At 65.8% G+C, this 105,672-nt stretch carries 101 protein-coding genes and 2 pseudogenes; 56 read left to right on the forward strand and 47 right to left on the reverse strand.

Annotated features, from left to right (window positions below; all coding sequences use genetic code 11):
- The 3 genes from ON44_RS09440 to ON44_RS09450 form a co-directional block, all read left to right on the forward strand.
- On the forward strand, positions 1-819 hold an 819-nt coding region (locus ON44_RS09440), incomplete at its 5' end, for an APC family permease (RefSeq protein ID WP_040688116.1).
- Positions 820-839: 20 nt separating this feature from the next.
- On the forward strand, positions 840-2,801 hold the full coding sequence (locus ON44_RS09445) for a primary-amine oxidase (protein WP_040688119.1): 1,962 nt from the start codon (positions 840-842) through the stop codon (positions 2,799-2,801).
- Complete coding sequence (locus ON44_RS09450) at positions 2,791-3,228, forward strand: hypothetical protein (protein WP_040688120.1); 438 nt, start codon at positions 2,791-2,793, stop codon at positions 3,226-3,228. The genes ON44_RS09445 and ON44_RS09450 overlap by 11 nt, the downstream gene beginning before the upstream one ends.
- Here ON44_RS09450 and ON44_RS52385 read toward each other — a convergent pair whose 3' ends face one another.
- The 5 genes from ON44_RS52385 to glpK (ON44_RS09470) all read right to left on the reverse strand — a co-directional run bounded on the left by ON44_RS52385 (position 3,229) and on the right by glpK (ON44_RS09470) (position 7,957).
- Positions 3,229-3,348 (reverse strand): hypothetical protein, encoded by a 120-nt coding sequence (locus ON44_RS52385; RefSeq protein ID WP_245567089.1) that lies wholly within the window; start codon positions 3,346-3,348, stop codon positions 3,229-3,231. It lies immediately after the preceding gene.
- Positions 3,294-3,614, reverse strand: coding sequence for an ion channel (locus ON44_RS48085; RefSeq protein ID WP_245567078.1), 321 nt, complete (start codon positions 3,612-3,614; stop codon positions 3,294-3,296). The genes ON44_RS52385 and ON44_RS48085 overlap by 55 nt, the downstream gene beginning before the upstream one ends.
- A 57-nt stretch (positions 3,615-3,671) precedes the next feature.
- Positions 3,672-4,442, reverse strand: a complete 771-nt coding sequence (locus ON44_RS46630; protein WP_051181813.1) for a hypothetical protein — start codon at positions 4,440-4,442, stop codon at positions 3,672-3,674.
- A gap of 261 nt (positions 4,443-4,703) precedes the next feature.
- Positions 4,704-6,383, reverse strand: coding sequence for a glycerol-3-phosphate dehydrogenase (gene glpD / locus ON44_RS09465; protein ID WP_040688121.1), 1,680 nt, complete (start codon positions 6,381-6,383; stop codon positions 4,704-4,706).
- Between the two features lie 47 nt (positions 6,384-6,430).
- On the reverse strand, positions 6,431-7,957 hold the full coding sequence (gene glpK / locus ON44_RS09470; protein WP_040688123.1) for a glycerol kinase GlpK: 1,527 nt from the start codon (positions 7,955-7,957) through the stop codon (positions 6,431-6,433).
- A gap of 156 nt (positions 7,958-8,113) precedes the next feature.
- Here glpK (ON44_RS09470) and ON44_RS09475 point away from each other — a divergent pair, with 156 nt between their 5' ends.
- The 5 genes from ON44_RS09475 to ON44_RS09495 are packed head-to-tail and all read left to right on the forward strand — an operon-like array spanning position 8,114 to position 13,395.
- The gene (locus ON44_RS09475) at positions 8,114-8,878 is read left to right on the forward strand and encodes an IclR family transcriptional regulator (RefSeq protein ID WP_040688126.1); all 765 of its coding nucleotides are present in this window, start codon (positions 8,114-8,116) and stop codon (positions 8,876-8,878) included.
- A 48-nt stretch (positions 8,879-8,926) separates the two neighbouring features.
- The gene (glpK, locus tag ON44_RS09480; RefSeq protein WP_040688127.1) at positions 8,927-10,432 is read left to right on the forward strand and encodes a glycerol kinase GlpK; all 1,506 of its coding nucleotides are present in this window, start codon (positions 8,927-8,929) and stop codon (positions 10,430-10,432) included.
- A gap of 46 nt (positions 10,433-10,478) precedes the next feature.
- On the forward strand, positions 10,479-11,153 hold the full coding sequence (locus ON44_RS09485) for a hypothetical protein (RefSeq protein WP_083897765.1): 675 nt from the start codon (positions 10,479-10,481) through the stop codon (positions 11,151-11,153).
- Between the two features lie 46 nt (positions 11,154-11,199).
- Positions 11,200-12,093 (forward strand): DUF5995 family protein, encoded by an 894-nt coding sequence (locus ON44_RS09490; RefSeq protein WP_174415027.1) that lies wholly within the window; start codon positions 11,200-11,202, stop codon positions 12,091-12,093.
- 45 nt (positions 12,094-12,138) lie between these two features.
- Complete coding sequence (locus ON44_RS09495; RefSeq protein WP_085998505.1) at positions 12,139-13,395, forward strand: vWA domain-containing protein; 1,257 nt, start codon at positions 12,139-12,141, stop codon at positions 13,393-13,395.
- 31 nt (positions 13,396-13,426) lie between these two features.
- On the opposite strand, the gene ON44_RS09500 is transcribed toward ON44_RS09495, so the two are convergent.
- On the reverse strand, positions 13,427-13,702 hold the full coding sequence (locus ON44_RS09500) for a hypothetical protein (RefSeq protein ID WP_040688132.1): 276 nt from the start codon (positions 13,700-13,702) through the stop codon (positions 13,427-13,429).
- A 172-nt stretch (positions 13,703-13,874) separates the two neighbouring features.
- Between ON44_RS09500 and ON44_RS09505 the strand changes: the two genes are divergently transcribed.
- The 4 genes from ON44_RS09505 to ON44_RS09520 all read left to right on the forward strand — a co-directional run bounded on the left by ON44_RS09505 (position 13,875) and on the right by ON44_RS09520 (position 17,804).
- A complete protein-coding gene (locus ON44_RS09505; RefSeq protein WP_373283140.1) occupies positions 13,875-14,156 on the forward strand; it encodes a hypothetical protein in 282 nt (93 codons plus the stop codon).
- A 119-nt stretch (positions 14,157-14,275) separates the two neighbouring features.
- A complete protein-coding gene (locus ON44_RS09510; protein WP_245567079.1) occupies positions 14,276-15,670 on the forward strand; it encodes a DUF1254 domain-containing protein in 1,395 nt (464 codons plus the stop codon).
- Between the two features lie 9 nt (positions 15,671-15,679).
- Positions 15,680-17,071, forward strand: coding sequence for a DUF1254 domain-containing protein (locus tag ON44_RS09515; protein ID WP_040688139.1), 1,392 nt, complete (start codon positions 15,680-15,682; stop codon positions 17,069-17,071).
- 13 nt (positions 17,072-17,084) lie between these two features.
- Positions 17,085-17,804, forward strand: a complete 720-nt coding sequence (locus ON44_RS09520; protein ID WP_051181814.1) for a serine hydrolase — start codon at positions 17,085-17,087, stop codon at positions 17,802-17,804.
- A gap of 7 nt (positions 17,805-17,811) precedes the next feature.
- Here ON44_RS09520 and ON44_RS09525 read toward each other — a convergent pair whose 3' ends face one another.
- Positions 17,812-18,255, reverse strand: coding sequence for a group II truncated hemoglobin (locus ON44_RS09525; protein WP_040688140.1), 444 nt, complete (start codon positions 18,253-18,255; stop codon positions 17,812-17,814).
- A 314-nt stretch (positions 18,256-18,569) separates the two neighbouring features.
- Here ON44_RS09525 and ON44_RS09530 point away from each other — a divergent pair, with 314 nt between their 5' ends.
- Positions 18,570-19,799, forward strand: coding sequence for a cytochrome P450 (locus ON44_RS09530; RefSeq protein ID WP_040688241.1), 1,230 nt, complete (start codon positions 18,570-18,572; stop codon positions 19,797-19,799).
- Positions 19,800-19,807: 8 nt separating this feature from the next.
- Entirely contained in the window at positions 19,808-20,533 is a 726-nt protein-coding gene (locus tag ON44_RS09535) for a TetR/AcrR family transcriptional regulator (RefSeq protein ID WP_040688141.1), read from the forward strand.
- Here ON44_RS09535 and ON44_RS09540 read toward each other — a convergent pair.
- Together ON44_RS09540 and ON44_RS09545 are read right to left on the reverse strand one after the other, a co-directional pair.
- A complete protein-coding gene (locus tag ON44_RS09540; RefSeq protein WP_040688143.1) occupies positions 20,523-21,287 on the reverse strand; it encodes an SDR family oxidoreductase in 765 nt (254 codons plus the stop codon). The genes ON44_RS09535 and ON44_RS09540 overlap by 11 nt on opposite strands.
- A gap of 139 nt (positions 21,288-21,426) precedes the next feature.
- Entirely contained in the window at positions 21,427-23,388 is a 1,962-nt protein-coding gene (locus ON44_RS09545) for a TerD family protein (protein WP_051181815.1), read from the reverse strand.
- Between the two features lie 148 nt (positions 23,389-23,536).
- Between ON44_RS09545 and ON44_RS09550 the strand changes: the two genes are divergently transcribed.
- On the forward strand, positions 23,537-24,025 hold the full coding sequence (locus ON44_RS09550) for a hypothetical protein (RefSeq protein WP_051181816.1): 489 nt from the start codon (positions 23,537-23,539) through the stop codon (positions 24,023-24,025).
- A gap of 5 nt (positions 24,026-24,030) precedes the next feature.
- Here the strand turns inward: ON44_RS09550 and pabB are convergent, their stop codons facing one another.
- Positions 24,031-26,115, reverse strand: a complete 2,085-nt coding sequence (pabB, locus tag ON44_RS09555) for an aminodeoxychorismate synthase component I (RefSeq protein WP_040688146.1) — start codon at positions 26,113-26,115, stop codon at positions 24,031-24,033.
- Positions 26,116-26,195: 80 nt separating this feature from the next.
- On the opposite strand from pabB, the gene ON44_RS09560 reads away from it, so the two are divergent.
- The 3 genes from ON44_RS09560 to ON44_RS09570 all read left to right on the forward strand — a co-directional run bounded on the left by ON44_RS09560 (position 26,196) and on the right by ON44_RS09570 (position 29,202).
- On the forward strand, positions 26,196-27,245 hold the full coding sequence (locus ON44_RS09560; RefSeq protein WP_040688147.1) for a phosphotransferase family protein: 1,050 nt from the start codon (positions 26,196-26,198) through the stop codon (positions 27,243-27,245).
- Between the two features lie 76 nt (positions 27,246-27,321).
- Positions 27,322-27,897: a DinB family protein gene (locus tag ON44_RS09565; protein ID WP_040688148.1), complete on the forward strand. Its 576-nt coding sequence runs from the start codon at positions 27,322-27,324 to the stop codon at positions 27,895-27,897.
- Positions 27,898-28,071: 174 nt separating this feature from the next.
- Positions 28,072-29,202 (forward strand): NDMA-dependent alcohol dehydrogenase, encoded by a 1,131-nt coding sequence (locus ON44_RS09570; protein ID WP_040688149.1) that lies wholly within the window; start codon positions 28,072-28,074, stop codon positions 29,200-29,202.
- 64 nt (positions 29,203-29,266) lie between these two features.
- On the opposite strand, the gene ON44_RS09575 is transcribed toward ON44_RS09570, so the two are convergent.
- Positions 29,267-30,454, reverse strand: a complete 1,188-nt coding sequence (locus tag ON44_RS09575) for a serine hydrolase domain-containing protein (protein ID WP_040688150.1) — start codon at positions 30,452-30,454, stop codon at positions 29,267-29,269.
- A gap of 84 nt (positions 30,455-30,538) precedes the next feature.
- On the opposite strand from ON44_RS09575, the gene ON44_RS09580 reads away from it, so the two are divergent.
- Positions 30,539-31,369 carry a serine hydrolase domain-containing protein gene (locus ON44_RS09580; RefSeq protein ID WP_040688247.1) on the forward strand — a complete coding sequence of 277 codons (831 nt, stop codon included), beginning with the start codon at positions 30,539-30,541 and terminating at the stop codon, positions 31,367-31,369.
- A 120-nt stretch (positions 31,370-31,489) separates the two neighbouring features.
- The gene (locus ON44_RS09585; RefSeq protein ID WP_040688249.1) at positions 31,490-32,023 is read left to right on the forward strand and encodes a DUF3145 domain-containing protein; all 534 of its coding nucleotides are present in this window, start codon (positions 31,490-31,492) and stop codon (positions 32,021-32,023) included.
- A 20-nt stretch (positions 32,024-32,043) separates the two neighbouring features.
- Here ON44_RS09585 and xylA read toward each other — a convergent pair whose 3' ends face one another.
- The 3 genes from xylA to ON44_RS09600 are packed head-to-tail and all read right to left on the reverse strand — an operon-like array spanning position 32,044 to position 35,673.
- Complete coding sequence (gene xylA / locus ON44_RS09590; protein WP_040688152.1) at positions 32,044-33,222, reverse strand: xylose isomerase; 1,179 nt, start codon at positions 33,220-33,222, stop codon at positions 32,044-32,046.
- Between the two features lie 19 nt (positions 33,223-33,241).
- Positions 33,242-34,417, reverse strand: coding sequence for a 4-hydroxybenzoate 3-monooxygenase (locus ON44_RS09595; protein ID WP_040688153.1), 1,176 nt, complete (start codon positions 34,415-34,417; stop codon positions 33,242-33,244).
- Positions 34,414-35,673 (reverse strand): MFS transporter, encoded by a 1,260-nt coding sequence (locus ON44_RS09600; RefSeq protein ID WP_051181817.1) that lies wholly within the window; start codon positions 35,671-35,673, stop codon positions 34,414-34,416. The genes ON44_RS09595 and ON44_RS09600 overlap by 4 nt, the downstream gene beginning before the upstream one ends.
- A gap of 91 nt (positions 35,674-35,764) precedes the next feature.
- On the opposite strand from ON44_RS09600, the gene ON44_RS09605 reads away from it, so the two are divergent.
- The gene (locus ON44_RS09605; protein WP_040688155.1) at positions 35,765-36,685 is read left to right on the forward strand and encodes a LysR family transcriptional regulator; all 921 of its coding nucleotides are present in this window, start codon (positions 35,765-35,767) and stop codon (positions 36,683-36,685) included.
- Here ON44_RS09605 and ON44_RS09610 read toward each other — a convergent pair.
- From ON44_RS09610 to ON44_RS09655, 10 genes are all read right to left on the reverse strand, one after another.
- A complete protein-coding gene (locus ON44_RS09610) occupies positions 36,669-37,478 on the reverse strand; it encodes an IclR family transcriptional regulator domain-containing protein (protein ID WP_040688156.1) in 810 nt (269 codons plus the stop codon). The two genes, ON44_RS09605 and ON44_RS09610, sit on opposite strands and share 17 nt — an antisense overlap.
- A 22-nt stretch (positions 37,479-37,500) precedes the next feature.
- Entirely contained in the window at positions 37,501-37,887 is a 387-nt protein-coding gene (gene pcaC, locus ON44_RS09615; RefSeq protein ID WP_062992341.1) for a 4-carboxymuconolactone decarboxylase, read from the reverse strand.
- On the reverse strand, positions 37,884-38,660 hold the full coding sequence (pcaD, locus tag ON44_RS09620) for a 3-oxoadipate enol-lactonase (protein ID WP_040688158.1): 777 nt from the start codon (positions 38,658-38,660) through the stop codon (positions 37,884-37,886). Before pcaD ends, pcaC begins: the two co-directional genes overlap by 4 nt.
- Before the next feature lie 132 nt (positions 38,661-38,792).
- Positions 38,793-40,145 (reverse strand): 3-carboxy-cis,cis-muconate cycloisomerase, encoded by a 1,353-nt coding sequence (gene pcaB / locus ON44_RS09625; RefSeq protein WP_040688160.1) that lies wholly within the window; start codon positions 40,143-40,145, stop codon positions 38,793-38,795.
- Positions 40,138-40,680, reverse strand: a complete 543-nt coding sequence (pcaG, locus tag ON44_RS09630; RefSeq protein ID WP_040688161.1) for a protocatechuate 3,4-dioxygenase subunit alpha — start codon at positions 40,678-40,680, stop codon at positions 40,138-40,140. The genes pcaB and pcaG overlap by 8 nt, the downstream gene beginning before the upstream one ends.
- Entirely contained in the window at positions 40,673-41,395 is a 723-nt protein-coding gene (gene pcaH / locus ON44_RS09635; protein WP_040688163.1) for a protocatechuate 3,4-dioxygenase subunit beta, read from the reverse strand. Before pcaH ends, pcaG begins: the two co-directional genes overlap by 8 nt.
- Entirely contained in the window at positions 41,392-42,573 is a 1,182-nt protein-coding gene (locus ON44_RS09640; protein ID WP_040688165.1) for a thiolase family protein, read from the reverse strand. The genes pcaH and ON44_RS09640 overlap by 4 nt, the downstream gene beginning before the upstream one ends.
- Positions 42,570-43,352 carry a CoA-transferase subunit beta gene (locus ON44_RS09645; protein ID WP_040688167.1) on the reverse strand — a complete coding sequence of 261 codons (783 nt, stop codon included), beginning with the start codon at positions 43,350-43,352 and terminating at the stop codon, positions 42,570-42,572. The genes ON44_RS09640 and ON44_RS09645 overlap by 4 nt, the downstream gene beginning before the upstream one ends.
- The gene (locus tag ON44_RS09650) at positions 43,349-44,170 is read right to left on the reverse strand and encodes a CoA transferase subunit A (protein WP_040688170.1); all 822 of its coding nucleotides are present in this window, start codon (positions 44,168-44,170) and stop codon (positions 43,349-43,351) included. The genes ON44_RS09645 and ON44_RS09650 overlap by 4 nt, the downstream gene beginning before the upstream one ends.
- Position 44,171: 1 nt before the next feature.
- Entirely contained in the window at positions 44,172-45,170 is a 999-nt protein-coding gene (locus tag ON44_RS09655) for a zinc-dependent alcohol dehydrogenase (protein WP_040688172.1), read from the reverse strand.
- Positions 45,171-45,400: 230 nt separating this feature from the next.
- Between ON44_RS09655 and ON44_RS09660 the strand changes: the two genes are divergently transcribed.
- From ON44_RS09660 to ON44_RS09665, 3 genes are read left to right on the forward strand one after another with little or no spacing between them, the layout of a single operon-like run.
- Complete coding sequence (locus tag ON44_RS09660) at positions 45,401-47,116, forward strand: sugar phosphate isomerase/epimerase and 4-hydroxyphenylpyruvate domain-containing protein (RefSeq protein WP_245567080.1); 1,716 nt, start codon at positions 45,401-45,403, stop codon at positions 47,114-47,116.
- Positions 47,091-47,261: a hypothetical protein gene (locus tag ON44_RS52390; RefSeq protein WP_245567081.1), complete on the forward strand. Its 171-nt coding sequence runs from the start codon at positions 47,091-47,093 to the stop codon at positions 47,259-47,261. Before ON44_RS09660 ends, ON44_RS52390 begins: the two co-directional genes overlap by 26 nt.
- A 59-nt stretch (positions 47,262-47,320) precedes the next feature.
- On the forward strand, positions 47,321-48,274 hold the full coding sequence (locus ON44_RS09665) for an MFS transporter (protein ID WP_245567082.1): 954 nt from the start codon (positions 47,321-47,323) through the stop codon (positions 48,272-48,274).
- Between the two features lie 20 nt (positions 48,275-48,294).
- Here ON44_RS09665 and ON44_RS09670 read toward each other — a convergent pair whose 3' ends face one another.
- From ON44_RS09670 to ON44_RS09680, 3 genes are all read right to left on the reverse strand, one after another.
- Positions 48,295-48,759 (reverse strand): YbhB/YbcL family Raf kinase inhibitor-like protein, encoded by a 465-nt coding sequence (locus ON44_RS09670; RefSeq protein ID WP_040688255.1) that lies wholly within the window; start codon positions 48,757-48,759, stop codon positions 48,295-48,297.
- A 152-nt stretch (positions 48,760-48,911) separates the two neighbouring features.
- A complete protein-coding gene (locus ON44_RS09675; RefSeq protein ID WP_051181819.1) occupies positions 48,912-49,490 on the reverse strand; it encodes a DUF2267 domain-containing protein in 579 nt (192 codons plus the stop codon).
- Positions 49,491-49,574: 84 nt separating this feature from the next.
- Positions 49,575-50,972: a wax ester/triacylglycerol synthase family O-acyltransferase gene (locus tag ON44_RS09680; protein ID WP_051181820.1), complete on the reverse strand. Its 1,398-nt coding sequence runs from the start codon at positions 50,970-50,972 to the stop codon at positions 49,575-49,577.
- Between the two features lie 264 nt (positions 50,973-51,236).
- On the opposite strand from ON44_RS09680, the gene ON44_RS09685 reads away from it, so the two are divergent.
- Genes ON44_RS09685 through ON44_RS09715 form a run of 7 tightly spaced genes read left to right on the forward strand, consistent with a single transcriptional unit; the run spans position 51,237 to position 58,844 of the window.
- Entirely contained in the window at positions 51,237-52,091 is an 855-nt protein-coding gene (locus tag ON44_RS09685) for an alpha/beta fold hydrolase (RefSeq protein WP_040688263.1), read from the forward strand.
- 2 nt (positions 52,092-52,093) lie between these two features.
- The gene (locus ON44_RS09690; RefSeq protein ID WP_040688174.1) at positions 52,094-53,122 is read left to right on the forward strand and encodes a VOC family protein; all 1,029 of its coding nucleotides are present in this window, start codon (positions 52,094-52,096) and stop codon (positions 53,120-53,122) included.
- Entirely contained in the window at positions 53,119-54,852 is a 1,734-nt protein-coding gene (mhpA, locus tag ON44_RS09695) for a bifunctional 3-(3-hydroxy-phenyl)propionate/3-hydroxycinnamic acid hydroxylase MhpA (RefSeq protein WP_040688175.1), read from the forward strand. The genes ON44_RS09690 and mhpA overlap by 4 nt, the downstream gene beginning before the upstream one ends.
- Before the next feature lie 26 nt (positions 54,853-54,878).
- Positions 54,879-55,715, forward strand: a complete 837-nt coding sequence (locus tag ON44_RS09700) for a 2-keto-4-pentenoate hydratase (protein ID WP_051181832.1) — start codon at positions 54,879-54,881, stop codon at positions 55,713-55,715.
- The gene (locus ON44_RS09705; protein ID WP_040688178.1) at positions 55,712-56,659 is read left to right on the forward strand and encodes an acetaldehyde dehydrogenase (acetylating); all 948 of its coding nucleotides are present in this window, start codon (positions 55,712-55,714) and stop codon (positions 56,657-56,659) included. Before ON44_RS09700 ends, ON44_RS09705 begins: the two co-directional genes overlap by 4 nt.
- The gene (gene dmpG, locus ON44_RS09710) at positions 56,659-57,669 is read left to right on the forward strand and encodes a 4-hydroxy-2-oxovalerate aldolase (protein ID WP_040688180.1); all 1,011 of its coding nucleotides are present in this window, start codon (positions 56,659-56,661) and stop codon (positions 57,667-57,669) included. Before ON44_RS09705 ends, dmpG begins: the two co-directional genes overlap by 1 nt.
- Before the next feature lie 38 nt (positions 57,670-57,707).
- Positions 57,708-58,844: an amidohydrolase family protein gene (locus ON44_RS09715; RefSeq protein WP_051181821.1), complete on the forward strand. Its 1,137-nt coding sequence runs from the start codon at positions 57,708-57,710 to the stop codon at positions 58,842-58,844.
- On the opposite strand, the gene ON44_RS09720 is transcribed toward ON44_RS09715, so the two are convergent.
- The gene (locus tag ON44_RS09720; protein ID WP_040688181.1) at positions 58,845-59,477 is read right to left on the reverse strand and encodes a TetR/AcrR family transcriptional regulator; all 633 of its coding nucleotides are present in this window, start codon (positions 59,475-59,477) and stop codon (positions 58,845-58,847) included. It abuts the gene before it with no gap.
- A 158-nt stretch (positions 59,478-59,635) separates the two neighbouring features.
- Between ON44_RS09720 and ON44_RS09725 the strand changes: the two genes are divergently transcribed.
- The 4 genes from ON44_RS09725 to ON44_RS09740 all read left to right on the forward strand — a co-directional run bounded on the left by ON44_RS09725 (position 59,636) and on the right by ON44_RS09740 (position 63,508).
- On the forward strand, positions 59,636-60,946 hold the full coding sequence (locus ON44_RS09725; protein ID WP_051181822.1) for a bifunctional o-acetylhomoserine/o-acetylserine sulfhydrylase: 1,311 nt from the start codon (positions 59,636-59,638) through the stop codon (positions 60,944-60,946).
- 5 nt (positions 60,947-60,951) lie between these two features.
- Positions 60,952-61,743: an ABC transporter ATP-binding protein gene (locus tag ON44_RS09730; protein ID WP_040688182.1), complete on the forward strand. Its 792-nt coding sequence runs from the start codon at positions 60,952-60,954 to the stop codon at positions 61,741-61,743.
- The gene (locus tag ON44_RS09735) at positions 61,743-62,720 is read left to right on the forward strand and encodes an aliphatic sulfonate ABC transporter substrate-binding protein (RefSeq protein WP_040688183.1); all 978 of its coding nucleotides are present in this window, start codon (positions 61,743-61,745) and stop codon (positions 62,718-62,720) included. The genes ON44_RS09730 and ON44_RS09735 overlap by 1 nt, the downstream gene beginning before the upstream one ends.
- Positions 62,721-62,809: 89 nt before the next feature.
- Positions 62,810-63,508, forward strand: a complete 699-nt coding sequence (locus ON44_RS09740) for an ABC transporter permease (RefSeq protein WP_040688268.1) — start codon at positions 62,810-62,812, stop codon at positions 63,506-63,508.
- Positions 63,509-63,511: 3 nt separating this feature from the next.
- Here ON44_RS09740 and ON44_RS53955 read toward each other — a convergent pair whose 3' ends face one another.
- Together ON44_RS53955 and ON44_RS09745 are read right to left on the reverse strand one after the other, a co-directional pair.
- Entirely contained in the window at positions 63,512-63,790 is a 279-nt protein-coding gene (locus ON44_RS53955) for an aromatic-ring hydroxylase C-terminal domain-containing protein (protein ID WP_373283141.1), read from the reverse strand.
- Positions 63,684-65,228 (reverse strand): annotated as a pseudogene (locus ON44_RS09745) (FAD-dependent monooxygenase); the annotation flags it as partial. The pseudogene ON44_RS09745 and the gene ON44_RS53955, both read right to left, overlap by 107 nt.
- A 160-nt stretch (positions 65,229-65,388) precedes the next feature.
- Between ON44_RS09745 and ON44_RS09750 the strand changes: the two are divergent.
- Together ON44_RS09750 and ON44_RS09755 are read left to right on the forward strand one after the other, a co-directional pair.
- Positions 65,389-65,997, forward strand: a complete 609-nt coding sequence (locus ON44_RS09750; protein WP_040688184.1) for a TetR/AcrR family transcriptional regulator — start codon at positions 65,389-65,391, stop codon at positions 65,995-65,997.
- A gap of 64 nt (positions 65,998-66,061) precedes the next feature.
- Positions 66,062-67,357: an NtaA/DmoA family FMN-dependent monooxygenase gene (locus ON44_RS09755; protein WP_040688186.1), complete on the forward strand. Its 1,296-nt coding sequence runs from the start codon at positions 66,062-66,064 to the stop codon at positions 67,355-67,357.
- 22 nt (positions 67,358-67,379) lie between these two features.
- Here the strand turns inward: ON44_RS09755 and ON44_RS09760 are convergent, their stop codons facing one another.
- The gene (locus tag ON44_RS09760; RefSeq protein ID WP_040688187.1) at positions 67,380-68,117 is read right to left on the reverse strand and encodes a GNAT family N-acetyltransferase; all 738 of its coding nucleotides are present in this window, start codon (positions 68,115-68,117) and stop codon (positions 67,380-67,382) included.
- 295 nt (positions 68,118-68,412) lie between these two features.
- On the opposite strand from ON44_RS09760, the gene ON44_RS09765 reads away from it, so the two are divergent.
- The 12 genes and pseudogenes from ON44_RS09765 to ON44_RS09815 all read left to right on the forward strand — a co-directional run bounded on the left by ON44_RS09765 (position 68,413) and on the right by ON44_RS09815 (position 83,673).
- Positions 68,413-69,660 carry an LLM class flavin-dependent oxidoreductase gene (locus ON44_RS09765; RefSeq protein ID WP_245567085.1) on the forward strand — a complete coding sequence of 416 codons (1,248 nt, stop codon included), beginning with the start codon at positions 68,413-68,415 and terminating at the stop codon, positions 69,658-69,660.
- 11 nt (positions 69,661-69,671) lie between these two features.
- Positions 69,672-71,027, forward strand: coding sequence for an NtaA/DmoA family FMN-dependent monooxygenase (locus tag ON44_RS09770; RefSeq protein ID WP_040688189.1), 1,356 nt, complete (start codon positions 69,672-69,674; stop codon positions 71,025-71,027).
- Between the two features lie 298 nt (positions 71,028-71,325).
- Positions 71,326-72,495, forward strand: a complete 1,170-nt coding sequence (locus tag ON44_RS09775; RefSeq protein WP_051181823.1) for an ROK family transcriptional regulator — start codon at positions 71,326-71,328, stop codon at positions 72,493-72,495.
- Positions 72,496-72,660: 165 nt separating this feature from the next.
- Positions 72,661-73,701: an ABC transporter substrate-binding protein gene (locus ON44_RS09780; RefSeq protein WP_040688191.1), complete on the forward strand. Its 1,041-nt coding sequence runs from the start codon at positions 72,661-72,663 to the stop codon at positions 73,699-73,701.
- Positions 73,698-74,318, forward strand: a pseudogene (locus tag ON44_RS48090) (ABC transporter permease); the annotation flags it as partial. The gene ON44_RS09780 and the pseudogene ON44_RS48090, both read left to right, overlap by 4 nt.
- Positions 74,319-74,522: 204 nt before the next feature.
- The gene (locus tag ON44_RS09785; protein WP_040688274.1) at positions 74,523-75,245 is read left to right on the forward strand and encodes an ABC transporter ATP-binding protein; all 723 of its coding nucleotides are present in this window, start codon (positions 74,523-74,525) and stop codon (positions 75,243-75,245) included.
- Between the two features lie 10 nt (positions 75,246-75,255).
- A complete protein-coding gene (locus tag ON44_RS09790; RefSeq protein WP_040688194.1) occupies positions 75,256-76,599 on the forward strand; it encodes an LLM class flavin-dependent oxidoreductase in 1,344 nt (447 codons plus the stop codon).
- A complete protein-coding gene (locus tag ON44_RS09795; protein WP_040688196.1) occupies positions 76,596-80,360 on the forward strand; it encodes an ABC transporter ATP-binding protein in 3,765 nt (1,254 codons plus the stop codon). The genes ON44_RS09790 and ON44_RS09795 overlap by 4 nt, the downstream gene beginning before the upstream one ends.
- A gap of 181 nt (positions 80,361-80,541) precedes the next feature.
- Entirely contained in the window at positions 80,542-80,985 is a 444-nt protein-coding gene (locus ON44_RS09800) for a nitroreductase/quinone reductase family protein (RefSeq protein WP_051181824.1), read from the forward strand.
- A gap of 91 nt (positions 80,986-81,076) precedes the next feature.
- Positions 81,077-81,568, forward strand: coding sequence for a MarR family transcriptional regulator (locus ON44_RS09805; RefSeq protein ID WP_051181825.1), 492 nt, complete (start codon positions 81,077-81,079; stop codon positions 81,566-81,568).
- Between the two features lie 47 nt (positions 81,569-81,615).
- Entirely contained in the window at positions 81,616-82,563 is a 948-nt protein-coding gene (locus ON44_RS09810; protein WP_169338052.1) for a dienelactone hydrolase family protein, read from the forward strand.
- A gap of 177 nt (positions 82,564-82,740) precedes the next feature.
- Positions 82,741-83,673: an alpha/beta fold hydrolase gene (locus ON44_RS09815; protein WP_051181826.1), complete on the forward strand. Its 933-nt coding sequence runs from the start codon at positions 82,741-82,743 to the stop codon at positions 83,671-83,673.
- 5 nt (positions 83,674-83,678) lie between these two features.
- Here the strand turns inward: ON44_RS09815 and ON44_RS09820 are convergent, their stop codons facing one another.
- The 3 genes from ON44_RS09820 to ON44_RS09830 are packed head-to-tail and all read right to left on the reverse strand — an operon-like array spanning position 83,679 to position 87,104.
- Positions 83,679-84,572 (reverse strand): SCO6745 family protein, encoded by an 894-nt coding sequence (locus ON44_RS09820; protein WP_040688204.1) that lies wholly within the window; start codon positions 84,570-84,572, stop codon positions 83,679-83,681.
- A gap of 34 nt (positions 84,573-84,606) precedes the next feature.
- Positions 84,607-85,566, reverse strand: coding sequence for a phosphotriesterase family protein (locus ON44_RS09825; RefSeq protein ID WP_040688207.1), 960 nt, complete (start codon positions 85,564-85,566; stop codon positions 84,607-84,609).
- Positions 85,563-87,104, reverse strand: coding sequence for a long-chain-fatty-acid--CoA ligase (locus ON44_RS09830; RefSeq protein ID WP_051181833.1), 1,542 nt, complete (start codon positions 87,102-87,104; stop codon positions 85,563-85,565). Before ON44_RS09830 ends, ON44_RS09825 begins: the two co-directional genes overlap by 4 nt.
- A gap of 263 nt (positions 87,105-87,367) precedes the next feature.
- Here ON44_RS09830 and ON44_RS09835 point away from each other — a divergent pair, with 263 nt between their 5' ends.
- From ON44_RS09835 to ON44_RS09855, 5 genes are all read left to right on the forward strand, one after another.
- A complete protein-coding gene (locus ON44_RS09835; RefSeq protein ID WP_051181827.1) occupies positions 87,368-87,946 on the forward strand; it encodes a TetR/AcrR family transcriptional regulator in 579 nt (192 codons plus the stop codon).
- A gap of 149 nt (positions 87,947-88,095) precedes the next feature.
- Positions 88,096-88,851, forward strand: coding sequence for an SDR family oxidoreductase (locus ON44_RS09840; RefSeq protein ID WP_040688208.1), 756 nt, complete (start codon positions 88,096-88,098; stop codon positions 88,849-88,851).
- Positions 88,848-89,831 (forward strand): NADPH:quinone oxidoreductase family protein, encoded by a 984-nt coding sequence (locus ON44_RS09845; protein ID WP_040688210.1) that lies wholly within the window; start codon positions 88,848-88,850, stop codon positions 89,829-89,831. The genes ON44_RS09840 and ON44_RS09845 overlap by 4 nt, the downstream gene beginning before the upstream one ends.
- A gap of 34 nt (positions 89,832-89,865) precedes the next feature.
- Positions 89,866-90,627 (forward strand): 3-oxoacyl-ACP reductase FabG, encoded by a 762-nt coding sequence (gene fabG, locus ON44_RS09850; RefSeq protein ID WP_040688211.1) that lies wholly within the window; start codon positions 89,866-89,868, stop codon positions 90,625-90,627.
- A 10-nt stretch (positions 90,628-90,637) separates the two neighbouring features.
- Entirely contained in the window at positions 90,638-91,090 is a 453-nt protein-coding gene (locus ON44_RS09855; protein ID WP_040688212.1) for a MaoC family dehydratase, read from the forward strand.
- A gap of 106 nt (positions 91,091-91,196) precedes the next feature.
- Here the strand turns inward: ON44_RS09855 and ON44_RS09860 are convergent, their stop codons facing one another.
- The 7 genes from ON44_RS09860 to ON44_RS52395 form a co-directional block, all read right to left on the reverse strand.
- The gene (locus ON44_RS09860; RefSeq protein WP_051181828.1) at positions 91,197-92,252 is read right to left on the reverse strand and encodes a phosphotransferase family protein; all 1,056 of its coding nucleotides are present in this window, start codon (positions 92,250-92,252) and stop codon (positions 91,197-91,199) included.
- A gap of 15 nt (positions 92,253-92,267) precedes the next feature.
- Positions 92,268-93,485, reverse strand: a complete 1,218-nt coding sequence (locus tag ON44_RS09865; RefSeq protein ID WP_040688213.1) for an acyl-CoA dehydrogenase family protein — start codon at positions 93,483-93,485, stop codon at positions 92,268-92,270.
- A 58-nt stretch (positions 93,486-93,543) separates the two neighbouring features.
- Entirely contained in the window at positions 93,544-94,164 is a 621-nt protein-coding gene (locus ON44_RS09870) for an HAD family hydrolase (protein WP_040688214.1), read from the reverse strand.
- Positions 94,161-94,970: an SDR family oxidoreductase gene (locus ON44_RS09875; RefSeq protein ID WP_040688216.1), complete on the reverse strand. Its 810-nt coding sequence runs from the start codon at positions 94,968-94,970 to the stop codon at positions 94,161-94,163. The genes ON44_RS09870 and ON44_RS09875 overlap by 4 nt, the downstream gene beginning before the upstream one ends.
- On the reverse strand, positions 94,970-95,983 hold the full coding sequence (locus ON44_RS09880; protein ID WP_218007541.1) for an NADP-dependent oxidoreductase: 1,014 nt from the start codon (positions 95,981-95,983) through the stop codon (positions 94,970-94,972). Before ON44_RS09880 ends, ON44_RS09875 begins: the two co-directional genes overlap by 1 nt.
- A gap of 205 nt (positions 95,984-96,188) precedes the next feature.
- A complete protein-coding gene (locus tag ON44_RS09885; RefSeq protein WP_245567086.1) occupies positions 96,189-97,250 on the reverse strand; it encodes an MFS transporter in 1,062 nt (353 codons plus the stop codon).
- Positions 97,247-97,795, reverse strand: coding sequence for a PIG-L deacetylase family protein (locus tag ON44_RS52395; protein WP_083897762.1), 549 nt, complete (start codon positions 97,793-97,795; stop codon positions 97,247-97,249). The genes ON44_RS09885 and ON44_RS52395 overlap by 4 nt, the downstream gene beginning before the upstream one ends.
- A 194-nt stretch (positions 97,796-97,989) precedes the next feature.
- On the opposite strand from ON44_RS52395, the gene ON44_RS09895 reads away from it, so the two are divergent.
- A complete protein-coding gene (locus tag ON44_RS09895) occupies positions 97,990-98,385 on the forward strand; it encodes a nuclear transport factor 2 family protein (RefSeq protein ID WP_040688292.1) in 396 nt (131 codons plus the stop codon).
- 48 nt (positions 98,386-98,433) lie between these two features.
- On the opposite strand, the gene ON44_RS09900 is transcribed toward ON44_RS09895, so the two are convergent.
- The 5 genes from ON44_RS09900 to ON44_RS09920 form a co-directional block, all read right to left on the reverse strand.
- Complete coding sequence (locus tag ON44_RS09900) at positions 98,434-99,099, reverse strand: GntR family transcriptional regulator (protein WP_051181829.1); 666 nt, start codon at positions 99,097-99,099, stop codon at positions 98,434-98,436.
- Positions 99,100-99,175: 76 nt separating this feature from the next.
- The gene (yjfF, locus tag ON44_RS09905; RefSeq protein ID WP_083897763.1) at positions 99,176-100,189 is read right to left on the reverse strand and encodes a galactofuranose ABC transporter, permease protein YjfF; all 1,014 of its coding nucleotides are present in this window, start codon (positions 100,187-100,189) and stop codon (positions 99,176-99,178) included.
- Positions 100,186-101,217 carry an ABC transporter permease gene (locus ON44_RS09910; protein ID WP_040688223.1) on the reverse strand — a complete coding sequence of 344 codons (1,032 nt, stop codon included), beginning with the start codon at positions 101,215-101,217 and terminating at the stop codon, positions 100,186-100,188. The genes yjfF and ON44_RS09910 overlap by 4 nt, the downstream gene beginning before the upstream one ends.
- Positions 101,214-102,746: a sugar ABC transporter ATP-binding protein gene (locus ON44_RS09915; protein ID WP_040688224.1), complete on the reverse strand. Its 1,533-nt coding sequence runs from the start codon at positions 102,744-102,746 to the stop codon at positions 101,214-101,216. The genes ON44_RS09910 and ON44_RS09915 overlap by 4 nt, the downstream gene beginning before the upstream one ends.
- Positions 102,747-102,759: 13 nt before the next feature.
- The gene (locus ON44_RS09920) at positions 102,760-103,719 is read right to left on the reverse strand and encodes an ABC transporter substrate-binding protein (protein ID WP_040688225.1); all 960 of its coding nucleotides are present in this window, start codon (positions 103,717-103,719) and stop codon (positions 102,760-102,762) included.
- 240 nt (positions 103,720-103,959) lie between these two features.
- Here ON44_RS09920 and ON44_RS09925 point away from each other — a divergent pair, with 240 nt between their 5' ends.
- Positions 103,960-105,030, forward strand: a complete 1,071-nt coding sequence (locus ON44_RS09925; RefSeq protein ID WP_245567087.1) for a LacI family DNA-binding transcriptional regulator — start codon at positions 103,960-103,962, stop codon at positions 105,028-105,030.
- Between the two features lie 4 nt (positions 105,031-105,034).
- Here the strand turns inward: ON44_RS09925 and ON44_RS09930 are convergent.
- Positions 105,035-105,672 (reverse strand): ABC transporter permease subunit (locus ON44_RS09930; protein WP_040688230.1); only part of this gene is annotated, 638 nt, incomplete at its 5' end.

Below are 105,672 nucleotides of genomic sequence, written 5' to 3' on the forward strand. Positions count from 1 at the left end.
TTGATGATGGCGTTGGCCGGATTCATCGGGTTCGAGGCGACCGCCATCTTCCGAGACGAGGCGCGCGATCCGCACCGGACGATTCCGCGGGCCACCTATGCGGCGGTGATCGCGATCGGGGTGTTTTACACCTTCGGGACCTGGGCGCTGGTCATGGCGTGGGGGCCGGCACAGGTGGTCGCGGTCGCTGCCGAGGATCCGGCGGGCATGATCGTGCGGACCGCATCGGACTATCTCGGCTCGGTGGGCGCCGTCGCGATCAATGTGCTGTTGCTGACGAGCCTGTTCGCGTGTGTTCTTTCGTTCCACAATGTCGTTGCGCGGTACCAGCATTCGATGGCGTCGACGGGTGTGCTGCCGGGTTCGCTGGCGGGCGTGCACAGCAAGCATCTGTCGCCGCACAACTCGTCGCTGGTGCAGACTGTCACCGCGACAACGCTGGTGGCCGTGTTCGCACTGTGCCGGCTGGATCCCGAACTCGAGGTCTTCACCTGGTTCTCGGGAGTCGCGACGCTGGGCGTCGCGGTGCTCATGGCGACGACCTGCCTCGCCGTCATCATCTACTTCGCGCGCACCCGCGCGGATACCCGGGTGTGGCAGACACGTATCGCCCCGACGCTCGGCCTGATCGGGCTGCTGGTGGCCGCGGGCATCATCATCGCGAACTTTCCGACCTTGATCGGTGGTTCGACCACGCTCGCCGTGATCCTGCTGCTCGTCACGGCGGTGTTTCCGCTGGCCGGGATCGCGCAAGCGTATGCCATGCGCCGTACGAACCGCACTGCCTACGACGGCATCGCAGACGCGATCGCCGCCTGACCCTCGGAGGAGACCTGCCCATGTCCATCATCGAATTCGATACGCGCGCAACCGATGTGCGAGTGCTCGAAAGCCTCTCCGCCGACGAGATCACCATGGTGCGTGACATCGTCGCCGATACGGGGTCGCTCACGGCGACCGGCCGATTCGTCTACGTCGGACTGGACGAACCAGATAAGGCGCAGGTGCTGGCCTACCAGGCCGGAACCGGGCCCGCGCCGGAACGGTTGGTGCGAGTGCTGCTGTTGGACCTCGCATCCGGCGCGGCTCGCGATGTCTCGGTGTCGTTGACCGCGGGCGTGATCCGCTCGGATAGGCCGATCGACGGTACGCGGGGCCAAGTACCGATCCTCGAGGAGGAGTTCGCGGCGGTCGGGACGGTGCTCGCCGATAACGAGCGCTGGTGCGCCGCTTTGCGGCAGCGGGGCGTCGATCCGGAGTCCGTCGTCTGTGTGCCGCTGTCCGCCGGACACTACGATATTCCGAATGAGCAGGGGCGGCGCATAATTCGCGTATTCGCCTTCCGGCAGGATCATCCGCAGGATCACCCGTGGGCGCATCCGGTCGACGGCCTGTGCGCCTATGTCGACATCATCGCGCGCGAGTTGGTCGATCTGATCGATTTCCGGACCTTCGATGTGCCCGCGGAACCGGGCAACTTCCAGGACCCGGCGCAAGCCGGTCCGCCGCTGGAAGGGTTGCGTCCCATCGAAATCAGCCAGCCGCAGGGACCCAGCTTCACTGTCGATGGTGATCGGATCGAATGGGCCAACTGGCGACTGAGTATCGGATTCGATGCGCGCGAGGGATTGATCCTGCGGCAGTTGGCATTCCGGGATGCCGAGCAATATCGGCCCGTGCTCTACCGGGCTTCCATCGCGGAAATGGTGGTGCCCTATGCCGATCCGTCCCCGAATCGCTACTGGCAGAACTACTTCGACACCGGTGAATATCTATTCGGCCGATTCGCCAACTCGTTGCGCCTCGGCTGCGACTGTCTCGGCGAAATCCATTACTTCGACGCCACTCTCAGCGACGAGCTCGGCATGCCACGCACCATCGAGAACGCAATATGCATGCACGAGGAGGATTATGGCACGCTCTGGAAGCACACCGATCTGTTCACCGGAGTCAGTGAGGTTCGGCGGCAGCGTCGCCTGGTCATCAGCTTCTTCACCACGGTCGGAAACTACGACTACGGGTTCTACTGGTACCTCTACCTGGACGGCACCATCGAATGCGAGGCCAAGCTGACCGGCGTCGCGTTCACTGCGGCCTACCCGCCCGAAGGTTCGCCCTACCAAAGCGAAGTCGCGCCCGGTCTCGGGCTGCCGTATCACCAGCACCTGTTCAGCGCGCGTTTGGACATGATGGTCGATGGTCTGGCCAATGCGGTGGACGAGGTGCAGGTGCAACGGGTGCCGGTCGGCGAGACGAACCCGTTCGGCAATGCGTTCACCGCGAAATCCACCCGTATCACCAGCGAATCCGAGGGGGCGCGCGACGCCGATGCCTCCGTCGGTCGGGTATGGCACATCGTCAATACCGAAAAGACCAACCGCATGGGTGCACCGACCGCCTACGTCCTGTACCCGGAGCAAACACCCACGCTGCTCGCCGACGCGTCCTCCTCGATCGCGGCCCGCGCGGCCTATACAACCAAACAGCTCTGGGTGACCCGCTACGCCCCCGAGGAGCGTTACCCCGCTGGTGATCTCGTCAATCAGAATCCGGGCGGTGACGGCTTACCCGCTTACATGGCCGCGAACCGATCCCTCGACGGCACCGACATCGTGGTCTGGCACACCTTCGGACTCACGCACTTTCCCCGCACCGAGGATTGGCCTGTCATGCCCACCGACTATTGTGGATTCACCCTGAAGCCCTACGGGTTCTTCGCCGCCAACCCGGTCATGAATGTCCCGGCGACAACCAGTGACCACTGTGGTCCCGCGCACGAATCCCATTGCCATGGCGACTGATTCACCCCGCAGGTGGTCCGGGACCAGCATCCTGGGCCGCCTGCTGGCCGTCTGCGGCATCGCCACCTCGGGTTTGCACGTCGCCGGTGTCGCCGGGAACGGGTTGCTGCACGGCATGGTCGCGCTCATCATGGCGCTGGCCTGTCTGCGCTGTGTTCCGGCCCTCTGGATTCGCCCGTGCACCAAGGTTTTCGGTCTGACGGCACTGCTGAACCTGGTGCTGGTCGCGGTGCATTTCTCCATGTCGACGTCGGTCGGGCACAGACATCACGGCGGTATCGCACCCTCGAACGGCCCACTCGACCCGTTGCAAGCCGTTACGCTCGGCGCTGCCGTATTCGAAGCCCTCCTCGCCACCTCCATCGTCTTCGCCATGACGCATGGGTCGGTCATTCGCGAGGGTCACCGAATCGGAGCCACCGACTAATCATCGCCGAGGCCGTGTATCGAATCGAGTGACATCGCCGACCACATTCGGATATTCGAGGTCCTTCAGCCGCGCCGGATCGCGATCGATGACGACGATCTGCTTGCCGAGTCCGACCAGGTACTGCACGCACGAGCGGCCGACGCGGCCCCAGCCACACACAATGACATGACCGGACATCCGATCGATCCGGCGGTCCATCCGTCGCCTTGACCCGCACCGGTGAGCGAGTGGACCTCGCGAAAGCCGACGGTGGATATGGTCGTCACCGTCTGGTAGAGCACATCGAGCAACCCGAATCCGAGAATCAGGTAGCCGACGGTGCCGGCCAGCACTACCAGTAGGAATGCCAGCATCGCTCCGCTGATATGGCGAAACGGGCTCACGCGAGGATTGTCCACCCGCGGCACCGGTCACATCCGGCAATTGCCGCGCAACGTGCGTTATGCGGTTGCCAGTTGCTCCTGGGGCGGTATCGGGGACACGGCACCGTCGATCGCGCCGACCGCCGCGCCGACGGCCGCGCCGGCTGCCGCGGCTGGTGCGGCGATCACCCCGTAGCCGATGGCCGCGCCGATGATGGGGACGACAATCAGTCCTGCGGGGAGGAAGGGGATTCCGGCGATCAGACCCGCTCCCGCGCCGACGATCGCACTGGTGGCGGCGAGTGGGGACGCTACAGTGCTGCCCACGCTCGCACCGATGATCGCGTCACCGATTATCACATCGGCCATGTGGTCGGAGCGAGCGCGGTCGACGCCCATCGACTGAATGCCTTGGGACAGTGCGGCTCCGGTCCCCGCAGACGCGTCATTGATCTGGGCGGCCTGTTCGGGCGCCAGCCAGTCCGGGCGATCGACCTGGAGATTGCCGATGCGAATGCGATTGACCGGGGCGACGGACGGCTGTGCGCTCTGGTCGGGTTGTGGCGCGTCCACACTGTCGGTGGGGGCGGGCGCGGCGGAGTCGGGATCGGCCACCAGTGCGGCGGCGCTCCGCAGCGCCAAGGGGGCGAATGCGATGTTGCCGTCGACCGGAGCCGATGGCTCGACGACGAATCCATAGGGAGTGGGATTGCCCAATGGTTGCGATTCAGCGGTCGCGGGTGCGGCGCTGATCAGGATGACCGACAGCGGAACCGCACTGGCCAAGGCGAGTGCGGCGGTTCGCCGACAAATCGGGCGAGTCCGCGGTGTCGATTGATGTATGCCCATAAGTCTCCTCATTCCGAATATCGATGCTTACTTACCTACATTCGGAACAGCGGATCTTTCGGATGAATACGCGTTAGGGAAATTCGGAGTCCGCTGCTAGTGCGCCGCATCCGAACCCGCCGCTCCCAACACCACCGCCACACCTTCGGGCACATCACGCGCTCACAGGTCGACCGGCTCGCCGCTGTCGACCCGCCAGGCACCGATCCCGATCGGCCGTTGCATCCCAGGCCAACCGCACTGCCATCCCGCGCCGGGGACTCAGGCGACGGCGACCAACCGCGCGGCGTTGGCCGATTCGTCGTCGGAGGCCTGGTTCGCGGCCAACTCCGCCTCCACCCGCTCGCGGTATCGGGTGATCTCACGATCCGTGGTGGCGGCATCCCAGCCGAGTCGCGTGCCCATGAGGAAGGCGATCGCGGGTGCGGCGGTCAGGCCGCGGTCTGCGGTCTCGATCGAGATGCGGGTGCGGCGGGTGAGGACATCGTCGAGATGCAGTGCGCCCTCATGGGTCACCGCGTAGACGACCTCGGCACCGATGTACTCACCGGCACCGGGCAGCGGCTCGGCCAACTCCGGTTCGGCCGCGATCAGATCGAACAGCTCGGATACGCCCGAACCATAGCGGCCGAGCAGGTGCTCGACAGTCGCGACGGGCAGACCGGCCCGCTGCGCGACGCTGTTCACATCGGCCGCCAACTCCTGGTAGCCGACGGCACCGAGCAGCGGCAGGTGTTCGGTCACCGAGGGTGCGACCGCGCGACCGAGCCCCTCGACGGCCGCGTCCACCACATCGGCCGCCATCACGCGGTAGGTGGTGTACTTACCGCCCGCGATCACGAACAGACCCGGAACCGGTTCCGCGACAGCGTGTTCCCGCGAGAGCGTCGCGGTATCGGCGGACGCGCCGGACAGCAGCGGGCGCAGACCCGCATAGGTGCCGACAATATCGTTGCGGGTCAGCGGCTCTCGCAGCACCGCGTTCATATGATCGAGGATGTACTGCACATCGGCATCGCTGGCCACCGGATGGTTCTTGTCCAGCGCCCAATCGGTATCGGTGGTGCCGATGATCCAGTGCCGGGCCCACGGGATCACGAACAGCACACTCTTCTCGGTCCGCATGATCAGACCGGTATCCAGGTCGAGCCGCTCGCGCGGAACCAGGATGTGCACGCCCTTCGACATGCGCACGTGGAACGGGAATTCCACGCCGGTCATCTTGTTCATCTCGTCGGTCCAGACGCCGGTCGCGCTGATCACCCGGCGGGCGCGCACGGTGTATTCGCGACCGGTCTCCACATCGGTGACATGCGCGCCGATCACCCGCTCGCCGTCGCGCAACAGTCCGGTAACCTTGGTACGGGTAAGTACCGTCGCGCCGTGTTGGGCGGCGGTGCGGGCGATGGTCATGGTGTGGCGCGCGTCGTCGACCTGTGCGTCGAAGTAGCGGATCGCGCCGATCATCGCGTCATCGCGCAGTGCGGGCGCCAATTCCATTGCGCGCGTGTGCGACAGGTGCCGGTGCATGGGCAGCGCCCTGGCTCCGCCGATGGTGTCGTACAGCGCGACGCCCGCGCCGATGTAGGCGCGCTCCCAGACCCGGTGCTGCAGCGGCAGCAGGAACGACACCGGCCGAACCAGATGCGGGGCGAGCCGGTGCAGCAGCAGGCCGCGCTCCTTCAAAGCCTCACGCACCAGCCAGAAGTCGAGCTGCTCCAGATAGCGCAGGCCGCCGTGGATGAGCTTGCTGGAACGGCTCGAGGTGCCGGCCGCGAAATCCCTCGCCTCGACCAGGGTTACGGTCAGGCCGCGGGCGGCGGCATCGAGGGCGGCGCCGGCGCCGACCACGCCGCCGCCGATAACCAGTACGTCGATTTCATTGTCGCCCAGTGTGTTCAATGCATGGGCGCGGTAGTTCGAGTCCAAACGTGCGGACACGGTACGTCTCCTTGTTTCGGTGCTGCTGCGTCTTCGAGATGGGTTGGTCAGTCGTCGACGTCGATCCAGTCGAGCGTGTGCGAGACCGCCTTTTTCCAACGGGCGTAACCGCGTTCGCGCTGCTCCGCGGTCCAGGTGGGTGTCCAGCGCTTGTCCTCGTGCCAGTTCTCCACGAGTTCGTCGGTGTCGCTCCAGAATCCGACTGCCAGCCCGGCCGCATAGGCCGCGCCGAGTGCGGTGGTCTCCGCGACCACCGGCCGCGAGACCGGCACATCGAGGAAGTCGGCCTGCAACTGCATGCACAGTTCGTTGGCCGTGACGCCACCGTCCACGCGCAAGGTGTCCAGGCGCACACCGGAATCGGCCTCCATGGCCTCGACGACATCACGGGTCTGATAGCAGATCGACTCCAGCGTGGCCCGTGCGAGATGGGCATTGGTGCTGTAGCGCGACAGCCCGACGATCACCCCGCGCGCGTCCGATCGCCAATACGGTGCGAACAGGCCGGAGAATGCGGGCACGAAGTACACCCCGCCGTTGTCCTCGGCCTGCCTGGCCAGCGATTCGCTTTGTGCCGCACCGGAAATGATGCCGAGCTGATCGCGCAACCACTGTACGGCCGAGCCGGTGACCGCGATCGAACCCTCCAGTGCGTACACCGGCTTCTCGTCGCCGAACTGGTAGGCGACGGTGGTGAGCAGTCCGTGCTGGGATCGCACGAGTTCGGTTCCGGTATTGAGCAGCAGGAAGTTTCCGGTGCCGTAGGTGTTCTTGGCCTCGCCGGGGCGGAAGCACACCTGACCGACGGTGGCCGCCTGCTGATCGCCGAGCACACCGGCCAGCGGCACCTCGCCGCCGAACGGTCCGTCGCGGCGGGTCCTGCCGAACAGTTCCGGATTCGACGAGGGCGCGATGGTGGGCAGCATGGCGCGCGGAATTCCGAAGAGGGACAACAATTCGTCGTCCCAGTCGCAGGTCTCCAGGTTCATCAGCATGGTGCGACTGGCATTGGTCGGATCGGTGACGTGCACGCCGCCGTCGACGCCGCCGGTGAGATTCCACAGCAGCCAGGTGTCGGTGGTGCCGAAGACGGCCTCGCCCCTGTCCGCATCGGCGGCGATGCCGGGCACATTGTCCAGGATCCAGCGCAGCTTGCCGCCGGAGAAGTAGGTGGCGGGCGGCAAACCCGCTTTGCGGCGGATGATTTCGCCGTGGCCGGCGCGCTCCAACTCGGCCGCGATCTTGTCGGTGCGGGTGTCCTGCCAGACGATGGCATTGCAATACGGCCGCCCGGTCCGGCGATTCCACACCACGGTGGTTTCGCGCTGATTGGTCACACCGACCGCGGCCAGATCGGTCGCGACGAGATTCGCCTTGTTCAGGGTGGACACGATGACCGAACGGGTGCGCTCCCAGATCTCGGTCGGGTTGTGCTCCACCCACCCCGCGCGCGGCAGGATCTGCTCGTGCTCGAGCTGGTGCCGGGCGATCTCGTTGCCGCCGTGGTCGAACACCATGAAGCGGGTGCTCGTGGTGCCCTGATCGATGGCACCGACGTACGAGCCGAAGTTCATCGTTGAGCCTCCGTCTGCCAAGACTGCCGCGGTTGCGGCCGTTGGGGCCGACGTTACGACCGGATTGCCGAAACGGACATAGCGTGCGTTCGACAATGCCGAACGGTTGTGATGGCGTGTTCGACATTGTCGAATCGCCGGGATAGGTTTCGGCGTATGCCCGGTCCGATCCAATCGATCGAACGAGCGGCCGCCGTCCTGCAGCTGCTCGCTCGGGGTTCCGGCCGCCTCGGGGTCGGCGAAATCGCGGGTGCGCTCGGGTTGGCCAAGCCGACCGCGCACGGCATCCTGCGCACATTGCAGGGCGTGGGATTCGTCGAACAGGATCAGGCGAGTGGCAAGTACCAGCTCGGCGCGGCGGTACTGCATCTCGGCACAAGTTATCTCGACAACAACGAACTGCGCTCGCGGGCGATCAACTGGGCCGATGCCCTGGCCGCGCGGACAGGGGAGTCGGTGCGAATCGGTGCCGCGGCGGACGAATGCGTGGTGGTCGTGCACCACGTCTTCCGGCCGGACAACACCGAACAGGCGCTCGAAGTCGGCGAACTGCTACCGGCGCACGCGACCGCGCTCGGCAAGGTGCTGCTCGCCTATGACGCCGAGCTGGCCGTCGCTGTTCGCGGTAGTGAATTGGCGCCGCTCACCCGGCGCACCATTGCCGATCGGGCGGCGCTCACCCGGGCGCTTACCGCGGTCCGACAGGCCGGATGGGCCGGGGAGACCGAGGAGTTCCGGTCCGGGGTGGCCGGTATAGCGGCGCCGATCCGGACACACGGTGGACTCGTGGTCGGTGCGATCGGGATCAGCGGTCCGGTCGACCGGCTCTGCGATCCGCAACTGCGGCACCGGCCGACGCTGGTCGAGCACGTCCGCGACGCCGCGCATGCGGTATCGCGTGATCTCGTTGCCGGACAATGAGTTTCGTACATCATGTGGCATCAATTCTCGTCCGACAGGAAGTAGCCGATGGCGCAACGCTATGTGCTGGCGATCGATCAGGGCACCACCTCCACCAGGTGCATCCTGTTCGATCAGCGCGCACGCCTGGTCGGCGTCGCACAGCGTGAACATCAGCAGCACTATCCGCGGCCCGGCTGGGTCGAGCAGGATGCGCTGGAGATCTGGCGCAATGTCGAGCGGATCGTGCCGCAGGCGCTGCGGGATTCCGGCATCGCGGCGGAACAGGTTGTGGCCCTTGGCATCGCGAACCAGCGCGAGACCACGGTGGTGTGGGATCGCCATACCGGTGTGCCGATCCGGCGGGCGGTCGTCTGGCAGGACGTGCGCACCGATGAACTGGTGCGCGAATTCGAGAGCAGGCCTGGGGCGGAACGAATCCGCGAACTGTGCGGCCTGCCGCTGGCCGGTTATTTCGCCGCGCCGCGGCTGCGCTGGCTGCTGGATACCATTCCCGGACTGCGGGATCGGGCCGAGCGCGGGGAAGTGCTGTTCGGTACCATGGAGACCTGGCTGATCTGGAATCTCACCGGTGGACCGGACGGCGGTGTGCATCGCACCGATGTCACCAATGCCAGTCGCACGCTGTTGATGAATATCGCCTCACTCGCCTGGGATCGAGAACTGTTGGAGTTCTTCGGGATTCCCGCCGCGATGCTGCCGAGCATTCAGCCGTCGACCGCATCCTATGGGACGACCAGCCGAGTGGTGCCCGGCATCCGGATCGCTGCCGCGCTCGGCGACCAGCATGCCGCACTGTTCGGCCAAACCTGTTTCGCCCGTGGCGAAACCAAATGCACCTACGGCACCGGCGGCTTCCTGATGATGAATACGGGGCGCGAGCTGGTGCAGTCCTCGCACGGTCTGCTCACCACCATCGGCTATCAGATCGAGCCCGAACCGGTGTACGCGCTGGAGGGGCCGATCGCGGTCACCGGCTCGCTGGTGCAGTGGGTGCGCGACAATATCGGCCTGGTGTCGAGTGCGCCTGAGATCGAAACCCTCGCTCGCACAGTCGAAGACAATGGTGGCTGCTATATCGTGCCTGCCTTCTCCGGCCTGTACGCGCCGCATTGGCGCAGTGACGCAAGGGGTCTCGTCATCGGTCTGACCTCATACATCAACAAGGGCCATCTCGCCCGCGCCGTCCTGGAGGCGACCGCATGGCAGACCCGCGAAGTCGTCGACGCCATGAACGCCGACTCCGGTCTCCAGGCCCGCACCCTGCGCGTCGACGGCGGTATGACCTCCGACAACCTGCTCATGCAGATCGTCGCCGACGTCCTCGACATCCCCGTCATGCGCCCCTTCGTCGCCGAAACCGTCTCTCTCGGAGCCGCTTACGCCGCCGGTCTGGCCGTCGGCTACTGGCCCGACCTCGAAGGCCTGCGCAGCAACTGGCGCCTGGCCGGACAATGGATCCCCCGAATGGACCCCACCCACCGCCAAGACGAATACGACAACTGGAAACGCGCCGTAGCCCTGACCTTCGGCTGGTCTCGGTCGAAGCGCTAGGGTGTGGTGATCTTTGCGGGGCTCGTCCGGGATGGAGAGGATCCAGATGATCGTGTCACGCGTTGTCGGTGTTGTAGTTGCCTTGCTCGTCGGTACCGTGTTGGTCGGGGGGCCTGCGGAGTCGGCGCCGAATGCCTGTGCGGTGGGAAATCCGTTGCAGCCCACCGCGGAACTGTTCGCGACCGATAACACGGCGACGATTACCGATCCGGATGACCAGCGGTTGCGGAATGGGTTGGCGGCGTTCGAACTTCAGGTCGACGGGATCGCGCTCGAGAATGTCGGGTTGCCGGTGGGGTCCACCTTGGTCAGTGGGGTGTTCTGGTCGGATGAGCGGCAGCAGGCGACCTATGAGCGTTCGCGCGAATTCCATCTCGCCTGTGTCGATGCCGCCGATTTGCATCGCATCGGCGATCAGGTGCGGACTCGATTCGATCAGGAATCGGTGCTGACCTTCCGACACCTGCCGAATTCCGCGCCGGAGGTCGACGCTTTCACGGTCGAGGTCGCCGGTGTCGATGTGCGCCGGTTCCGTGACGCGCTCGTCGCCGATCGAGAGGCACGCGAGCATCTGGTCGGCGGGTCCGTCACCGAATCCGGCAGTCTCATCCTGGTCGCCGATCTCGCGGACTACGCTCTGACCCAGCGCTTCGTCACCGGCATCGGTGGCACCTGGAATCCGGATACCGTCCGCTACGGTGACCGCGAATTCGTGGGCTGACGTGTCACGTTCGGCGAAAACCTGAATCGCACTTTAGACTTCGGCGGTGCGAGCTTCCTTGCGAACGGCCGTCCTCGGGCTGATCACCGTGGTAATCGCGATGGCCGTCGGGCCGGCGCCGGTGGCCGTCGCGGAGCCGGCTGATCCGGCGTTCTGCGGAACGCCGCTGTCGGCGGACGAACTGGACACCATCGCGCGGCTGTCCGATATCAGCACACTGACCGGAGATCCGTTGCAGCGCTTGGAGACCGCGGTAGCGCGCCACCATGAGATCACCGAAATCCTGGTCGCGCGCCGGGATCGGCGCGGGCTGTTTCCGCTCGGGCTCGACGGTGTGGAGCAGTCGGCGGTAATGCCGTTGCAGCGTGCTCCCGGCGCGTTCGTTGATCCGGAGTACGCGCATGCGATCAGCCTGGAATTGCTGCGGCGGTTCCTGGTCAATGTGCACGCGGCCTTCACCGGCGCGCCGGTCGAGCCGCAGTGGGCGCGGTACTTCGAGCTCGCTCGCCGGTGTGAGGTATCGCCCGCCCGCGTCGCCATGGCGGGCTACAACGCGCATTTGAGCGTGGATCTCGCGTATTCCGTAGCGACGGTGGTGAGTAAGCCGGAGAACGCACCCGACTACTTCAAGATCGTCGACGCGATTGCGGCCTCCGGTCAGGTGATCATCGATCGGACCGAGGAGATCTACCACGGCGATCTCGGTCCGCTGTGGCGGTTCTATTTCGTCGGCGAGGGTCTGGACCTGCTGCTCGGTGCGGGCGTTGCGACCGGTCCGCTGCTGCGGGCCGCCGATCTCGGATACAACGTGGTGGTCTACGGCAATGGCCTGGCGCTACAGGATCCCGGACTGCACGACGCGACCGCGACGGAGATCCGGCTGCTCAGCGATTCCGTCGAAACAGCATTGGATGTATTGACACTGCTCAGGGGTCTGTGAGACGCCTAGTCTGTATGGTTCGGTCGGGTACGGCAAGGAGTCGCGGTGGGCATATCACTCGTCAAGGGACAGAACGGTCCGCTTGCGACTTCGAATGTCGTTGTCTCGGTGCGATCCACCGCCGCAGCCGATGTCTCGGCATTATTGGTGACCGAAGCGGGCCGCGTTCGTACCGACGCCGATTTCGTCTTCTTCAATCAGCCGCAGGCACCTGGTGTCGAGTTGCGGTCGGGAACACCTGCTGCGCTGGCCGTTTCCGCGGCCCACGTACCCGTCGATATCGCCCAAATACGGGTGGTCATTACTTTGGACGAGTCTGGGGCAACTTTCGGGCAATTCGCGCCGCCGATTGCGATCGTTGCCGACGGATCCGGAAATACGCTCTACGAGTATGTAATCGATGGACTCGACAGCGAGTCCGTCGTCATCGCACTGGAATTGTATCGGCGTAATTCCGAATGGAAGGTCCGCGCGGTCGGGCAGGGTTATGCGGGCGGATTCGCCGCGCTGGTCACCGATCACGGCGTAAGCGTTGACGACGAGCCCGCGCCGGTCACTCCTCCCGCCACTCCGCAGGTTCGCACCGTCCCCGGCGAAGCCGCACTATCCTTCGAGAAGCGCGCCAAGCTCGACCTGCGCAAACGCGAAGTCGCCAAGGTCCTGATCAACAAGAACGCCTTCGGAATTCGCGCCCGCGTCATCCTGGTGATCGACAAAACCCTGAGCATGAGCAGGCAATACAGCAAACAGGTCGTGCATCGCGTTGTGCAGCGGATGATCCCGGTGGCGACCCAGCTCGACGAGGACGGCACCCTGGAGGCCTACCTCTACGCGCTGTCCTTCGCGAAACTGCCCGATATCACCGTCGAGCACGGCGAGGCATGGGCCCAGACCTTCCTGCACCTCACCGGCACTCACCAGGGCATCGACTACGCCAGGATCGGCGGCCGCAATGACGAACTGCCGATCATGCGCGACATCATCGCCTCGCTACGACCCGGCGATGCGCCGACTCTGGTGCTGTTCTTCACCGACGGCGGCTTCGCGAAGAAGCGCGAGATCGCGGCACTCATGCGCGAAGCGTCCCGACTGCCTGCCTTCTGGCAGTTCGTCGGCCTCGGCAGAGCCAACTACGGCCTGCTGCGCACCCTCGACGAGATGTCGGATCGGGTCGTGGACAACGCGGGCTTCTTCGCCCTCGATGACATAGACCAGATGGACGACGCACAGCTGTATGCCCGGTTGCTGGGCGAATTCCCGGACTGGCTACGCGCGGCCGGCCAAGCGGGCATCCTGCGCTGAATCGTGCCGGTCCGCAGTCGAAGTCGCGGACTCAGCCGATGACGGCGTTCATGATGGTGCCCGCACTGGTGGCCACGACACCGCCGATCATGGCTCCGGCCACCATCTTCGGGGATTCCAGACCGCCGCCGCTCCATTTCTCCCAGGCGAAGCGGCCACCTGCGTAGATGATGGCGACTATGCCGGCGAGCAGCACGAACCAGGTGAAGTAGCGGACCAGTTGAAGAATCTTGTCGGACACCGGAGGGGCCTCGGGAGTGGGATTGCCGATCTGTGCCCAAGTGTCGTAAACGGCGGCCAGGATCATCTCGTATTGCTCATTCTGGATGCGGGACAGGGGGTTAACGCGCTCTCCGAGAGATGGTATCGGTTTCTCGGCGACCTTGCAGTCACGATGCCTGCGCGCTTGCGAGACCACTCGCTGTGCGGATCATGGAAAGGGCGTGATAGTCGAGGAGTAGACGATGAACATCTATCTGATGTCGATCGGCGATGCCTCTGCGACGTTGGCGCAGATCCAGAATCCGACGCCGCAAGCTCCGCCGCGATCGGACAAGCTGCTGCAGATGGTGCGCTATCTGACCTGGTTTGCCCTGCTGTCCGGAATAATCAGCATCATCTATGCGGGCGGCCGGTTCGCCTGGGAGAAATGGAGCGGCGGTGCGATGCAATCGCCGAAGATGGTGGCGGGAGCCATGATAGGCGGTGTCGTCGCCACCAGTGCGGGCACGATTATGAATTCGATTCTCGGCACCGGCTGACCCTGAAAACCCGGCCGCATCGCCGCTTGCCCGAATTACGGCAAACATTTGGCTATACTCCGGCTGATCTCTCTCGAAGCTGTCCGACCTGATCGGGAAAGTAGGGAGAAGGTATGAGTATGTCGCGGCGATCTGTGCTGCTGGCCGGTGCCGTTACGGGTGCGGGCCTGGTCGCGTGCGGCAAATCGACGGATTCCGATAACGTGGCGAGTTCCGGCAGTGTGCCGCCGAGCGATCCGCGTTCGGTCGCGACCGACGCCTATATCTATGGGTATCCGCTGGTGCTGATGGATGTCACGCTGCAGTCGAATACCGCCGCCGTACCCGCCAATCGGATCTGGGCCGTCAGTCCGGTGAATCCCGCGATGAATACGGTGGTCATGCCGAATATCGACACCCTTTATGCCACGGCCTGGCTCGACGTGGGTGCCGAACCGGTGGTGCTGCAGGTTCCGCCGATGGACGGCGACCGGTACTGGCTCATGCAGATCATGGATGCCTGGACCAATACCACCCACAATCCCAGCAGTGTCGCACCACGGGTGCGCGCCGGTCAGGACCCGCCGTACGGCTACGTGATCACCGGCCCGAACTGGTCTGGTGCGCTGCCGGATAACCTGACCAGATTGGCGATGCCCACCGCGACCGCGTGGCTGATCGGTCGCATCGAGTTGCGCGGCGAGGGCGATCTCGCCGCCGCCGAGAGCGTGCAGCAGCAGGTGCTGCTCGCACCGCTGAGCGACTGGTTGCGCGGTGAACGGCCGAACCCGGTGATCAATCCCGTTATGGCCGCCCCGATCGCACCTCCACAGCAGGTTGCGCGGATGGACGGGCGCACCTTCTTCGACCGGCTCTGCACACTTATGCTCACCAACCCGCCCGCCCGCGACGATGCCCCCGCGCTGGAGCGGTTTTCGAAGATCGGCATTCGGCCGGGCGGCACGGTGGACGGTGCGCCGGTCGCCGACCTCAACGCCGCGGTGGCGGCGGGCCAGATGCGCATCCCGGACTACGCCAATCCCAAAGCCAGGCGTGAGAACGGCTGGGGTTTCGCGACGAACCTCGGCACCTACGGCACCGATTACTCACTGCGTGCCTCGACTGCGTGGACCGCACTCGGTGCGAATCTGCCGGAGGATACGGTCTATCCGGAGATCAGCGCGAATGCGGGGGAGCAAGGTGCGCCGCGCTCCTACCGGCTGCATTTCCCCCCGGGCCAGACGCCGCCCGCGCGGGCCTTCTGGTCGCTGACCGCCTATACCGCGGAGCGATTTCTGGTGCCGAACCCGGCGGGCATCTTCTCGGTCGGTCATCAGCGTCCCGTCGTACCGCTGCCGGACGGCTCGCTGGAACTCGCCATCCAGGCGGCGGACCCGGGAAGTGATGTGCCAGACGGCAATTGGTTGCCGATACCGGATACGGGCACCTTTCGGCTCGCGCTGCGCCTGTATGTGCCCGAGGAGCGGGCGCTCGATGGTCACTGGCGACCGCCGAGTCTGAACCGAGTCGGATGAAGGAGATGCATGAACGTCTCGCGCAGAACCGCACTCGGGCTCGCCGTGACCGGCATCGGACTGGCCGCCTGCGGGAAATCCTCGGACAACACGCCGTCGAATTCGACCGTGGCTTCTGATGAGGCGCGCGACATCGCCAAGGATGCCTACGTCTTCGGTTATCCGCTGGTGCTGATGGACCTCACCCGGGCCGCGGCCGAGGCGGTGACCCCGGTCAATACCTTCCAGCACGCCGGGGCGCTGCCGACACCGGAGCGCCGCGATGTGGTGCGGTTGAATCTGGACACCCTGTATTCGGCCGCATGGCTCGATGTCTCGGCCGAGCCGGTCGTCTTGCAGGTACCCGCAATGGATCCGGGCCGCTTCTGGCTGATGCAGTTGCTCGATGCCTGGACGAATACCGTACACAATCCCAGTAGCGTTCGGCCACAGGTGAATTTGGGTGGTCCGCCGTTCACCTATCTCGTCACCGGACCGAAGTGGTCGGGCACCGTGCCCGATGGCATGACCCAACTGTCGGTACCGACGCCGACGGTGTGGTTGCTCGGTCGCATCCAGGTCAACGGACCCGACGATATTCCGGACGTCACGGCGCTACAGGAGCAGCTGAAACTCGCACCGCTCGGCGCATGGGCGGCGGGTCGACCGCCACCGTCGGCCCCGACACCGACGGGCACGGCCGCGGTGCCGCCGCCGAAGCAGGTGCTCGAGATGGATGCGGCGACCTTCTTCAAGCGGATGTGCGCGGTGCTGGCGGTGAATCCGCCGCTCCCCGAGGACGAACCGGCCATGAAACGCTTCGCCACCATCGGGATTCGTCCCGGCGGCAGCGTCCAGGGCATTTCCAACGACGATCTGACCGCCGCGGCCGATGAGGCGAAGAAGGAAATTCCGGCCTACGCCGACCCGAATATGGTGAACGAGAACGGCTGGCGCTTCAATCCCAAGGTCGGCACCTACGGCACCGACTATCCGTTGCGGGCCAATACCGCGTGGGTCGGCCTGGGCGCCAACCTGGCTGAGGATGCGATCTACCCGACCATGTTCGGCAATGCCGACCTCGGCGGCGAATCCGCAAAGTTCCGCCTGCACTTCCCGCCCGGCCGCCTGCCACCGGTCGATGCCTTCTGGTCGCTGACCGCCTATGACGCGGACAGCTATCTGGTGCCGAATACCGCGAATATCTATGCGATCGGACATCAGGTGCCCGTGGTCGCCAATTCGGACGGTTCGGTCGAACTCGCTGTGCAGCACGAGGATCCGGGCGCGAGCGTGCCGGAGGGCAATTGGCTGCCGATCCCGGCGTCGGGGCAGTTCTCGCTGACCATGCGGCTGTACGCGCCGAAAGACGTTGCCATCGACGGGCTTTGGCAGCCGCCCATCCTGACCGTAGTGCGATAGGAAGCGAGAAACTATGAGCCGCTTGACTTTCCCGATTGCGGTCGCCGCCGCCGTGGTGCTGGTATTCGCCGCGCCCGTCGCCGCCGCCGAGGTGGGTGATGAGGACGGTGTGCCGTCGCGAACCGCGTTCTCCTTCCGTTCGGTGCTGCCCGGCGTCCAGTGGGGCACCAGCAACGAACACGAGATGCGTACCGGATTGTCATTGGTCAAGCTCTATATGGTCGACTACGCACTGCATCGAGGCGACGGGTCGGCGGCGGATATGGCGTTGGCGGAGCGGATGATCCGCTATTCCGACGACTCCGCGGCCGACGAACTCGGCGCGAAGTATCCGCAGGCGATCGACGCGATTGCCGCGGAGTACGGCCTGACCGCTACCAAATCGGGCCCGGCCTGGGGCATGTCGTACACCAGCACCGCGGATGTGGCCACCTTCCTGGCGACCAAGAAGCGAACCGAACCCTGGTCGCCGATCTTCGGCTGGATGGCCGCGGCGGGCGACCAGGCGGCCGACGGCACCGCCCAGGATTGGGGGACCGCGCGGCTGCCGGGCGTCGAGGGCACCAAGTGGGGCTGGTCCGACAGCGGGCCGCTGGAGGTGGCCTCGGCATCGTTCGGCCAGAGTTTCGCGGTCGCGGCGCATACCCGCGGCACACCCGAGGATCAGACGGCCGATGTCGGCGCCACCGTGCCGTTCTTGCTACTGGCCCTGGTCGCGCGCGTGACGGGATAGGCGGCGGTCAGTCCTCGCCGTCCCAGGTCCAGTGCGGCACCGCGCGGATCGGGTGCAGTTCGTCGTCGGACTTGGCATGCGAATTCTGTTGTGCCACTTGGGCGCCGAATTCGGCATGTTCGCGCACCGCGGCACGGAAGGCGGGATCGTCGAATAGGCCCGCCTCGTCGAACGCCTCCAGATACAGCTGGGCGAAGCGCTCACGCTGTTCGTCGGTGATTTCGAGGCCACGATGTACGGCGATGATGTAGTCGAAGCCGAGGTTGTGGGTGAAACGGTCCGGGCCGCCGAAGGATTCGGCGGTGAACCAGGTGAGATGGTCGACGTGCGTCGGGCGGCGTTCGGTGAATTGGGTTTTCAGCACCGGATCGGCGAGCACCTTGTCGTAGAAAGCTTCTTCGACGCGATGCAATGCTTCGTCGCCACCGGCGTGCTCGTACAGGCTGGGCATGGGGGACCTCCGAACAGTGACCTGTTGCGTCCCATTACAGGCTGGTCCGCTCGGTCGCGTGCGCGGTTTCGCGATAAGCGATCAAGCTCACCATTTATAGCTGATAGCTATTGAATACGGGCGATCGAGTGGCTATCACCCCTGAAGTTAACGGGGTTTACTAAACACTATTCACAAAACCCTGGCTGTGTGGTTTCATCGGCTTCGGAACGTGTCTACACAGTTCTTACCCGCCCCGCCGGCACCGCCGGCCGCCATCCCCAACGTCGTGAGGTCTGCAGCCCAAGTCAGACCGGTAGGAGATAGCCGTGACCGTGACCACGCCGTCGATTCCCGCGGGATTCGACTTCACCGACCCAGATCTGCTGTCCACCCGCCTGCCCATCCAGGAATTCGCCGAGCTGCGCCGGACCGCCCCGGTCTGGTGGTGCGCGCAGACCGGGCGGGCCAGCGGCTTCGATGACGGCGGCTACTGGGTCATCTCCAAGCTCGATCACATCAAGGAGATCTCGAAGAATCCGGAGGTGTTCTCCTCGCACGAGAACACCGCGATCATCCGGTTCAACGAGGAAACCACCCGCGAGCAGATCGACATGCTCGGCAATATGCTGATGCTCAATCAGGATCCGCCGCAGCACACCAAGACCCGCCGCATCATCTCCAAGGGATTCACCCCGCGCGCGGTGGAGAGCTTACGTGCGGCGCTCACCGAGCGTGCGGCTCGAATTGTGCACGAGGCCAAGCAGACCGGTCGCGGCGACTTCGTCGAACAGGTCGCCTGCGAACTGCCGCTGCAGGCCATCGCCGAACTGCTCGGAGTGCCGCAGAACGACCGCAAGAAGCTGTTCGACTGGACCAACCAGATGATCTCCTATGACGATCCGGAGTTCGACGGCAATCACCACACCGCCACCGCCGAGGTCATGGGCTACGCCTGGAATATGGCCGAGGAGCGGCGCAAATGTCCGGCCGACGACATCGTCACCCAGCTGATCAATGCCGATATCAACGGCGAGAACCTGGGCTCGGACGAATTCGCGTTCTTCGTGATCCTGCTGTCGGTCGCGGGCAACGAGACCACTCGCAATTCGATCACTCACGGCATGAAGGCCTTCGTCGACAATCCGGAGCAATGGGAGCTCTACAAGCAGCAGCGCCCGCGCACCGCGCCCGATGAGATCGTGCGCTGGGCCACGCCGGTGACGGCTTTCCAGCGCACCGCGACCCAGGACACCGAGGTCGGCGGGCAGGAGATCAAGAAGGGACAGCGCCTCGGGCTGTTCTACAGCTCGGCCAACTTCGACGAGGACGGATTCGAGGATCCGTTCACCTTCGATGTGCTGCGCAACCCCAATCCGCACGTCGGCTTCGGCGGCACCGGCACGCACTACTGCGTGGGCGCCAACCTGGCCCGGCTGCAGATCGATCTGATGTTCAATGCCATCGCCGATGTGATGCCGAACCTGCGTCAGGTCGCCGATCCGGTGCGGCTGCGCTCGGGTTGGTTGAACGGCATCAAGCGCTGGGAAGTCGAATACGCTTGAATTCCACTATGAACAGCGCCAAGCCGCGGGGGCGGGCACCGGTGGTTTCGGATGCGGATATCCGCCGGGTTGCCCGCGCACTGCTGGTCGAGCACGGTCCCGATGCGGTCACCCTGCGGGCGATCGCGCGCGAGCTCGGCATTACCGCGCCCGCGCTGTACCGGTATTACAACTCGCGCGAGGACCTGCTCGAGAGTCTGCGCCTGGAGTTCTGTGCGGACCTCGGCGCCGAGCTGTCCGAGCAGATCGCCACGCTGCCCGATGACGGCGCGGTGCAGTTCTTCGCCATCTGCAAGGGATTTCGACGCTGGGCGCTGGCGCACACCGGGGAATTCACCCTGGTGTTCGCCTCGCCGGGCGCGGGCCGCGCGCGCATGCTGCGCCGGTTCGACGAACCATTCGGCCGGATCTTCCTCGCCGCGGCCGGGCGACTGCTGGCCACCTATGATGTCGTGACTCCGCCGACCGATGTGATTCCGGCGGAGCTGCGCGAAGACCTCGTGCTGTTCCAAACCGAGCTGCTGGCAGCGCTTTCGGAGTCCGGACAGAAATTTCCGGCCGAGAAGCTCGACCTCGGCGTCACGTATCTGATGATCCAGATCTGGGCCCGGCTCTACGGGCACGTCACGCTCGAGGTGTTCGGGAATTATCCGATCCCGCTGTCGAATCCGGAGATCCTGTTCGATGCGATGCTGGCCGATCTGGGGCGAACGGCCGGGTTGATCAGCGAGTGATTCGGCGGGACAGCCATTCGGCGTAGCCGATGCCGATTGCGTCGCCGTTTCCGTCCAGGCAGAGAGCGCCTGACCGTAGGGCACGTCCGGCGCGGCCCGGGATGGGTACCGGAAGCGGAAGCAGCTTGCGGCCGATGTGTTCGCGGTAGATATCGGCCAGTTCGGTGAGGGTGTGCACGGTCGGTCCGGCGATATCCGGGATGCGCCCGGCCGGACCATTGTCCACCGCGTCGGCGAGCCTTGTCGCGACGGCGTCGACGTCGATGGGCTGCATCTTCGCCGTCGAGCGCGGTGTGAGCCGCCAGCGCGCCGACAGGGCCAGGATTTCGGTGACGAGTTCGTAGAATTGGCTGGCGCGCAACAGTGTCCAGGGGATCTCGCCGGTGGTGACCACCTGTTCCTGGTCCACCTTCGCGTTGTAATAGCCGAAGGGGACGAGATCGCAACCGACGATGGAGATTTCGACATGATGGCCGATACCCGCCTGCTTTTCGGCCGCCAGTAGTCGGCGCACGCCGTCCACCATGACCGATCGGGTCCGGCTGCGGGCGCTCACCGCGTCGACGACGGTGTCGCAGCCGTCCAGTGCGGATTCCAGGCCGGAACCGGTGGCGAGATCCGCGGAGCGGTGCGCTACCGCTTGCTCTGCCGGGGCGGTACGGCTCACCACCCGAACCTGATGTCCGCGTGCGCTCAGCTCTCGTACCACCGCGGCGCCCAGTAGCCCGGTCCCGCCGATTACCGCAACCTGCATGATCCCACTCCCTCCAAACGGCCCTGTTCGGTATGTCGCACGCTACGGCGGCGCGCCACGCGGCTCAACGTGCTTCATCACATATGCCTGGTTCGCCACATCGGTGTTCCGGTGCGCGCGACCGCGTGCGGTATCTGGATCAGATCCGGGCACCCTTGGCGCGGTTGCAGGCGCGGCAGAGGATCTGCAGATTGGTCGCACTCGTCGCACCGCCGCGGCTGAGCGGGATGATGTGATCGAATTCCAGGTAGTGGCCGTCGCCGCATTCGACGCATTTACCGCCATCACGTTGCCACACCTCGGCCTTGACTTCCTGCGGGATGCTGCGCGTGTCGCGCTGGCCGGGCGTGAGCACCAGGCGTTTGGCGACCCGCAGCGCACCTTCCAGTGCGGCCGCGACGTAATCCGGATCGTCGACATCGAAGGTGGCGCCACCGCGCGACGAGGTCGCCGCGACGACCACCGAACGCTGCTCGATATGCACCGAAACCACCCGGTTCCACGGCAATTCGGTGCCGGTATCGGTACCGACGAACCGCAGCTTCTTATTGCTGGCGATCAGCCTGCCGTCGGTGAACTTCGGCCCTTTGGCGAGCCGGCGGACGTGCACGGCGGGCAGATCCACGTGCACCTTCTCCTCCGGATCCAGATGCAGGCCGGGCGTTCGCACCACCGGCAGATCCCCGCCGCGCAACCGCGACAGGGTGCGCCCGCGATACATCCGCCTGCGCAGATCCTCGACCAGCGGTCCGCTGAGCGCCAGCTCTTCGATCGCGTACTCGAACGCCTCGAACTCGGTCTGCTCGATCTCGCCATCCGCGAATGCGAAGGCGACCAGTCGCTCGACGTAGGTGAGCGCCACATCCCGCAGTGCCGCCCGGCCCAGGCCCTCATCGATTCGCTGATACCGCAACGACGCCCACAGCGCATCCCACTCCGCGCCGCGCGGTCCGGCTGCGGTCAGCGCCCGCCAGGCCTGGGTATGCCAGTGCGTCAGGAATTCCCCGATTTCACGCTCGCAACTCGGGCACGGCGCGAGACCGCCGAACAGCTTGCGGCGCCGGGGATTTCCGCACCGCTCACAGCTGCGTGGGCCGGGCTGCCGCCGTTGGTATGTGGCGCTGGTCCATTCGGACCCATCCCACCAACGTAGCCGCGAGGGATGCTCGGGATCCGAATGCCAGTCCGCGCGTTCGGGATTCGGCGGTGGTGGTATCGGCGGTTCGACCTCGTGCCGCTGCCGCCGAAGGTCGACCGGCCTGCCTGGTCGCGGGCGGGCAGGCCGTTCGTCGGCCGAGTCGGCGCGATGGTCGGCTCGGTCCCGGGGCCCGGTGGCGGCGGTGTGGTGCCCAGCCTGATCTCCACGGTGTGCGCCGAGCGTCCATGGTCGGGCCGGTGCTTCATCGGGCCGATCATGCTGTCCAGTCGGGTCGGTATGGGTTCGGCGGGCGTCGTCCTGGTCCGAGGGTGCGGTGTCGAGCTGCTGGGGACCGGGCGACCCGGCCGGCGCTGTGCCAGCCGAGACACGTTGCTGCATTGGGTAAGTGGGTATCCGAGCCGGGTGTGCCGCGTGCGGGCGATCAGGTGTCGGCTCGGCGGGGCCGTCGATGGTGACGCCGAACTCGGTGACGAGACCGGGAAGCCCACTGGCCCAACCCTGGCCGATGGCGCGGAAGCGCCACTGGCCGTCGCGGCGGTAGAACTCGCCGAACATCATCGCCGATACCGCATCGGGATCGGTGATCTCGAACCGGGCGATCGGCCCGTGGGCGGCCTCGATGGTGATGGTCAGATCCGCGATATCGCCGAAGGTGCCGTCGTCGATCGATCCGGCGACCACGATGCGCGCCACATCCGATTCGGTGCGCGGTAGCGACACGCTCAGGCGCGCCGTCCCCGGTGCGGGTTCCTGGTCGAGCGTCACCGCCTGCGACATATGTCGCGGTGCATTGAAGAACACCAGATCCCGGTCGGTGCGCACCGTCCCCGCCTCCGCCAGCAACAGCGCGTGCGCATCCACCGCATGCCCCGACCGCCATGAAACAACCACGGCAAGAAGGGAAGTCGGCACCGCCGCATTGGCCCCTTTACTGAGTTTCATCGTGCTCGAACTATGCCACGAACCACCGACACGCCGACTTCTGCGGTCCGTACCTTCGGCGGTGCGAGCGAGTGCGCACCGACGCGACACAAACCGGTCGGTCGGGGATATCCGGCCTCGAGTGCCATGGGTGCGGCAGAGTGAAGGGATGACTACCCCGAAGGGAGCGGGCCGCAAGGGCGCGACTGCGAAGGCGCCGGGTGGGCGGGTGCCGAGTCCCGGCGATGTTCTGGCGGCCGCGCAATCGGCGGTGGAGGCGGCGCAGTCGGCGGCGAGTCAGGTATTGGATGCCGCACAACTTACGGCCGGTCAGGCCTTCGATGCGGCGGTGCGCCTGCCACCGGCCTCGGCTCAGCTGGCGGCTCAGCTCCCGGATCTGATCGAGAGCCTCTCGATCGCCATCGACCGGCTCAACTCCACCATCGATCGCCTGGACCGCACCCTGGCGCTGGCGGATCCGGCCTTCGCCGCCTACGACCGACTGCTGCCCCGCCTGGAGGCGATGATCGGCCTCGGCGAAGACCTCTTCGCGGCCCTCGCCAAACTCCCCGGCGTCTCCCTCCTCGGCCGCTTCACCGGCAAGCCCGCCGAACCGCCCGCGCCTCCCGAACCCCCAAAACGCGGCCGCCGCAAATAGCAGGCTCAGCGCGGCGTGGCGCGGTGGGTGGCGGCGGCCTTGAGCAGGGTTTCGCGATACTCGTCCGCGGGGTCCGAGTCGAGGACGATGGCGCCGCCCGCGCCGATACGCCAGTGGCCGTCGTGGCGGACCGCGGTGCGGATGACGATATTGAGGTCTGCGGTGCCCGCCAGTCCGAGGAAACCGATGGTGCCCGAATAGATGCCGCGCGCTTCGGTTTCCAGCTCGTCGATGATCTCCATCGTCCGCAACTTGGGCGCCCCGGTCATCGAGCCGCCCGGGAAACACGCACGCAGACAATCGATCACGTCGACATTCGGTCGCAGCGTGCCGCGCACGGTGGAAACCAGTTGGTGCATGGTCGTATACGTCTCGGTGGCCATCAATTTCGGCACGTGCACACTGCCGACCTGGCAGACCCGGCCCAGGTCATTGCGCAGGAGGTCGACGATCATCAGGTTTTCGGCCCTGGTCTTCGGACTGTCGGCCAGTTCGCGCCGCAGCCACTCGTCCTCGGCGGCCGTGGTCCCGCGCGGCGCGGTGCCCTTGATCGGCTTGCTCTCCACGGTGCGGGCGCGGTCCACCTTGAGGAAGCGCTCTGGTGAGGAGCAGGCGATTTCGAGATCGTCGAAGCGCAGATACGCCGCGTACGGCGCGGGATTACAGCGGCGCAGTGTGCGGTAGAAGTCGAGTCCATCCGCTTCGGCGGCCGCCATGGATGCGGTGTCGGTCAGGCAGATTTCGTAGGACTCGCCCGCATGCAGCCGCTCCTGGCAGACGGCGATATCGGCGAGATACCGCTCCCGCCCGCGGGTGAACAGCGGTGCGACGGCAGTGGTATCGGAGCGTACCTCGAGTGTCGGCGGATTCGCCCACGTCGGTAGGGATTCCAGGATCTCGCGGGTATCGCGCAACCAATCCGCGCCCGCCCGAAGGGCTTCCGGCGTGGGATCGGTGAGTGCGAGCAGATGGGTGCGCCCGCCGACGTGGTCGACGACCACGATCCGATCGGCGAAAATCCACTGTGCGTCCGGTGTCGAGGCGCGATGCGCGGCATTCGCACCGCAATCGGCCTTCACCTCATAGCCCAGGTATCCGACGTAACCACATGCGAAATCGAAAGGCAGATCGGGTAGTTCGGTATGTCTCAGGTGTAGCTGCCCGGCGAGATAGTCGAGAATTCCGCCGGGTACGGTCCGCCGATTCCCGTCCGAGGATTCGACCGTCACCTTGTTCTCACCGACCCGGTAGCGGATCACTTCGGCCAGCGGACCGCTCGCATCGCCGAGGAAGGAGAACCGATCCAATCCGGGTTCGACATGTTCGCTGTCGAGCCAGAATGCGGTGGGGGAGTTGCCGTATAGCCGGAGGAACGCGGCCTCGGTATCGATCGCCCGCTCGATCACCGCATGCCGCAGCTGCCAGGAACGCCGGGATTCGCGGAATTCGTGTCTACCCATCAGCGGCTCGGCATTCTCGAACGGCGCGATGATGCTCGACCGAATCCGCTGGCCCGCGGTAAGTTTCGCGAAATTGCCGAGCAATGCCGCACCGTACTCGCTGGCAATCGATTCGGGATGGAATTGCACCCCCCACTGCGGTCTGCTCCGGTGCCGCACACCCATGATCACCCCATCGGCCGCGACGGCGGTGATCTCGAGGCTGTCCGGCAACGGCCGCTGTGCGCACAGCGAGTGGTAGCGCACCGCGGTGAACCCCTCGGGCAGCCCGGCGAACAGTTCGTCGCCGTCGTGCTCGATGTGATCGAGATAGCCGTGCCGTGCGGTGGGCGCGGTCGTGACGATGCCGCCCGCCGCGACGACGATGGCCTGATGTCCGAGACAGACGCCGAGCAGGGGCAGTTCGGTCTCGCGGATCACCGCGGCCGAAATGCCGATATCCCGGCCGACATCCGGGCGACCCGGCCCGGGGGAGATGACGACATTGTCGAAGCGCTCCAGCCTCAGCCGTGCGATATCGTCCACCTCGTCATTGCGCACGACCGTGGGTTCTTCCCCGTTCACCTCGCTGATCAGCTGATAGAGGTTGTAGGTGAACGAGTCGTAATTGTCGATCAAGAGCGTGCGCATCGTGCTCCGAACCCTACGCCGCGCCGGGCGAAGCGAACTGTTGTCATATGCCTTCAGTTAGGTTCGGCGCGTGGTGCACAATGTGGGACATGTCAGAGGTGGATCGCGAGATCGTCGACTTTGCCGTCGTCGGTAAATGGATGGACGAGCAGGGCCTGCCTGCCGGTGAGTTCGAGGATGTGACCGCCCTCGGCGGCGGAACCCAGAACATCATGCTGCGCTTCGCGCGCGGCGGTCGGGACTACGTGCTGCGCCGTGGCCCGAAACATTTGCGCGCCAAGAGCAATGACGTCATCCGCCGCGAGGCCCGGCTCCTCGGCGCGCTCGACGGAACCGGCGTGCGCGCGCCGAAGGTGATCGCGGCCTGCCCGGACGAATCCGTCCTCGGTGCGGTGTTCTACCTGATGGAGCCCATTACCGGATTCAATCCGCAGAACGAATTGCCGCAGTTGCACGCGAGCGATCCGCAGATCCGGCGGCAGATGGGCCTGTCCGCGGTGGAGGCCATCGCCCGCCTCGGCTCGCTCGACCATCAGGCGCTCGGCCTGCAGGACTACGGCAAACCGGACGGCTTTCTGGAGCGTCAGGTGCCGCGCTGGCTCGGCGAACTCGAGTCCTATTCGGCCAATGCGGGGTATCCGGGCCCGGAGATTCCCGGTGTGCAGCAGGTCGGGGAATGGCTGGATCGGAATCGGCCCGCGCGGTGGACGCCCGGCATCCTGCACGGCGACTGTCACCTGGCCAACATGATGTTCTCCTACGACGGCCCGGAGGTGGCCGCGATGGTGGACTGGGAGATGTCGACCATCGGCGACCCGCTGCTCGACCTCGGCTGGCAGATCGCGACCCGTCCGGAGCCGGGTGCCACGGGCGCGGCGCTGATCGGCAAGCTCGGCGCCGTCGGCGGTCTGCCGACGCCGGAGGAGATGGTCGAGCACTACGGCAAATTCTCCGACCGCGACCTGAGCAATGTCACCTGGTACACGGTGCTCGCCTGCTTCAAGCTGGGAATTGTGCTGGAGGGCACGCATGCTCGCGCATTCGCGGGCAAGGCACCCGAGCAGGTCGGTGACTTCCTGCATGCCATCACACTCGAGCTCTTCGAACGGGCGCATCGTCTGATGGAGTGAACGGCTTGTCGGGATCTTGTCGCTAGCTGGCTGAATATGTATCGCTGAAGATATTCAGCCAATCTAGGGTAGGCGCATGCCGATCGTTCCCGACGTCAAGAACTGGACCTGGGTCCTCGAACGTTCCTGTCACGAATGCGGATTCGACCCGGAGTCGATCACCTACGCGGCGGTGCCCGATCTGACTCGGGAATACGCGGGCCGTCTGTCGGCAACGCTCACGCGACATGACGCCACCGCTCGCCCGGACGACTCCACCTGGTCGGCGCTCGAATATGCCGCTCACGTTCGCGATGTCTGCCGAATCTTCACCTACCGCACGGCCGTCGCGGCCCGTATCGAGGCAGTGGATCCGAGGGTTCCCGGGTTCGAGGCCGAAGGCCTCGAGTCCGAGGACGGTATCCCGGTGTTCTCGAACTGGGATCAGGACGTCACCGCCATCGCCGATCAATACGACAAGCAGGATCCGCGAAAGGTCGCCGCGGAGTTGACCGACGCAGCCGACGCTGTCGCGCGCGCCTTCGGATCGGTCCCCGCGGCCGCCCTCGGCAGCCGGGCGCGCCGCAGCGACGGCTCGGTCTTCACGGTCGAATCCCTGGCCGCCTACTTCCTGCACGACGTAATCCACCATGTGCACGACGTGAGTGGCTGAAGTCGGGCAGTATCGCTCCGGGACGGGTTTGCGGTGGGATGGAACTGGAACTCGTTCGGGGGTTCTGTCAATCCGTGTCGACGAATTTTCGATCGAGTACTAGAACGCGTTCCAGTTTTCTCGTAGTGTGGGTGCAGTCACATAGAAGCCCGTGCATGCGAGAGGTCGACACGAATGAAGACGAAAGGCGCGATCCTGTGGGGGACCGACCAGCAGTGGTCGGTCGAGGAGATCGAGGTCGGCGATCCGGTATCCGGTGAGGTGCAGATCCGGATGGAAACCGCCGGTATGTGCCACTCGGACCACCACATCGTGACCGGCGCGACGCCGATGCCCGCATTCCCGGTCATGGGCGGCCACGAGGGCGCGGGCGTGATCACCAAGCTCGGGCCGAACTGCCCCGCCGATCTGCAGGTCGGCGACCACGTGATCCTGTCGTTCATCCCGGCCTGCGGTCGCTGTCCGGCGTGTGTGAGCGGCAATATGGCGCTGTGTGATCTGGGCGCGGGCCTGCTGATGGGTCAGGCCATCAGCGACGGCACCTACCGGATCCAGGCGCGCGGTGAGAATGTCATCCCGATGTGCCTGCTCGGCACCTTCGCGCCGTATATGACGGTGCACCACACCTCGGTGGTCAAGATCGATCCGAGCATTCCGTTCGAGGTCGCCTGCCTCGTCGGCTGCGGCGTCCCCACCGGCTTCGGTTCTTCCACCCACGTCGCCCAGGTCGCACCCGGCGAGACCGTGGTGATCGCGGGTATCGGCGGCGTCGGTATGAGCGCGCTGCAGGGCGCGGTGCTCTCCGGCGCGTCCAAAGTCGTTGCCATCGACCCGAACCCGTGGAAGCGCGAGCAGGCGCAGAAGTTCGGCGCGACGCATACCTACGAGAGCATGGCCGCCGCGATCATGCCGCTGATGGAGGCCACCGAGGGCCGGATGGCGCAGAAGGTCATCCTGACCATGGGTGAGATGCACGGCGAATACATCGAAGAGGGCCTCATCCTCACCGCCAAGGCAGGCACCCTGGTCGTCACCTCCATGGGCCGCATGGACGAGAACGATGTCAAGCTGAACAGCTTCCTGCTGTCCATGCTGCAGAAGACCGTCAAGGGCTGCATCTTCGGCGGTGGCAACGCCCGCCAGGACGCGCCGCACCTGCTGTCGCTGTACAAGTCGGGCCAACTGAACCTCGACGATATGGTGACCCGCCAGTACTCCCTGGAGCAGATCAACGAGGGCTACCAGGACATGTTGGACGGCAAGAACATTCGCGGCATCATCAAGTACACCGAGGCCGACTGGTAAACCGCCGGGTCACCGCTCGGCGAGCTCGGTCGCGACGAACCGGCTTGCCGAGCGGAAATTTCGGCTATACGGGGCAGCGGAGCAGGGCATTGCGGAGGTTGCGGCTGCGGACATCGTCGAGGACGGCCAGGCCTAGGCGGTTCATCGAGTAGCCGAAGCCGAGACCGGTTGCCGGATCGGCGAATCCGAACGAGCCGCCGAGGCCCGTCGTGCCGTAGGCGCGTTTATCCGAGCCGAAGCGGAACGAGCCGCGGGATTTGCGGAAGCCCAGGTGATAGCGAGACTTGGTGTGCAACACCAGATCATCGGCGGGCACATCATCCGCGGCCGCGGCGGTGAGCCGATCGAGCACCGTGTCCTCGATCGGCAGCGCACCGGTGCGACCCGCCGCAGCGCCGTAGGTCTTGGCCAGCGACCTGGCATTGCCGACGCCGTTGGAACCCGGCATCTCCAACTCGAGCAGTTCGCGTCGGCTTGCCCGCACCGGCGCGCCGATGCGCGGATTGGTCAGTGCCGCATGGGAAAGCCCGCGCTTGGCGAAGATCTCCGCACCGATGCGCACCGGAATATCGCGCTCGTAGCGCAGGATGTCCACGCCCTCGGTGGCGGCCAGGGTGGCGATCCGCTCCATACTCTGTTCGGCGGGCAGGCCGATGAAGAAGTCCAGGTCGAGCGGTTTCGCGATTTCCTCGGCGAAGATCCGGCCGAGTGTGCGGTGTTCCGGATCGGCGCGGCGCACGAGTTCGCCTTGATACAGGCCCAGGGTGATGGCGTGATAGCCGTGTCGCGTGCCCGGCCGCCACGCGGGCCGCTGCGCCGCGAGAATCGTTGCGAGACCGTCGAGATCGGCGATCTGCCGCAGGCGTACCACGGTGTCCAGTCCGGACAGTCCGGCCTGATGGTCGATCAGCTGACGCACCGTGACCGTGCTCTTGCCCTGCGCGGCGAACTCCGGCCAGTACTTCGCGACCGGCTCCTCGTAGTCCAGCAGTCCCTTCGACACCATCGTGGCGACCACGAACGCGGCCATACCCTTGGTCGAGGAGAAGACCGGCACGATCGTGTCGCGTTCCCACGGCAGGGTCCGGCGGCGGTCACGATGCCCCGCCCACAGGTCGACCACCGGGCGATCGCCCGCGTAAACGGCCACGGCAGCGCCGATTTCGCCGTGCTGGGCGAAGTTGCGGCGGAAGGCGTCGGCAACGGGACCGAAACCGGCCGCCACATCGCCGTGGATGGTGGGTGCGCTCATGATCAGTTGATGGTACCGGCGGTACCGACTTCTCATGCAGACGGTGCGGACACGCCGGGAACGGGCGTCTCGTACGCTCATTTCGTGCGTGCATTCGAGCAGATCAAGAACTGGCCGGTTCGGCATGCGGCGGCGGGCGTCGTCACCGGCGACGGTGCGCAGACGGCGGGTGATACCGAGCGCGTATTCCCGCTCGCCTCGGTGACCAAGCCGCTGGTCGCCTACGCGGTACTCGTCGCGGTGGAGGAGGGTGCGATCGAACTCGATCAGCCCGCCGGTCCACCGGGAGCTACCGTCCGGCATCTGCTCGCGCACACTTCCGGCATCGCCTTCGATACCACCGAGGTGATCGCCGCACCCGGCACGCGGCGCATCTACTCCAGCGCCGGATTCGAAATTCTCGCGGCCTTCGTCGCGGAGCAGACCGGGATCGCGTTCCCGGAGTACCTGCGCGAGGCTGTATTCGAGCCACTCGGCATGACGGCCTCGGTGCTGGCCGGTCCGGCCGGACATGCGGGCCGGTCCACCGCGGCGGATCTGGTGCGCTTCGGTGCGGAACTGCTGGATCCCCAGCTGATTTCGGCACAGACCCACGCCGAGGCGACCACGGTCGAGTTTCCGGGACTCAACGGTGTGCTGCCGGGTTACGGATCGCAGCGTCCCAACGACTGGGGACTCGGATTCGAGATTCGCGACGGGAAATCACCGCACTGGACCGGCGGATCGAATTCCGCAGGTACCTATGGCCATTTCGGGCAGTCCGGCACATTTCTGTGGGTCGATCCCGAATTAGGAGTGGCGAGTATCGCTTTGAGCGACGAGAATTTCGGCGACTGGGCACGGGAGGCATGGCCCGTCTTTTCCGATGCGGTGATCGCCGAGGTGATCCTCGCTCGGAACTCGGTTGCGAAGTAACAGGTCGGACACGCCTCCGAAGTAACATGTGTAACTCGGGGCACTCCAGTACACTCGGGCAACGCCAGTACGACGGATCGTTGGGGAAGACGTTTCTCGTCGAAGCTGGAGGTGTCAGTGGTGCGCGCATCGAGTCAGTTCGCGGACGCGACGGCGGGTGTGGTCTATATCCACTCATCGCCGGCTGCGCTGTGCCCACATATCGAATGGGCACTCACCTCGGCCCTCGGCTCACCCGCGAAATTGCGCTGGACCGCACAACCCGCCGACGGACAGTTGCGTGCGACCACCGACTGGATCGGTCCGGTCGGCACCGCATCCCGAATTGCCCAATCCTTGCGGTCCTGGCCGGTGCTGCGCTTCGAGGTCACCGAGGACCCCAGCGACGGCGTCGACGGTGAGCGCTACAGCTTCGTGCCCACCCTCGGCCTCTGGCACGGCTCCACCTCCGCCAACGGGGATGTCACCATCGGCGAAATGCGTCTGCGCGCCATGCTGCAGGCCAACCGTGAACTCGGCAACTACACCGGCTATGACCTGGCAACCGAACTCGACCGCGCCCTCGGTACCCCCTGGGACGAAGATCTCGAGATCTACCGCTACGGCACAGAATCCGGCGCCGAGGTGACCTGGCTGCGCCGCGACGTCGGCTGATCGGTCACTCTTTCAAGGTCTCAGCCGATCAGGTGCTCGAGTGCGAGTTGTTGCAGTCGGACGAAACCGAAGTCCCGTTCGGCGGCCTCGTCCGGGTCGAAACCGTCGTCGATGTGCAGGAATGCCTCGATCGATTCACCCTCGTCGAGGGTGGGTTGCGCCAGGTCGAGGACGCCGGAGTAGGCCATCGCCTCCTGGACGCGGGAATCGGCGCGGAACGCGCGCGCCTTGTCCGCCAGCATCAGATAGGTCGCCATACAGGCCTTGGCCGATTCCCATACGCCGGTGAGGTGCTCGGTGCGTGAGGGCTTGTAGTCGAAGTGCCTTGGTCCGGTGTAGCGCGGGCCGTCCGGATAGCCGGGGAAACCGTTTTCGAGCAGGTCGACGGTGAAGAATGCGGAGACCAGATCGCCGTGTCCGAAGACCAGGTCTTGGTCGTATTTGAGACCGCGCTGGCCATTGAGATCGATGTGGAACAGCTTGCCGCTCCACAATGCCTGGCCGAGGGCGTGCGTGTAGTTGAGGTTGGACATCTGTTCGTGGCCGGTTTCCGGGTTGAGGCCGATTATGTCGCCGTGCTCCAATTCGGCGATGAGGGCGAGTGCGTGCCCGACGGTGGGCAGGAAGATATCGCCGCGTGGCTCATTGGGCTTGGGCTCCAACGCGATTCGCAGGTCGTAACCCTGTGACTTGATATAACCGGCGACCGTATCCAAACCCTCTTTGTAGCGCTCGAACGCGGCGAAGATGTCCTTGGATCCGTCGTACTCGCTGCCCTCGCGGCCGCCCCACATCACGAAGGTGGTGGCGCCGACCTGCGCTGCCAGATCCACCGCGCGCAGGATCTTGCGCAGACCGAAGCGGCGGATCGAGCGGTCGTTGGCGGTCAGTCCGCCGTCCTTGAAGACCGGATGGGTGAAGGTGTTGGTGGTGACCATCTCGATGGTGAGACCGCAGCGAGCGGTCGCTTCTTCGAGTCGCGCGAGGTTGCGCTCCTTGGTGGCGTCGTCGGCATCGAAGGGGAATACATCGTTGTCGTGGAAGGTGATTCCCCAGACGCCGAGTTCGGCCAGGCGTTCGGCGTACTCCCACGGTGCGAGTGCCGGTCGGGTCGGCAGTCCGAACGGGTCGGTACCCGTCCAGCCGACCGTCCACAGGCCGAAGGAGAACTTGTCGTCGGTGGTGGGTTGACGGGTCACGCGATGCCTCCAGATGTGTTTACGGCGGGCCCCAGCTTCCGGTGTACCCCTCGGCGAAGTACGCCGCGCCGCGCCGGGATTCGGTGAGCATCGCGAGTTCACCACGTTGGCGTTCGAGATCGAAGGGGGACGCGCCGTCGATCGAGTGCAGGAGGGTCGTCGCCCAGTAGGAGAAATGCTGAGCCTTCCACACTCGATCGAGCGTACGGTCGGTGTAGCGACGCAATGATTCGTCAGAGCCGCCGGCGAAGTATTCGTCGATAACCTCGTGCAGCACGCGCACATCCGCGAGCGCGAGATTCAAACCCTTCGCGCCGGTGGGCGGGACGGTGTGGGCGGCATCGCCTGCCAGCAGGAGTCTGTCGTGGCGCATCGGTGCGGTGACGAACGAGCGGAACGGCAGCACCGTCTTTCCGCTGATCGGCCCCTCTTGCAGTGTGAAACCGTTGCCGTTGACGCGTTTGCGCATTTCGGCCCAGATTCGTTCGTCGTCCCAGTCTTCGGGGCGCTCGGTGGGTGCGCACTGGAAATACATGCGCTGCATCGTCGACGTGCGCTGGCTGACCAGGGCGAAGCCGTGTTCGGAGCGCGCGTAGATCAGTTCCGGATGCGACGGCGGCGCCTCGGCGAGGAAGCCGAACCAGGCGAAGGGGTATTCGCGGAACCATTCGGTGCGCACGCCATCCGGAAAGGCGTGACGGCAGATCGAACGTGAACCATCGGCCCCGACGATCAGATCGGCCGCCAGCCGGGCCGGGCGGCCGTCCGCCTCGGTGAACGTCACCACCGGAGGATCGATGGAGACCGCGGTATCCCGGATGCCATAGCGGACATCGCCGCCATCGGTCTTGCGGCGGTCGGCGAGGTCGGTGAACACATCGGTCTGCGGATACAGCCACACGGATTCACCGACCAGTTCCCGGAAATCGATCCGATGGTTGTCACCGTCGAAGCGCAGCACCACACCGTCGTGCCGGTCGCCTTCGGTGAGTACGCGATCGGAGACGCCGGAATCCACCAGCATGCGCACCGAACCCGCCTCCAGGATGCCCGCACGAATGGTGGTCGCGATGTCCTCGTGCGTGCGGATATCGATGACGACGGATTCGATTCCGGAGCGGTGCAACAGATGTGACAGCAGCAGACCCGCCGGACCCGCGCCGACGATGGCGACCTGTGTGCGCGTATTCCTCATAGGGCGAACCCCTTCGAAGTGTCGAGGGTGGTGGCCGGTTCCACCGGCCGAGTGCTGAACCGGGACACCGCCGTCATCGCGAGCATGCCGACGCCCGCCACCGCGGCGAAAAAGTAGAAGCCCCACGGGTATGCGGATCCGGCGACGATGAGCCAGCCGGTAATACTCGGACCGAATATCGCGCCGAGTCGACCCACACTCGAGGTGAGGCCGAGCGCGGTAGCCCGCACCTCGGCGGGATATACCTGCGTGACGTAGGCGTAGATGAGCGCCTGGGCCGAGAACACGAAGATGCCGGTGACCAGTACCAGCGCATTGAGGAGCACGGTGCTGGAGACTTTGACGCTCAACATGGCCAGCAATACGGCGGCGGCCGCAAACCAAACGAGGACAGTCGGTTTCGTGCCGCGACGGTCCGCGAGCGGACCGGCGATCAGCAGCCCGACGATCGCACCGACATTCAGCACCAGCAGCAGTGTCAACGACGTCGACATGTTGTACCCGGCGTCACGCATCAGCTTCGGCAACCAGGTGTTGAGTCCGTAGACCAGCAGCAGGCCCATGAACGAACCGACCCACACCCCGAGTGTCGTGCGCAGATAGCGTGGCGCGAGCAGCACGGTCGGCCGAACCCGTTCAGGAGCGGCCTTGGCGGCCAGGTACGCCTCGGATTCGGGCAGTTTGGCCCAGATCAGCGGCAGCAGTAGGAATCCCGCGATGCCGCCGAGAAGGAACAGCGGCTGCCAGTGCGGAACAAGCTGTAGCGCAAGGAGCGAGGTGATCACCGCGCCGACGTGATAGCCGGTCATCGTGATGGTGCCGGCGAGGGCACGGCGGGTGGCGGGTACCTGCTCGGCCATGAAGGTCAGCGCCGTCGGCAGACAGGCGCCGAGCCCGATCCCGGCCAGCAGGCGGAATACGCCGAAAACGGTGACGGATCCGGCCGCCGGGACGGCCGCGGTGAATGCCGAGAACAATGCGATCGAGGCGAGTAGCACCTTGCGGCGGCCGTAGCGGTCGGCGATCGGCCCGACCAACGCGGCGCCGATGGCGACACCGACCAGCGAGATCGTCGCGGCGAATGTCGCGCGCGCCGCGGTGAATCCGATGTGGTGCTGCTCGATGAGGGTGGGAATGACGGCGCCGAGCACGACCAGGTCGTAGCCCTCGAGCAGAACGATGAGCCAGCACAGCATGGCCGGCCACGACGACAGCTTGTTCATGATGATTCGTTTCTGCAGATTCGGGCCGGTCATAGCGGGCCCTGATTGTGATGGCTCTCACGCTAGAATGACCGGCAATCAGAAATCCAATTGATATTTTTCTCGATTCATATAGAGGAGATCTATGGCAGCCGAGTTCGATCTGAACCTGGTGCGCACCTTTGTGCTGCTGTACGAAACCAGGAGTGTCACGGCCGCCGCCGACCTGCTCGGGGTCACCCAGCCGACGGTCAGCTATGGGCTCGGCAAGTTGCGGCGGCGGCTGCGCGATGAACTGTTCGTGCGCGGCCCGGGTGGTCTCGTACCGAGCGCGGAGGCCGAGCGGCTGTATCCGCCGCTGCGTGCGGCTATCGCGGGTGTCGACGAAACACTCAGCGCGGCAACCGAATTCGACCCAACCCGACCGGCCCGCTTCGCGCTCGGACTCTCCGACCTCGGCGAGGTGACGGTGCTGCCGCTGGTGCTCGCGGAACTGGCGGTCCGGGCACCGCAGGTGACCCTGCAGGTCGAGGCCTTCGATGTCGATACCGCGACCGACCGGCTGGCCCGCGGCGAGGTCGACGCGATGGTGGCCAGTCCGATACTCGATTCACCTCGGCTGACTCGGACGCCGCTGTTCAGCGAGGGCTATGCCGGACTGGTCGCGGCGCGCCACCCTCGGCTGCGCGCTGCGACGCCCACGCAAGCCGAACTGGAGCGTGAGCGACATATCGTCGTCGAGGGCGTGACGGGCCACCCCGGCCCGCGCAAGGCGTTGCGCGAGCACCATCTCGAAGACCGCGTCGCTGTGCGCGTCACCCGATTCGCCACCCTGCCGTATGTGGTTCAGGACAGTGAGCTGGTCGCCATCGTTCCCGAACGGGTGGCACACGCTTTGGCGCGCACCCATCCCGTGCGCGTATTCACCCTCCCGTGGCCGATCGAGCCGGTGGAGGTAGCGGCATATACCCGGCGCGCACCCGGTCGCGCCGCGGCTCAGGGGTGGTTCCTGGACGTGGTTCGGGCGGCGCTACAGAATCTGCCGTCGGTCAGCCCAGCCGCGTAATCGGTTTCGCGGCGGTGAGATCCGCTTCGATTCGATGGGCGGCCGTCTGCAGGCGTGGAATCAGTTCGGCCTGAATGGATTCGATGCTGCGGCGGGAGGCGTGCGTCGAAATATTGATCGCGGCGATCACCCCGGACCGGTCGCGGATGGGGGCCGCGACCGACCGCAGACCCTCCTCCAATTCCTGGTCGACGATGGAATAGCCCTGTGCGCGAACCGTTTCCAAGGCGGCGCGCAAAGCGACCTGATCGGTGATGGTGTTGGCGGTCAGCCGGGCCAGTGGCGTGCGCGTCAGATAGGCGTCGAGTTCGGCCGCTGGGAGTCCGGCCAGCAGGACATGGCCCATGGAGGTGGCGTAGGCCGGGAAACGCGTGCCGATATTGATGCTGACGGTCATGATCCGGGATGCGGCGACCCGGGCGACGTACACGACATCCGGACCGTCGAGCACCGATACCGAGCTGGATTCGTGCACGTCGGCGGAGAGCTGTTCGAGGTGCGGCTGCGCCACCTCGGACAGGCTCATGCTGGACAGATACGAATAGCCCAGTTCCAGCACCTTGGCGGTGAGCGAGAAGCGTTTGCCGTCGGTGCGGACGTAGCCGAGATCGGTGAGGGTCAACAGGAACCGGCGCGCCGCCGCGCGGGTGAGTCCGGTCAGGCGCGCGACATCGGAGAGCGTCAGCTGCGGGTTCTCGGCGTCGAATGCCTTGATGACCGCGAGGCCGCGTTCGAGCGACTGCACATAGTGGGTGCCGCGCTGGGCGTCGTCGTCGTTACCGCCGGTCGTCATCGTCGTCCTCCTCGACAGGGTGCTACAGGGCGGTATCGTCCCCGAGTTCGGCCAATACCTGCTGCCCGATCGCGAAGGCCGCGTTGGCCGCCGGCACACCCGCGTAGGCGCCGGTGTGCAGCAATACTTCGGCGATCTCGGCGGCGGTGAGACCGTTGGTGATCGCGGCGCGGACATGCATCGCGATCTCCTCGTGCCGCCCGAGGGCGGTGAGCACCGCAAGGGTAACGCAGCTGCGGGTGCGCCGGTCCAGGCCCTCGCGGGTCCAGATCGAGCCCCACACCGATTCGGTGATGTATTCCTGGAACGGCCTGGTGAATTCGGTGGTCCTGGCGACGGCGCGATCGACGTGATCGTCGCCGAGCACTTCGCGCCGGACCGCCATGCCGCTATCGGCTCGTTCGTTCACGCGTCCTCCTTCAGATGAGCGAGAATCAGATCGTTGACCGCTTCCGACGCCTCGGCGCTGGCCAGATGTGCGCCGGGGCTGACGATTTCGAGGCGCGCGTTCGGGACCGTGCGCGCAATGCGCTGTCCGTGCTCAGGTGGGATGGCCGGATCCTGGGCGCCGGCGATCACGAGTGTGGGTGCGGTGATCGATGACAGCCGGGCTGCGATATTCATCGTTTCGATTGCCGCGCAACAGGATGCGTAGCCGTCGGCGTCGGTGGCCGCGACCATTTCCGCGTAGTAATGGGTGCGCTCCGGATGGTCCGCGCGCCATTGCGGGGTGAACCAGCGTTGCACCACAGCATTTGAAACTGCCTGTGTCCCTTCGGCTCTGACCAGCGCGGCGCGCTCGGCCCAACCGCTGGGCGGACCCAGTTCGGCGGAGGTGCAGCACAGGGTGAGCGTACGCAGCCGGTCCGGTGCGTGCTCGCCGAGCCACATGCCGACCATGCCGCCGAGTGAGAGTCCGACGAAATGCGCTCGTCGGGCCCCGAATCGGTCGAGCAGCCCGATCACATCGGAGCCCAGGTCCGTCAGCGTGTACGGGCCAGGGGGTACCGGGGATGCGCCATGTCCGCGGTGGTCGTAGCGCAATACCCGATACCCGGCGGCGGTCAGGGCGGTGATCTGTGGATCCCACATCCGTAGGTCGCTGCCCAGTGATCCGCTCAGTACGACGGGTTCGCCGTCGTCGGGACCGGCCACGAGGCAGTTCACTTCGACGGCGCTCACGACTCAGCCTGCCGAATCCGCAGGCTGCCACTGGGCGTCAGCGCGACCGGTTCGTACATCTCTACCACGCTCATGACTCCGCCTCCCTGGCGCTTGGCTTTTGGGTGGCCCAGCTGACGACTGATCGGTCGCTCATGATCGGTCCTGCCAGTCGTTGAGTGCTCTGTCGATGAACTCGGGCGTCGACCCGAGGTACCGCGCCGGATCGAGCAGTCTTTCGATCTGTTCGCGTTCCAGATACTTCCCGACCACCGGATCGGCGGCGAGCAGATCGGCGAGTGAGCCTGCACCGGCGAGGGCCGCTTGGCAGCACTGCGCGACGGCATCGCCCGCGGTATGCCTGCCGATCTCGCCGTTGGATGTCGAAACCAACTCGGTCACCACGTTTTCCGCGAGCACGAGGCCGCCGGTGAGGTCGAGGTTGGCACGCATGCGCTGTGGATCGACTCGAAGTCGCTCCAGGCTGATACGCAGCCAATGCACCGCGGAACCGGTGGTCCGCAGCAATTCGATATACGGCCGCCATTCCGCATGCCACGAGCCTGCCGCGCGCTGATGTTCGTGTGCGGCCGCACCGAGCAGTGCGGCGACCAATCCCGGTGCCTGCACGGCGGATCCGGCGGCAAGAACGGCGGCGACGGGATTGCGTTTGTGCGGCATGGTCGAGGAGCCGCCCGTACCCGCAGGGCCCTCCTCGTGGACTTCCGCGACCTCGGTCTGCGCCAGCAGCGTGATATCGCGGGCGATCTTGGCCACCGCCGCGCAGGTCTGACCGAGTGCCCCGGCGATCTCGGCGATGCGGCCGCGCTCGGTATGCCACGGCAGGGCCGGTTCGGCCAATCCGAGCTGCCGCGCGAGCTCGCTCAGGACGGCAATCCCGTTGTCGCCCAGGGAAGCCAGCGTGCCGACCGCTCCGCCGAACTGCACCGCCAGGCGGTGCCGCCGGATGTCGTCGAGCCGGTCCCGCGCCGCGGCGAGACCACCGAGCCAGCCCGCCGCGGTGAGACCGAAGGTGACCGGCGGTCCCTGCTGGAGCAGGCTGCGCCCGGCCTGCACAGTGTCGGTGTGGATTTCGGCGAGGTGCGCCAGCTGGGCCGCGCATGCGCGCAAGTCGTCATCGAGCACTGCCAGCGCCCGATGTGTCACCAGCATGGCGGCGGTATCGCCCACGTCCTGGCTGGTCGCGCCGAGGTGCACATATCCGGCCGCATCACCCGCGACACGTGCGGTGAGCGCCCGCACCAGCGGCCCGGCCGGATTGCCGATGCCGACCGCCTGCCCGCCGAGTTCGGTGATGTCGTAATCATCTGCGTCGCAACAGCTTTGGATTGCGGCGGCGGCCTCGGGTGGAACGACTCCGGCCGCGGCCGAGGCGGCCGCCAGCGCGCCCTCGAAGTCGAGCATGGCCTGCACCCATGCCCGGTCGCCGACCTGCGCCGCGACCGGACCGGCCGCGAGCACAGCGTCGAACAGACCGTCAGACATCGAAGAACACCGTCTCGCGCTCACCCTGGAGGTACACGTCGAAAACATAGCCATCGGAACCGTTCCCGGCGACCAAGGTGCCGCGCCGCTCCGGCGGCACCGTGGCCAACACCGGATCACTCGCGTGCTGATCGGCGTGCTCGGGGAAGTAGATGCGGGTGACCACTCGATGCAGCAGACCACGGGCGAATACCGAGACATCGATATGCGGGGCCTGCCCATCGCCGAGCGCGCCGGGAACGACGGTGTAGACCGCGAATTCGCCCGCTCGGGTGTCGCTGCGTGCGAATCCGCGGAAATATTCGCGGACACCGCGACCGTCGTCGGGATGCGCGATATGCCCGTCCGGGTCGGCCTGCCAGATCTCGATCATGGCGTCATCGATCGGCTCGCCGACGGCGTCGAGCACCCGGCCGCGAATCCACACGGCCCCTGGTGTCCCCAGCGGCACAGCGTACGGGCCGTCGTCCCAGGTCAGTCCGATGTGCAGATAGGGGCCGACAGTCTGCGAAGGCGTGGTGGGCAGATTAGTCATCGTCCTCGTCGTCCTCGAAAGGCGTGGCGTCCCGGCCACGCAATACGATGTCGAACTCGAAGGCCAGCGCCCGCTCGGGTTCGCTGCGGTCGAGATCGAAGCGGCTGATCAGCAGTGGGCGAGCGGCCTCGGGCACCGAGTTGAAGATGGGGTCCTGGGCGAACAACGGATCGTCCGGAAAATACATCTGGGTGACCAGTCGCTGGGTGAAGGCGCGCCCGAACAGCGAGAAGTGGATGTGCGCGGGTCGCCAGGCATTGTGGTGGTTGCGCCATGGATAGGCGCCGGGCTTGATCGTGGTGAACTCGTAGCGGCCCGCGCCATCGGTGAGCGTGCGCCCGGCGCCATCGAAGTTGGGATCGAGCGGGCAGTCCCACGCGCCCCGGTCATGGCGGTACCGGCCACCGGCATTGGCCTGCCAGATCTCGATCAGCGAGTTCGGGATCGGCTTGCCGTCACCGTCGAGTAGCCGGCCGTGCACGATGATGCGCTGTCCGAGCGGTTCCGCGCGGTGCTGCGCGGTCAGGTCGTTATCGGTCTCGGCGAGCCGGTCCGCGCCGAGCACCGGAGCGGTGAGTTCGGTCAGCCGTTGCGGCAGCAGGACCAGCGGCTCTTTCGGATGCCGAAGGGCGGTGGACTTGTACTCCGGGGAGTCCAGCGGCGGGTGGGTGCCCGCCGGATCTCTTCGATAGCCTTGCAGCGCACGGGTTTTCATGATGTCGCCTCCAGAACAACGGCCAGCCCCTGGCCGACTCCGATACACAGTGCGGCCAGTCCCCACCGGCTGCCGCTACGCCGCATTTCGCGGGCGAGTTGGTTGATGACGCGTCCTCCGGACGCGCCGAGCGGGTGGCCGATCGCGATCGCGCCGCCGTTGACATTGACGATGTCCGGATTCAACTCCGGCCAATCCGCGAGGCAGGCGAGCGATTGCGCGGCGAATGCTTCGTTCAATTCGACCACGCCGAGATCGCCCCAGTCGATTCCCGCGCGCCGCAGGGCGACGCGCGCCGCTTCGACCGGACCGATACCGAAGACATCCGGATCGACGCCCGCCGCACCGCGTCCCGCGATCCGCGCCAGGGGTGTCCGGCCGAGCCGATCGGCCAGGGCTTCGTCTCCGAGCAGCAGGGCGGAGGCGCCGTCGTTCAGCGGTGAGGCATTTCCGGCGGTGACGGTGCCATCAGGCCGGAACGACGGTTTCAATCCCGCCAACCGCTCGACGGTCGTTTCCGCCCGCAGCGACTCGTCGCGAGCCAGTTCGGTGCCGGGCACGGCGACGACATGATCGTCGTAGAAGCCGTTGTCCCAGGCCTTCGCGGCGAGCTGATGGCTGCGTGCGGCGAATTCGTCCTGCGCCGCACGCTCGATTCCGTAACGGCCCGCGAGGATTTCGGTGCTCTCACCCAAGGACACCGTCCACCGCCCGGGCATTGCCGGATTCACCAGCCGCCAGCCCAATGTCGTGGAGTGCAGTGTTTCGTTGCCGACGGGAAATCCCTTGGCGGGCTTGGGCATAACCATGGGCGCGCGGCTCATCGATTCGACGCCGCCGACGACAACCGTTGCCGCATCATCGGTTTCGATCATACGGGCGGCCTGCATCGCGGCGTCCATACTCGACCCGCACAGCCGGTTCACGGTCGTGCCGGGCACCGAGGTCGGCCAATCCGCGAGCAGCGCTGCCATGCGTGCCACATTGCGATTATCCTCGCCCGCCTGGTTGGCCGCTCCGAAGACGATCTCGTCCACCGTCGCGGGGTCCAGATCGTTGCGGTCCGCGAGCGACCGCAGCACGGTGGCGGCGAGGTCATCGGGCCGGATGCCGCTCAGCGCACCGCCGTACCTGCCGAACGGGGTGCGAATACCGTCGTAGAGAAATGCGCTGGTCATGAGGCGGCCTTCAGCGCTCGCAGGGTCTCGAGTTCGATGGCAGTCGGCGGCTCGCCGATTTCGAGATCCGGCGCGACCCGCAGCTGCCAGCCGGTGGCAGCGCGGACCTGCTCGACGGTCACGCCCGGATGCACCGCGACGAGGATCAACTCGCCGGTGTCGTCGGGCCGCATCACCCCGAGGTCGGTGATCACCAGGGTCGGGCCCGCGCCGCGCAGGCCGAGTTTCGCGCGCTCGCCGGTACCGCGACCGTGCCCGAAAGAGGTGATGAAGTCGACTTTGTCGACGAAGGAGCGGCGCGACTGACGCACAACGACGAACACCTCGCCACAGGAGGCGGCAATCTCGGGCGCGCCACCGGCTCCTGGCAAGCGGACCTCGGGATGGGTGTAGTCACCGCCGATGACGGTGGTGTTGATATTGCCGTACTTGTCGAGCTGCGCGGCCCCGAGGAACCCGATATCGATGCGACCCGGCTGCAGCCAATAGTTGAAAATCTCCGGCACGCCGATCACTGCGTCGGCGGTCTCGGCGAGCACACCGTCACCGATGGAAGCGGGCAGCCGATCCGGCTTCGAACCCAATGTTCCGGATTCGTAGATGAGGACCAGATCGGGCGCGTGGGTGTTGCGTGCGAGATTGGCGGCCGTCGACGGCAGTCCGATCCCGACGAAGCACCGTTTGCCCGCGCCGAGTGCCCTGGCGGCGGCGATCGTCATCATCTCGTCGGCGGTGTATGTCGTTTCCATTGTGGCGGTGCGGGTTTCGGCGATGGTCATACTGTCTCCGTGGTGGCGGTGTACACGTTTTCGTCGAGCCAGCGGGTGAAGTGGTCACGGTCTCGGCTGATCGCGTCCCAGGTCTTGTAGTAGTCGTTGTCGCGTTCGGAATAGCCCTGTGCGTAGGACGGATGCGCGCCGCCGGGCACCTCCGCGACGGCGGTCACCGCCCACGCGGGCAGCACGATCGCGCCGGGCACCGGAGTCAGCTCGTCGACGATTTCCTCGACCGTGACCAGGCTGCGACGCGCGGCCAGGACCGCCTCCTTCTGCACTCCGAGCAGTCCCCACAGCTGCACATTTCCGGACCGATCGGCGCGCTGGGCGTGGATGACCGTGACATCGGGATTGATCGCGGGAACCGCGGTCAGCTGTTCCCCGGTGAACGGGCAGGTGATCGGTTTGATGGTGTCGGTGACCGTCGGCAGATCGGTGCCGACGTATCCGCGCAGCACGGCGAACGGCAATCCGGACGCTCCCGCGACATAGCGATTCGCCATACCGGCGTGGCTGTGCTCCTCGATATCCAACGCCGCGGGCCAGGCATGCTGTACCGCGTCGCGGAACCGGTGCAGTGAGCCGACGCCGGGATTGCCGCCCCAGGAAAAGATCAGCTTGCGTGCACAACCGGCCCCGATCAGCTGGTCGTAGACGATGTCCGGCGTCATCCGCACCAGCGTCAGATCCCGCTTGCGCTGGCGGATGATCTCTTGCCCGGCGGCCACCGGGATCAGATGCGTGAACCCCTCCAGCGCGACCGTATCGCCGTCGCGGACGAGTTCGTCGACCGCAGCTGCCAAGGAGGTAATCCTGGCCATATCACTCCTCATTCGAAATCGTGGAAACGCGGCCGAGCCGAATCCAGCACTTGCCCGGGGTGGATCGCACCGCGGTGAAGGCCCGATCGGCGTCGTCGAGTGCGAACTCGGCCTGCAGCACCCGGCTCGGCGCGATCGCGCCGGAATCGAGCAGGACCGTGGTGTCGGCGAAATCGCTCGGGTGGTCGTAGATCAGCGAGCCGATCAGCCGCAGCTGCCGATAGACGAGATCGAAGCTCGACAGCGCCAGCGGTTCGGCATTGATCCCGATGAGCACCGCGGTGCCGCCGGCGACGAGCCGATCCAATGCCGGGGGAAGTGCGGCGGGCACACCGGATGTCTCGAAGAGATAGTCGAAACCGGATGCCGATTCGTCGGCCGCTACCGCGCCGAGCGATTCGGCGAGCGCGCGTCGGCCCTCATGCGGCTCGATGACTGCGGGTTTGATCCCCGCCGCGACCAGCAGTTCGCACAGGAACAGACCCTGTGAACCCGTGCCGACCACCAGGCAGCTATCGCCCACCGTGATTCCCGAGCGACGAATGGCCGCGCGCGCGACGGTCAGCGGCTCGGTGCACACCAGATCCTCCAGCGGCACGGCGGGCGCGACCGGAAAGGTGAATTCGGCTGGTACCGCTACCAATTCGGCGATGACGCCGGGCGTATTGATACCGAGGATGATCCGGTTCGGGCAGGCCGAGGTGAAGCCGGAACGGCAGGCCGCGCATGCCATACAGCAATAGTTCGGCTCGATCGCGACCCGCTGGCCGATCCGTCCCGCGTCGACATCGGTGCCGACGGCCACGATCTCGCCGACCCCTTCGTGGCCGACGATCCACGGCAGCTCTGGAACCGGCCGATGGCCGTGGTAGACGGACAGATCCGAACCGCACAGGCCGACGCCGAGCATCCGCACCAGGACATCACCCGGCCCGCAAACCGGATCCGGCAGCTCCGCGACCGCGATCCGCTCGGGCGCAACCAAGGTAGCCGCCTTCATGATTCTCCTTGTGCGCAATCCGTACAACTGGTTGATATGCGAACATCGTAGGTCCAATCCGATGGTGACTCAAGTCCCATATATCGATCGATGGCATGGTGGAACCGCTTCGAACTGGCATTTCCCCAGCAAGGGCGACTTGTTGGCAGTGACTCGGATCACCTCTACCCTCAATTCACATTACGCACAGATGTTCGCGATGCGAACATGATCGAAATTTAGGAACCACCGTGCCCGCTTCGACGCGATATCCGAGGACCGCCCGGCGATCCATCGCCACCGTGTGCCTGTCCGGAACCCTCGAGGACAAACTCGGCGCGGCCGCCGCCGCGGGCTTCGACGGCATCGAACTGTTCGAAAACGATCTGATTGCCAGTCAGCTCAGCCCGGAGCAGGTGCGGGAGCGCTGTGCCGAGCTCGGTCTGTCGATCGACCTCTATCAGCCCTTCCGCGACTTCGAGGGCGCACCGCCGGAGGTGTTCGAGGCGAATCTGCGGCGGGCGGAACACAAATTCGACGTGATGGCGGCGCTCGGCGTCGACACCGTGCTGGTGTGCTCCTCGGTCGCGCCCGGCACCATCGATGACGATGATCTCGCCGCCGATCAGCTGCGCGTGCTTGCCGAGCATGCGAGCGAACGCGGTTTCCGCATCGCCTACGAAGCCCTGGCCTGGGGTGCGCACGTGAACACCTGGGACCACTCGTGGCGCATCGTGCAGAAGGCGGGCCATCCAGCGCTGGGGTTGTGCCTGGACAGCTTCCACATCCTTTCGCGCGCGAGCGATCCCGCGGGCATCGCCGATGTGCCGGGGGAGAAGCTGTTCTTCCTGCAGCTCGCCGACGCACCGCACCTGACCATGGATGTGCTGCAGTGGAGCCGCCACTACCGGCTGTTTCCCGGCCAAGGGGCCTTCGATCTGCCCGCATTCCTCGGCTATGTCCTCGATGCCGGATACACCGGGCCGCTGTCGCTCGAAGTGTTCAATGATGTTTTCCGCCAAGCCGATCCGGCGCGCACCGCCCGTGACGCGATGCGTTCGCTGCTGTGGCTGCAGGAGCAATACGGTGCGACCGCGGCCGATACCGCCGCGCCCCCGCTGCACGGCCACGCCTTCACCGAGCTCAGCGTCGGCAGTGCGGCCGCGGCGCGCATCGGGGAGACGTTGTCCGCCATGGGTTTCAGCCGCACCGGACAGCATCGGAGCAAACCGGTTCAGCTGTGGCAGCAGGGCCGCGCGCGAGTTCTGTTGAACAGCACCGTCACCGCACACCACCAGGCGGATCTGGCCGAGATCAGCGCATTCGCCGTGGAGAGCAGTGACCCGGCTCGCTCAGCCGCGCGCGCCGAGGCGATGCTGGCCCCGGTCCTGCCGCGCGAACACGGTCCGGCGGAGGCCGATCTCGCCGCCGTCGCCGCGCCCGATGGGTCCTCGGTCTTCTTCTGCCGCACGACATCCGACGGCTGGCTCGGTGATTTCGACCCCACCGCTGCGGAATCGGTGACGGTAGACGTGGCATCGACCGCCATAACCGGGATCGACCACATCGCCCTGGCACAGCCGTTCGACTACTTCGACGAGGCGTCGCTGTTCTACCGTGCCGCTCTCGGTCTGCACGCACATCACGACACCGAATTCGCCGCACCCTACGGACTGGTCCGCGACCGCGCCGTCGGCAATGACGACGACACGGTGCGCATCGTGCTCAGCACCACCCTGCTGCGCCGCGGAAGCTGGGCGCCGGGCGTCTCGGACCCCCAGCACGTCGCCTTCGGTACCGACGACATCTTTGCCACCGCCGAAAGAACTGCGCCGCCGCGGCGCCCCGGTACTGACCATCCCGGCCAACTACTACGCCGACCTCGACGCCCGGATCGCGGTTCCGGCCACCCGCCTCGACCGCATGCGGCGGCTCGGCATCATGTACGACCGCGACGAGCGCGGTGAGTTCTACCACCTCTACACCGAAATCCTGGGCAGCCGAGTGTTTTTCGAGGTGGTTCAGCGCGTGCGCGGATACGCCGGTTTCGGCGCGGTCAACGCACCGGTCCGCATGAGCGCGCATCGCGCGCGCCGCCTGGCGCACCACTGACGTCCCCTGAATCCGAGAAAAGAATTGCGGCGCCGATGCCGTGTCGAAGGAGAAGTAACATGATCGTCGAGCACGCCCCGTTCGGGCGCCGCGGATTCTTCGCCAGCTTCGCGCTGCAAGGTGTGCAGGCCGGTCAAATCCTTGCCGCCGCAGCGTTTTTGCCGATGTCGGCACTGTTGCCCGATGATGCGTTCCAATCCTGGGGTTGGCGAATTCCGTTCCTGCTCAGCGTCGTTGTGCTGTTCGCCGGTTATCTGATCCGCCGTCGGGCGGACGAAACTCCCGCATTCCAGGCCGAGCAGGCGCAGCAGGAGGTCGTCGCCTCGCCGATCGTGCAGGTCGTGCGGGAGAACGGGTCGAATATGCTGCGCGTGATCTGCATGGCGTTGATGAACGCCATCCCGACGGCCACCACCATCTTCGGCGCCACCTACGCCACCAATCACAGCTACGGAATCGGCATCAGCAAGACGACGTTCCTGTGGATCTCCGTGCTCGGCAATGTCGTCGCGGTCCTGCTGATTCCGTTCGTCGGCAGCCTCAGCGACCGCATCGGCCGCCGACCCTGCATCATCGTCGGCTCACTAGGTTCCGGCGTCCTGTCGTTCGCCTACCTGGCCGCCATCTCGCACGGCAGCGTCGCCCTGACATTCGTACTCGCCATCCTGATGTGGGGCATCGTCTACCAGGGCTACAACGCCGTCTTCCCGGTGTTCTATCAGGAAATGTTCCCCACCCGCACCCGCGTCACCGGCTTCGCGGTCTCGCAGAACATCGGCACCGCCATCACCGCCTTCCTGCCGACCGTCTACGCGGTCGTCGCGCCGCCCGAATCGAACGTTCCGCTCATTGTCGGCGCCTTCACCTTCGGCTGCGCTGTGATAGCCGCGGGCGCCGCATTCTCCGCGCGCGAGACATTCCGCATCCCGCTCGAAGACCTCGGCGAACCGGATGCGGCCCCGCTGTCACGCGAGGACTACTCGCGCCTGCGCGCCGAGGCGATCGCGGCGTAGAGATGCGCGGTGCGGGCGGATCAGGCGGCGAAGAGGCCGACCAGGGTTCCGCTCGCGACGACGTGGTCCGTGATGGCAGATCGGACCACGTCGGCCGTGGTTTCCTTGGTGAATCCCGGCTTTTGGTCCAGGGCGTAGAGGCGGAAGAAATACCGGTGCGGCTGGTCGCCGACCGGCGGTCGCGGACCGCTCCAGCCGATTTCACCGAAGTCATTGGGACCCGCGACGGCCATCGGCGGTGGCGCGTCCGGCCGGATACTTGTCGCGTTCGGCGCGATGCCGGTCATCAGCCAGTGGGTGAACGGCCTGCCCGGTGCGTCCTCGTCCTCGCAAAGCAGGACGAGCTCTACGGCGTCGTCGGGTATACCACTCCACTCGAGCGGCGGGGCAACGTTTCCGCCGTCGTAGGAGTAGCGGTCCGGAATCGTCGCGTGGTCGGTGAACGCGGCACTGTGCAGGTCCGCGCGTGCCGGCGTCCGTCGCACGTCAGATCGCTGGCTGGTGGGATTCGCCATAGTTTCCTCCGGTCGATCGATGGTTCGAAGCTGCCTCGGAATCGGAGAGGTTCGCGCTGATCTCGTACTCGCCGAGCAGCGTCAATGTGCGGGTTACCGCTGGACTACCTGTTAAACCGTGGCTAATAGACGGTCTCGTATTTACCGGTCTGATCCGATGGCATACCGGCCAGCCGCTGATCGATGCGCGCGAGCGTATCCGAGAGTGACTCGACCGACCGTTCCAGTCGATCCAACCGGTCGGCCGTGCCGTACCTGGCTGTCTTGGGTGGTGCCGTTTCGGCGGACAACAAGAGCTCGCGCAGTGTGGGTGGCAGTTGTTCGAGGGCGTGCTCCAGCGTGCCGGGGGAGAACCGGTCCCGCAGCGCAGCGCTCAAACAGGTCACCGTAAACGGCACATCGCCGTCGGAGATCGTGGCCTCCGCGGCGAAGAGCTGGACGAATTCGGTTTGGTCGTAGCGTTTCGGGACGTCGCTCGGACGCCAGCCTTCGTAGTAAATGCCGCGCAACAGCTCCGGGAGCTGCGCGCCGAGATGCGCTGCCGCATCCACCGTCAGACGGTCACGCACCGTATGCAACCACGCGCGGAGCACGCGGTATGCGTAGCGGCGATCACTGGTCCCCAGGCACTCCATTACGGTGTCGAGCCAGATTCGCGCTGTCTGTTCGGTGTGGGCGAATGGGTCACCTCCGCGGTTCATTTCGCCTTCCCTTCGGTCTCGTGAATCCACTACCCAGGGTAGGCCGATCGAACCCGTCATATGTGTCATAACCGCAGCTCACGCCTATCCGGCCGTCCCCAGCGCCAGATCGGGCAGCTCCGTGGCGTAGTGGCCTTCGAGTTCGTCGAAGGCGGCACCGAGGTAGCGGGTGAGGCGGGCGACATCGGGGAGGGCGGTGCGGCATGTGGTGAAGCCGAAGTGCAGCCGACCGTCGTAGGACACCGCGGTGATATTGAGTGCTTCTCCCTTGAACAGCAGCGACAGGGGATACATCTCGACCATCCGCGCTCCGGCGAGATAGAGCGGCCGGTCGGGCCCCGGCACGTTCGACACGATCAGGTTGAACGTCGGCCGCATGTGGGTCACGGCGCCGGGTACGAGTTGACGCAGTGTGTGCGGCGCCATGGCGACAATCGCGTAGCCGACCAGTGCCGCATGCGGCAAGGCCGACTGATGTTGCTTCGCCGCCCGCGTCGAGGCGGAGATCCGCGACAGCCGAGTCCCGGCGTCGGGTTCGTCCGTGGCCGTGTCGACGAACATGATGCCGATCGAGCTGGCGGTCGCGGATCCCTCGGGTGCGATGGAGACCGGGCAGCCGAGCACCAACGGCTTGTCGGGTAGATCGGCGATCTCGATCATGTACCGGCGCAGCGCTGTGGCACAGGCGGTGAGCACGATGTCGTTGACGGTGGTATCGCTGCGCTTCGACAACCGCTTGATGCGGTCCAATTCGATTGCGGCCGTGCCGATCCGGCGATGCGGTCCGACCTCGTCGACGTTGACCGGCGATCGCGGTGCCGCGAACGGTCCGACCAGAGGCGAGTCCGTGCATCCGGCACGCCACAGGGTTCTGGTGGCACGCGCAATGGCGGTCAGCAATTCGACTCGACTCGGTCGACGTCGGCCTGCAGTGGCTTTGGTCGGTGATCGGCGAACGGTCGCCCACACCGGGGCGGTGATCGGGGCGTCGGCTTCGGTGGCGAGGGATCGGCCGAAGAGGCGTACCGCGTCGACACCGTTGATCAAAGCGTGATGTGCCTTCAGATAGATGGCGAACCGATTGTCATCGAGTCCATCGATGACGTGCACCTCCCACATCGGTCGCCGAGCATCGAGTCGACTCGAGTGCATGCGTGAAATGAGTTGTGCCAGTTTGTGTTCACCACCAGGTGCGGACAAGACGTGGTGTCGCAGGTGGTAGTCGATATCGATGTGGCCGGTCGCCTCGAGTCGGGTACGGCGCGGGAAGCGGCGATTGCGGAGCAACGACCGGAATCGCGGATCGACATCGCGGTGACACCGGAATGCGGTCACGATTCGCTCGACGACCGCGGTGGCCGGTTCGTCCTGCGCTGCGAAGATCGCCAGGGCCGCGACCTGCATGGGAGTTTCGGGCGATTCGAGCCACATCCAGAACGAATCATCGAAGGTGAGGTGCTTGCGTCGTTTCGGGCGACTCACGGTATTCCCCCTTCGTGCGCCGGGGCGCTCGATAAAGAATTTCGGCGCGACATCGACGGCGCATGATCGGGGTCGTAGGCCCTCGTGATCCGGCTGCATCCGGAGCCGAGGCTGCTCAATCTGATGATGATTTCATCATCTCTGAGAGTGCTCGTCAAATCTGGACATGCGTCATTATGATGTTTTCATCATTTACTCTTGACAGAGACCGCGATCGTGACTGATGATTTCATCAATAACGTCGTGGAGGTAGCTGTGACAAGCATCGACAAGGGGGTCGGCGCCGGACGGACGGTCCGGGTCGACCAGCGTGAGGTCTTCTTCGGCGAGGCCGGATCCGGTCCCGCGGTGGTGCTGCTGCACGGTGGCGGGCCGGGTGCGAACGGACTGTCGAACTATTCGCGCAATATCGAGGCGCTGGCACAGCGATTTCGCGTGATCGTGCCGGATATGCCGGGCTACGGCCGCTCCTCGAAGGTTGTCGATCAGTCCGACCCGTTCGGCGACCTCGCGCGGGCGATCGGAGGTCTGCTGGACGAACTCGGCCTGGACTCGGCGCACCTGGTCGGCAACTCCTACGGCGGTGCCGCGGCGCTGCGGTTGGCGATGGATCGGCCGGAAAAGGTGGGCCGGATGATCCTGATGGGGCCCGGCGGTATCGGTTCCACGCGCGCACTGCCGACCAAGGGCCTGCAGGAGTTGCTCGCCTACTATCCGGGCGGCGGACCGAGCCGGGAGAAGATCACCCGGTTCATCCGCGAGTACCTGGTATTCGACGGCGCCGCTGTGCCCGACGAGCTCATCGAGCTGCGATTCCAGGCCAGCATCGATCCCGAGGTGATCGCGAATCCGCCGCTGCGCCGTCCCTCCGGACCGCTGGCCCTGCGGACGCTGTGGCGGATGGATTTCACCCGGGACTCCCGGCTGCGCGAGGTGGCCCATCCGACCCTGGTCATCTGGGGCGCCGATGACAAGGTCAACCGTCCCGCGGGCGGCCGGATGCTGGCCGATGCGATGCCGAACTGCGACCTGTACCTGGCGGCCGATACCGGTCACTGGGTGCAGTGGGAACGCGCCGAGTTGTTCAACGCACTGGCCACCGCATACCTGGAGGCTTAGCGATGAACGGTTTTCTGCGCCCCGATGCCGATGCCTCGGTGTTCGGCTCAGTGCACATGGGATACGTTGCGGTGCAATCGGATCGGCTGCCGGACTGGCGTCGCTTCGGTGCCGAGGCGATCGGCATGCACGTGGACGAGGTCGATCGCAATGCGCTGCGCATGCGGCTGGACGAGCACACGTGCCGATTCCTCATCGAGCGTGGGCCGGCCGAGGATGTCACCGCACTGGGCTGGCACATCGACGACCACGAGACCTTCGACCGCATCATCGCCCGGGTTACCGATCGCGGTGTCCCGGTCGTCGAGGGCACCTCGGAAGAAGCCGCGCTGCGTGGGGTCGAGCGACTGTGGCGCTTTCCGGGCCCGAAAGGTATTGCGCAGGAGATCTTTACGGCCCCGATCACCACACCCGAACCACTGTGCATGCTCAGCTCCGGATGGGTGACGGGGGAGGCCGGAATGGGGCATGTCGCGATCGTTTCGCGTGAACCGGAAGCGATGCGCGGTTACTACCAAACGGTTTTCGACTCCCGGCTGAGCGACTACATCGATGAGAACGTCTCCGGGTTGAAGATGAAGATCCGATTCCTGCGGGTCAACGAGCGCCACCATTCGATCGCCATCGCCAATATTCGCGGTGTGAAGATCGATCCGATTCGAACTCGGGTGCAGCACATCAATATTCAGTCTGCGACGCTCGACGATATGCTCGCCGCATTCGGGCGGGTCACCGAGCTCGGCTTCCGCATGGCGTGGTCGGTCGGTCAGCACACCAATGACCGCGAATTGTCCTTCTACTGCGTGACCCCGTCCGGCTTCGAACTGGAGGTCGGCTGGAACCCGGTCGTGATCGGACCGGAACTCGAATCCACCTGGGAGCCGACGACTTACCAGGGCATCAGCGTTTGGGGTCACACCACCGTCGGGGAGACGGTGCTGGACAAATTCGCCCAGTTCCGCCAGGCGCTGCGGACCTCGACAACACCGGAGATCACCGTTCCGCAACTGGCAGGAGGACATTCACGATGAGTACCACCGACTACGACGTGGTGGTCGTCGGCCTCGGCCCGACCGGCCTGACGCTGGCCAACCTGTTGGGGCGGCGCGGCGTGCGCGTGCTCGTCCTGGAACGGGAACCGGAGTACTACGGACTCGCGCGGGCGGTCTACACCGACGACGAAGGTATGCGCATCTTCCAAACCGCCGGTGCGGCAGACGAACTCGCGACCGATATGAATGTGGACTCCACCGTGCAGTGGGTGCGCGCGGATGGCCGGGTGCTGGTGCAATTCCATCAGACAGACCGTCCGCTGGGGTGGCCGGTGGTCAATTTCCTGTACCAGCCCTACCTGGAGAACACCCTCGAAAGTGCGCTCGGGCGTTATCCGCATGTCACCGTCCGCCGCGGACGTGAGGTCGTCGATTTCGACCAGGACGAATCCGGGGTGAGCGTCGAACATGGCGAGTGCCGGGGCACCGGATACGGCAACCGCGCACCGGATACCAATCCGAGGACCGCCGAGCGAGTGCGCGCGAAATTCCTGGTCGGCTGCGACGGCGGCCGCAGTGTGGTTCGCACCGAGCTCGGTATTGATATGAGCGGGACCAGCTTTCCCGAGCGTTGGCTCGTGGTGGACCTGAAGGCCAAGGACGGTATCGACGCATTCCGGCATCTGCCGTATTTCAACTTCGTCTGCGATCCGGCAATGCCGGTCGTGTCCTGCCCACAACCGGGTGGGCATCACCGCTTCGAGTTCATGCTGACCGAATCGCAGACCAAAGAGGAGATGGAAGATCCGGACAACGTCCGTCGCCACATTGCTCGCTATGTCGATCCGGATGAGGTCGAGGTGTTGCGCAAGCTGGTCTACACCTTCAACGCCGTGGTCGCCGACCGGTGGCGGGATGGGCGGATCCTCATCGCCGGTGACGCCGCGCATATGACGCCGCAGTTCGTCGGGCAGGGCATGAACTCCGGGGTGCGCGATGCGGACAACCTGTCGTGGAAGCTCACCGCAATCCTCGAACAGGGTGCGGACCTGCGGATTCTGGACAGCTACGAGTCCGAGCGGCGGCCGCACGCCAAGGCGATGATCGATTTCTCGGTCCTGAACAAGAACATCGTCTCCTTCGACAACAAACTGGTCGCGGCGGCCCGGGATATCGCACTCACCACCGCGCTACGAGTGCCCGGGCTGGGTGGCTGGATTCGCGCCGCGAAGATGAAACCGGCACCGCGCTTCCGTCGCGGCGCCTACCTGGGCCTACCTCGGCGCGGGCTGCGTGGAGTCGAGGGCACGATCGCCCCACAACCGGATGTACGAACCTACGACGGACGGCATCGGCGGCTCGACGATGTGCTCGGCCTCGGGTTCGCGGTGGTCGGTAATGGGGTCGACCCGCGCGCCGTGCTCGGTGCCGACGACCTGGCGAGGTTGCGGGTCTTGGGCGCTCGTTTCGTCACCGTGTATCCGCTCGGCGGGCGACCACAGGGGGTACCCGGTGACGGCCGCGCCGCCGGCGACGACTATGCCGATATCGAAGACCACACCGGCGCTTTGACTTGCTGGTTCGCCAAGGCGAGCGTCCGGACCGGCGGCGTGGTGCTGCTGCGGCCGGACAAGTTCGTCTTCGGCACCGCCGGTGCCGGGCGCGGCGCGTCCTTGATCGCCGAACTCTTCCGACAGCTCACCGGGTCGCTTCCGGCACCGCCGCAATCGGATTCGGTCCCGACCCGCCACCTCGAGGAGGCTCGATGAACACGACAGCATCGCGAAGCGATTCGATGAGGGGTGGTGGCCGGGCGACGGGCGGCCCTGTGACCGATTCCCCGGCAGTGCGTGCCGCGGCCGAACGTCTGGCCGGCGCCACGACGACCGGAGCGCCGATCGCGCCGGTCCGGGACCTCATCGGCCCCGACGATGTCGAACTGGCATATGCGGTGCAGCGCATCGGTGTCCAGCACCGGGTGGCCGCCGGTGCCGAGCTCGTCGGACGCAAGATCGGACTCACCTCTCCGGCGGTCCAGCAGCAGCTCGGGGTGGATCAGCCCGACTTCGGCGTGCTGTTCGACGATATGAATGTCACCGAGACGCCTGCGGCACAACGGCCGCCGCTACTGCAACCGAAGATCGAGGCCGAACTCGCCTTTGTCCTGTGCGCCGACCTCGATGACGAGCAGTTGGACGCGATCAGCGTCCGCGGGGCGGTGGACTACGCGGTCGCCGCATTGGAGATCGTCGACAGCCGCATCGCCGACTGGGATATCAGCTTCGCCGATACCGTCGCCGACAACGCGTCCAGCGGCTGGTTCGTTCTCGGCACCGAGCGGCTGTCACTGGCCGAGTTCGAACCGCGTGAGATCGCGATGAATATGGCGATCGACGGTGAAATCGTCTCCACCGGAACAGGTTCCGCGTGCCTCGGCGATCCGCTCAACGCACTGGTCTGGCTGGCCCGCATCGCCCGTGACTTCGGCGACCCACTGCGCGCCGGCGAGATCGTCCTGTCCGGTGCGCTCGGCCCGATGGCCCCGTTGCATCCGGGTGCCCGGGTCCGGTCCGAATTATTCAGTGGCACACAGACACTCGGTTCCGTCGACTTCATGCTGGAGGAAATATGAGCCGCACCAAAGTTGCCGTCATCGGCTCGGGCAATATCGGCACCGACCTGATGTTCAAGGTGCTACGGCTATCGGAAACCCTCGAGGTGGCCGCTATGGTCGGCATCGACCCGGACTCCGACGGACTGGCCCGTGCCGACCGGCTCGGCGTACCGACCACCGCGAGCGGTGTCGACGGACTCATCGCCATGCCGCATTTCGACGAGATCGACATCGTTTTCGACGCCACCTCCGCCGGCGCGCACCGCGCCAATGCCGCCGCGCTGGAGCCGCACGGGAAACGCCTGATCGACCTGACCCCGGCCGCGATCGGCCCCTTTGTCGTGCCTGCGGTCAACCTGGACCAGCACCTCGCCGCCCCCAACGTGAATATGGTGACCTGTGGCGGCCAGGCCACCATCCCGATCGTCGCGGCGATCTCCCGGGTCACCGAGGTGCCCTACGCCGAGATCGTCGCCTCGATCGCATCGAAATCCGCTGGACCCGGCACCCGCGCCAATATCGACGAATTCACCGAGACGACCGCGCAGGCGATCGAAGTGGTCGGCGGCGCTACCCGCGGCCGGGCGATCATCATCCTCAATCCGGCCGAGCCGCCGCTGATCATGCGCGACACCGTACTCGCGCTGATCAGCGATCCGAGTCCGGAAACCCATGCGGCCGTGCGGGAATCGATCGAGTCGATGATCGCCGAGGTCGCCGCCTATGTGCCCGGCTACCGGCTCAAGCAGGACATCCAGATCACTCCGGCCACGCAGTCGGAGACTCTTGTCGGCGATACCGTTGTCACCCATCAGGTCTCGGTATTCCTCGAAGTCGAAGGCGCGGCGCACTACCTGCCGTCCTACGCCGGAAATCTCGACATCATGACCTCGGCCGCGTTGCGCGTCGCCGAACGCCTTGCCGCAGCACCCGTTTCGGTGCCAATCCGGGAGAGTGTGTAATGACAGAAGTATTCTTGCAGGACGTGACGCTGCGCGACGGCATGCATGCGCTGCGCCACCGAATCACCCCGAAAAACGTTGCCGCAGTTGCCGCGGCGCTCGATGCCGCGGGCGTCGACGCGGTGGAGGTCGCGCACGGCGACGGTCTGCACGGCGGCAGCCTCACCTACGGGCCGGGCAGCCACACCGATTGGGAGTGGATCGAAGCCGCCGCGGGCGCATTGCGCCACGCTCGGCTGACCACGTTGCTGCTCCCCGGCATCGGCACCATCGACGATCTGCGTCGCGCCTACGACCTCGGCGTGCGCTCGGTGCGGGTGGCCACGCACTGCACCGAGGCCGATATCGCCGCTCAGCACATCGCCTTCGCCCGCGAAATCGGCATGGACGTCTCCGGCTTCCTGATGATGAGCCATATGAACACCCCCGCCGGGCTCGCCGCACAGGCCAAGCTCATGGAAGCCTATGGCGCACACTGTGTTTACGTCACCGACTCCGGTGGACGGCTCACCATGGGCGGTGTCCGCAAACGTGTGCGCGCCTACCGGGCCGTGCTGGACGCGGACACCGAGATCGGCATCCACGCGCATCAGAATTTGTCGCTGTCGGTCGCCAATAGTGTTGTCGCCGTCGAGGAAGGCGTGACGCGCGTGGACGCCTCGCTGGCCGGGCTCGGCGCGGGTGCGGGCAATACGCCGCTCGAGGCATTCGTCGCGGTCGCCGACCTGCAAGGCTGGAAGCACGGTGCGGACCTGAACCGGCTCACCGATGCCGCCGACGATCTGATCCGACCGCTGATGGAGCGACCGGTGCAGGTGGACCGGGAAACGCTGACCCTCGGCTACGCGGGTGTGTACTCGAGCTTCCTGCGCCACGCCGAAAAGGCCTCCGCCACATATGGAATCGACGTGCGGACGCTGTTGACCGAGGCTGGACGCCGCGGTCTGGTCGGTGGGCAGGAAGACATGATCGTCGATATCGCACTCGATCTGACCGCTGTGGCGAGATGACGAGGGACTGCTGGCATGAACATGAAAGGCGAAGTTCTGTGAACGATCCTCGTGCCGAGGCCCCGCGGGCGGTCAGTCGTCGACGCGCACTCGGTAGCGTTGTTGCCGGCACGTTCGGTGCGGCTGCGGTGGCGTCGATGCCGAATGCCCAGGCGGCCCCGGCCCGTGCCCAGCAGCCCCCGCCGTCGGGCACCTACCGCATCGACCTGCACGCGCACTTCCTGCCGCCGGATTACCATGCCGCCCTGCTGGAGCACGGTCACCTCACCATCGGCGGCTATCCGACACCGCAGTGGTCGCCGGAGGCGGCGGTGGCCTTCATGGACTATTACGGCATCCAAGCCCAAGCGCTGTCGGTATCGGATCCGGGGGTGTCGTTCCTGGCTGGTAAAGAAGCCAGCGATATGGCCCGCTACTGCAATACCTATGCCGCCGGGCTGTTCCGATCCAATCCCACGCGGTTCGGCGCGTTCGCCGTGTTGCCGATGCCCGATATCGCGGCCTCGATCACCGAGGCGATCTACGCACTGGATGAACTGCACCTCGACGGTGTGATCCTGCTGTCGGCCTATGACGGTGTCTACCTGGGTGATCCGCGCTTCGAACCGCTGATGATCGCGTTGAACCAGCGCAATGCCTACGTCTTCGTGCATCCGGCCGCCATTCCCGAGACCGCGAAGCCGAAGCTGCCGCTGCCGGACTTCCTGGAGGAGTTCACCTTCGACACCACGCGCGCGGCGACCATGATGATGGTCACCGGAATGACCCAGCGCTATCCCAACATTCGCTTCCAACTCGCCCACGCGGGTGGTGTGCTGCCGTTCTTGTCCCACCGTGTCAGCGTCGCCTCGCAGACGGTGCTCGGCGAGCTGTGGCCGCAGGATCTGCCGAAACCGTCGGTGCTGGATATGAAGAACCAGATCTCGCGGTTCTACTACGACACCGCGCTCAGTGGTTCGGCCGCCGCCATGGCCGGCACACTCGCCGTGACAAACCGTGACCATATCGTCTTCGGTTCCGATTGGCCCTTCAGCGCGCTCACGCTCCCGCAGAGCGGTTCGCACGATCCCGCGCCCGGACTCAGCGAGATCTTCGATGCCGATCAGCGCATGGAGGTCGAACACCACAATCCACTGCGGCAACTGCCGCGACTGGCCGCAGCGGTCAACGGCTGATCACAGCTGGGGCTGCGGCGGTAATTCGCTGGATACCAGTTTCTGCGCCGAGCGCTTGTTCATACCGAACATCCGCAGCACATGCAGGGTCATCTCGTCGGTGAGCGCCCCGGCGTCGGCCTCGGGCCGGGCGTCCAATAGTTGCAGCAGTCCCAGCAGCGCCCCGCCCGCGGCCATCAGCGCCATATCCGGGTCCATCGGCTCGAACCGGCCCGCCTCCTGGGCGGCCGTGATGTCGCGGCGTGCCCGCGGGCCCAGGCCCTCGTCGCGCAGCAGCACCGATGTACCGGAATTCAGGATCACCCGCACGCCCTCCGGGATCTGGCGCTGCAACCGCCCGGTCATCCGGAAGCTCACCGCGAATACCTCGGCCGGATCGTCGTACATGGCGACGATCTCGTCGCGCATCTCGCTGTAGATCTGCAGTACCGACCGCACGGCCTCGTCGAACAACTGCTCCTTGGACTGGAAATGGTTGTAGAACGAGCCGAATCCGACATCGGCGGCATCGGTGATCTCCTGGATGCTGACCGCGGATCGTCCCTCCGACAGGAACTTCCGCGCCGCCCCGATCAGCGCATTGCGCGTCCGCTCGCGCCGCCTGTCGATGCGGTTGCCCACCACACCCGTCACCGTGTCCTCTTTCCCTCGATTCCGTTATCGGAATCGTATCTGATAAAAGGATCAGAGTCGATTGCGAACCTGGTTTCCGGTGCTGATCGGGCCCGGATTCGGTTCCGGCTGAATGTAACTCTCGACGCCGTGCCGGGTGCTTCCTAGTGTCCGTTGATGTGACCACCAGCGACCAGACCCAGGCCGACCCGAGCGCCGACTGGAGCTTCGAGACCAAGCAGATCCATGTCGGACAGGCGCCGGACGGCACGACCAATGCCCGCGCCCTGCCGATCTACCAGACCACCTCCTACACCTTCCGGGATACCGCGCACGCTGCGGCGCTGTTCGGTCTCGCCGAGCCGGGCAATATCTACACCCGCATCATGAACCCGACCCAGGATGCCGTGGAGCAGCGCATCGCGGCGTTGGAGGGCGGTGTCGCGGCGCTGCTGCTGGCCTCCGGACAGGCCGCGGAGACCTTCGCGATCCTCAATATCGCCGGTGCGGGCGATCACATCGTGTCCAGCCCGCGGCTGTACGGCGGCACCTATAACCTGTTTCGCTACTCGCTGCCCAAACTGGGCATCGAGGTCAGCTTCGTCGACGATCCAGATGATCTGGACCAGTGGCGCGCGGCGATCCGGCCGAATACCAAGGCGCTGTACGGCGAAACGATCTCCAACCCGCAGAACCACATCTTCGACATTCCCGGCATCGCTGAAATCGCCCATGCCGCAGGCGTTCCGCTGATCCTCGACAACACCGTCGCGACGCCGTATCTGATCCAGCCGCTCGCCCACGGCGCCGATATCGTGGTGCATTCGGCGACAAAGTATCTGGGCGGCCACGGTGCGGCCATCGCGGGCGTGATCGTCGACGGCGGCACCTTCGATTGGACCGGCGGCCGCTTTCCTGGCTTCACCACGCCGGACCCGAGCTACCACGGTGTGGTGTACGCCGATCTCGGTGCTCCCGCCTATGCCCTCAAGGCCAGGGTGCAACTGCTGCGCGATCTCGGCTCGGCCGTCTCGCCGTTCAATGCCTTCCTGATCAGCCAGGGTCTGGAGACGCTGAGTCTGCGGATCGAACGGCATGTGCAGAATGCCAAGGCAGTGGCGGACTTCCTCGCGGCCCGTCCGGAGGTGACCTCGGTGTCCTACGCCGGGCTGCAGTCCTCCCCGTGGTACGAACGCGGGCGCACCCTCGCGCCCAAGGGCGTCGGCGCGGTGATCGGCTTCGAATTGGCCGGTGGGGTCGATGCGGGTAAGCGTTTCGTCGAGGCGCTCACGCTGCACAGCCACGTCGCCAATATCGGCGATGTGCGTTCGCTGGTAATCCATCCGGCCTCGACCACCCATTCCCAGCTGACTCCGGAAGAGCAATTGGCGGCCGGTGTCACCCCGGGCCTGGTCCGTCTCGCGGTCGGCATCGAGGGGATCGACGATATCCTCGCCGATCTCCGCACCGGATTCACTGCCGCGCAGTAGTCGACGTGTCACCCACTGCCAGTCGTGCCGCCGGGGTCGCATTGCGCGGCCTCGGCCGCAGTTTCGGCGCCCATACCGTCCTGCGCGATATCGACTTGCAGATCGCGCCGGGTGAGGTGATCGCGCTGGTCGGTCCGTCCGGCAGTGGGAAATCGACACTGCTGCGGGTCATCGCCGGGTTGGACGAGCCGACCGAGGGCGAGGTCGTGCTGGACGGTCGGCCGATGCGCGGCATCGACCCGCGCTGCGCGGTGGTTTTCCAGGAGCCGCGGTTGCTGCCGTGGCGCAACCTCGCGGGCAACGTCGCATTGGGTCTGCCACCGACCATCTCGCGGGCCGAAGGCGAGGCCGAGGTGCGGCGCGGGCTCGAGATCGTCGGCCTGGCCGGATTCGAGGGACATCGGCCGCGACAGGTGTCCGGGGGGATGGCGCAGCGAACGGCATTGGCCCGTGCGCTGGTTCGGCATCCGGGTGTGCTGCTGCTCGACGAGCCGTTCGCGGCGCTGGATGCGCTGACCAGGCTGCGAATGCAGGACCTGCTCGACGAGGTGCAGCGCGCCGCGGGCATCACGGTTGTACTCGTCACCCATGATGTGGACGAGGCGTTGCGCCTGGCCGACCGTGTTGTCGTACTCGAAACCATCAGTGGTGAAACGGGTTTCACAATCGGCGCGGCGCTGGAGGTATCCGCCGATCGGCCTCGTGACGATACCGACCCACAGTTGGCCGCACTGCGGCTCGACCTACTCGAACGACTCGGCGTTGCACGCCGCGCCCCCGTCAAGGAGACACTCTGATGCGACGACCGATCATCGTCCTGGCAGCAGTCGCGGCGACTGTGGTGACGCTGCTTTCGGGTTGCGCGGAGGGCGAAAAGTCCGGCGCGGCCGGGGCGGATGAGGTGCGGCTGGACTACGCCTACTACAACCCGCTGAGCCTGGTCATCCGGGACCAGCATCTGCTGGAGAAGTCCGGTGCCAAGGTGACCTGGGTGTTCTCCGCGGGCAGCAATAAGGCCAATGAAAGCCTGCGCGCCAATGCGATCGATGTGAATTCGACCGCAGGTTCGGCCGCGCTGCAGGCGAAGGCCAATGGCACACCGCTGCAAAGCATTTCGGTCTACAGCAAGCCGGAGTGGACCGCACTGGTCGTCGCGAAGGATTCGCCCATCACCTCGGTGGCCGAGCTGAAGGGGAAGAAGATCGCGGCGACGAAGGGCACCGACGCTTATTTCACACTGCTGCAAGCACTTCAGACGGCCGGTCTCACCGCCAAGGATGTGGAAGTGACCAACCTGCAGCACGCCGACGGCAAGACCGCACTCGAACGCGGTGATGTCGACGCATGGGCGGGTTTGGATCCCTATATGGCGCAGACCCGTCAGGAGCAGGGTTCGCGATTGCTGTACCGCAACGCCAACTTCCAGACCTACGGCGTACTCAATGCCCGCGCGGATTTCATCGCACAGCATCCTGATCGGGTCCAGGCCGTGGTCAATGCCTACGAGCAGGCGAGGGTTTGGGCGCTGGATCATCCGAACGAACTCGCGCAGCTGCTGGCGACGGAGTCGAAGACCTCCCTCGATGTCGCCAAGGAGACGCTCGAGCGCACCGTGCTGAAGGTCGATCCGGTGCCGGGCGAGGCCCAGCGTGCGGTGCTCACCCCGATCGTGCCGATTATCGTGGCCGACGGTGACGTGCGATCGAAGGAAGCCGCCGAGACCGCACTCGGCGCACTCTTCGAGCCGAAATTCGCACAGCAGGCCCTTCGGTGACGGTGACCCCGACCGCGCCGCCGCGTGCTGTGCGCCGGATTCGTTGGGACCGAGTGGCGCTCGGACTGGTCGTGCCCGTGCTGCTGCTATTGCTGTGGCAAGGGGTGACCTCGGCCGGACTGTATTCGTCGAGTCAGCTCGCGCCGCCCGCGGATGTGCTTGCCGCACTGCGGGAATTGCTACAGCGCGACGAACTGTGGAGCCATCTGGCGATCAGCATCCAGCGGGTACTGCTCGGATTCGCCAGTGGGGCACTCATCGCACTGGTGCTCGGCGCGGTGGTCGGACTGTTCGATATCGCCCGCGTGCTGCTGGCGCCGACCGTCGGATTGTTTCGCACGGTGCCGTCGCTGGCGTGGGTACCGCTGCTGCTGTTGTGGCTCGGCATCGGCGAGGAGCCGAAGATCGTGCTGGTGGCCATCGGTGCGTTCTTCCCGATCTGTACGACGACGGCTTCGGCTCTGGCACAGGTCGATCCGCACCTGACCGAACTCGGCCGGGCGTATGGACTTCGCCGGGCCGCGCTGTTGTTCTCGATCCAATTGCCCGCGGTGGCACCGGCGGTCGTCAACGGTCTGCGCCTCGGCCTGGCGAACGGCTGGCTGTTCCTGGTAGCGGCCGAGCTGATCGCCTCGTCGAAGGGACTCGGATTCCTGCTGATCGACAGCCAGAACAGCGGCCGCACCGACATCATGCTGCTGGCCATCGTGCTGCTGGCCTTGCTCGGCAAGATCAGCGACACCGTATTCGCCATCGCGGAAACGAAATTGATCGACAGCCGGTTCTGAAAGTCAGGCGTGCGCGCCGCGGATGCGGTCGACGATGGGAAGCGGGTCGGTCGGGGCGGCGTTGCCGCGCCACGCGACGTGTTGGTCGGGCCTGATCAGCACGAGGTCGCGCTCGTAGAGCGCACGGGCGTGGTCGTCGCGGATATCGACCACGTCGAGGGGAAACGCCGCGCGCAGCTGCGGCGTCCACGAGTCCGGTGACATCGTGTTCGGCGAAGCGCAGCAGGGTGAAGCCGTGGCCCAGCAGGTCGAAGATCGCGCGGTCGTCCGCGAGGTACACACTCGGTGGTCTGGTGCCGGGCCAAGTGCTCGGTACGTATTCGTCCATCCGCTGCGGCGGCGCGTGCCCCTCGGGATCCCGGCAGACGATGGGGGAGTCTTCGTAGCGGTAGTCGAGTTCGATGCCGAGGGCTTCGTTCTCCAGGTTGCCCAGGTCGCTGATCTCGCGGCCGAGTTCGCGCCGGGTGCGTTCGCCGAACCAGCGTTCGCTGTGCATGTTGGTCCAGTCGCTGGTCATGATGGCGCCCCGGACCGCGCTGTGCCTGGCCGAGGCCGCGCGGTTGCGCAGCGCTACGGCGCGTCGCTCGTGCTCGTAGGCCGTGAGCAGGCCGGGGCCACCCCAGCCGTGCAGCTGTGCGGCGAGGACCCAGCCGAGTCCTACCGCGTCGCCGACTCCGGTATTCATGCCGTAGCCCCCGGTGGGCACGACTTGGTGGACGGCATCGCCGGCGAGCCAGACCCGTCCGCGTCCGAAGGAATCGGCGACGGTCAGGCGTGGGGTCCAGAAATTGGCGACCAGGATTTCGATGTCGAAGCGTCGGCCGAATCGTTCGAAGACGAACTCGCGCGGGTCGATCTTGTCGGCGTCGGTGCCGATGCCGAGGGGCGCCTGCAGGGTGAAGGTGTCGCGGTCGTTCTGCGAGATGATGGTCCAGCCTTCGGGGGACTGGAGGTGCCAGACGGTGCCGAAGCGGGTGCGGATCTCGGTATCGGTGGTCGTGAAGTGCACGAGGTAGAACCGGCCGTCCATGGGGCGCTGTCCGGTGGCGCGGAATGCGCGGATCGAGCTCTTGATGGTTCGTCCCGGGCCGAGCTCTTTGACGAGGAGTTTGCGGAGATCGATCTCGTCGAGTCCGATACCGAGTTGCCTCCGGGTGCGGCTGCCTGCGCCGTCGCAGCCCACGAGATATTGCGCGCGGACGGTGCGCGATTGCCCGGTCTCCCCGGATACCAGACGCGCGGTGACACCGTCGGCGTCCTCGGTGAAACTGTTCAGTGCCCAGCCGTAGTGGATGTGTGCGTTGACTCGGGTGTCGAGCTGTTCGCGCAGCGCGGGTTCGAGGATCACCTGGGATACGCGCATGGCGGGTTCCAGCGGGAGGCTGCCGTCATTGCGCTCGCGGATGAGCCGGAATTGTTCGGCGACGCTGGCATATTCGAAGCGCGCCAGCTCCCAGCCGACCGCATTGGTGACCCAGGTGACCCTGGTCCTGGAGTCGTCCGGAATCGCGACCTTGCGCAGTTCGTCGGCGACACCCAACCGCCGGTACAACTCCATGCTGCGGCCATTGGTGATGTCCATTTTCGGATGCCGGGTGCTGGTGGCATTGCGTTCCACGACGACGGTGTCGACACCGTGGCGATCCAGTTCGAGCGCGAGCGTCAGACCTACCGGACCGGCGCCGACCACCAGTACTGAGGTTGTTTCGGCGGGGGTCATCGCGCCGTCCTTTCCGGATCTCTCCAGCCACTCCGATGTGCCACGCACCACATTGAACACTTCTGTTCAATTTGTGTCAACAATGATCTGTTTGGATCGCTATTGACTCATTCGAAACGTGCTCGTAGCTTGGTGTGGAACTCCAGGAAGGAGATGCCGGGTGAATGCGACCGAGAAGCGGATCAATGCGGCTGCGATGCGGCTGTTCGCTGCGCGGGGCAGCGCGGATCTGACGATCAGCGAGCTGGCCACTGAGGCGGGCGTCGCCCGCGGCACGCTGTATCGCAATGTCGAATCCATCGAGCAGCTCTTCGATCGGGTGCGGGCGCAACTCGCATTCGATATCCACGATGCGAACGCTCGGGTCATGGACGCCCACTGTGACATCGATCCGCCGCTCCGGATGGCCACCGGGATCCGCCTGCTGGTGCGCCGGGCCCACGAGAATCCAGCGATGGGACGCTTCCTGGTCCGGTTCGGCATGACCGACGAATCCCTGCGCGAGGTGCTCGGCGGTCCGCCGATGCGCGATATCGAGAAGGGCATCGAGAGCGACCGCTACACCGTCTCACCGGGTATGGCGCTGAGCGTGGCCGCGATGGTCACGGGTGCGGTGGTCAGCGCGATGTGGATGGTGCTCGAAGGGCATCAGGCCTGGCGCGATGCCGGCGCCGGTGCGGCCGAACTGGTGCTGTGCGCGCTGGGGGTGCCGCGCGAGGAGGCGCGACAGATAGTCGGCGCGCCACTGCCTGATCTTCCCGAACTCTGACCGATTCCATTCGAGCTGATCGCAAACCTGTTCTGCGGGAGCGGGATACGGTTGTCTCGAGCAAATGAGCTCTGCACGACGTCGGGCGTTGAAAACAGTTACCGGAGTCAGCGGCGCGGTGAGTGTCTATGCGGCCGCGATCGATCCGCACGAATCGACGGTCGCGTCCTCGATCGAGATTGCGAAGATCGCCGAGGCCAATAAGTTCGACGCACTGTTCGCCGCCGACCTGCTGAGCTTCGGCGCGCAGGGTGCGATCGGCGCGCAGGAGCCGCTGATCTTCCTGTCCGCATTGAGTGCGGTGACCTCGCACGTCGGCTTGATCGCCACCGTGACCAGCACCTTCCACCACCCGTACAATCTCGCCCGGCTGTTCGGAACGCTCGACCATGTGAGCAATGGCCGCGCCGCCTGGAATGTCGTCACGTCCTCGGTGGGTGAGGAGAACTACGGCGATCAGGATCTGCCGAGCCCGGAGGAGCGGTATGCGCGAGCGACCGAATCACTCGAGGTCGTCAACGCGCTGTTCGACAGCTGGGAACCGGGGGCGCTGACCCCCGACGGAAACGGCGGGGCGGTCCTCGACGCGACCAAGGTGCGCCCGATCGAGTATGCGGGGCAATACTTCACGGTGCGGGGGCCGCTCAATATCCCGCCGTTGCCCCAGCGTCGCCCGGTCCAATTCCAGGCCGGTCAATCGGCGGGCGGTATCGAGCTCGGCGCACGGTTCGCCGAGGTGGTCTTCACCTCGCTGCCGACGCTCGAAGATGCGGTGACATATACCAAGACGATTCGCGCCCGCGCGGCGGAACTCGGTCGCGCACAATGCCTACCGCTGATCATGAGTTCGTTCCATGCGACTTATGGGGCGACGGAGGAGGAGGCGAGCCGGTTGGTCCGCGAGGCGGCCGAAGCGACCGACTTCGAGGCGGGCCGAATCCAATTGGCGGATATGTTCGGCGGCGGTATCGATCTCTCGGAACTGCCGCTGGATCGGCCTCTACCGGAAACGATACTGCCCGAGCTCAATTCGGTGAACCGCCGTCGCGGGCGGGTGGAGATCTTCACCAAGCTGGCGGCATCGGGTCGCACGCTGCGTGAGCTGATCGTCGCTGCGAAGGATACCGGGCACTGGGCGGCTGCCGGCACGCCGGAACGATTGGCCGATGCTATCGAAGAGCGTTATCGCGCAGGGGTTCTCGACGTCATTTCGTTGGGTGGTCTGGCCGATTCCCGAACTCGGGACTTTGTCACCAATGGACTGCTGCCCGAATTGCGCCGCCGGGGAATCGTCGGAAACGACTATGTCGGTGGCACTTTCCGCGAAAACCTGGAACTTCCTCCGCTACCCGAGCGCTGACTGCACGGACTGATTTCGGCGGCTAGTTCGGCGTCGATGCGGAGCCGGTGGACGATGGTGCCTGCACGATCGTCAACAACGAACGCTTGCGCAGGGTGAATCCCAACGTCTCGTACAAACTGATCGCCGTCGCGTTGTGCGCGACGGCGTGCAGGAACGGTGTCTCGCCGCGCGCCCGGATCCTCGCGCCGACCGCACGGGTCAGCCGGGAGGCGAAGCCGCGGCCGCGGAATTCGGCATCGGTGCACACCGCGCTGATCTCGGTCCAGCCCGGCGGGTGCAGGCGCTCACCCGCCATCGCGACCAGCCTGCCGTCCACCCGAATCCCTAGGTAGGTGCCCATTTCGATGGTCCGAGGCGCATACGGGCCGGGTTCGGTGCGGGCGATCAGCTCCAGAATCTCCGGCACATCGGCGGCGGTGAGTACCTCGAGCTCCGGATCGTGGGCAACGCGTAGCGCGGTGCCGTCCATTTGCACCGAACCGAATTCGTTCAGGACGGTCCAGCCCTCCGGCGGCACATGGCCGTAGCCGCGCAGTGCGGTGCTGCCACCCGGTCCGAGCAGGGTGGCCAGATCGGCCCAGTCCTGTTCGTCCAGTACGGGTGGATGGCCGATGAACCTGGCGACGTCCGGGTCGTAGCGGCCGATGCGGCCCACCCAGCCGGCGAAGCGGCGGTGCTCGCCGCGCAGCGATGCCCGCACCGGATCGTCGAGCGGGTGCAGTGGGGTATCGACGTCGATGGTCGACTCGGTGGTCATCGCACACTCCTCCGCAACAGGGTCCGACCGGAGAACGTTAGCGAGGCGCACGAGTGTCGGCACCGGTTGTGCTCAGCGGAATTTCTATCCGGTGGCTGCCGTCGATTTCGTTCGTTCGCGGCGTATTTCCCCGCGCTCGAGCTGATCTCAATCGTTGACACCACTAGGTCGGTCCCGCCACGAATATCACCTGGCCACGCCATATGAGGTCGACGAGGAGTCAGATCCGGCAGCACAGCGTTCGGTCGAAGTCGTGTACCGCCCGACGCATCAGTGATTGCGCGCGTTGCAGCACATGACATTCGCGCATGCACAGGAACGGGAGACGATGGCACCGAAACAACTACATCTCGGCGTCGCGCTCGATGGAGCGGGCTGGCATCCGGCCGCGTGGCGGGAGCCGAATTCCCGACCCGCCGAACTGTTCAGTCCCGGCTACTGGACGGATCTGGTCGCCACCGCGGAGCGCGGCCTGCTCGATTTCGTCAGCATCGAGGACACCTTGCGGATTCCGGCCGCGCCCCACGAGCCGTCCGATGACGCCGTCGACCGGGTCCGGGCAAGGATCGATGCCAATCTGATCGCCGCGCGGGTCGCGCCGGTCACCCGGCACATCGGGCTCATTCCGACCGTGACGGTCACCCATACCGAACCGTTCCACGTCTCCAAGTCGATCGCCACCCTCGACTACACCTCGCGCGGCCGGGCGGGCTGGCAGGTGCGAGTATCCAGCAGCGCCGAGGAGGCCGCGCACTTCGGCCGTCGCGAAGTGCGCGAACTCACCGCCGCAGATATCGCGGAAGCTGTTGCGTCGGGCGTCTTTCCGAGCCAGGTGCACGATCTGTTCGCCGAAGCCGCCGATGCGGTCGAGGTGGCGCGGCGGCTGTGGGACAGCTGGGAGGACGATGCGGAGATCCGCGATGTGGCCGCCCGCCGCTTCATCGATCGCGACAAACTGCACTACATCGATTTCGAGGGCCGCTTCTTCAGTGTCCGTGGGCCGTCCATCACACCGCGTCCGCCCCAGGGACAGCCGGTGGTCGCGGCGCTGGCGCATGGTCCGCTGATCTACGAATTCGCCGCTCGCTCAGCGGATCTGGCCTTCGTCACGCCGAGTCGCGAGGCCGGTCCCGGCGCGATTCTGGAGCAGGTCGCGGCTGCCGCGGCGCGAGTGGATCGCGCGGGCGAATCGCTACGGGTCTATGCCGATATCGTCGTATTCCTCGATACCGACGAAGCGACCGGTCCGCGGCGACTGGCGCGGTTGAACGAGCTCGGCGGTGCCGAATTCGTCTCGGATGCCGGGGTTTTCGCGGGCAGCGCCGAGGAACTCGCCGAACTGCTCGCCGAATGGAGCGAGCAGGGGATCGACGGCTTCCGGTTGCGGCCGGGCGTCGCGGTCGATGATCTGGCCGCCATCGCCGACCGGCTCGTTCCCGCCCTGCAACGCCGCGGTGTATTCCGCACCGGCTATCCGGATGGTTCGCTGCGCGCGCTGCTCGGCTTGCCCACCGACGTTCCCAACCGTTACGCGACTGCCTGAGCGAGGTCAGCATGAGTACTCCACGTAAGCAGGTCATCCTGGGCGCCTACCTCGGCGGCGTCAACCACCACACCGCCTGGTGGCATCCCGAGGCGGGCAGCCAGATCGATTTCAGCAGTTTCGAACACACCGCGCGCACCGCCGAACGCGGCAAATTCGACTTCTTCTTCCTCGCCGAAGGCCTTATCCTGCGCGAACGCGCGGGCAAGATCTTCGATCAGGACATCATCGGCCGCCCCGATACCTTCACCGTGCTCGCCTCGATCGCCGCGGTCACCGAACATCTGGGGCTCGCGGGCACGATCAACGCAACCTTCAACGAGCCCTACGAGTTGGCCCGCCAGCTCGCGAGCCTGGACCACCTGTCCGGCGGTCGCGCCGCCTGGAATGTGGTGACCTCCTTCGACGCCTTCACCGGCCAGAACTTCCGCCGCGGCGGCTTCCTCGATCCGGCGGACCGCTATGTGCGGGCCGAGGAGACGCTGAATGCCGTTCGTGCCCTGTGGGATTCGTGGAACGCCGCCGATATCGTCGCCGACAAAGAGTCCGGCCGATTCCTGGCCCGACCGGATGCCGGGGCATTCGCCTTCCAGGGCAACCAATTCGATATCTCCGGGCGGTTCACCGTGCCGCGCAGCCCGCAGGGTCGGCCGGTGATCCTGCAGGCGGGTGTCTCACCGCAGGGCCGCGCCTTCGCGGCCGCCAATGCCGATGCCATCTTCTCCCCGTACGGCAAGCTGCCGGAGGCCGCGGACTTCTACCGCGATATCAAGGCGCGCGCGGTCGCGGCGGGACGGGCGGCCGACGACATCAAGATCCTGCCTTCGGCGAGTTTCGTGCTCGGCGATACCGAGGCCGAGGCGATCGAGAAGTTCCACGCCGTGCGCAACGAGCAGGTCACCGGACAGACCGCGCTGATCCTGCTGGAACAGATCTGGAACCGCGACCTGTCCGGCTACGACCCGGAGGGGCCGGTGCCCGATATCGATCCGGATCCCGATGCGGCGCCGATCATCCAGGGACGTGCCTTCGTGCATCAGGACCGGTTCGCCACGGTCGAGCGCCTGCGCCAGGTGGCCGAGGCGAAGAAACTCACCCTGCGCGAGGTCGTGATCGATCAGTTCGAGCGCGGGCCCCTGGTCGGCACTCCCGCCCAGGTCGCCGAGCAGATCGATACCTTCGTCCAGCACAACGGCTCCGACGGCTTCATCCTCGGCTCGCACCTGGTGCCATGGGGCATCGATGAATTCGTCGACCAGGTGGTGCCGCTGCTGCAGGACCGCGGCGTGTTGCGCACCGAATACACCGGGACCACGCTGCGCGACAACCTCGGTCTGCCGAATATCCGGTCCACGGTGTCGGCCTGAATTCGGCTGCCGCCCTTGGTATTGCGTGCTGAGGGCGGCACTCAGTGTGGCAGTTCGGACAGTGGCGGCTCCATTGGAGTGGTGTCCGCGCCGGCGTGGAAATCGTGCGCGAAGGATGCCGCAGCGGACAGCGCCGAGGCCACGGCGCGTGCGCATAGCAGCACCGCCGCCCCCCCCGGGACGTCAGCGACGGCCGAACACAGTGGGGCTTTGGGTCCTCAGAATCGGCTCGAGCGCAACGGTGTCGCTGTAAGCGTGGCCAGGTTGATGATGTCCGGGTCGGTTGACCGAGGGCGAGATGACGGTGGTGGCTGGGGGTAATAGTGCGGGGGCGGTCTTGCGTGCGGTGCTCGAGCAGGGGACGGCGCCGCGCAGTGAGATCGCTCGGCTGGCGGGGTTGTCGCCTGCGACGGTAACGGCGCAGGTTCGTGCGTTGCGGACGGCGGGTTTGCTGACCGAACTGCCGGAGACGGCAGGGCCGGCCGGGATGGGCCGTCCGCATTCGCCGCTGATGTTGGATGTCGCGGGCAATGTGGTGATCGGGGTGCATATCGCCGCCGAGCACACCACGGTCGCCGTGCTGGATATTGCCGGGGCGGTGCGGCTTTCGCATCGGGTGCCGCATATCAGCCTGGATCCGGATGCGATTCTGGCCGCTGCCGCCGCCGAAGTGTGTCGCCTGCGGGGTGAATTGACCGAACGCATACTCGGTCTGGGGGTCGCGATCGGCGGCTGGGTCGACACCTCGGCCGGGGCGGTCGTCGGCCACGGAACCCTGCCTTGGCGAAATGTCGCTGTGCGACAGTATCTTTCGGATGCAACCGGCTTTCCGGTGACCTTGGACAGTCACACGCGCGCCCTCGTGCACGCCGAGCAGTTGTTCGGACATGCGCGCGATGCGGCGGCGACGGTGGTGCTGTTCGCGGGCAATGTGATCGATGTGGCGTTCGCGGTGCACGGGCGGGTGCACTACGGCCCGCGTTCGGCCGCGGGCGCGATCACTCGGCTGGTCGCCGGTGAGTCCGCGGAGTCGGCGCTGGCGGATTGCGCCGATCGTGCGCTGGTGGCGCGTGCGCAGCGGGCGTCGTTGCCGGTACGCGGTCTGCGGGATCTCATCGAGGTCGCGGGCTGGGACGAGACGGCGCAGGCGCTGTTCGTGGAGCGGGCGACGGTGCTGGGGCGGGTGATCGCGGTCGTGATCGATCTGCTGGATCCGGACGCCGTGGTGATCGTCGATCCGGCCTTGGTTCGGGTGCCGGGCGTGCGCGCCACCTATCTCGATGCGGTGCGCCGATACTCGGCGTGTGAGCGTCCCGAGGAGGTCGTCACCGGATCGTCGTTCCTCGGACATGCGCTGGAGACCGCCGCCGGCACCGTGGTGCTCCAGCAGCTGTTCACCGATCCAATCGCGGTGGTCACCGCCGCCGTGCCGGGGGAGGTGTTGCCGCCGTCGGACGCCCGACTTTGATTCGCATTTATTTTAAGTCGAACGAATGTTGCCCTATCGCAATGTCTTCCGTCAAAGTCGGTACATGGAAGATCACGCAAACGCGATCCGGTTCGAATGCCTCGCCTGTCGTCGTCCCTCGGATTCCATCAATGCGTTCCAATACAGACGAATCAGGAGCGAGCGATGCGATCCGCCATATACGGATTAGGGCTCGTGGTAGCGACAGCGCTTTTCATCGGCGGCTGCGCTACCCGCGGCGGCGGGGATACCGCTCTTTCGGCCGAGCTGCCGACCAGTGTGCCACCGGGCGCGAAACTATCGATTTCGGTGAATACCACCCGTGTCGCCCTCGAGGCGTCCGGTCAGTCGAATACATTGCCGTTCACCGTTTCCGAATGGCCCGTGGTGTCCGCGGGACCGGATGTGATTCAGGCCTTTCGCGGTGGTGCGCTGGATGTGGCGAGCAATGCGGGAATCCCGCCGATCCACGCCCATGCCACCGGTGTGGACGCGAAGATCGTCGGCGTCAAGGTGCGCTCCACCCCGATGTATCAGCTGGCGACCGCGCCGAATTCGGGTATCAACAGCCTCACCGACCTGCGTGGCAAGCGAATCGGCTTCTCACCCGGGCAAGCGCAGGGCGTGGTGGTGCTACGCACGCTGCAGGCCGCGGGCATCGGGTTGAACGAAGTCAAGCTGGTGGAATTGAACAGTCCGCAATTCCTGACCGCATTGCAGGGCAAGCAAATCGACGTCGCACCGCTCGCGGAGCCCTCGACGACAAAATATCTCGCCCAGTACGGTGCTCAGGGCGCACGCGCCATCGCTACTCCCGCAGTGGACGCACTCACTATCCTGTGGACGCCGACGGCGGTGCTGCAGGACGCTGCGAAACTCGCCGCCGTCACCGAATTCGTGAAAATCTGGGCGCGCGCCGATATCTGGGCCTGGGAGCATCAGGATCAATGGCTCGACGCGTATTACGTGAAGGATCAGAAGGTTTCGGCCGAGGACGGCAGGCGGATTCTGAGCACTGTCGAAAAGCCCTACTATCCATCGAATTGGGATGACGCGCTCGAGTGGGAACAGGAAACCATCGATCTGGTCACCCGCTCCGGTTACTTCGGTAAGAGTTTCGACGCCGCCGAGTTATTCGACCGGCGCTTCGAACATATCGCCAACGAGGCGGTGCCCGCGCAGTACCGGACCAAGGAGTCGCGATGACACTCGCATTGCCGCGTACCGCGGTGTCGATACCGAGGGCCGATGAGGGGTTCGTGGATCGACGTCGCCTGCGCCGACTCGGACTGCGCAAACCGGTGCCGTTCGCCCGACTGCTCGGTGTGGCCCTGGTGCTGGCCGCATGGACGGCGGGCATCCATTTCGGTCTGCTGGACGAACGCAAACTGTCCGCGCCGTGGACCGTGCTCGAGACCGGCTGGGACCTGTTCCGCGACGGCACACTCGGCGAGAATGTCGCCGCCTCGCTGCGCCGTGCGGCCTTCGGCCTCGGCGTCGGTGTACTCGTCGGCACGGCGCTGGCGCTACTGTCGGGCCTTTCCCGCCTGGGTGAGTCGCTGATCGACGGCCCCCTGCAGGTCAAGCGAGCCATCCCCACCCTGGGCCTGATTCCGCTGATGATCCTGTGGCTCGGCATCGGTGAGACGTTCAAGATCATGCTGATCACCTTCGGCGTGCTCGTCACCATGTACCTGCAGACCCACGCCTCGCTCACCACCATCGACAAGCGATTCGTGGAACTGTCGGAGGTGCAGGGAGTTTCGCGCTGGGATTTCATCCGCAGGGTGGTCATCCCCGGCTCGTTGCCCGGGTTCTTCCTCGGGCTGCGACTGTCGGTCACCGGCTCCTGGCTGGCCCTGGTCGTCGTCGAATCCGTCAATTGCCACAGACGGATTGGGCAAGCTCATGAGCAGCGCCCAGAACTACGGACAGGCCGATGTAATCCTGTTCTGCCTGCTCATCTACGGCGTATTCGGACTGATCTCCGATGCCGGTATCCGTCTGCTCGAAGGCAAGGTGCTGTCATGGCGTCGCACGATCGCGACCTAGGCGTCCGGACCCGGGACCTGGTCCGATCCTTCGGGGATCGGACCATCCTGGAGGAGATCACGCTGACCATCCCGCCGGGCCAATTCGTCGCCCTGCTCGGTCGCAGCGGTTCCGGTAAGAGCACACTGCTGCGAGCCTTGGCCGGGCTCGATCACGATGTCCAAGGTTCCGGGTCACTGCGCGTACCCGCGAAAACCGCTGTGGTATTTCAGGATTCGCGATTGTTGCCGTGGCAGCGGGTGTTGACCAATGTGCTGTACGGGCAGCCGCGCAACCACCGCGAAGCCGGAAAGTCCCTGCTGTCGGAGGTCGGGCTGGCCGGACGGGAACGCGCCTGGCCGTCGGAGTTGTCCGGCGGTGAACAGCAGCGGGTGGCGCTGGCCCGAGCGCTGGTCGGCGCACCCGATCTACTGCTGGCCGATGAGCCGTTCGGCGCGCTGGACGCGCTGACCCGCATCAAGATGCACGAATTACTGCGCGACCTGATCCAGCGGCACACCCCGACCGTTCTGCTGGTCACCCATGACGTGGACGAAGCGATCACGCTCGCACAGCGGGTCCTGGTGCTCGACGCCGGGCGTCTCACCGTCGACCTACCCATCGAACTGCCGGCCGAGCGCGATCCGGGCCAACCGGAATTCCAGCGCATCCGCCGCACCCTACTGACCGCGCTCGGCGTCGTTCCGGCCGGAGTCTGAAAGGAATATCATGTCGAAACAGTTGCACCTCAACGCATTTCTCATGTCCACCGGCCACCACGAGGCCTCGTGGCGGCTGCCGGAATCCGATCCGCACTCGAACACCAAAATCGAGCACTACGTGAACCTCGCTCGCATCGCCGAACGCGGGAAGCTGGATTCCATCTTCTTCGCCGACAGCCCGGTGCTCTTCGGCGATACCGGTCGCCGCCCAAGCGGCAAGCTGGAGCCGACCGTTCTGCTCACCGCGATCGCCGTGCAGACCTCGCGGATCGGGCTCATCGCCACGGCGTCCACCAGCTACAACTCGCCGTTCAATCTGGCGCGCCGGTTCGCGTCGGTGGACTGGGTGTCGAACGGGCGCGTCGGCTGGAATATCGTCACGACCGCGGGTGCGGACGCGGCGCGAAATTTCGGGCTCGACGATGTCCCGGACCACAAGTTGCGCTACGAGAAGGCCGCCGAATTCGTCGATGTGGCAACGAAATTGTGGGACAGCTGGCAGGACGACGCCGTACTCGCCGATAAGGAATCCGGGCTCCACACCGATCCGGACAAGGTCCGCAAGATCGAACACGAGGGCCACTTCTTCAAGGTCGCGGGTCCGCTGAACGTGCCGCGCTCGCCGCAGGCGTACCCGGTGCTGGTGCAGGCCGGATCCTCCGAGGACGGTAAGGAATTCGCCGCCCGCTACGCCGAGGCGGTGTTCACCGCCCAGCAGACGATCGAGGACGGCCTCGAGTTCTACACCGACCTGAAGCGCCGCGCCATCGCACTCGGCCGCGATCCGGAGACCATCAAGATCCTTCCCGGCATCGTGCCCGTCATCGGCGACACCGAGGAGCACGCCCGCGAACTGGACGCCGAACTGGAGCGGCTGATCTCGCCCGAATACGCCAAGCGTCAGCTGGCCCGCACCTGGGGAATTCCGGTGGAGGACCTCGACCTGGACAGCGAACTGCCCGACAATCTGCCCACCGAGGACGAGATCCAGGGTGCCAAGAGCCGATTCACCCTCATCGTGAATCTGGCTCGACGCGAACGGCTTACGCTGCGCCAGCTGATCGGACGGCTCGGCGGCGGACGCGGCCACCACACCTTCGCGGGCACCGCGGAACAGGTCGCCGACACCATCGAGGAGTGGTTCATCCGCGGTGCCGCGGACGGATTCAACATCATGCCCGCCGTGCTGCCCTCGGGCCTGGAACGATTCGTCGACGAGGTGGTGCCGATCCTGCAGCGGCGCGGGCTGTTCCGCACCGAGTACACCGAAACCACGCTGCGCGGGCACTACGGCCTGGACCGGCCCGCCAACCAGTTCGCCGAAGCGGATGCCCTCGTGGTCGCCGGATGAGTTCGGGCTCGGGCTGTTCCGGCGACGCGGCTGCCGACGGGTGGATTCGTTATCTGCTGCGGCGCTGCGCGGAACATCGGCGGACAGTAATCGTCGCGTGTGTGGGTTCGGTGGTGGCCGCGGTACTCACGGCCATCCTGCCGCTGCTTGTGCGGCATGTTGTCGACACCTTGACCACCACGGCCGCATCGGTGCTGCCGTGGGTGCTCGTGCTGTTGGCGATCGGGTCCGTCCGGTTCGTCGCGGGGTATCTGCGGCGGACCGGATCCTCGCGGCTATCGCTGGATGTGCAGCACGATCTGCGCCGCGACCTGTTCGCGGCGCTGCTGCGTCTGAACGGACGGCAGCGCGCGGGGCTCTACACCGGGCAGGTGGTCAGCCGCGCCATTACCGATGTGACGCTGATCCAGATGTTCCTGCAACTGGTTCCGCTGGTCGCGGGCAACGTTGTGCTGATCGCCGCGTCACTGTTGCTGATGGCGTCGATGTCGCCGGCGCTGAGCGTGATCGCGCTGCTGGTGGTGCCCGCGCTGTGGTTGATCACCTCGCGCAGTCAGCGTGAGCTGTTCCCGGCCAACTGGGATGCGCAGGCCAGGGCCGCCGAGGTCGCCATGCGGGTGGAGGCCGCGGTGGCCGGGGTGCGGGTGGTGAAGGGTTTCGGGCAGGAGTCGCACGAGCTCGAGCAGTTGGCCGCGTCCGCTCGTGATCTGTATCGGTCGCGGTTGCGAGTCACGCGAATTACCAGTCGGTTCACGCCGGTCATGCAGGCGGTGCCCGCCGCCGGGCAGGCATTGGTCCTTGTCGTCGGTGGGCTGCTGGCATTGCGGCAGTCCATCACGCTGGGCACATTTCTCGCGTTCATGACCTACCTGGGGTCGTTCGTCACCCCGGTCCGCATGTTCTCCATGCTCCTGACGGTGAGCCAGCAAGGAAAGGCATCGCTGGAGCGAGTACGCGAGGTGATCGAGACGCCACCGCCGAGCGAGTCGACCGCCGGGCAGGCCGCCGACTCCTCGGACGGTGCGCCGCAAATCGAATTCCGCGGTGTGCGTTTCGCATTCGAAGGTCAGCCGCCAGTGCTGCACGATCTCGATCTCACGGTCGAGCCGGGGGAGACGATCGCCATCGCCGGTGCGGCGGGTTCCGGCAAATCGATTCTGGTCCAACTCCTACCCCGATTGTTCGATCCCGATGCGGGACGGATCCTGTTGGACGGCAACGATATCCGCGAACTCTCGGACCTGCGGAGCCGGGTGGCGATGGTCTTCGAGGACACCTCGCTGATGGCGGATACCGTGCGAGCCAACGTCTCCTACGGCCGCCCGGATGCCACCGATGAACAGGTTTGGCACGCACTGCATCTGGCCGCCGCCGAGGATTTCGTCGCCGCGCTGCCCCAGGGACTGGACACCGTCATCGGGGAACGCGGACAACGACTTTCCGGCGGGCAGCGGCAACGACTCGCGTTGGCGCGCGCCCTGATCACCGACGCTCCGGTGCTGGTACTCGACGATGCCACCTCCGCCATCGACGCGCAGGTGGAGGAGGAGATCTTCGCCCGCATCGCCGCAGAGGTGCATCGGCGCACCACAATCGTGGTGGCACATCGCATTTCGACCCTGGCGCTGGCCGACCGGGTAGCGGTACTCGACGACGGGCGAGTGGCCGAACTCGGTACCCTGCACGAGCTGCAGACCTCCGGTGAGCTGTTCCATACCCTGTTCACCCCGCCCGATCCGGCGAGTATCGCCGCCGATCTGACCGCGGTCACCGACCCCGTGCCCACCGCGGGACTGTGGGTGCACACCGAAACCGACGGTGACGAGTCGCGCACGCTGGAGCAGATGGCGAAGGCATTCTCCCAGCGCGCCGCGGGCGGGCCCGGAGGGATGGGCGGCCAGCTGGGGGGCGGCATGATGTCGAGTGCCCCACCGAGCGGCGATGTGCGCGCACTGATCGACCGGTTGCCCGCCGTGAGTGGTGAACCCGATGTGCCCGAGGAGTTTTCGCACACCCCCGAGCCGAACTTCGATCTGCCTCGGCTGCTGCGGCCGTTCGCGGTTCCGCTGTTGGCCGGGCTGGGACTGGTGGCCCTGGACGCGTTGGCGCAGACGCTCATTCCGTTCCTGGTGCGCTACGGCATCGACCGCGGTGTGCTGGTAGGTGCCCGCGATGTCCTGCTACTCGCCGCGGCCTCGGCGCTGGTGCTGGTGGTCGTGGACTGGGCGATCACCGTCGCGCAGGTGCGGGTGACCGGGCGCGCCGGGGAACGGTTGCTGTACGGCCTGCGCGTGAAGGTCTTCGCGCAACTGCAACGGCTGGGTCTGCAGTTCTATGAGCGAGAACTGGCCGGCCGCATCATGACCCGGATGATCACCGACGTGGATGGGCTGTCCACCTTCCTCCAGACCGGCCTGACGGTCGCGCTGACGAGCACACTCACCATCGGCGGTGTGGTGGTCGCGCTGATCGTGATCGACGCCGAGCTGGCGCTGGTGGTGCTCGCGCTGCTGCCGGTGCTGGTGGCCGCCACGGTTGCGTTCCGCCGAGCCTCGGTGCCCGCGTATAACCTTGCGCGCGAACAGGTCAGCGCGGCGAACGCCTATCTGCAAGAGAATGTCGACACCATCGCGGTGACGCAGGCCTACCGCAGGGAGGCGATCAACCGGCGCGAATTCGAGCGTCGCTCCTGGGGGTACCGCAATGCGCGGCTGCACAGCCAGACATTGATGGCACTGTTCTTCCCGTTCATCGAGATCATGTCGGTGATAGCCACGGCCGCCGTGCTCGCCGTCGGTGTGCATCAGGTCCGCGAGAACGCGCTCACCGCAGGCACTTTGATCGCATTTCTGCTCTATATCGATCTGCTGTTCGCGCCGATCCAGCAGCTGTCGCAGGTTTTCGACAGCTATCAGCAGGCGGTCGTCGGTGTGGAGCGCATCGGCGTCCTGATGCGCGAACCCGTTACCACGCCGGACGCGCCCGATGCCCGCATCGTCGACCGGCTCGCGGGCGAAATCGAGTTCCGCGGTGTCGGTTTCGCCTACGACAGTGCCGGTGTGCGGGTGCTGTCGGATATCGATGTAACGATCGCTACCGGTGAGAAGGTTGCCGTGGTCGGTGAAACCGGTGCGGGCAAGTCCACTCTGGTGAAGCTGCTCGCGCGTCTCTACGACACGACCGATGGCGCGGTACTCGTCGACGGCGTCGATATCCGCCGCTACCGGTTGCGCGACTACCGCAAACGCCTGGGTGTGGTGCCGCAGGAGCCATTCCTGTTCGGCGACACCGTGCACGCCGCCATCGCCTATGGCAAACCCGATGCGACCCCTGCCGAAATCGAATGGGCGGCACGTGCGGTCGGTGCGCACGAGATGATCGCCGCTCTCGAATACGGCTACCGCCAGCCGATCGGCGCGCACGGTGCGGGGCTGTCCGCGGGGCAACGCCAACTGCTTGCCCTGGCCCGCGCCCAACTGGTGGAACCCGACATCCTCATCCTCGACGAGGCCACCGCGTCCCTCGACCTGGCCACCGACGCCCGCGTTCGCGCGGCCGTCGATGTGCTCACCGCGGGCCGCACCACCATCGTCGTGGCCCACCGTCTGGCGACCGCTGCCGCCGCCGACCTCATCCTGGTCGTCGGCGACGGCCACTTGCTCCAAATCGGCCGCCACGCAGACCTGCTCGAAGTCGACGGCCCGTACCGCAAGCTTTGGTCGGCCTACGTCGGCGACGAATCGTCGGTCGGCAGCAGATGACGTGCTCGGTTGCCAGGAGCTGTTCGGCGAGCCGCCTCCATCGAATACGCCAACGTCGGCGCGTCCGACTGTCCGGGCGGTGATAATCGCCGACGCCGGTCGCTTCACCCACGAGGGACCGGCGCTGGTATGTGAAATATACGATACGGAACTCATATAATCTTCAACTAGGATTGTGTGCATGAGTGCAGATAGTTACCGTCGGACAACCAACACCATCAACAAGGTCATCGTCGGGCTACAGCGGATAGGCATCGCCTTCGGCCCGATGCAGCTGCTCACGGTCGCGGGGCGACGCAGCGGACAGTTGCGCACCTTCCCGATCGCGGTGAACAAGCTCGACAGCGGACGCTTCATCTTCCAGGCATTTCCGAAGGCGGCGTGGGTCGCGAATGCCCGTGCGGCAGATATCGTTACGCTGACACGCGGCCGCAAGTCGTCGACGGCACGCCTGGTCGAGGTGCCGGTAGACGAGCGCCCGCCGCTACTGCACGAATTGGTGGCGACGAGTCCGAAGAGCGTCGGCAAGCGTTTCGTCACCACCGGACTGGCCGATGCCGCCACCCCGGACGGTGTGGCCGCATCGGCGCATCGAATCGCGGTCTTCCGCGTCGTTCCGGTCTGACGGAGCGAATCGCACACGTCGGCGAGCCGTATCTGCCCCTCGCCTACGTATGATACGAAAGCCGTATAAACGTAGGCGAGGGTGGCGGACAATGAGTTCAGTAGCAGGTCGTACTTCGACGCGCGGTCGTCGGCGATTGACGGCCGACGTGCGGGAAGCATTGCGTGACTTGAATATTCAGCTTTCGCTGCTCAACAGAAGATTCGGTGGCCGGGTCGAACTCAAGGATGTCGACTGGACATGCCTCGACCTGATCAACCGCCACGGCCCCATATCCCCGACGGCATTGGCGCGCCGCGCCGGACTGCACCCCGCGACCATGACCGGAATCCTGGATCGCCTGCAGAAGGGCGGCTGGATCGTCCGCGAACGTGACCCGGAGTCCACGGATCGTCGCGCGGTCACCTTGCATCCGGTGCGCGAACGGAATTCCGAACTGTTCGAGCTGTTCTCCGGCATGAACAACCGCATGGATGAACTCTGTTCCCGCTACTCCGAAGCCGAACTCGAGGTGATCGCCGATTTCCTGCAGCGGACCGGCGTGGCGGGCCAAGAGGCCGCCCAGGAGTTGGCGGAAGGCTGATGTCACTTTTCGAGCCCCGCGGTCGTGCTGTAATGATCATGGTGACGATGGACGATAATTCGTATGACCGAACACGCAAGCGTCCGTTTTGGAGTGTGATCTTCCTCGGGGTGGCTGTGCTGTTCCTCGGTTGCATCGACCGAGTGGGGGTGTCCGCGGCGCAGGACGTGGATGCGATCCAGGAGATCGCGACTCCGCCAACCTATGCCGGAACCGTGGGCAACAGTGCTGACTGTCAGCGGCAGTATCAGACCGGTGGATTCGAGCCGAAATCTGCTGGGGCCGAGCGTTATCCGTTGTTCCTCTACTTCGTCGGCACCAATATCGGCAAGGATGCCGAGACCGACCGCCGCGAGAACGCGCCGGCGGCGGGCGCTGTGACCGAGGCGATGGCCCGCCGCGGCTTTGTCGCGCTCACGGTCGAGTACGACAACAGCCTGACGGCATTGTTCAGCGACCATGGCAATCAAACTCGCTGTCTGTTCGCGAAGCAGGAGCCCCGCAGCCTGCTCAACATCGCCTGCGCGCTCGGTAATGTCGACTGCGACTTGGGTATTGCCGCCTGGGGGCACAGCCAGGGCGGCGCTGTCGCCCACCTTGCAGCCAATCACGACCCGCGGGTACGTGCTGTGTGGACTACCGGCTACGCAGGTGATGTGTCGTCGGTTCTTCCGAAGAACCGCCTGCGCGTTCTCGCCGGTGAGAAAGAGGACAACGGCAAGGCGGGCGTGCTCGACAAGGCCGCCGGTTTCACCTCGGCCGAATGCCCTGACGATGGCCGCAGTCAATGCCTGCGCGAAGACGGCAGTGGCTGGGTGATCGTACGGAAAGCCGACGTCGAGACCAGCGCCGATCACTGCTGGTTCTACCGACGCTCATGTGGGGACTCCGAGGGCTTTCTCGAGCCGAGCTGGATCGATCGGAAGTCGACAAAGCCCTATGCGATCGAGCCCAACGCCGACTGGGTGGCCCAGACCGCGCGCAAGCCGTTGTGAATTGCGGTCGGTCGCGTATCGCCTGATCAGGCGCGAGATGCATGCTGGTTTTGATCTTCAAAACGTTGGGTACTGCGTGGGCTCGATAAAATCCGAAGTTCCGACGCATAAAATTGAACTTGACGTCAGAATCGAATACGGTGTCGATCAATATTGCCGTGGTAGACGAGGTGACGCATGGACTCCCGTAATCTGCTGGACGAGTGGCGGGGGCTGGGGAGCCGCCAGGTCGCGACGAATGGGATCGAGTTGCGGGTCGTCGAGCATGGCGACGGTCCCGCTGTGGTGTTCTGCCATGGCTTTCCCGAGCTCGGGTTTTCTTGGCGCCACCAAGTTTTCGCGCTCGCCGAGGCCGGTTTCCGGACATTGACTCCGGATATGCGCGGATACGGTGGCAGTTCTCGGCCCGATCGGGTCGAGGACTACGACATGGTGAACCTGTGCGCCGATCTCGTCGGTGTTCTCGACGAGGCCGGTATCGAGGATGCGATCTTCGTCGGCCATGACTGGGGTGCGTCGGTGGTGTGGCAGTTGGCCCTTCGGCATCCGGAACGAGTGCGGGCCGTCGCGGGGCTGAGCGTCCCCGCGACACCGCGGTCGGCCGTGCCCCCGTTGCCGATACTCCGGTCCAGGCTCGGCGACGACTTCTATATGTGCTGGTTCCAGGAGCCGGGCCGCGCGGACGCGGAGCTCGCGTCGGACGTGCGCCGCACGCTGCTGCAGGACGATGTCGTCAGTGCTCGGGATCTGTTGAGCGGCAACGGTTCCGAGATGGCCGCTCCGGCCTGGTTGAGCGAGGACGAACTCGATCACTACATAGCGACATTCACGACCACCGGGTTCACCGGCGGACTCAATTACTATCGCAATCTCGACCGCAACTGGGAACTGAGCGCGCACCTGGCCGATGCGAAGATCCACCAGCCCGCGCTGTTCATCGCCGGATCGGAGGATGCCGTCATCCGGTTCACCCCGACCACCAAGATGGCAGCCATACTGTCCGACCTGCGGGCGACCATTGTCCTGGACGGGGCGGGACATTGGATTCAACAGGAGCGTGCCGCCGAAGTCAGCGCCGCCCTGATCGATTTCGCCCGCAGTATCGGCTGAGAGTCCTAGAGGCCGGCGTTGATCGCCTGTCGATAGCGAGCCGACAGCGTGGGCGGGAATCCGAGGTCGCCGTCGATTACCCGGATCGCCAACGGCGCGGCGAGCGCGCACAGGCGAGCGCACCCGGCTTCGCCGATCGCTTCGTACGGATAGACCGAGAGTTCGTCGGTCCGGCGCTCGATCGCGTCGCGTCGCGCCGAGCCGTATTCGCTCAGCGCGACGGCATCGTCCGCCATCCAACCCCGCTCGCGAAGCCGCCGCACACCGGTGGCCCAGTCCGCCTCGCTCCAGGATCGGCTGGCGCGCAACACTTCCGGCGATATCTCGCCGGTCGCACTGTGCGTGATCAATGCCTCGATTCCGTCCAGACCCTCCGTCAGCAATAGCGCGACATGCCCATCGCCGCGATACTCCCGCAATAGTGTCTGCGCATGCCACAGCACCAGATGCGGTTCGTCGGGCCACGGCAGCGCCGCGTGTGCGGCGAACAACGGACGGCCCTGCGGGCGTTCGCACGCGCGTTCGGCAGCGCGCCGGGCAAGCTCGGCGGCTGCACGGACCTCGGGGCCACTGATGTCCTCGCCCCATGCCTGCCGCAGCGACCGATCGACGGCGCGCAATCGAGCACGGAAAATATCTGCGGGTGAGGCGATTTCCCATGCGGCCGGGAGGACGGCCCGCACCGCGGCCGGATTGAAATTGAAGAACGTGGCGATGGTGACCTCGGCGGGCACCGGCCCGAATGCCGCCGACCGGGACGCGAAGTACATCATCCGCGGATCGGTAATGCCCAACTCGCGGTAGGCATCCGGGCCGTGCGGGGTGAAGTAGATCATCCCGTGAACGGGCTCTAGCGCGCGGAACGTGAGATGGGCACTGTGCGGGGAGAGCGTGGTCAACGGCGTTGCTCCTTGTGTCCGTGCATCGTTCGGATCACTTCTCGAAGTACCGGCGCGGATTGCGCACCAGAATCGCGTCGATATCGTCCTCGGTGAGTCCCCGCGCGGTCAGTGCCGGAATCACATCCTCACTGATGTGCCGGTAGTTCCACTTCGGTGCCACCTGCTTCTTGGCGTCGGGGTCGAACCAGTCGATGTGGCACGCCGCGTCATGGGCGATAACGACCTTGTCCAGGTAGCCGCGCCGTACCAGTTCGACAATGGTGTCGATCCGATCCTCGAACGGCAGCAGGACGTCGAGCCCGAAGCGATCCATGCCGAGCAGCGATCCCGCGTCGGCGAGTTCGGTGAGGTAATCGATATCGGTGGTGTCGCCGGAGTGGCCGATCACCACGCGGCTCAGGTCCGCGCCTTCCTCGGCCAGCACCCGCTGCGCCACCAGCCCGGAGCGGGTGTGCGGGTTGGTGTGCACGGTGATCGGCGCACCGGTCTGCGCCGATGCCTGCCCGACCGCGCGCATCACCCGTTCGACGCCGGGCGTCAGCCCGGGTTCCTCGATGGCGCATTTGAGGAATCCGGCGCGCACACCGGTATCCGCGATGCCCTCGGTGAGATCCTTGACGAACATTTCCACCATCGGCTCCGGCCGGTCGAACAGCAAACCCGGACCGGTGTAATGGAATTGGAAGGGGACGTCGTTGTAGGTGTAGATGCCGGTGGCGACGATGATCCGCAAATCCGTTCTGGCCGCGATCTTCTGGATGCGTGGCAGATAGCGGCCCAACCCGAGCACGGTCGGGTCGAGGATGGTGTCGATGCCGAGGGATTTCAACTCGTTCAGTTGTTCGACGGCGTCGTCGACGCGGGCGTCCTCATCCCAGTCGGCGTAGTTCTGCCGGAATTCCTCGCCGAGTACGAAGACGTGCTCGTGCACCAGGACGCGGCCGAGTTCGGCGGAGTCGACGGTTCCGTTCGCGGTGGGGATTTCGGTCATCGGGCTGCCCTGTCTGTGAAGAGATTCGGGTCGAGAGCGCGTTTGAGGATCTTGCCGGTGGCGCCCTTGGGTAGCTGGTCGGTGAAGGCGAAGCGGTGCGGCACCTTGTACGCCGACAGCCGCTCCTTGGCCCAGGACCGCAGATCCGCCGGATCGAGTTCGACCCCGGGGGTGGCGGCGACGACCGCGCCGACCTCCTCGCCGTAGTGCTCGTCCGGGATACCGATCACCGCTACTTCGACGACGTCCGGATGCTCGTACAGCACTTCCTCGACCTCGCGCGGATAGACGTTGTATCCGCCGCGAATGATGAGATCCTTTGCGCGGTCGACGATGTAGACATAGCCGTCGGCGTCGACGCGGCCCAGATCGCCGCTCTTCAACCAGCCGTCGGACAAATCGGCGGCGGTGGCGTCGGGCCGGTTCCAGTACCCCTTCATGATGCTGGGGCCGCGCAGGAAGATCTCGCCGACGGTGTCGGCGGGCAGTACCTTGCCGTCGGGATCGCGAACCTCGATCGACGTCCCGGGCAGCGCGGCGCCGACCGATCCGACCCGCTGTTCACGATTGAGCGGGTTGTAGGTCGCCGCACCCGTGGATTCGGTGAGGCCGTAGCCCTCGAGGATGGTGCAGCCGAAGCGATCGGAGAAGGCGCGGATCACCTCACCGGGCAGTGACGCGCCGCCCGATGCTGCCAGCCGCAGGCTCGCGAAGTCCGCCGCACCGTAGTCACCGGCCGCGTGCAGCATGGCATTCCACATGGTCGGCACACCGGCGACGTGGGTGAGCTGCCGATCGCGGATCATCGCGATCATGGCCCGCGGTTCGAAGGGCGTCACCATGGCGAAGGATGCGCCCGCGTGCAGCGCGGTGAGCAGGCATACCGCCTGCCCGTAGACATGGAACAGCGGCAATCCGGTGCCGAAGCGATCGTCCGGGCCGAGCTGCAGCTGATCGGTGAAGATTCGAGCGGTCTCGGTCAGGTTGGCGACGGTGAGTTCGACGCCCTTCGGTTTGCCGGTGGTTCCGGAGGTGTAGAGCAGCACCGCGGTATCGTCGGCGCGCCGCCGCACGGGTTCGGCCACGGGCTGGGCCGGTTCGGCATGCGCGCCCGGCGCGAGCACGAGCAGTGGCAGATTTCGTTCGGTGGCCGCTTCCCGTGCGGCCTCCTGCGCGCCGTGCCATGCGATGACGATTCGCGCGCCGGAGTCGTCGAGTACGTAACCGATCTCGGGCGCGGTAGCCATGGTGTTCATGGTGATGGCGATGGCGCCGATGAGCTGCGCGCCCAGATATGCGACGACGAATTCAGCGACGGTGGGCGCCACCAGCAGCACCCGGTCGCCCGTGGCGATACCGGATTCGCGCAGCAGGCCGCCGTAATTCGCACTGCGCCTGGCCAATTCGCCGTAGGTGAGCTGTGTGTCCGTGGCCAGCAGTGCGATGGCATCGGGGCGTTCGGCGGCGTGCTGCCAGCACCGGTCGGCGACATTGGTCGGCTGATCCGATGCGGTCGGGGAAGCCGGATTCGCAGGCATGGCTTGCTCCAGTTTCATGAGTGGGCGAGAACTGATGTGACCCAGGCCACGTCAGTGGGTCGGACGCTACTTGAATTTGGCGTCATGTTCAATAGATGTTGTGCCGATACAGGTTGCCCAGCGGCGTCGTGGGGTCGCGGCGGCGGCGTGCGCTGTTACGATCCACCACGTCAGCGAGTCGGACGACAGCGAGTGAGGCAGTGAACGCCCAGGAAGCCACCGAGGACCAGCCCGGTCGGGTGCCCCCACGGAGTAAGCGTGGCATGCGCACCAGGTCCGCATTGGTGACCGCGGCGCGCGAGGTGTTCGAACGCGACGGTTTCCTCGACGCCAGGATCAGTGATATCTCCAAGGCGGCCGGGGTCGCCTCCGGATCGTTCTACACCTACTTCGACAGCAAGGAAGAGATCTTCGCCGCGGTCGTCGAGCAGGTGCGCGAGGAAATGCTGCACCCGCACATCCGGGAACGGGTCGGCATCGACGACCCGCGTGAGTTGATCGCCGCCGCCAATCGCGAGTATCTGCTGTCCTATCGGCGCAATGCGCGGCTGATGGCCGTGCTCGAACAGGTGTCGAAGATCGATGAGAAGTTCCGGGTACTGCGCTTCGAACGCGCCCTGGCCTTCGTCGAGCGCAATGCCGAGATGATCCGGAATCTGCAGGATCGTGGCCTGGTGGACGCCGAGTTGGATGCCGAGGTCACGTCGCTGGCGCTGTCGAGCATGGTGAGCCGCATGGCGTACTTCGTATTCGTCGAGGGGCGGAAGGTGTCCTTCGAGAAGTTGGTGAAAACGCTGAATCAGTTGTGGTTCAACGCTCTTCAGCTGAAAGAAGCTGACTGACCGAGCGTCGGCCACGCGGCCGGTCGATGTGCTGGCGATCATTCGTGTGACCCGTATCACGTGATATGCGGCCGCACTTGAACTTGACGTCGGAATCAAGTTCGGTGAGTCTGGGTCACGCAGGTCGAGCATCAGGAGAGGCTTACGTAATGGGTCGTTTCGACGGAAAGACGGCGATTGTCACCGGAGCCAGCCGCGGTATCGGGCTGGCCATCGCGCAGCGGCTGGTGGCCGACGGTGCGCGGGTCTGTGTGACCGCCCGCAAAAAGGACGCGCTGGACGCGGTGGTCGCCGAACTCGGCGGACCCGAGCACGCCATCGCCGTCGCGGGACGAGCCGACGACGTCGAACATCAGACCGAGGCAATCGAGCGCACGCTGGAGACCTTCGGTTCGGTCGACTTCCTGGTCAACAATGCCGGTATCAACCCGATGTTCGGGCCGATGGTCGAACTCGACCTGGCCGCGGCCCGTAAAGTCTTCGAGGTGAACTGCCTGGCGGCGATCTCCTGGGTGCAACAGGCGCACAAGGCATGGCTGGGTGAGCACGGTGGCTCGGTGGTCAATGTCGCGTCGGTTGCCGGGATCAAGCCCGCGCCCGGCATCGGGTTCTACGGGGCCACCAAGGCGATGCTGGTGCACATCACCCAGGAGTTGGCGGTCGAACTGGGCCCGTCGATCCGGGTGAACGCGATCGCGCCCGCCGTGGTGAAGACCCAATTCGCCACCGCGCTCTACGACGGTCGCGAGGAACAGGTCGCCTCGGCCTATCCGCTCAAGCGCCTCGGCGTACCCGAGGACATCGGCAGTGTCGCCGCCTTCCTGCTGTCCGATGACGCGGCCTGGCTTACCGGCCAGCTGATCGTCGTCGACGGCGGGGTCACCCTCACCGGAGGCGTGGCGTGAAGGCCTGGCGGGTAACGGAATTGGGCGAACCGGCGCAGGTGCTGCGGCTGGTCGAACTGGAGGAGCCCGAGCCCGGTCCAGGCCAGGTGGTGGTGCGGACCCGCGCCGCGGCCGCGAACTTTCCGGACGTTCTGATGTGCCGGGGCGAGTACCAGATCAAGCCCGAACTTCCGTTCACCCCCGGGGTGGAACTGTGTGGCGAGGTGGTCGCGGTCGGTGCCGACGTCGACGGCATCGCGATCGGCGACCGGGTGCTCGGCGGTACGGCGCTGCCCTGGGGTGGGTTCGCGGAACTCGCGGTCATGGACGCCGCGGATGTCTTTCCCGCCCCGGCGGCGCTCGACGATGCCGAGGCTGCCGCCCACTTCATCGGCTACCAGACGGGCTGGTTCGGACTGCATCGGCGCGCCGGTCTGCGGGTGGGGGAGACGCTGCTGGTACATGCGGCGGCCGGTGGCGTCGGCAGTGCGGCCGTGCAATTGGGTAAGGCGGCCGGGGCCACGGTGATCGGGGTGGTCGGCAGCGCGGCCAAGGCCGAGGTCGCGCGGGCGCTCGGCGCAGACATCGTGGTGGATCGCAGCGCACAGGATTTCGTCTCGGTTGTGCGGGACGCGACCGACGGTCGCGGTGCGGATGTGGTGTACGACCCGGTCGGCGGCGAGGTGTATCAGCGGTCCACCAAGTGCATCGCCTTCGAGGGACGCATCCTGGTCGTCGGTTTCGCGGGCGGGCAGATCCAGTCCACCGCACTGAATCACGCACTGGTGAAGAACTATTCGATCCTCGGCCTGCACTGGGGCCTGTACCGCGACAAGGATCCGCAAGCGGTGCGCGACTGCCATCTGGAATTGACCGGGCTGGCCGAGCGGGGTTCGGTGAAACCCCTGATCGGAGAGCGGCTGCCACTGGATAACGTGGCTGCCGGACTGCAGCGCCTCGCCGATGGTAAGACCGTCGGTCGTGTGGTCTTCGAACCATGAACGGTGCCAACCGAATTCGACAAGGAGAACCGTAATGAGCAGTGAGACAACCCGTACCGCCATCGTGACCGGCGCCGCGCGTGGCATCGGTGCCACCACCGCAAAGCGGCTGGCGGCGGACGGCTTCGCGGTCGCCGTCCTGGATCTCGACGAGGCGGCCTGCAAAACTGTTGTCGCCGAGATCGAATCGGCCGGCGGCCGGGCGCTCGCGGTGGGTGCGAACGTCGCCGATGAACAGGCCGTCGCTGCGGCGGTCGAGCGGGTCGCCGCCGAACTGGGCGCGCCGACCGTCCTGGTGAACAATGCGGGCATCATCCGCGACAACATGCTGTACAAGATGACCGTCGACGACTGGGACGCGGTCATGGGCGTGCACCTGCGCGGATCCTTCCTGATGAGCCGCGCGACGCAGAAGTACATGACCGACGCGGGCTGGGGCCGCATCGTCAATCTCTCCAGCACTTCGGCGCTCGGCAATCGCGGCCAGGCCAACTACGCCGCGGCCAAGGCCGGATTGCAGGGATTCACCAAGACCCTCGCGATCGAACTCGGCAAATTCGGCGTGACCGTAAACGCCGTCGCGCCGGGCTTCATCGAAACCGAGATGACCGCCGCCACCGCCGAGCGCATGGGTGTTTCGTTCGAGGAGTTCAGCAAGACCCTGGTGGCGCGGATTCCGGTGGGACGCGTCGGCAAGCCCGAGGATATCGCGCACACGGTGTCGTTCTTCGTCAGCGAGGGCGCATCATATGTCACCGGCCAAGTGCTCTACGTCGCCGGTGCGCCGACGGTCTGAGGCGAGAATAATGAAGGTATTCAATGGAATCGGCGAACTCGAGCAGGCCGTCGGCACCCATCTCGGCTACAGCGAATGGCACACCGTCACCCAGGAGCAGATCGATCTGTTCGCCGAGGCGACCGGTGACCGTCAGTGGATTCACGTCGATCCGGAGCGGGCCGCGCAGGGACCGTTCGGCACGACGATCGCCCACGGCTATCTGACCCTGTCCCTATTGCCGCAGCTGGTCTCGCAGGTGTATCGCGTCGACGGGGTGAAGATGGGGATCAACTACGGCAGCAACAAGGTTCGCTTCCCGTCGCCGGTGCCGTCGGGTAGTCGCGTGCGGGCGGGCGTGGAACTGGTGAAGCTCGAGCCGACCAAAGCGGGGGTCCAGGTGACCGCTCGGGTGACCATCGAACGCGAGGGCAGCGACAAGCCCGCCTGTATTGCGGAAGCGCTGTCGGTACTCGTGCCCTGACAGAAGTGCGACCGCCGGACATCCTGTGCCCGGCGGTCACTTCGTTCCGGCGAAAATGCGAAATGGCCTGTCTCCCTGGTGATATCGGGAGACAGGCCGTTTCGTGTCAGAAACCGGCTTCGGTGGCGATTCGATCGGCGGTTTCGGCGAGTCCGTCGACCATATCGGTAGTCGGAATGCCCGCGGCCGCGCGGTTGCGGGGATCGTCGAGCGTGCGGCGGTACACACCTTCGGCAATGACCGCGAGCTTCCACAGCCCGAGCGCATGCCAGAACCCGAGTGCCCGCCGATCGCGTCCGGTGATCGCGAGATACTCCTCGACCAGTTCGGCGCGGGACGGAAAACCCGGGAGCATGACCATTTCCGTACCCGGAATGGCCGCTTCGCCCGGCATCGGCCAGTAGGCCAGCAGACTACCGATATCTGCCAGCGGATCGCCGAGGGTGCACAGCTCCCAGTCGAGTACGGCGGCGATCGCACCCGTCTCCGGTGTGGTGATCACATTGCGGAGGTTGTAATCACCATGCACTAGCGCGAGTTCGCGCTGTTCGGGAACGGCGGCCCGGAGCCGCTCGGTGAGGCGGTCCACCAGCGGCAGGTCCCGTGTTTTCGACTTCTCCCACTGCGCCGACCACCGTTTGAGCTGTCGCTCCGCATACGGTTTGTGACTTGCGAGGTCGATCAGCGCGGTGGCTTCCAGATCGACGGCGTGGATGCGGGCCAGCGTACGCACCAGTGACAGCCCGGCGGTGCGGCGCAGTTCGGGGGTGATTCGCTCGGCGGTCTCGACTCCGTCGATGACCAGGCCGTCGACGAATTCCATGAGCACGAGCGCGATCTCGCCCTCGTGCCGGATATCGTGGACGCGCGGCACCGGGACATCGGTGGGCGCGAGGGCCGACATGACGCGGGCCTCCCGCGCCACATCGTGCGCGGACGCCAGCAGGTGGCCGAGCGGCGGACGTCGCAGCACCCAACGCCGCCCCTCTGCATCGGTGATCAGGAAGGTCAGATTGGACTGGCCGATCCCCACCCGGTCGGCCCGCACCGGCGCGGTGCACGCCGAACCGAGCGAGGACACCCAGTCCGCGAACGCGGCCGCATCGATATCGAAGCCGGTCGCGTCCGCGGTGGGCTGAATGAGCCCGTTACTCGTCTGCATTCGTTCCTGTCCGTCCTACGCCCCGGCCCTGAACTTACCGAGTTCGGCCCGCGCGATGGCGCGTTTGTGCACTTCGTCGGGTCCATCGGCCAGACGCAATGTGCGCAGGTGCGCGTACATGCTGGCGAGCGGGAAATCGTCGGTGACACCGGCCCCGCCGTGCACCTGGATCGCCCGGTCCACGATCCGCAGCGCCATCTCCGGTGCGGCGATCTTGATCGCCGCGATCTCGACCTGGGCCGCCTTATTGCCGACGGTATCCATCATCCACGCGGCCTTGAGCGTCAGTAGCCGGGCCTGCTCGATATCGATGCGGGCCTCGGCGATCCAGTCCTGGATATTGGCGCGCTCACTCAGCTTCTGCCCGAAGGTGATTCGCGATTCGGCGCGTGCGCACATCAGTTCCAACGCGCGTTCGGCCATACCGATGGCGCGCATGCAGTGGTGGATGCGGCCCGGACCGAGCCGGGCCTGGCTGATGGCGAAACCCTCACCCTCGCCCTTCAATACATCCGTGACGGGGACCCGCACATCGGAGAAATCGATCTCGGCGTGGCCCTCGCGGTCGGCGTAGCCGAAGACCGGCAGATTGCGCATAACCGTGACACCGGGGGCGTCGATCGGCACGACCATCATCGACTGCTGCCGGTGCTTGGGTGCGTCCGGATCGGTCTTGCCCATGACAATGAGCACCTTGCAGTTCTTGTGTAATGCGTTGGAGGCGAACCACTTCCGGCCGTTGAGCACATAGTGGTCGCCGTCGCGCACCATGCGCAGCTGGATATTGGTGGCGTCCGAGCTGGCGACGGCGGGCTCGGTCATGGCGAAGGCGGAGCGGATGGTGCCGTTCAGCAGCGGCTCCAGCCAGCGCTCCTTGTGTTCCTGGGTGCCGAAGAGGGTGAACACCTCCATATTGCCGGTGTCGGGTGCCGAACAGTTGCACGCCTCCGGCGCGAGATGCGCGCTGCGGCCCATGATCTCGGCCAGCGGGGCGTATTCCAGATTGGTCAGCCCCGGCCCCCATTCGGGATGCGGATGGAACAGATTCCACAGGCCGCGTGCGCGGGCCTCCGTCTTGAGGTCCTCCACGACCTGCGGATGGTGGTGCGGATCGCCGGATGCCGCCATCTGCTTCTCGTACTCCGACTCGGCCGGATATACGCATTCGTCCATGAAGGAGCGCAGATCTCGTTGATACCGCTGGGTGCGCTCGGACGTGCTGAACAGGTCCATCGAGGCTCCGATCGTTGGTGCGGGCCGTCGAAAGAGACTGCGCCGCAAGGTGGGTGGATCAGCTAGGGGTTCGTAGCGCGGGCCACAACAGGGCCGCCGTCGATGCGGCGTCGCGGTGCACGATGCCGCCGAGTCCGAGCAGTTCGGCCGCGGTGATGTTCTGCTCGAGGTCGTCGACCATGATGGTCTGCTCGGGTGCGACGCCGAGCCGCTCGCAGCCGGTGAGATAGGCCCGGCGGGACGGTTTGCGGACGCCGATCTCCGCGGAGATGGTTACCGCGTCGAACATGGCGGGCAGGTCGAAGCCTGCGTAGCAGTCGTCGCCGAGCGAATTCGACAGCAGACCGACGCGATAGCCCGCCGCGCGGACACCCGCGACCAGCTCGATCATTTCCGGGTCGGGATGCAGCCGGGACTGAATTCGGTCGACAAGGCCCGCATCGTCGATATCGACGCCGTGCGCGCGCAGCCGCCGCGCGAACCCGACCTCGAACTCACGCTGACCGATGCGCCCCTCTTCGTGATCCACCAGCAGCGCACTGCTTTCCGGATCGCGGGTGAGCAAGCGCAGCGGTAGCCGCGGGTCGCCAAGCTCCGCGCCGAACTCGGCGAAGGCGGCGAGCACGGCGGTGGTGAGCACGCCGCCGAAATCGAACAGCACGGCGGTGCGCCCGCTCATGACAGCGACCTTCGATAGCGCTGCATGCCCGCGATCCACCGGTCGTGATCGGCAGCCTTGCGGTGCACGAATTCTCGGACCTCCTCGTGGGGCAGCACGAGGAAACGTTCGGCCTCGATCGCTTCGAGCACGCGATCGGCCACGTCGAGGGGAGCCAGCACCGCCCCGGCTCCGGTGACGGCGCGGGTGGCCAGGTCGCCGTCGGATCCGCCGTCCGTACCGAGTCCGGTGAGCAAGGCGGTATCGACACCCATCGGACACAGGCAGCTGACCCGGACACCGAGATCCCCGTAGGTCACCGCCAGCCATTCGGCGAATCCGACGGCAGCGTGCTTGGAAACCGTGTAGGTGGCCGAACCGATCTGGGTGAGCAGTCCCGCCGCCGAGGCGGTGCTCACGAAGTAGCCGCTGCCGCGCTCGAGCCAGCCCGGGACCAGCAACCGCGCCGCCCGCACGTGGGCCAAGGTGTTTACCTCGAGTGCTTGCTCCCACTGCGCGTCGGTGGCGTCCAATCCGGGGCCACCGCCGACACCAGCGTTCGCGAAGAACATGTCGACAGGGCCGAATTCGGTTGTGGCCGTATCGATGAGCTTGCGGAGATCGGATTCGGATGCGGCGTCACCGGCCTGTCCGGACACCGCGCCCGGAAATACCTCGGCGAGTTGACGTGCCGTCGCCGCGAGCCGGTCCGCGTCACGGTCGGTGATCAGGACCCGGGCACCGTGCTCGAGCAGGCGTTGCGCGATGGCCGCGCCGATGCCACCCGCGGCGCCGGTGACGATTGCGACCGCGTTCTCCACGCGCATCAGTTCGCCTCGGCATTCAGCTGGACCAGCATCTTGCCGGTATTGGCACCGCGCAGCAGGCCGAGGAAGGCGTCGACAGCGTTGTCGATGCCGGTCAGCACCGTGGTGGGGACGCGGAGGCTGCCGTCACGCACCCAGTCCGCCGCGAGCGCCGCGTACTCCGGTGCGAGGTCACTGTGGTCGGTGACGATGAAGCCGCGCAACGACAATCGGCGCACCACCGCCAGCGCCAGATTCTTCGGGCCGGGCGGCGGGGTCTCGGCGTTGTATCCGGCGACGGCTCCGCACAGGGCGATTCGGCCGAAGTCGCGCATCGAGCCGATCGCCGCCTGCAAATGGTCGCCGCCGACATTGTCGAAGTAGACATCGATGCCGTCCGGGGCCGCCTCGCGCAGCCGTTTCCCCAGACTGCCCGCCCGGTAGTCGATCGCGGCGTCGTAGCCGAACTCCTCGACCAGCCGCCGCGCCTTCTCCGGACCGCCCGCCGACCCGATGATCTTGGCCGCACCGAAGTGCCTGGCCACCCGGCAGGCGGCAAGACCGACGGCACCTGCCGCGCCCGAGATGAATACGACGTCACCCGGACGGATCGGCGCGATTTCCTTCAGGCCCACATACGCCGTGAGTCCGGGGATGCCGAGCGGGCCGAGGTAGGTCTCGGCCGGGGCCAGCGTGGTATCGACCACGCGCGCCTGCCCCGCCTTCAACAGCGCGTACTCCCGCCAGCCGAGATCGTGTAGTACGGTCGCGCCGACTTCGATTCCGGGTACGCCCGAGGCGACGACGGTACCTACCGCTGCGCCGTCCATGGGCTTGTCGAGCCGGAATGGGGGAATGTAGGACTTCACGTCGTTCATGCGGTTGCGCATGTAGGGATCGACCGACATCCAGTTGTTGCGGACCAGCAACTGCCCACTGCCCGGATCCGGGACATCCGTGGTCACCATCCGGAAATCGGATGGTGCGGGCTCGCCGGTGGGCCGGGCCACCAGATGTACCTCTCGGCTCTTCACGACCAGAAACCTCCATGTTCATGCGCGCTGACCGGGGCGTCCGCGATGGCGCGGAGCCGGTTGCCGGATGGCTCAGAGGTTAGTTGAAGTTGACGTCGGATTCAATTGTTGGATCATGCCCGTCCGCGCCGTTGCCCGGCAACCGGACTACGACTTGCAGCTTGGTGCGGGTGCACCGGTCACGACACACCCGACCACGATCCGATTATGCGGGTTGTACGGTGACCGCCGCGCGAGCTTCGGCGGCATTGATCGCGTCCGCCTCGGGATTGCGGCGCACGAAGGTGATCATGAGCAGGGCGATCGCCGCGGCTGCGGCGAACATCCAGAATCCGCTGGTGGTCAGTCCATGCGACAGCAGTACGCCGCCGAACCAGGGGCCGAAGATCGACCCCCACCGGCCCACACTCGAGACCCAGCCCAATGCGGTGGCCCGCACGCTCGGCAGGTAGTACGTGCTGGTGGACGCGTAGATCAGAGTCTGGGCGCTGAACAGGAAGCCGCCGGTGAGGAAGACGACGGTGTAGGTCACCGCCAGCGGCATGTGGAATACCAGCAGGCTGACGCCGATCGCGGTCATCGCGAACCAGATCATGGCCACCGGGCGCGGGCCGAAGCGGTCGGCCAGCGGGCCGGCGGTCAGCATGCCCGCGATGCCGCCCAGGTTGATCACCAGCAGGAAGCTGATCGCCGAGCCCAGGTTGTAGCCGTGGCCGCGCATCATTGTCGGTAGCCAGGTGTTCATGCCGTAGACCAGCAGCAGGCCGAAGAACGAGGCGGTCCAGAACAGCAGCGTGGTCTGCCGCACCGAGGTCGCGAACAGTGCCCGCACGTCGCCGCGTCGCCGCTGCGCACCCGGCTCCGGCGTGTAGAACTCCAGTGGCACACCGTATTTCGCCGCCTGGGTGCGGGCTCGCTCGGTGCGGCCGCTGGACAGCAGGTAGGTGATCGACTCCGGCAGCAGCGCCCACACCACCGGCACCAGCAGCAGTGGGAGCGCGCCGAACCAGTACACCGAACGCCAGCCGAGCTCATGCACGACCGACATCGCCAGCGCGCCGGCCAATGCGCCGCCGGCTTGGTGGGCGGTCATCAGGAAGGTGACCGCGAAGGCCTTGCGTCCGGCCGGGGCGAACTCCTGTACCAGCGCGATGCAGGTCGGCAGCAGTGCGCCGAGGCCGTAGCCGGAGATGAACCGGGCCAGCGCGAATACCCCGACCGACGGCGCGGCGGCCGCGCCTGCCGAGGCGATCGAAAAGATGATCACACCGGTGATGAGGATCTTGCGCCTGCCGATACGGTTTCCGACATCTCCGACTGATGTGGTTCGAAACTGAACACCGGGGGAGCACCCAGTGCCTCGCCGGGAGCGTCGTAGCCGACGGCCTGGGCAAGGATGCGGGCCTGCAGCGCCATGCGTGCGGCCGCGGGGTGGTCGCCGTTGTACGGGTCGACCAGGGTGTGGGTGAGCACCACGGTCGGGGTGACCTCGCGGTAGACGCGCACCAGCTGGTCGGTCAACTCCTGCGATTCGAGCAGCGGGTAGTCGCCGGCATCGAGGAAGCGGATATCCGCGCCGAGCACGTCGGCGGCAGCCTCGGCCTCGCCACGACGTAGCGTCTTGATCTCGTCGAGGGTCTTGCCTTCCCGCCAGGCCTTGGCCGATTCACCGCGCTCGCCATAGCTCAGGCACACCACCGTTGCCCGCTCGCCGCGCGCCGCGGCCAGCGCGATCGCGCCGCCCGCGCGCCAGACGAAATCGCCCGCGTGGGCACTCACCACCAGTAGCGATTCGGTTGCGTTCTCGGCCATCGCCTCACCTCACTCGATCACGGATGCCGCACCAATGCGACGGAGCACGGACATGCGGTGTAGCTCACGTCCGCAATCACGGTAAAGTTTTGTCCGCGAAATTGTCAACAATTTTGGTGACGAAATTTGCCGGTGTCATGATGATCGAGTGGCTGCGGATAATGATGGCGAAGCACCATGAGAGGAGGCCTGTTGTGTCCAGCTCCAATCCGATGGCGGCGGTGCGCCAATACGTCGACGCCTTCAACAACGGTGACGAGAAGGCGATGGTAGCGGCGTGTGCCGACCCGATGCAGATTCTGGACGGAATGTCGCCGCACGTGTGGCACGGGCCGACAGCCGCAGCGGACTGGTGGCGGGACGCGCTGGCAGAAGGTGAGCGTGTCGGGGTTTCCGGCTACCACATCGATCTCGGTGAGCCACGCCATGTCGATGTCACCGGTGGCTACGGATATGCCGTTGTGCCGGTGACCTTCTCGTACGACTTTCGGGGTGAGCCGGTTACGCAAACCGGTGCGGTTTTCACTGTGGCACTGCGCAAAGTCGGCACCGACTGGCGGTTGACGGCTTGGGCCTGGGCAAAAGGCTGAGAGGCACCGCGGCGATGCGGATCCCGTCGGGGCGAATCGGACTCGCGCTCAGTCGAAGTCGCCGACCGCGGCAATGACACTGTCCAAGTGTTCGCGCATGGCCTGTTCGGCACCGGCCGGATCGTGCGCGATCACGGCGTCGATCACGGCGAGATGCTCGCCGAGCGAAGTCTGCGGACGGCCGGGACGCAGCGACAACTGGAACTGGAACCGCACAATCTGGGTATTGAGCCGCCCGATGAGATCGGTCGCCGTGGACTGACCGGCAATCTCGGCGAGCACCGCATGCAACTCATGGTTGAGCTCGGAATACTTCAGCGGCGCACTCTCCTGCACCGCGGCGGTGAGCTGATCGGCACACCCGCGCAGCCGTTCCACGTCGGCCGGGCCGGCGCGCTCGGCGGCCTTCGCGGCGATCAAACCTTCCAGCGCCCTACGGCATTCGAGTATCTCGACGGCCTGCTGCTTGGTAACCCTGCGCACCCGCGCACCCCGATTGTGGATGCGCTCGATCAACCCTTCGGCCACCAACTCGTCGATGGCGGCCCGCACGCTCCCCCTGGTCACACCGAACTGCTCGACGAGCTCCGCCTCGACCAGCCGCTGCCCAGGCGCCACCTCACCCTGCCGGACCGCGCGCCGCAACTGCTCCACCGCAATGGCTTTGCCCTGCGTTCCCCGCTCCAACTCGGAAGTCTGCGACACTGACACCATCCTGTTCAGGCGACCATATTGTCAGAAATTATGCCAACAATTCGCCGAGTCGCCCAACGACACCCCCGTGTAGTCATTATCCGTCGCGGGTTCCGATGGTGCGTTGCAGCAGGATGAAGGCCAGTAGCAGGACGCCGATGAAGATCTTGGTCCACCAGGAACTCAGGGTGCCTTCGAAGCTGATGATCGTCTGGATTACGCCGAGGGTCAGTACACCGAGTACCGAGCCGAGGACGAATCCGGAGCCGCCGGTGAGCAGGGTGCCGCCGATGACGACCGCGGCGATGGCATCGAGTTCCATGCCCACGGCGTGCAGGCTCCAGCCGGACAGGGTGTAGAGCGTGAACAGGATGCCCGCGAGTGCCGAGCAGAATCCGCTGATCGCGTACACGGCGACCTTGGTCCTGGCCACCGGTAGCCCCATCATGAGCGCCGACTGTTCGTTGCCGCCGATCGCATACGCGGTGCGACCCAGTCGGGTGTAGTGCAGGACGACGAAGGCCGCGGCGACGATCACCAGCGCGACGATCATGCCCACCGTCAGGAATACGTCCCCGCCGAGCCGGAATCGACGCTGCGCCAGATCCGTATACACGGGGTCGGTGATCGTGATCGAATCCGTGCTGATCACATACGCCAGCCCGCGGGCGAGGAACATACCGGCCAGCGTGACGATGAACGGCTGGATCTCGAAGTAGTGGATCACCGCGCCCATCGCGGCGCCGAAGAGTGTGCCGCCGACCAGCATGAGCGGCATGACCAGCAGCGGCGGCCACCCGTGCACGGTCACCAGCCATGCCGAGACCACCGTGGCCAGCGCCAGCACCGCACCGACGGACAGGTCGATGCCGCCGGTGAGGATCACAAAGGTCGTTCCGACGGCGAGGACGAGCAGAAAGGCGTTGTCTATGAACAGGTTCACGAAAACCTGCGGATAGCCGAATGCCGGATAGCGCAGCACTCCGACGCCGTAGATGACGGCGAACAGTGCCGCGGTGGCGAGCACCGGGATGTACCTGCTGCGATGTCCGCGAATCGTGGGTCGGCGCAGCATCGGGCGGACGGCACGGGCCTGGGTCAGCACGTTCATCTATTCGCCTCCGTCGCTGTCGATGGGATGCTCGGTCGGGGTTGGCGGCGAAAGACCTTGGCGCGGAATGCCGGTGACTGGATCAGGCATACCGCGATCACCACGACCGCCTTGGAGACCAGCGTCGTCTCCGGTGGCACGCCGACGGTGTAGATCGTGGTGGTGAGCGTCTGGATCACCAGCGCCCCGAGGACGGTGCCGCCGAGCTGAAATCGCCCACCGGTCAACGCGGTACCGCCGATGACGACGGCAAGGATCGCATCGAGTTCGATCCACAGTCCGGCGTTATTGCCATCCGCCGCAGAGACATTCGAACTGATCATCAGTCCCGCGATCGCCGCGCAGCACGCACAGACCGCGTACACGGCGATGATCAGACCACCGGCCCGGATGCCGACCAGACGCGCCGCCTCGGCATTGCCGCCCACCGATTCCAGCAGCAGCCCGAGCGCACTGCGCCGCAACAACACGGCGAGCCCGGCGAATACGGCGGCGGCGACCAGGACTGGTACCGGTAGTCCGAGCAGATAGCCACCACCGATGACCTTGTACGGCGGACTGTTGATCGTGATGATCTGACCGGACGTAATCAGCTGTGCGACACCGCGTCCGGCCACCATCAGAATCAATGTCGCCACGATCGGCTGAATCCCGAAGCGTGCCACCAGAAGTCCGTTCCACAGTCCGAGCGCGACCGCCACGCCGAGCGCGATCAGCACCGCGACGGCGACGCCACCGGCATCGGCCTGATCCGGCATATTGCTGATGTGCAGACAGGCCAGCGCACCCGCGATCGCCACGACCGTGCCGACCGACAGGTCGATCCCGCGCGTCGCGATGACCAGCGTCATGCCGAGCGAGATCAGCACCAGTGGTGCGCCGTAGCGCAGGATATCGATCAGGCTGCCGTAGAGGTGTCCATCCTGGATGCGGATCGAGAAGAACCCGGGCGTGAACGCGACGTTGACGATCAGCAGTGCGATGAGCGCGGCCGCGGGCCAGAACAGGTGGCTTCGGATTATCGTCATGAAATCGCCCCGCTCGCAATGGTTTCCGTGAGGCGATCCATCGTCAGGGTGGCATCGTTGACGAGTTCGGCGACCAGCCGCCGATCGCGCAGGATCGCCACCTTGTGACTCAGCCGCAGCACCTCCTCGAGTTCGGCGGAGATGAACAGCACCGACATGCCCTCCTCGGACAGCGAGATGACCAGCCGCTGGATTTCCGCCTTGGCCCCGATATCGATGCCGCGGGTCGGTTCGTCGAGGATCAGCAGTTTCGGTCGGGTGGCCAGCCAGCGGGCCAGCAGCACCTTCTGCTGGTTGCCGCCACTGAGGAATTCGACCGGCGTATCCGGATCTGCCGGGACGATCCGCAGCGAGGTGATGTACCCGGCGACGAGTTCGTCGCGCTTGCGCGCCGACAGTGGCCGGGCCCAGCCGCGCGCGGCCTGGACCGCGAGCACGATATTGTCGCGCACCGACAGGTCGAGGATCAGGCCCTGGGATTTGCGATCTTCGGGACAGAAGGCGATCCGGTGGTCTATCGCGGCACGGGGCGAGCGCAGCGCCGTCGGTCTGCCCGCCACACGGAGATTCCCAGTGGACGCGCGGTCGGCGCCGAAGAGCAGTCGCGCCACCTCGGTGCGGCCGGAGCCGAGCAGCCCTGCCAAACCGACGACTTCGCCACCCCGGACGGTGAGATCGAACGGCGCGACGGAATTGCGGCGCCCGCCGATCCCGGTGGCCTGCAGCAGCGGATCGTAGCGTGCCACCACCGCCGGATCAGGTTTCTCGTGCTCGATCTCGTCGAGCGTGCTCAGCGCCGTGCCGAGCATATGCGCGATGAGATCCTTCTGGTCCAGCTGTGCCACCGGATATTCGCCGACGAGGGTTCCGTTGCGCAGCACGGTTGCCCGGTCGCAGATTTCGAAGATCTGATCGAGGAAGTGGGTGACGAATCCGATCGCCACGCCCTCGGCGGCAAGCCTGCGCATCACCGCGAACAGTTGCTCGACCTCACCGGAGTCCAGTGATGAGGTCGGCTCGTCCAGGATGAGGACCTTCGCATCCAGGTCGACTGCCCGGGCGATCGCGATGAGCTGTTGCACCGCAAGCGAATACGAGCCGAGTGGGGCCGCCACATCGATGTTCAGATGCAGTCTGGCCAGCAGCCGGGCGGCATCGCGACGCATCGCGGCGAAGCGGATCAGACCGGCCCGTCGCGGTTCCCGTCCGATGTAGATGTTCTCCGCGACCGACAGATTCGGGCACAGATTCACCTCCTGATAGACAGTGCTCACCCCGGCCCGCAGCGCCTGCTGCGGGCCGGTGAATCGCACTGGGCGTCCGCCGAGTTCGATGGTCCCGGCATCGGCGTCGTGGATTCCGGTGAGCACCTTGATGAGGGTGGATTTGCCCGCACCGTTCTCACCGACCAGTGCGTGTATCTCACCGGGGAACAGCCGCAGGTCCACCTCGGACAGTGCGGTGACCCCGGCGAAACGCTTGACGATGCCCGACATCCGAAGTGCGGGTGTGACAGTCGGCTCCGACATGCACTGCTCCGGCTCAGTACGTCCGGGTGGGCAGCGCGGCGGCGGCCTGGTCCTGCGTGTAGACGCCTTCGTCGGTGACGATCCGTTTGGGCGTCGGGTGACCCGCCACGACCTCCTTGGTGATCTCCATCAGCTTCGGGCCGAGCAGCGGATTGCATTCGACCACGACGTTGATCTTGCCGTCGGCCATGGCCTGGAAGGCATCTCGGGTCCCGTCGATCGAGATGATCTTGATGTCCTTACCCGGCTTCAGCCCGGCCTCCTCGATCGCCTGGATCGCACCGAGCGCCATATCGTCGTTGTGCGCGTACAACACGTTGATATCCCGGTGCGCGGCCAGGAATGCCTGCATCACCTCTTTACCCTTGGCGCGGGTGAACTCGGCGGTCTGTGATGCGATGATCTTGAACTTCGGGTCGGCGCCGATGACCTCCTGGAAACCCTTCTTCCGATCGGTCGCGGGCGCGGATCCGGTGGTGCCCTGCAACTCCGCGATATTCACGGTGTCATTCGAGTTCTTGGTCGCGTCGACGAGCCAATTCGCCGCCCTGCGGCCCTCTTCGACGAAATCCGAGCCGAGGAAGGTCACATACAGCGAGGTGTCGGCCGAGTCGACCGCGCGGTCGGTGAGGATCACCGGAATCTTGGCGTCCTTGGCCTCCTTCAGGACGGTGTCCCATCCGGATGCGACGACGGGGGAGAAGGCGATGACGTCCACACGCTGCTGGATGAAGGTGCGGATCGCCTTGATCTGGTTTTCCTGTTTTTGTTGGGCGTCAGCGAATTTCAGCTGTATTCCGGCGGCGGCCGCGGCGTCCTGGATGGATTTCGTATTCGCGGTGCGCCAACCGCTTTCGGCGCCTACCTGGGAGAACCCGAGTACGGTCTGGTCGCTTCCCGAGCTGCCGCAGCCGACGGCTGTTGCTGCGGTGAGGACAAGTGCGCTGGCGGTGATCAGAAGCCTCTTCAACACGATCAGGCTCTCCCTTGAATTGTGAAACGTGTTGCACCGAGGTGCGGTAGTCCTGTTAGTGTTAGCGCTCACATTCTTCTAGTCAAGAGCTCTGAGGGCCGTAATCTGGTGGCGACGACTGGATATCGGTTGCCGAGGTCGGCGCGGTAGTTCAGGGTCGTGGTGCGGCGATCGGCTGTGTGAGCGTTAACCTGGGGGAAGCCGGGACGACTATTCGACGCGACGCTTGGAAGGTGGGATGTGAGGGACAGAGACGGATTTGCCGCCGGGGACACCTCAACGGCGGTTCGACCGACGGGCGCGCGCCCGGCGGTCATGACCGATGTCGCCAAACTCGCCGGAGTCTCCCATCAGACCGTGTCGCGGGTGCTCAACGGCAGCGCGAACGTGCGCCCGGAGACCCGTGAGCGGGTGCTGCGCGCCGTCGAACAACTCGGCTACCGCCCCAACGCCATGGCCAGGGGGCTGGTCAGCAGGCGCTCGAATATGCTCGGCGTGGTCAGTTTCGACACCATCCTGTACGGCCCGGCGTGCACCCTGCTCGGCATCGAACGTGCCGCTCGCACAGCGGGTTACGGTGTCAGTATCTTCGCGCTGGAGACGGTGGACCGCTCCAGCGTATTGGCGGCCGCGAACAGCCTGGCCGACCAGGGGGTGGACGGAATCATCGTCATCGCCCCGCAGATGGCCGCCGCCGCAGCGCTGCACAACCTGCCCGAACGCCTGCTGGCCGTCGCGGTCGAGGCCGGACAGGACAGCGGTTTGCCCTCGGTTTCGGTGGATCAGGTCGAGGGTGCCGGGCTGGCGGTGCAGCATCTGCTCGATCTGGGGCATCGCACGGTCTGGCAGGTCGCCGGTCCCAGTGACTGGCTGGAGGCACGCGACCGCATCGAGGGCTGGCGACGCACGCTGGAGGCCGCGGGCGCGCCGATCCCCCCGGTGATCGGCGGGGATTGGAGTGCCCGCTCCGGATACGAAGCGGGCCTGCTGCTCGCCGCGCAGCCAGATGTGACCGCGGTATTCGCGGCCAATGACCAGATGGCGCTCGGCATGCTGCGCGCCTTCACCGAACGCGGTATCCGGGTGCCCGCCGATATCTCGGTGGTCGGGTTCGACGACATTCCGGAGGCGGCCTACCTTTCGCCACCGCTCACCACCGTCCGGCAGGACTTCGACGAAGTCGGCCGCCGCAGTATGCAGATGTTGTTGCGGCTCTTGGAATTCGACGGCACCACCGCTGAACCGGCATCGCCGTCGGTGGTGCCGACGCTGGTGACGCGCGACAGCACGGCGGCGCCGGCCCAGCGGTGAAGGGTCAGGCCGCCGCGCGCTTCTTGTTGTAGACGTCGAATGCCACCGCGGCCAGCAGCACCAAGCCCTTGATGACCAACTGCCAGTCGCTGCCGACGCCGAGCATCGACATGCCATTGTTCATCACGCCCATCACCAGCGCCCCGACAATGGCGCCCACGACCGTGCCGATACCGCCGCTGGCCGATGCGCCACCGACGAATGCCGCCGCGATGGCATCGAGCTCGAAGTTCTGTCCCGCCTTCGGAGTTGCCGCACCGAGCCGGGCCGCGAAGATGACACCCGCCAGCGCCGCGAGCACGCCCATATTCACGAAAACCCAGAACGTATTGGCCTTGGTATTCACCCCGGACAGCTGTGCGGCCTTCTCGTTGCCGCCTACGGCGTAGATCTGCCGCCCGATCACCGATCGGTTCATCACGAACGAATACAGCACGATCAACACGATCAGGATGACGCCGATAATCGGAATCCCGTTGTAGGACGCCAATACGAAGCTGAATGCCAGGATGACCGCACCGAGCGCGGCCAACTTCGCGATGAACAGCGAGCGCGGTCCGGCAGGCAGGCCATAGGAGCGACGCCGCTGTCGCACCCGCCATTGCGACCACATCAGTGCCGCCACCGCGAGCACGCCGATGA

The organism is Nocardia vinacea NBRC 16497 (genome assembly GCF_000308835.1).
Classification (GTDB): domain Bacteria; phylum Actinomycetota; class Actinomycetes; order Mycobacteriales; family Mycobacteriaceae; genus Nocardia; species Nocardia vinacea.

Coding starts and splice junctions, on each gene's coding strand:
- ON44_RS09445 (WP_040688119.1), top strand. CDS start 840: ATGTCCATCATCGAATTCGATACGCGCGCAACCGATGTGCGAGTGCTC.
- ON44_RS09450 (WP_040688120.1), top strand. CDS start 2,791: ATGGCGACTGATTCACCCCGCAGGTGGTCCGGGACCAGCATCCTGGGC.
- ON44_RS46630 (WP_051181813.1), bottom strand. CDS start 4,442: ATGGGCATACATCAATCGACACCGCGGACTCGCCCGATTTGTCGGCGA.
- glpK (WP_040688123.1), bottom strand. CDS start 7,957: ATGAACTTCGGCTCGTACGTCGGTGCCATCGATCAGGGCACCACGAGC.
- ON44_RS09475 (WP_040688126.1), top strand. CDS start 8,114: ATGCCCGGTCCGATCCAATCGATCGAACGAGCGGCCGCCGTCCTGCAG.
- glpK (WP_040688127.1), top strand. CDS start 8,927: ATGGCGCAACGCTATGTGCTGGCGATCGATCAGGGCACCACCTCCACC.
- ON44_RS09485 (WP_083897765.1), top strand. CDS start 10,479: ATGATCGTGTCACGCGTTGTCGGTGTTGTAGTTGCCTTGCTCGTCGGT.
- ON44_RS09500 (WP_040688132.1), bottom strand. CDS start 13,702: ATGATCCTGGCCGCCGTTTACGACACTTGGGCACAGATCGGCAATCCC.
- ON44_RS09505 (WP_373283140.1), top strand. CDS start 13,875: ATGTCGATCGGCGATGCCTCTGCGACGTTGGCGCAGATCCAGAATCCG.
- ON44_RS09510 (WP_245567079.1), top strand. CDS start 14,276: ATGTCGCGGCGATCTGTGCTGCTGGCCGGTGCCGTTACGGGTGCGGGC.
- ON44_RS09515 (WP_040688139.1), top strand. CDS start 15,680: ATGAACGTCTCGCGCAGAACCGCACTCGGGCTCGCCGTGACCGGCATC.
- ON44_RS09520 (WP_051181814.1), top strand. CDS start 17,085: ATGAGCCGCTTGACTTTCCCGATTGCGGTCGCCGCCGCCGTGGTGCTG.
- ON44_RS09525 (WP_040688140.1), bottom strand. CDS start 18,255: ATGCCCAGCCTGTACGAGCACGCCGGTGGCGACGAAGCATTGCATCGC.
- ON44_RS09535 (WP_040688141.1), top strand. CDS start 19,808: ATGAACAGCGCCAAGCCGCGGGGGCGGGCACCGGTGGTTTCGGATGCG.
- ON44_RS09540 (WP_040688143.1), bottom strand. CDS start 21,287: ATGCAGGTTGCGGTAATCGGCGGGACCGGGCTACTGGGCGCCGCGGTG.
- ON44_RS09545 (WP_051181815.1), bottom strand. CDS start 23,388: ATGAAACTCAGTAAAGGGGCCAATGCGGCGGTGCCGACTTCCCTTCTT.
- ON44_RS09550 (WP_051181816.1), top strand. CDS start 23,537: ATGACTACCCCGAAGGGAGCGGGCCGCAAGGGCGCGACTGCGAAGGCG.
- pabB (WP_040688146.1), bottom strand. CDS start 26,115: ATGCGCACGCTCTTGATCGACAATTACGACTCGTTCACCTACAACCTC.
- ON44_RS09560 (WP_040688147.1), top strand. CDS start 26,196: ATGTGGGACATGTCAGAGGTGGATCGCGAGATCGTCGACTTTGCCGTC.
- ON44_RS09565 (WP_040688148.1), top strand. CDS start 27,322: ATGCCGATCGTTCCCGACGTCAAGAACTGGACCTGGGTCCTCGAACGT.
- ON44_RS09570 (WP_040688149.1), top strand. CDS start 28,072: ATGAAGACGAAAGGCGCGATCCTGTGGGGGACCGACCAGCAGTGGTCG.
- ON44_RS09575 (WP_040688150.1), bottom strand. CDS start 30,454: ATGAGCGCACCCACCATCCACGGCGATGTGGCGGCCGGTTTCGGTCCC.
- ON44_RS09595 (WP_040688153.1), bottom strand. CDS start 34,417: ATGAGGAATACGCGCACACAGGTCGCCATCGTCGGCGCGGGTCCGGCG.
- ON44_RS09600 (WP_051181817.1), bottom strand. CDS start 35,673: ATGACCGGCCCGAATCTGCAGAAACGAATCATCATGAACAAGCTGTCG.
- ON44_RS09605 (WP_040688155.1), top strand. CDS start 35,765: ATGGCAGCCGAGTTCGATCTGAACCTGGTGCGCACCTTTGTGCTGCTG.
- ON44_RS09610 (WP_040688156.1), bottom strand. CDS start 37,478: ATGACGACCGGCGGTAACGACGACGACGCCCAGCGCGGCACCCACTAT.
- pcaB (WP_040688160.1), bottom strand. CDS start 40,145: ATGTCTGACGGTCTGTTCGACGCTGTGCTCGCGGCCGGTCCGGTCGCG.
- pcaG (WP_040688161.1), bottom strand. CDS start 40,680: ATGACTAATCTGCCCACCACGCCTTCGCAGACTGTCGGCCCCTATCTG.
- pcaH (WP_040688163.1), bottom strand. CDS start 41,395: ATGAAAACCCGTGCGCTGCAAGGCTATCGAAGAGATCCGGCGGGCACC.
- ON44_RS09640 (WP_040688165.1), bottom strand. CDS start 42,573: ATGACCAGCGCATTTCTCTACGACGGTATTCGCACCCCGTTCGGCAGG.
- ON44_RS09645 (WP_040688167.1), bottom strand. CDS start 43,352: ATGACCATCGCCGAAACCCGCACCGCCACAATGGAAACGACATACACC.
- ON44_RS09650 (WP_040688170.1), bottom strand. CDS start 44,170: ATGGCCAGGATTACCTCCTTGGCAGCTGCGGTCGACGAACTCGTCCGC.
- ON44_RS09655 (WP_040688172.1), bottom strand. CDS start 45,170: ATGAAGGCGGCTACCTTGGTTGCGCCCGAGCGGATCGCGGTCGCGGAG.
- ON44_RS52390 (WP_245567081.1), top strand. CDS start 47,091: ATGTACGACCGCGACGAGCGCGGTGAGTTCTACCACCTCTACACCGAA.
- ON44_RS09665 (WP_245567082.1), top strand. CDS start 47,321: ATGATCGTCGAGCACGCCCCGTTCGGGCGCCGCGGATTCTTCGCCAGC.
- ON44_RS09675 (WP_051181819.1), bottom strand. CDS start 49,490: ATGAACCGCGGAGGTGACCCATTCGCCCACACCGAACAGACAGCGCGA.
- ON44_RS09690 (WP_040688174.1), top strand. CDS start 52,094: ATGAACGGTTTTCTGCGCCCCGATGCCGATGCCTCGGTGTTCGGCTCA.
- mhpA (WP_040688175.1), top strand. CDS start 53,119: ATGAGTACCACCGACTACGACGTGGTGGTCGTCGGCCTCGGCCCGACC.
- ON44_RS09700 (WP_051181832.1), top strand. CDS start 54,879: ATGAGGGGTGGTGGCCGGGCGACGGGCGGCCCTGTGACCGATTCCCCG.
- ON44_RS09705 (WP_040688178.1), top strand. CDS start 55,712: ATGAGCCGCACCAAAGTTGCCGTCATCGGCTCGGGCAATATCGGCACC.
- dmpG (WP_040688180.1), top strand. CDS start 56,659: ATGACAGAAGTATTCTTGCAGGACGTGACGCTGCGCGACGGCATGCAT.
- ON44_RS09735 (WP_040688183.1), top strand. CDS start 61,743: ATGCGACGACCGATCATCGTCCTGGCAGCAGTCGCGGCGACTGTGGTG.
- ON44_RS09755 (WP_040688186.1), top strand. CDS start 66,062: ATGAGCTCTGCACGACGTCGGGCGTTGAAAACAGTTACCGGAGTCAGC.
- ON44_RS09760 (WP_040688187.1), bottom strand. CDS start 68,117: ATGACCACCGAGTCGACCATCGACGTCGATACCCCACTGCACCCGCTC.
- ON44_RS09765 (WP_245567085.1), top strand. CDS start 68,413: ATGACATTCGCGCATGCACAGGAACGGGAGACGATGGCACCGAAACAA.
- ON44_RS09770 (WP_040688189.1), top strand. CDS start 69,672: ATGAGTACTCCACGTAAGCAGGTCATCCTGGGCGCCTACCTCGGCGGC.
- ON44_RS09775 (WP_051181823.1), top strand. CDS start 71,326: ATGACGGTGGTGGCTGGGGGTAATAGTGCGGGGGCGGTCTTGCGTGCG.
- ON44_RS09780 (WP_040688191.1), top strand. CDS start 72,661: ATGCGATCCGCCATATACGGATTAGGGCTCGTGGTAGCGACAGCGCTT.
- ON44_RS09785 (WP_040688274.1), top strand. CDS start 74,523: ATGGCGTCGCACGATCGCGACCTAGGCGTCCGGACCCGGGACCTGGTC.
- ON44_RS09790 (WP_040688194.1), top strand. CDS start 75,256: ATGTCGAAACAGTTGCACCTCAACGCATTTCTCATGTCCACCGGCCAC.
- ON44_RS09795 (WP_040688196.1), top strand. CDS start 76,596: ATGAGTTCGGGCTCGGGCTGTTCCGGCGACGCGGCTGCCGACGGGTGG.
- ON44_RS09800 (WP_051181824.1), top strand. CDS start 80,542: ATGAGTGCAGATAGTTACCGTCGGACAACCAACACCATCAACAAGGTC.
- ON44_RS09805 (WP_051181825.1), top strand. CDS start 81,077: ATGAGTTCAGTAGCAGGTCGTACTTCGACGCGCGGTCGTCGGCGATTG.
- ON44_RS09810 (WP_169338052.1), top strand. CDS start 81,616: ATGGACGATAATTCGTATGACCGAACACGCAAGCGTCCGTTTTGGAGT.
- ON44_RS09815 (WP_051181826.1), top strand. CDS start 82,741: ATGGACTCCCGTAATCTGCTGGACGAGTGGCGGGGGCTGGGGAGCCGC.
- ON44_RS09825 (WP_040688207.1), bottom strand. CDS start 85,566: ATGACCGAAATCCCCACCGCGAACGGAACCGTCGACTCCGCCGAACTC.
- ON44_RS09830 (WP_051181833.1), bottom strand. CDS start 87,104: ATGCCTGCGAATCCGGCTTCCCCGACCGCATCGGATCAGCCGACCAAT.
- ON44_RS09835 (WP_051181827.1), top strand. CDS start 87,368: ATGCGCACCAGGTCCGCATTGGTGACCGCGGCGCGCGAGGTGTTCGAA.
- ON44_RS09840 (WP_040688208.1), top strand. CDS start 88,096: ATGGGTCGTTTCGACGGAAAGACGGCGATTGTCACCGGAGCCAGCCGC.
- fabG (WP_040688211.1), top strand. CDS start 89,866: ATGAGCAGTGAGACAACCCGTACCGCCATCGTGACCGGCGCCGCGCGT.
- ON44_RS09855 (WP_040688212.1), top strand. CDS start 90,638: ATGAAGGTATTCAATGGAATCGGCGAACTCGAGCAGGCCGTCGGCACC.
- ON44_RS09860 (WP_051181828.1), bottom strand. CDS start 92,252: ATGCAGACGAGTAACGGGCTCATTCAGCCCACCGCGGACGCGACCGGC.
- ON44_RS09865 (WP_040688213.1), bottom strand. CDS start 93,485: ATGGACCTGTTCAGCACGTCCGAGCGCACCCAGCGGTATCAACGAGAT.
- ON44_RS09870 (WP_040688214.1), bottom strand. CDS start 94,164: ATGAGCGGGCGCACCGCCGTGCTGTTCGATTTCGGCGGCGTGCTCACC.
- ON44_RS09875 (WP_040688216.1), bottom strand. CDS start 94,970: ATGCGCGTGGAGAACGCGGTCGCAATCGTCACCGGCGCCGCGGGTGGC.
- ON44_RS52395 (WP_083897762.1), bottom strand. CDS start 97,795: ATGGCCGAGAACGCAACCGAATCGCTACTGGTGGTGAGTGCCCACGCG.
- ON44_RS09900 (WP_051181829.1), bottom strand. CDS start 99,099: ATGGTGTCAGTGTCGCAGACTTCCGAGTTGGAGCGGGGAACGCAGGGC.
- yjfF (WP_083897763.1), bottom strand. CDS start 100,189: ATGAACGTGCTGACCCAGGCCCGTGCCGTCCGCCCGATGCTGCGCCGA.
- ON44_RS09910 (WP_040688223.1), bottom strand. CDS start 101,217: ATGACGATAATCCGAAGCCACCTGTTCTGGCCCGCGGCCGCGCTCATC.
- ON44_RS09915 (WP_040688224.1), bottom strand. CDS start 102,746: ATGTCGGAGCCGACTGTCACACCCGCACTTCGGATGTCGGGCATCGTC.